Source organism: Sorangium sp. So ce693 (assembly GCF_051521375.1).
Taxonomy (GTDB): Bacteria; Myxococcota_A; Polyangia; order Polyangiales; family Polyangiaceae; genus Sorangium; species Sorangium atrum.
Genome location: NZ_CP150347.1, coordinates 1,842,509 through 1,957,851, shown reverse-complemented (window position 1 = coordinate 1,957,851; position 115,343 = coordinate 1,842,509). Strand labels below are relative to the sequence as shown.

Genomic DNA, 115,343 nt, shown 5'->3' with positions numbered 1-115,343 from the left:
TTCTACCGGAGGTTCGGCTTCGGCGTCTGCGAGCTCCGCGACGTCGTGCGCACCTCGCCCGATCGGCTCCCGGACTCGGTGCTGCGCCGCCACGTGCGGGCCTTCTCCCGCCCGCGGGACGAGCCGCTCATCAAGCAGGCCTACGACGTCGCGCGGGCCGACACGACGGGGCAGCTGAAGCGGAGCGACTACTGGTGGGACGTGCGCGTCTTCAAGCGCTCTCCGAGCGGCGCCGTCTACGTGGATCCGGGCTCCAAGGCGATCGCCGGCTACCTGTTCTTCGACGTCCCGGAGGGCGGCGCCTACGGCGCCCAGCAGCTGGTCGTCCGCGAGCTCCACGCGCCGACGCCGGGCGCTTACCGCGGGCTCATCGGCTTCCTCGGCGCGCTCGGCGATCAGTACGAGGTCGTGGAGCTGACGCTCCCGCGCGGCCAGGGCGCGCCGCTGCTCGACGAGCCCGGCATCCGCGACGAGCCGATCGTGTACGAGACGGCGGCCCGGCACCCCGGCCTGTGCCCGCCCGCGCACACGGCGCAGCGGCGCAGCGTCCTCGGCCTGACGGCGGCGGGCGCGATGGGGCGCATCGTCGACGTCGCCGCCGCGCTCGCGCTGCACCCGTCGCCGCGGAAGCACGGCGTCCGCGGCGCCATCGGCGTCGACGTCGAGGACCCCGTGTTCACGGACGCGCCGCGTGCCTTCGACGTCACCTTCGCGGCGCGCGGCGTCCAGACGGCGCCCGGCAGCACGGCGGGAGACCGCCTCTCGCTCTCCATCGAGCGGCTCACGCAGATCTATTTCGGCGCCGCCTCGGCGCGCGATCTCCTGGGCCAGGGCTTCGTGGTGGGCAGCGCCAAGGCGGCCGCCCTCCTCGACGCCGCGTTCGCCGGCCCCCCCCTCTTCCTCGGCACCTTCAACGCGTTCTGAGCGCCCCGCACTAGGCGCCTCGCCTGCTCCGGAGGAAGAGCTTGAGCGAGCGCGACGTCAGCGCCGTCTCTTCCCCGCCCCTCCGCGTCTCGACCGCGGCGTCATCGTGGGTGTCCACGAGGAGCTGCCACGGCCTGGCATCGTCGGCGAAGGGGAGGAGGAAGCCCAGGTCGCACGGCGACGCGTTGAGCAGCAGGACGAAGTCGTCGTCGACCAGCCGATCGCCCGCCTCGTCCACGTCGTCGAGCCCCTCTCCCGACAGGAACACGCCGACGCACTGCGTGAACGGGTTCGACCAGTCCTCGTCGGTCATGAGCTCCCCGTCCGGGCGGTACCACTGGATATCGTAGGTCTTGCCGCCGCGGATCGGGCGCCCCTTGAAGAAGATCGAGCGCCTGAGCGCTGGGTGCTCGTGCCGGATGCGGAGGCATTTGCGCGTGAACTCGAGGAGCGCCCGCGACGATTCGTCCCAGCCCCACGGCTGCCACGTGAGCGGGCTGTCCTGGCAATACCCGTTGTTGTTCCCTTCCTGCGTGCGCCCCCGCTCATCGCCGTGGAGGATCATCGGAGTCCCCTGCGAGAACAGGAGCGACGCCATGATGTTCCGCGCCTGCCGCGCCCGCAGCTTCAGGATCTCGGGGTCGTCGGTCGGCCCCTCGACGCCGCAGTTCCACGAGCGGTTATCGTCGGCGCCGTCGCAGCCCCCCTCCCCGTTCGCCTCGTTGTGCTTCTCGTTGTAGGAGACGAGATCCGCCAGGGTGAAGCCGTCGTGAGCCGTGACGAAGTTGATGCTCGTGTACGGCTTGCGCCCGCTGTTCTCGTAGAGGTCGCTGCTCCCCGTGATCCGGAACCCGAGATCGGAGGCGATGCCGCCGGAGCCCCGCCAGAAATCGCGCAGCGTGTCCCGATAACGGCCGTTCCACTCCGCCCAGCGCACCGGGAAATTGCCCACCTGGTAGCCGCCGGGGCCCACGTCCCAGGGCTCGGCGATGAGCTTCACCTGGCTGAGCACCGGGTCCTGGTGGATGATCGTGAAGAAGCTCGAGAGCTGGTCGACGTCGTGGAGGCCGCGCGCCAGCGCCGCCGCGAGGTCGAAGCGGAACCCGTCCACGTGCATCTCGAGGACCCAGTACCGCAAGGAGTCCATGATCAGCTGGAGCGTCTGCGGGTGACGCACGTTGAGGGTGTTCCCCGTGCCCGTGTAGTCGAAATAGTAGCGCTCGTTGCCAGGGACGAGGCGGTAGTAGGTCGGGTTGTCGATGCCGCGCAGGCTCAGCGTCGGGCCCAGGTGGTTGCCCTCCGCCGTGTGGTTGTAGACGACATCGAGGATGACCTCGATGCCGGCGGCGTGGAGCGCCTTCACCATCTCCTTGAACTGACGCACCTCCGACGCCACCTCGGCGCCTGCGCGGTACCCGACGTCCGGCGCGAAGAAGCCTATCGAGTGGTATCCCCAGTAGTTCCGGAGCCCCTTGTCGAGCAGGAATTTCTCGTGCACGAAGGCGTGCACGGGCAGGAGCTCGATGGCCGTGATGCCGAGATACCGCAGGTATCCGATGATGGCCGGGTGGGCGATGCCAAGGTAGGTCCCGCGGAGCTCCTCGGGGATCTCCGGGTGCTGCATCGTCAGGCCGCGGACGTGCGCCTCGTAGATGACGCTGCGGTGGAACGGCACGTACGGGCGCCGGTCCCCGCCCCAGTCGAAGGACGGGTCGATGACGACGCCGAGCGGGGCGCCGAGCGCCTCCCCCTCGGCCATGGCGAGGTCGCCGTCGGGCTCGCCGCTCCGGTGGGCGAACGCGCCCGCGTCCCACTGGACCCGCGAGGCGAGCGCCTTCGCGTACGGATCGAGCAGGCGCACCCGCGGATTGAAGCGCAACCCCCGCTCCGGCGCCCACGGGCCGTGCACGCGATACGCGTATTTCTGCCCGGGCCCGACCTCCGGCACGTAGACGTGCCAGACGAGGGAGGTGCGGTGACGCATCGGCAGGCGTTGCTCGTTCCCCTCATCGTCGACGAGGCACAGATCCACCGCCTCGGCGTTCTCTGAAAAGAGGGCGAACTGCGTTCCAATACCGTCCCATGTCGCGCCCAGCGGGTACGGATCCCCCGGGCGCAATCCTTTGCGCTTGTGGCTCATGCTGGTCTCGGTTTCGCGATCCACGGCTGGGGCGGCACCCCCTCGGGCCTCGGCGCCCCGGCCGGCGTGTTTGCGCGGCTAGGCGACGTGAGGGCGCCGGCTGCCCATGGCGTCGGTCACGATATCCGCGACGCTCCGTGCCATCCCCTCCGCAATGCGGAGCGCCTGCGCCTCATCCCCCTCCGGGGTGCACACCCTGAGGCGCTCGATCATGTCCACGAGCCGCCGGGCTAGCTCGCACGCCTCGGTCATGGAAGCTGGTGACTCGAGGGAGGCCCTCCGCGGGAGGGAGACCATCTCTTCGCTCGGCGTCATCGTGGTCGACATCATGCCTGGCTCCTTATCAGTGATGGCTGCGGTCCGCACCCCCCAGAGCAGGCGTCGTGCCAGCGCGGCTCCGGTGCGGATGCTCACCGTAGACACAACGGTGAGTGCTCGGCTGACAGACTGGGCGGCACAAACCGCCACAGGTGGGGCGATTTGTCCCCCTCACAGCCCATCCTCGCTCGGCAGGCGGGGTAGCGCAACGAACAGCCAGATGCAAAAATTGAAGACACGATGCATACCGTACGGGTTCGCTGTACGGAGGCTGTTCGGGACGGCCGCTCGGGCTCCGCTGGGGGTGTGCTCGAGCTTCCATGGCCTCTGCGCATCCCTTGCCGTGGGGGCGGGCGGGCCGTGTGCGCTCGCAGCTTGCGGGACGAGGACGGCGTCGCGCGCGCCTCACGGGGGACGAACGTGGCGAGCACGATCGCGGCGCGGGCCCTGCCTTACGCGCGCCGTCCGGGAGGCAGGTGGGCCGCGCTCCGCGCGACGTCGCGTGAGACCGCGAGGTGATCCTGATCGCTGCGCGGCCCCGAGGCGGCTATGGCTACGCCCGGGGGGGCCAGGTTAGTATCCGTTCCTCCGCGGCGGCCGCCGGTCCAACGCGTCGCGGTCGAGAGAGCACATGATCGGAACACTCCAGGCGAAGCTCCAGTATCTCAAGAACAAGAACCTCCACAACTGGCTCGGCGGCTACGCCCGGCAGAGGATCGAGAACGCCCGTGCTCCGCGTCCGCTCGGTCCGCGGCACCTGCTCTTCGCGGTCTGCGATCACTGGGAGCCAGGGTGGGAGAACGCCACACCGGAGGTCGGCGACGCGCGGGTGAGGGCGTGGTCGAAGGGGTATCCCGAGATGGCTGGCGCGTACCGCGACGCGGACGGCCGGCACCCGCGTCACAGCTTCTTCTTTCCGGGGGAGCAGTACACGCCCGGGTGGCTCGACGCGCTGGCGGACCTCACGCGCAGCGGCTTCGGCGAGGTGGAGCTGCACCTGCACCACCACAACGACACGGAGGAGAACCTGCGCGCGGACATCCTCAGGTACCTGGACATCCTGGGGAAGCACGGGCATTTCTCGCGCGACCCGGACGGGCGCATGCGTTACGGGTTCATCCACGGCAACTGGTGCCTGGCGAACTCCGGGCGGGACTCGCGGAACTGCGGAGTCGACGCGGAGCTCCCGCTCCTCTTCGAGACGGGCTGCTATGCCGACTACACGTTCCCGTCGGCACCCGACGAGTCGCAGCACTCCATCGTGAACCAGATCTACTGGCCGACGGGCAACCTGGCGCGCCGGAGCGCCCACGCCGTGGGGGCGCGAGCCAAGGTCGGCGAGGTGCTGGAGGACAGGATCCTGATGATCGAGGGCCCGCTCGCGCTCGCGCTGACGCGCCGGGGGAGCCGGGTGCGGATGCGGATGGAGTACGGCGCGCTCCAGGCGGTCGATCCGCCGACGCCGGACCGGGTGAAGACGTGGGTGGATCAGAACATCCACGTCGAGGGGAGGCCCGAGTGGGTGTTCGTCAAGGTCTACACGCACGGTGCGCCCGAGGAACAGGCGGAGTCGCTGCTCGGCGCCGGGGGCCACGCGCTGCACCGGGAGCTCACCACCCGTTACAACGATGGCAAGGAGTGGGTGCTCCACTACGTGACCGCGCGGGAGATGTACAATATCGCGATCGCCGCGCTCGAGGGAAAGACGGGCAATCCCGGTGACTACAGGGATCACCGCCTGAAGCCGCCGCCCTGCGCGAGCTGACGCGACCAGTCCCCCTCCGACAACACCGTAGGCCCTCGGCGCAGAGCGTTAACCAAGCTTCGCGCCGCGTTCTCCTACATCCGAACGTTTACGTGGTCGTGAACGTGGTCGTGAACGTTTACGTGGTCGTGAACGTGGTCGTGGTCGTGGTCGTGGTCGTCAACGGTAGGCCGTGAACGACCACGACCACGACCACGTTCACGACCACGTAAACGTTCACGTTGGTGTCCGTCGCGCGGGCCGGACAACGCGCCTCAGCCCGGTCCGCGACCGCTCTGTTCGCGGAGGACCTCCTTCAGGAGCGCGTGATAGCGCTCCCCCACGACGTCCCATGACAGAGCCCCCACGCTGCCCCGCAGGGCCTCCGGCTCCCATGCCGTGTCCATCGCTCGCGTCAACGCGGCCCCGAGCGCCCCGGGATCGCCGGGAGGGACGAGGAGGCCATTGCCCCCGTGCCCTTCGCGGACGAGCTCCGGCACTCCGCCGACACGGGTTCCGACGACGGGGCGGCCCGAGGCGAGCGCCTCCAGGACGACGTTCGGGCAGCCCTCGCGGCGGCTCGGCAGGCAGAACACGTCGCACGCGGCCATGTAGTCGGGGATCTCGACGGGCAGCGCCCAGCCGAACAGCCGCACGCGATCGCCCAGGCCGAGCGCGCTCACCTTCGCGCGCAGCGGCTCGAGCAGCTCGCCACCGCCCACCATCATCAGGTGAATGTCGCGGCGGCCCGCCCGGTCGAGGTGGGCCATCGCGTCCACGAGGACGTCCACGCCCTTCTCGGGCACGTGATAACCGGCGTACAGCACCACCTTCGCGTCCGCCGGGACGCCGAAGCGCCGCCGCGGCTCGGCCCGATCCCGGATCGCGAACCGCGCGCCATCGACCGCGTTGTGCTGCACCACGACGCGCTCCCGCGGCACCCCGAGCTCGACCAGGCGCTCTCCGAGCGCCCCGCTCACCGCGACCACCCGGGCGCAGCGCTGGAGCGCCGGCGCGATCTGGGCCCGCAGCGCGGCGTTCCTCGGCTGCTCGTTGATGTCGCTGCCGAGCACCGTCGTGACGACAGGCACCCCCGCCTCCCGCGCGAACGCCTCCGCGGCGACGGTGTCGGGATAGGCCCACGCGGCCAGGATCGCGTCGTACGGGAACTCGCGCCGCAGCCCCGCCATCGTGCGCCGGAGCGATGCGCGGAGCGCCTGCGCGTGCAGGCTCGGCAGCCCCGGGATCGACCAGTACGTGGGGAACAGCGCGTCGATGCCGGTGTGCGCCTCGCGCGTGCCGCCGAAGAGCTCCCGTGACGCCCCGCGCGCGCGCGTCCACCAGGGGATCGGGGCCACGAGCCGGAGCTCGCAGCGGCGCGCGAGCGCCCTGTACGTGTGATAGCTGTACGGCGCCATCGTCGGCAGCCGCGTGGAAGGGTAATGATGGGTGAAGACCAGTACCTTCATCGCGCGCTCGCCTGTCACGTGAGGCGGAAATAGAGTTGCTCGTATTTGCGCGTCATCTTCTCGAACGAGAAGTCGTCGCGCACCCGGACGTGCCCCGCCTCGCCGAGCCGCCGCCCCAGCGCGGGATCGCTCGCGAGCCGCTCGATCGCGTCCGCGAGGGCGTCGTGCCCGTCCACGGGGACGATCAGGCCGTGCTCCTCGTGCCGCACCACCTCCGGGACCCCGCCGACCGGCGTCACCACGACAGGGAGGCCGCGCGCCATGGCCTCGAGGACGGCGAGCGGCAGCCCCTCGTCGCGCGAGGGCAGCGTGAAGAAATCGGCGGCGACGAGCAGATCGGGCACGTCCTTGCGGAAGCCGAGGAAGCGCGCCTCGGCGCCGTGGACCCCGAGCTCCCTCGCGAGCCCGTGGATGCGATCGCGCTCGTCGCCGTCGCCGACGACGAGCACCGTGACCGCGACGCCCCGCTCCCGGAGCCGCGCGAGCGCCCGGAGCAGCACGTCGTGCGCCTTCACCGGATGGAACGCGGCGGGCATGATGCCGACGAACACGTCCGGGCCAAGGCCGAGCTCGGCGCGCACCTCGTCGCGCGTCCGCCTGGCCGGGGTGATGTCGATCCCGTTGTGAATGACAGAGATGTTGCTGGCCACGCCGACCGCGCCGCTCTTGTTTGCCGTGTCCTGCGAACAGCCGACGACAGCGTCCGTTTCACGCCACTCGAAGCGCGACGGAACGCGGATGATCCCGCGGGTCTGGGCGTGATCGGTGAAGACGAGCCGCGCGCGCGTAAGGAGCTTGCCGATCGTGGCGTAGTGGAGCGCAGTGGGGTTGTGCGCGTGGACGACGTGCGGCCGGGAGCGCCCGAAGGAGAGGGCCGCGTGCGCGAGCCGCTTGGGGAGACGCCCGCCCAGCACCGTGGTCGGCAGCGTCCGCTGCCGCGCCAGCTCCGCCAGCGGACCGCCGCGCAGCGCGAGGATGGAGGCGTCGTGGCCGTGGCGCCGCTGCGCCTCGGCGAGGCGCAGCACGAAATGCTCCATGCCTCCGCCGTTCAGGCTGCTCACGACATGGACGATCCGCAGCGTCGAATTCCCCATGAAGGCTTGCTACCCGAATCGGGTCCCCTGTTGAAGCGCAAACCGCACCCACCATCACCCCACGCGCTGCCAAACGCCCACCCGGCACGCCGGCGGTCTTGGCGTCTGGCGCGCGTCCACGTTCGTCGACGCTCGTCCACGTTCGTCCACGCTCGCCGACGCACGCCAGCGTTCATCGACGCGCGCCCAAGGTCGCTGGATCAGCGTACCACCTCGCCTCGCCGTCACCTCACCTTTTGATTTGCCGAGCGGAAGCGGCTACTAGACGGGCATGAACCCTGAGCTTCGGCGCGCCCTTGACGAAGGCATGCGCCGCGTGCCCGGCATGGACGCCGCGACGAGGCTGCTCGCCGTGCGGCTCGAGACGGTCAGAGCGCTCCTTGCGCGCCGGCTCGCCGAGAACCCGCTCCCCGTGCCCGACGCCGTGACCCCGAGCGAGATCCCATCGGTCGCCGAGCTCGGCCCGGGGGACAGGGTGCTCGCGGAGCTCGATCAGGACGGCTTCGCCTTCGCGGTCCACCCGGCCGACATGGCCTTCTTCAACCGGCGCAGCGAGAAGATGCCGCGCCTGCGCTACCGGCTGCACGTCGTGCTGCGCAACGGCTACGTCTGCGTCCGCAAGCGCTTCATCGGCCAGCCGCAGAACGCGCCGCTCCAGGCCCACCTCTTCGCCCTGCTGGGTCTCTTCTTCTACAACGAAGCAGCCTCGCTCTTCCGCCTTCGCGACCTCCCCAACGTCCCGAGGATTCGCGATCTCAGCCTCGCCACGCGCACCCTTTACCTCGACTACGTGCGCGGACGGACGCTGCAACATCAGGTCGCCGAGCGCGGGGAGAAGGTGCTCGACATCGACCTCGCGCCGCTCGGCCAGCTGTTCGATCCAGACCGCGATCGGCGAGAGATCGAGGCGTTCGCGAGCCGCGGCGGAGAGGCCTACCGCGGCCGGATCGAGGAGATCGTCCGGGCGATGAACGCGCGCGGCGTCGCGCCGCTCGACGTCAAGCTCGGGAACGTGCTCGTCGGCGAGAAGACGGGCGCCCTGTACTGGGTCGATTTCGAGCGGGCCGCGCTCGAGGGCACCCCCCGCTACCGCGACCGCCTCGAGGAGCACCATGACCTCGTGAACCGGTGGTTCGGGCTCGCGCTCCCCGGCGACGGCGGGGCGTGAGGCGCGCGACGCGGCGCGCTGCGGCGCGCTGCGCTCAATGAACGGCTCCGGCGATCGAGGGTGCGATCGATGACGAAAGATCAAGGCGCGGCGCCGCGGAGCGCCATCGAGCGGATCGGCGAGAAGACGGGGCGATCGTGGCCGAGCATCGAGGCGGCCGCGCGGCTCTCGGCGGAGACCCGGGCGCGGCTCGCGGCGCTGCTCCGCGAGCAGATCCCGTGCGACACGAGCGTGGTCGTCTTCGGCTCGCTGGCGCGGGGCGAGTACACCACCGGCAGCGATCTCGACTGGACGCTGCTCATCGACGGTCAGGCCGACGAGGGGCATTTCAGTCAGGCCCAGGCCATCACGAGGATCCTGAAGGAAGCGAAGTTCCATGAGCCGGGCCCGACGGGCGTGTTCGGCAACGTGGCCTTCAGCCACCCGATCCTCCACCAGATCGGCGGGCAGGAGGACACGAACAAGAACACGACCCAGCGCATCCTGCTGCTCCTCGAGTCGCTCGCGATCGGCCAGCCGGACGCCCACGAGCGGGTGCTCAGGCTCGTGCTCTCACGGTACGTGGAAGACGACCGCGGGCTGCGCTACGGCAGCAAGCGCGAGATCCTCCCGATGTTCCTCCTGAACGACATCGTCCGGTACTGGCGCACGGTCGCCGTCGATTTCGTCTACAAGCAGCGGGAGCGCAGCTCGGGCTGGGCGCTCCGCAACGCGAAGCTCAGGATGTCGCGGAAGCTCATCTTCGTGAGCGGGCTGCTCACCTGCTTCGGCTTCGAGCTGTTCTGCAAGGATCGGACGACGTTGACCGACGACGGCGAGCGGCTCTCGACGCCGGCGCTCGTGCGCTTCCTGCGAGAGCGCATCCGGGTGACGCCCCTGGAGAGCCTGGCCGAGGTGCTGCTCCGGCCCTCGATCTCCGCGGAGACGGCGCGCACGCTGTTCGACAGCTACGACGCTTTCCTCGCGCTCCTCTCGAACGAAGAGGAGCGCGGCCGGCTGAAGCAGCTGCCGCTGGACGATCAGCTGGGCAGCGACCCGACCTTCAAGCGGGTGCGGGACATCGGGCGTGAGTTCCAGGGCGGGCTCGACCGGCTCTTCTTCAAGGAAGACGAGGAGCTCCGCAAGCTCCTCCAGACCTATGGGGTGTTCTGATGCGACCCGTGGGCTACTCGACAGGGGCGCTCGCCCTCAGCGACGTCGAGCGGGCGCTCTCGATGCTCGAAGGGAGCTCGGCGACCGCCGTGGAGCTCTCCGCGCTGCGGATCTCGGAGCTCAAGCCGCTGCTCCGGCTCCTCGGCTCGCTCGACCTGTCGCGGTACGACTACGTCTCGTTCCACGCTCCGAGCCGCTTCGACGCGGCGGAGGAGCGCGCCGTCGCCGACGCCATGGCGGAGGTGGCCGCGCTGGGATGGCTCATCGTCCTCCACCCCGACACCGTCCATGATCTCGGCGCCTTCCGGCAGCTCGGCGGCTTCCTCGCGCTCGAGAACATGGATAAGCGAAAGCGGACGGGCCGCACCGTGGAGGAGCTCGGGCCCTTCTTCGACGCGCTGCCGGACGCGTCGTTCTGCTTCGATATCGGCCATGCGCACCAGGTCGATCGCACGATGACCGAGGCCCATTTCCTCGTACGGGAGCACAGGACACGCCTGAAGCAGCTCCACGTGAGCGAGGTGAACGCGGGGAGCCGCCACGACGCCCTGAGCCAGGGCGCGGCGCACGCGTTCCAGCGGATCGCCGCCCACGTCCCTGACGACGCGGCGCTGATCCTGGAGACCCCGGCGTCGCCCGCGGAGCTCGAGCGGCAGATGGCCATCGCGCAGGCGGCGCTGTCGAGCCTGAAGGGCCTGGAAAGCGCGCACGCCTGAGGCTGCGCGCGGCGCAGCTTCGACGGGAGCCGAAGCGCCCGGGTCCGGCCGCCTCCCGGGCGGGCCCGGGAGCTCCGGATTGCCCGGCTACGGGAACAGGCTCCCGGGCTCGTCGGGATCGAGCTCCCATCCGAAGAGCCCCGGGGTGCGCGCGCGGTGCCTGCCGAGCGCGTCGCCCGGCAGCCGGGGGCCGTCCGCGGCCCAGCGGGCGGCGAAGGCGTCGCGCAGCACGAGCTCCGCGAGCTTGCCCCTCGGCGAGAAGCCCCACTCGGCCTCTTGCGAGACGTCGTCCGGATCGGCGTAGAGCCGCCAGACGAAGAACCCGGCGCACGTGCGCGCGTCGAGGAACGGCGCGATCACCGCGGCGTAGGCCTCGGCCTGCGAGCGCTGATCGACCACCACGTCCTTCATGCGATCGGGCCACTCCCACGGGCGCACGGCGGGATCGCGCCGCGTGGTGTAGCCGATCTCCGTCAGCAGGATCGGCTTGCCCCACGCGCGCGCCACGGCGTCCACCCCGGCCGCCACCTTGCGCCCCCCGCGCAGGAGCTCCTCGAACGACGCGCCCTCCCGCTCCGCCAGCGGGTAGAACGCGTTGATGCCGATGAGGTCGAGCGCGTCGAAGATCAGCGTGTTCTCGACGTCGTCCCAGTTCGCCGAATAGGTGAGCAGCCCCGGGTACACGCGGCGCACCGCCTCGATGATCGGCAGGAAGCTCGCCGCCCGCGGCGTCGTCACCCAGCTCCGCAGCTCGACGCCCACGCTGAGCATCTCCGCGCCTCCCTCGCGCGCGACCGCGGCCCACGTGAGCAGGAACCGGCGGTACGACTCGGCCCAGCGCGCCCAGCCGGCGTCGTCCCCGGGATCGATCAGGGCCCGCCACTCGCCGCTCTCGACCCAGAGGTGCGGGACGAGCAGCACCTTGAGCCCGCGCGCGTGCGCCTGCGCGATCGCCGCGAGCACGTCGCGCCGGTTCTCCTCGAACGGCGCCTCGAAGACGAGATCGACGCCCGTGCCCTTGCCGTCCCCCACGCGGCCGAACGGCGTCAGGCTGACCCAGGTCGCGCCCATGGCCACCGCCTCATCCATCGCCCGCCCGCTCGCCGCGGTGCCGTAGCCGCGGCCCGGGTGCCGCAGGTTCTCGATCGGCCCGATCGTCACGCCGCGCACGCCGCCCCAGCCCGACAAGGCCCACCCCTCCGCGCCGTACGGCAGGTGCTCCGGCGCGACCCGCGGCGCCTGCTGCGCGACCCGCGGCGCGGCGCTCGCAGGGCGCACAGGCGCACCGACCGCCGCCGACACGGCGAGCGCGGCGCACGCCGCGCGGGCGAGCGCGCAACCTCCTCGACTCATCCCTGGCACGGGCCGCCTTATACCAGGCAGGCAGACCGCCGGGCCGCGGACGTCACCCGCCGTCGCCCGCCTGGGGTCGCTGCGCGCCGTCGCCCTCCGCGGGCTGCTGCGGCTCGCGCGCGCCCTCGGCGGGCTGCGCCGGCTCACGCGCGCCCTCCTCGGGCCGCGGCGGCTCGCGCCGGGACGCGTCGCGCTCTTGCCGCGCGCGGGTGGTCGCATCGCGCCACGCCCGCTCGCGCTCGAGCTTCTCACGCCGCCGGCGCCGCTCGCGCTCGACCTCGTCGTAGATGACCTCGGGGCGCCGCGCGTCGAGCCGGGCCCCCCGCGCTTGCGCCACCCGCGGCGCCTCGCTGTCGGGGCCCGCGGCGCTCGCGGGAACCAGCTCGGCCTCGGGGGGCTCGGCCGCCGGGAGCTCGGGCGCCGCAGGGACGGCCGCGCTCGGCCGCCCTGCCACCACCGACGAGCGCGCCTCCTGGACCGCGCGCTTCGCCAGCCCCTTCGCCGCGGGAAGCGCGCTCCCGCCTCCGTCGAGCGTGCGCATCTGCACGAGCCACACGCCGCCGATGCCCGCGAGCATCCCGAACAGCGCGAACGCGATCGCGAGCCGCCGGGGCCACGGCGACGGCCCCCGGCGCACCACCGTGAGCCGCTCCGCATCGGTCTCGGCCTGCGCGCGCGCCGTGAGCCCCGGCGTGACGCGAGGCGCCGCGCCATCGCTGACGCGGTGCACGACCTTGCGGCCGAGCGGAACCGGCGTGTCCTCGGCAGTCGGCCGCTGCACTGGCCCGCTCGCCTGGGGATCGGAGCGGCGCTCCGTCGGTTTCACCGTCAGGACCGGCGGGGGTGGAGTGCGGCTCGCCCGGAGCTGATCGCCGCCGTCCCACGCCGCTCCCGCGTGCGACACCAGCGTGACGTCGGACAGACGGGGGCCTCCGGGAGCTTCCCACTTGGCCGTCGTCTCGAGGTCGCTCATGAGATCGTCGGGCGACATCCTCGGCAGGTCCGCCAGCGTGTCGGCCTCCCACTCGTCCTCCACCGGCGCCGGGGCAGGCGTCGCCATGCGGACGGTCTCATCCGCCCGGAGCGCCTCCCACACGCGCTCGGCCGCGTCCTCCGCGCCCTCGCCCCCGAAGCGCGCGAGCGCGAACGCGAGCTTCGCGACGTCCGAGGGGCGCGCCTCGGGGTCCTTCGCGAGGCAGCGCAGCAGGAGCGCCCGCAGCTCCGGGGGCTCGACGCCCGCCGGAAAGGGCGCGGGCGGCTCGGTCAGGACCTTGGTGCAGATCTCGAGCTCGGTCGGCGCATCGAACGGGCTCGCCCCGCAGAGCAGCGCGTAGGCGACCGCGCCGATCGACCAGATGTCGGCGCGCTCGTCGATGCCGCCCGCCGAGCGCATCTGCTCCGGCGCCATGAAGAGCAGCGACGTCCGCATGGCGCCCGAGGCGGCGTTCGGCCCCTCGCTCTCGACGCCGCAGGCGACGGCCGACACCCCGAAGTCGAGGACCTTCACGCTCGGGGCGCCGTCGCCGAAGCTGAGAAAGAGGTTCTCGGGCTTGATGTCCCGGTGGAGGATCCCGAGGCCGTGCGCCTCGGCGACCGCCTCGCAGATCTGCAGGAGGTACTTCACCGCCTCCCTGACCCGGATCGGCCCGCGGCGCCGCAGGTAGCTCGTGACGTCGGAGCCCTCCAGGTACTCGCTGACCACGAACGGCGCGCCACCATCGACCCCGACGTCGAGGATCCGCGCGACGTACCTGCCCTTGAGCGCGCGCGCGGCGCGGGCGCCGCGGAGCAGCCGATCGACGGCGTGCCTGTTCTCGACGAGCCTCGGATCGACGCGCTTGAGCGCGACGCGCTGGCCCGACAGGCGATCGGTGGCGAGCTGGACGACGCCCACGCCGCCGGCGCCGATCCGGGTCTCCACCGCGTACCTGCCGGCGACGATCTCCTGCCACCTCGGGCCGCCCTCGGCCGCCCGAGGCGCACGTTCAGCGTCGGTCCACGCGTCGGTCCGCTCCCGCGCAGCCGCGCGATCCTCTCCTCTGGGCTTCAGCGACGTCAACGCACTGCCTCGGTGTGTGTCCGCGAGCTCCGCGGACAGAGTAAAAGCCTGTCCCCTGAATAGCAGACTCAGAGTGCTGCTATCGCGTCCATGACGTGTCGTCTAGTGACACCCGCGCACGAAAATGTCCGTTCTTCACGCATTTTGGAGCAGCTGGCTGGCCGGCCAGCTGGCCGGCCGGCCGGCCTGCAGCCATCTCCATGAGCGGCATCAGCGGCTACTGTCATGCGCCATCGAGCCATCGACACCGCTCCCATGCGTTTCATGTGCCACCCACGCAGCTCACGGCGGGAGCCCCAATGCGAGCGCGACCAGATAATCGACGCCGCTCAGGATCAGGACGAGCGCTACGGCGGACGCCGCGCCGAGCCCGAGCGCCTTCAGCGCGCGGAAGCGCGCTGTTCCGCGTGTTCCACGCGCCCCCGGCCGCCCGTGCTGGACGCCGCGCGTGACCCAGCACCACCCGAGCATGGACAGCGGGCCGAACGCATAGAGGGCCGCGCCCCAGGTCGCTCCGTTCCAGCAAGCTTCCCGCTGCTCGGGCGTAAGCCGCCGTCGGTCCCAGCGCTGCAGCACGAACGGCAGCGCGATACCGAGGACCATCTGGAGTGCGAGGCGGAGAGTGCTCATTTCGTGCGCCGAGCTCCCGGGCGAGCGCTCCACTCAGGCAGCGCCGGACAAGCGCAGATCACCGGAGCACGCCGCAGCGCGTCGCGGCAGAGCTCGGGTGAGCGACGCGCTGCCCGGCTTCGCTGACCTCCTGCCTCGAGGAAAGCGCCGCAAAAATCGCGTGCCGGCCTTCTCGATCTCGACGGGGATTGGTACGAACGAGGGATGACAACGACTGAGGCAGGGGACATCAGGAACGTTGCAATCATCGGGCACAAGGGGGCTGGGAAGACATCGCTTGCCGAGGCCATGCTGTACGTCGCCAAGGCGACGGCCAAGCTCGGCAAGGTGGACGACAAGTCGAGTGTCCTCGACGAGACCGCCGAGGAAAAAGAGCACGTTTGCTCGTTCGAGGCGAGCGTCGCGCACCTCTCCTGGGCGGGGAAGAAGGTCAACCTCGTCGACACGCCGGGCGAGGGGAGCTTCCTCGCCGAGACGCGGCTCGCCCTCGCGGCGGTCGACGCGGCCATCCTCGTCGTGAGCGGCAAGGACGGCGTGCAGCCGATCACCGAGCGCGTCTTCGGCTGGGTGAGGGACGCAAAGCTGCCGTGCATGATCGTCGTGACGAAGGTCGACGCCGAGAACGCCCGCCCCGACGAGGTGCTCGCCGAGGTCCGCGCGCGCCTCAAGGCGCCGCTCGCGGTGATGGAGGAGCGCGTCGGCGAGGGGCTCCAGCACCGGGGGGTCGTCGCGATCCGGACGAAGAAGGCCTGGCTCGACAAGCCCGAGGCGCCCGCCGCGGCCGCGGGCTCTCCCGTGCCGGCCGACGCCGCGGGCGCCGTCGAGAAGGCCCGGGGGAAGCTCGTCGACGACGTCGCCGGCAGCGACGACGAGCTCACCGAGCGGTACCTGACCGAGGGAGATCTCACGCAGGAGGAGCTCGACCAGGGGCTCCGCGCCGCGGTCCGCCGGGGGACGCTGATCCCGGTCTATTTCGCCTCCGGGGTCCGCCCGAGCGGCGTCGCCGCGCTGCTCGACGGCATCGTCGAGCTCGTGCCGCCGCCGACCGAGCACCCGGCCTGGAGCGGCGTCGTCCCGAGCGGCAAGCCCGGCGCCGCGCCGCAGGCCGCGGAGCGGCCGTCGTCGGCGGAGGCCCCGGCGGCGGCGTTCGTCTTCAAGACCTCGATCGATCCGCACGCCGGCCGCACCTCGTTCGTGCGCGTGCTCTCCGGCGTGCTCCGGCCCGACGCCACGATGCTCAACGCGAGCACGGGCGGCTCGGAGCGGCTCGGCAAGATCCACAGCGTGGTCGGCAAGGACCACAAGCAGGTGGACGAGGCGCGCGCCGGGGACATCGTGGCGCTGCACAAGCTGAAGGCCACGCTGAGCGGGCACACGCTCTCGGACGAGAAGCACGCGTTCCTGCTCTCCGCTCCGGAGCTGCCGCCGGCCCTCTTCTCGCGCGGCGTGCGGTTCGACGCCAAGGGCGGCGAGGACAAGGTCGGCAACGCGCTCTACCGGCTGACCGAGGAGGACCCGGGGCTCAGCGTGCACCAGGACGCGTCGACCCGCGAGCTCGTCGTCTCGGGCCTCGGCGCCCTGCACCTGGAGATCACGGTGGAGCGCATCCGCCGGCGCGTCGGGGTCGACTGTCGGCTCGGCCCGCCGCACATCGCCTACAAGGAGACGATCTCGAAGAAGGCCACGAACATCGAGGGCAAGCACAAGAAGCAGACCGGCGGACATGGCCAGTTCGGCGTCTGCTACATCGACATGGAGCCTTTGCCGCGTGGCGGCGGCTTCGTCTTCGAGGACGCGGTCGTGGGCGGCGTCGTGCCGCGGCAGTTCATCCCCTCGGTCGAGAAGGGCATCGTCAAGTCGATGTCGAAGGGCGTCCTGGCCGGCTACCCGATGATCGACGTCAAGGTGCGGCTCTTCGACGGCAAGTACCACGACGTCGACTCCTCGGACGCGGCGTTCCAGATGGCGGGCAGCAAGGCCTTCAAGGCGGCCGCCGCGCAGTGCGCGCCGGTGCTGCTCGAGCCCATCGTGCGCCTCTCGGTGACGGTGCCGAGCGTCGCGATGGGCGACATCATCGGCGACATCAACAGCCGCCGCGGGAGGATCATCGGCACGGATTCGGTCGAGAGCCAGACGATCGTGAACGCGTTCGTCCCGCTCGCCGAGGTGCTCGAGTACGAGTCGAAGCTGAAGAGCATGACCCAGGGCAAAGGCACGTTCACGATGAACGTCGAGCACCTGGAGGTCTGCCCGCCGATGGTGCAGGACAAGGTGATCAAGGAGAGCGGCTTCAAGGCCGAGGCCGACGAGGACTGACCCCCGCCTCCTCCTCCGCGCAGGCATGAACGAAGCTTCGCCCTGCGTTCTCCTACATCCGAACGTTTACGTAGTCGTAGTCGTGGTCGTGGTCGTGGTCGTCAACGATAGGCCGTGGACGACCACGACCACGACCACGACCACGACCACGTAAACGTTCACGTTCACGTTGGCGGGTGAGCCAGCCTACGGATGGATGTGGACGATGGTTCCTTCCCCCGTGGCCTTCCCCGCGCTGACCCCGTGCCACCCATCGGGCACGGGGGGATCGGTCCAGAGGAACACCCGGCGCGCGTCGATCGGCGACAGGTTGATGCACCCGTGGCTGCGCGGCTTGCCGTAGTCGTCGTGCCACGGCGCCGCGTGGATCGCGTAGCCGGCCTCGAAGTACTGCACCCACGGCACGTCACGGAGCTCGAACTTGTTGTCGACCTCGTGCGCGTCCATGGTCGTCGTGACGTGTTTGTCGCGGATCCGGAACGTCCCCCGCACGGTCGAGAAGGTCTTCTTGGGGTCGCCGAGCCCGTCGCGGCCCGTCGCCGCCGCGGTGGCGTACACGGGCTTCTTGCCCTCGTAGAGGATGAGCGTCTGGCTCAGGATCGAGATGTCGATCCACTTCACCGTCCCCTGCGCGAACGACGGCAGCTCCGAGGGCTTGACCGCGATGGCGACGTCGGAGTCGCGCACCCACGTCCCGTCCTTCGCCTCGACGAGGCGGGCGCCGCCGACCTTCTTCGAGCGCCCCGTGAGCTGCACGGCGGTGTGCCAGGGCAGCTCGCCCGCCTTCTCCATCTCGCCGCCGGAGATGTCGTAGCGCTTCGCGTCCTGCCGGTGCACGAACGCGAGCGGCAGCTCCCACCCCTTGGTCATGTCGACGCCGTGGAACGTGGAGCCGCGGGCGGGCTTGAGCTTCGAGGTGGGCACGAGCCGCGCGTCGGTGGTCATGGCGAAGCGCCGCCCGCCGTCGCCCATGAAGGTGTCGATGAGGGCGAGCCCTGCCTTGCGCGCGATCCGGTTGGTGATGATCGCGTAGCCCGGCACCTTGAACGACGAGATGTTCGGGAGCTGCCGCCCGCCCTTGAAGAACCACGGGATCTCGTCGCCGCCGTTGCCGCCGTTGCCGCCGAAGAGCTCGCTGTCGCCGAGCTCGGGCGGCTCTGCGGGCGGGTCGGCGGCCGCGTTGCCCGCCGCGTCGAGCGGCACGTCGTTGGCGCCGACCTTGATCTCGTCCCACTTCTTCTTGAGCTTCTTGTAGCTGCGGAGGTGCCGCTCCAGGCTCATCTCGTACTGGAGCTGCTCCTTCGTCGACGGCATCCGGTAGTAGTTCGGCGCGATGGCCCGGACGAAGGCGTACGGGTACGGCATCGGCTTGGACAGGTCGGGCCGCCGCGTGAGCGCCCGGAGGATCGGGTGCTGCATGTCGATCGTGGCGTCGCCGTCCGCGCACATGTACCCGGCGGGCAGCACGCGGTAGTAGCCGCCCTGGCAGTCGTCGAACGCGGCGGGCTTCTCCCCGCGGGGCGCCGTCCCGCCCGCGCGGAGGTAGCCGAGCTTGGCCGAGCGCCGGTCCGCCTTCTCGTAGATGGGCGCGACCATCTGCACGGCGCCGATGCGGGGCCCGTCCGGGCGCGGCAGGGTGGCGGGGTCGTTCTCGGCGGCCTTCTGGGCCGCGCCCGCGGAGAGGCTGATGATGCCCTCGGGCGTGGCGTTTTCCCCGCCGCTGCAGGCCGGCAGGACCGGCAGGGCGAGGGCGGCGACCGCCAGGGCGAGCGGGAGGGGTCCGCGCGCCGGGGCCGGGCTCGCAGAGCTTCGCTGTCGGGCATCCATGCCCCGGGAATGCCGGACAGACGGGCCAGTGGCCAAATTTTGGCGGATGGCGCGAGGCTCTCGCCGCCGGCCGGGCGGGCGGCGGCGCCGCCCGGCTGGCGCGGGCCCTCGGTGAGCGGTGGGCGACGACGGCGGGAAGCAACGCGCGCGAAGGTGCAGGAATGGGGTTGCGCGAGAGCCAGGTCTTGGGTAGGTTCGGGGCCCCTCGCGAAACCCGCGAGAGTGCGCCACTAGCTCAGCTGGATAGAGCGTCGGCCTCCGGAGCCGAAGGCCAGTGGTTCGAATCCACTGTGGCGCGCTGATTTCGTGGGGCAGGCCCCAAACGGCGCCGGCGCTGAACACGCTGGAACACGGGAGACTCCCAGCGATTGGCCTCGGCGGGATCCGGCCCGGAGGACGCGGCGTCCGAGCGGGTCGCCGTCAACGCCAGCGGCCCCCTGCCCTCGCCGGAACCGACCGCGGCGCCGGCGGACGCTACGAGGACGAGCTCGCCGCGATCGGTCCTGCTGGCGCAGCTGACCGAGATGGTGCGGATGGCGCACGACGCCGGCGATCACGAGGCCGTGCGCGTGGTGAACGAGGCGCTTGGCAGGCTCTTGGCGGCGCCCGAGCAGCCTTCCGGGGACACGGCCGATGTCGTTCGCCTTTCGGCAGGGCGCGCGCGGAAAGGGCAACGATGAGCGCCCGGGGTGACGCGCAGCTTGGCGCGCTCCACGCGGCGATCGCTCATGCGCTCGGAGTGGCGCAGCCGGACGAGGCGAGCGGTGCGCGGGTCGTCCCGCTCCGCGGGCGGGCGAAGCAAGGAGCGCAATGAACGCTGAACGTCAAGAGAAAAGAGCGTTGCAATCTCTCGTTGTCTCTGGCGGTCAGCGAGGATGGAGAGCGGCCGCACGCCGTGAATACGCGCCGTGTGCGTCGAGTGTCGACAGGCGCTCGATCACTGTGGCCGACGTTCTATGTGCGTGATGGCTTGTTTGCTCGCGTTATCTTGCGAGTCGCTGCACCCGACTGTGGCCAATCGAGGCTAGTGGGACATCGCCGCGCGATGTCTCTGGCGCTCTCTCGTTGTCAAACGGACCAGGGTGCTTATCCCGGGGCCGCACCCGCGGTTCGCGCGGGGCCGTCAAGCATCACGAGCACATCGCGCCAACAAAGCGTTCACAGGTGTCCTGTGAATACTTTCTTCGGTGAAGGGCCACTGTTGCAGGTGACAGCGCAAGGCGTGACGTCATAATCGATTCGTCGAGGAGGCAGCATGTCTACGAAGAGTGTAGTTGCGGGGGACGCGCGGAGCTCCCGGAAGTCGCACGAGAGAGAGCCCGTGCAGGTGGACACAGCGACGCTCCGCCAGCTTGCCGTGAAGGCCGAGGCGGACCCGCGCACGGTCGCCAAGATGCTCCGGAACGAGAGCGTGCGGGGGGTGGCTGGTCAGCGGGTGCGCAGGACCCTCATCGAGGCCGGGCTGATCAAGGAGTGACCAGCGGCGCCGCCGGGCAGGTCTCGGCGGAGCCGCTCAACGTGGGAGTGGGCGGGTGCCGTGTGTGAGCCGGCGCTGCGTCGATAGGGGACGTGTATGGAGAGGACGAACGCATCAGCCGGCCCGAGCAAGCCCGGCGACATGAAGGCGAAGGCGCCGCCCGGTGGCAAGGGCGGCAAGGACATCACGGCGCGCGTGCTGGCCACGCTCGCGAGCCCCGACGGGCCGGCCGCGGTTCTGCTCCCGATGCTGGTGCAGGTCGTTCAGGTGGTCGTCCAAGAGGTGCAGCAGGCCGGGCAAGCCGAGGACGATCTGCTCGACGCGGACGGCGCGGGCGCGCTCCTCAGGGTCTCCCGGGAGACCGCGATCCGGATGGCCAGGAAGGGCGAGATCGCCGCGATCAAGCTCGGCTCGCGCCGCGGCTGGCGCTACCAGCGGTCGGATGTCCTGGCCTACCTCGAGGCGAAGCGCCGCCGGCCCGCGCCGGTCCCAGCGAACGACGCGGAGGGCCCCTCGACAGACGCCGCGGGCGTCTTGGCGGAGATGGGCATGCCCGCCCTGCGTGGGAGACGATGAGCCGCGGGCGAGCAGCACAGCGGGGCGCAGCGGAGGGCGTCGAGGGCCAGATCGGGCGCGTCATCGCCGCCCTGCGGGCCTTCCTCACGGAGCTCGGGCCGCCCCCCGAAGACGTGCGCTCGATCCTCGTGGTTGGGCGCGCCGGACCGAGGGGACCTGAGTTCACGTTCGCCTCGATTCCTGCTCTCGTGGCGCACCTGCGGCGCGCGGGCGAGGAGGAGACCGCGCAGGCCATCGCCGCGCCGGTTCCGGCCGGCGGCGTTCGTGTACTCGCGGTCGCGCCCGACGGCACCTTCTCGACCGCGGTCGCGCGGTGGCCGGAGCTTCCGCGGCCGATCAGCGCGTGTGGAGGGATGGCCTGATGTCCCGCTCTTCACGCGCGCGGGTCGAGCGCCGGCGGGCGCATCGGGCGGCCGGCGGCCGTGCTGGTGCCTGCTACCTCGTGACAGGTCCCTTGTCGCCGGTGCCTTCGTGGGCCCGGTTCGGCGAGCCGTTGGGGCCCGAGCACGAAGTTACGCACGCCGCCATTCTGGAGGCGCTCACCCTTCGCTGCCCTGCTCCCGGCGAGCTCATCGTAGGCGTGGAGCAGGAAGGCGAGATCCTCATCGGGTACGAGGAGATCGAGCCCTTCGCCGAAGCCCTCGCCGCGTCCGGACACCACGACGTCGCCGCCGCCATCCGTCGGCCGGTGCAGAGCGGCATGGTGCGCACCCTCGCCGTCTCCCGCTGCGAGAGCTTCCAGACCGCCGCCGTGTTCTGGCCCGACCGGGCCGTCAACGCCTGCACGCGGGGCTCGGCATGACCGGCGCTGCGACCTGTCGGCCGCAGGAACAGCGGGGCGCACCGATGCCGGCGCCTCCGCGCCCGGGGACAGCGTGCATGTTGTGCGCCATTCTCGCCTTCGAGAAGGCCGAACAGCGCGATCACTTCCGGGGCCTTCTGGCCGAACAGCGGGACCTCGGGAACGAACTCATGGCGGGGCTCGGCGTCTACCTCGCAGCGAGGCACGCGGACCGCGGCCGCCGACAACGCGCGGCTGAACCTCTCTATGACTACAACGCCGAGTGCGACGTACTCGGCGCGATGCTGCGCGGGCCCTGCGCGATGCCGCCGGAGCTCTTCGCGGCTCCGATGCACTTCGAACTCGCAACGGCCATCTCCACGGGGCAGCTCACGCCAGAGCTCATGCTGCCCGAGATGCGCGGCTATCGGCGCGGCCTGATGCGGCGCCGGTGCACGCCAGAACGACTCGCGCAGGCGTTCGACGAGCTCGTCACGATGACACGCCGCCGGCGAGCCCTCGAGGCGACGGTAAACGCGCTCCGCGCGCTTCACCGACCCGATGGCATGGCCACCGCCCGCGCGGAGCTGCGGCGCGCGCTCGGTCTTCTGTGGAGGCCGGCCGAATGACCCTGGAAGCCGCGCCCGCGGAGGCCGAGATGAACGCGCCGATCATCGCTCCGACAGCACCAGCGAACGACGCGAGCGTCGCGGAAGACATCAGGCTGTCCGCCTACCTCAACGGGTGCGCCGAGTACGACGCGCCCCCGGTGGACGTGGTCGTCGAGCACGACGACCTAGAGCGCCAAGCGATCCAGGACGAGCCCCAAGCCGCGCCGGTGCGCCCTGCAGCTCGGCGCGAGGGGCGCACGGCGAAGCCTTCCGGGCCGCGCGAGCCGCAGCAGGCCCCCAAGGTCGCGCCGCCCAACCTGGCGGAGCTCTGCGGCACGTTCCCGGGCGTGTTCAAGCGCATCCCGACGGGGATAGAGCCGCTCGACAACGCGACGGGGGGCGGGTTCCAGACGTCGCGCTTCATCGTCATCGGCGGGGCGCCCGGCGCGAACAAGACGTCTCTCTTGACGTCGCTCGGCTACAACTGGGCCTCGCGCGGCGTCGAGGTGAACGGCCAGCGGCAAGAGGTTCTCGTGGTCATCTTCGCTACGGACGAGCCGCGGCACGGCATCCTGAGCCGGATCGGCCAGATGTACGGGCTCTCTCGGGCCGACCTCGACAGCGAGGACACGGGCGTGTCCGGGCCGGCGTGGGCCTACCTGCGAGATCGTCTCTCGGAGACGGGTGACAACCTGGCGATCTTCGACTCTCGCTTCGAGAGCGTCTCTGTCGAGGATGTCATCGAGTGGGCGGCCGCGAACGCGAACGGCCGGCGGGTCGCTGTCATCGTCGATTCGTTGCACTCCGCGCCGTTCAGCCTCGACGACCCCGCACAGGACTCGCGCATGAAGACAGGACTCGCGCATGAAGATCGAGGCACGCGTCAAGCGCATGACCTACCTCGCCACGAAGCACAAGATCTGCCTTGTCGCGACGAGCGAGCTCAACCGCGGCTCGTACCGCAACCGCGCGCAGGCCGAGAACTCATCCGACCTCGCCGCGTTCAAGGAGAGCAGCGGCATCGAGTACGGCGCAGATCTCGGCCTCTTGCTTCGCAGCGTGCCCGAGGCGAAGGGTCTCGTGATCGACGTCGCCATCGCCAAGAACCGGCTCGGGCCGAACGAGATCAAGTTCAGGCTGGAGAGGGGCGCGCGGCTGGACTTCCGCGAAGTGCCAATCCCGCAGGAAGAGCAGAACATGAGCGGCGCCAACGGCGGAGCCTGCAAGCTCGAACGCGACATCCTCGAAGCCGTGAGGAGGTCCGGCGGAGCGTTCAAGAGCGCAAACGACCTCTGCACGAAGGTCAAAGGACGCAAGCAAGACACCCTGCAGAAGCTCAAGGAGCTCATCGCGACGGGTCGGCTCGTGAACGTCAACGGGGTGATCCGCGTCGGCTCGGTCCCCGATGGCAGCGAGCGCGGCCCCTCGCCGGCGGCAGAGTCGATGCCCTGCAAAAAGTGCCGAGGCGCGGGCAGGCTGAAGGAGTACGAGCACAACGCGGATGGCGTGTGCTTCCGGTGCGGTGGATCCGGAGTCGACCCCGGACGGGGCGGCGCGCCCTCGGCGCCAGCGGAGCGCCGTGCGCCCTCGCCGCTCGAGGACTTCGACGACGACCTCGAGCCCCCGGAACCGAGCAGCGCGCCCCCATCGCCGCCGCCCTCCGCGCCTCGACAGGCGCCGCGCGATCCGAACGCGAGGAGCAGCCCGACGGAGTCGACGCGACCGCCATCGCCGGCAGGCCCGTTGCAGGGGATCACGAGCGCCATCGTCGCGCTGTTCGGCCAGCATGGCGCGGCGCCGTCCTTCGACTGGGTGCGCGCGCAGCTCGCTGCCGAGGGGCATGACTGGCGGACGTGGCAGATCAAGGCCGGCTGGGACGAGCTCCGCCGGGCCGGTCGGCTGGAGAAGCGCGGTAAGGCGCCGCGGGCAATGTTCTACCTGTCGGGGCCGCAGACGCCCGCGCCCACGGCCGAGAGCTCGCCGGAACCGGCGGAACCGCCCCCGGAACCGGCGAGCCCTGGCAGCTGACGTCCTCCGCGAGCGCAGACTCTCTCGAGGAGATGCTCCAGCTGTCCCCGTAGACCGGCGCGCGAGCCGGAGGCGCAGGCGCTACCCGACGCCTCCGGCTCGCCTCCGGCTATCTGGCGCCCAGCCCCTGCGCGAGGCTGTAGATCAGCCAGGCGATGCCACTGGCTACCACCAGGGCGGCTAGGCCCGTCAGCCTCAGCTCGCCAAGGCTGCTGAGGAGCCAGGTTGCGTTGGCGGCCTCCCTCCGGTGGTCTTGTCGACCTGGGGCATGATGCCCGTTGCCATCAATGTCGACGTCGCATATCGTCTGCTTCGAAAGTCGTTCGGGTTTACCCACGGGCGATTCTCCTGAGCCCGGTCCCCTCCGCCAAGAGTCTAGGGCCGGGTTTCTGCTGTCGGGCGCACGAATCCCACTGACCACGCACCATCGCGTGGTCCACATGGGAGTCGTTTCCGACCGCCCGCTATCCAAACTCGCGAACTGTCAGTCCGTCAAGGTGAACCACTGCATATTCGGACCTCGGCAGAACAAGGGCCGGGCGCGAGCGTCGCACACTTGAGCCTGCTGATCGCCGCCTGCGTGATCTGTTCTGAAAATGGTGCGCCATCGGCCGAGGCTCCGGCGAGCCACGCGGCCCGTCACCCCTCCCCCACCTCGGCCACGCGCCACCAGCCGTCCCAGCGCCACGTCGCCGCGACGATGCCGCCGGCGTCGTAGGTCACGTCGAGCAGCACGCCCGGCACCGCGGGGTGCGGCAGCGAGAGCGCCTCGACCGGCTCGTCGAGGGCGGCGTCTGCGATGGCGGCGAGTTCGTCGAGGTCGTCGGGGGAGAGGTCGTTCATGCCGAGGTGGCCGACCCGGCGCCGGGGGGGCTCCGTCGCGTCCGGAGGGGCGCGGTGTGGCTCTCCGATAGATGCTGGTTCCCGCGGTTCCGGAACCACGGGAACCGGTTCCAGGTTCCTGGTTCCCGCCCTATAGGGGCGGGAACCGGAACCGATCCGTGAGAGAGCGGTGCGAGAGGCAAGCGCCCGCTGGGAGGTTCCACCAGGCATTGCGGCGAGGGGAGGCAGGCATCCGGTGATGCCGCGTACGCACCACCCCCGTCTACAGTCACAGGGGATTCCGGGCCCAGGGGTCCTGACTTTTCCGCGCAAGGTTTGCGCGTTCGAAACCCTTGTTATGCAACCACGCATGCCAGAATGGCACCGCGCCTGCCGTCTTGGCGCTTGTTATGCCGGGATCCGTGGCGCCCCTTCGCCGCCCGGGGACATCACAGCGCTGGTTCACGCCTTCACCAGAGCCGGTTATGCGCGTGATATGCGCGTTATGAAGCGCTGCATGCGCGGTTGATGGCCGAAACGCCCGCGATTTCGCGTGGTGAACGCACGTGCCTGCATCAATCAGGCCTTCACACGGCCGCAACCCGTTGCGCAACCACCGCGACCGGACCCCCGAGCCTGGCCCCGTCGAGCGCGCCCTCCTCGTCGCCGTCCCAGCCGCGCCGCTCGCCGCCCTCCTGGTCGGCGCGGGCCGGGCCCCATCCTCGCCCCTCGGCTGCACCGCCAGCACGCTCCCTCGCTGCGCCCCCGGAGCCGTCGCTGCTCACCGTCGAGGAGCAGCTCGTCTCCCACGTGGCCGCCCCTGCGCTGCGTCGCTGGTGCTGTCCTGGGGAGTTCCGCGCGCCTACCACCGCCGCCCTCGCCGCCGGCCGCTGCCGGGGCAGGAAGGGGCCGCCGTCGCGCCGCGCCTGCCGCTCGCGGGGGTGACGTCGCCCGTCGGCGCCCGCGCCGCCTGCTGGCCTGCCCCGGGCGATAGGCGGGCCCGCGTGGGAGCTCCCGCCGCCGCTCGGCCCGCGAAGCGCAGCTCGCCCTGGGCTTCACCGCTCGCGCTCGACACCTTCCCGGGCCGCCGTCGCGCTGCGCGTTGATGCTTCACGTGTGAATGGTTCGTGTGCGAAATATTTCCCGCCCCTCGCCGCGACCCTGACCGGGCGCCACGCTGCGATGGGTTGTGATGAGTCGCGATAACCGACCTTGTGAACGTCCTTTAGCGTCATATCAAGCACATCGCTTGAAACGTGGATAGGGCCCATCAGACTACGTGCCCATGAGCATGCGCGGTGTCACGGTCTTCATGGGCGACGCGCTCCAGCGGCGCGTGAACGAGCATCGAGTCGACGGGAGCAAGATCCGGTCGTTCTCCGATGTGGCGCGCGAGGCGATGGAGAAAGGCCTCGACGCGATGGAGCGCGAGCGGCGGAGTCAGGCGCAGGCCGGCGAGCACGCCGCGGCGTGAGAGGAGGAATCGAGTCATGTCCGGAAAGCGGAAGTCGAAGGCCGTCAAGGCAGCCGTGGGCAAGCAGCGCAAGCGCGACGTCGCGCGCGCGACGGGGCGAACGAGCGCAACCGCCGAGGGGGAGAAGATGCACAGCGCGAGCGCCACTAAGCGGGCGCCGGCGAAGCGGGCGCGCGCGGCGCGTTCCGCAGAGGGGAAGGGCTGAGATGGATCCGACGTTTGCCGCGTTCCTCCGCGCGGTCCTGGCGACCAAGGACGTCAACGTGATGCGGACCCTGCTGACCGAGCTGCTTGCGGCCTACAGCGAAGGGGCCCCGGTCAGCGCGGGCGTAGGCGCGCTGAAGCCGTACGAGCGAGCTGTCGAGCGCACGCCCTCCGGCGGGGGCCCGCTGGCCAGGATCGACACCAACCCCGTCGCCCGCGCCGCCGCGCTTGCCAGGTGCAGCCCTGACCAGCAGGAAGCGCTCGCGCGTGTCTTCGCGCCGCGCGGCGCTGCCCCGAAGGTCGGGCGGACCGCCGCGGGCGAGCTCGTGATGAGCCACATCGGGATCCTGCCGCAGGGGGCGAAGGTCCTGCCGAGGTCAGACGTCCCGAGGGGCCGGCCGTGGGCCGCTTGATCGCGATCACCGATCCGGAGCAGCTCCGCCCGGATCGGGCGAGCGCCACGCGCGCAGCGCGCGCCGCCCTCGCTGGGAGAGCGACGACTCGATACCTCTGCCCATCCGGGGACACGAGAGCGCAGCGCCCGAACCTGGCAACGCTCGGCGCCTACTGGCAAGAGCGGCTCCGGCTCCAGGACTGGCGGATTCAATGGGAGTACGCGCGGGAGCTGTACAACAGCAGGGCGGAATCGGTGAACGGGCGCTGCTCGTGCCTGCCCGACAACAAGACCGCCCGGATCCAGATCCGCGACCCAGAGAACCCGATCCCGGGCGCTCCCGAGCCCACGGAGCGCAGCGTGGTCCGCGAGCTGGCGCGCCTGCACTTCGTCGCGTTCGGGGACCCCGAGGCCGAAGAGCCGGCCGTCGAGGCGATGGCGGGGGCGCTGTTCGCGCCGGATGGGCGCGAGATATCACAGCGCGCTTTCCCGGCCCGGCAGCGCGCCGCCGCGGCGTCCACGGCGCGCGCACCGGTCGAGAGCGCGGCGCTTGCCGCAGTCGACCGCGCCATGGGCATGCAGCGGGGCCCACGGAGCGCGCTGCGGACCGAGCCGCGGACGGCGGTGCTCCAGACCAGCAATCTCTCTCCCGCGACGGCCGCCGACGTGGCGCGGGCGCGGCGATGAACAGCGAGACGGGGCGCGCGCGCCTCGAGGAAGACAGGGGACGATGAGCATGTTTCGACAGGTGCTGGGGGCGATCCTGAACGTGGGCGAGGAGCGGCCGAGCCGCCCCGCCTCGGGAGCGGTGGACGACGCGGCCGCGCAGGTGGACCGCGCCCGTGCGGCGTTGGGAGCCGCGGAGCGCGACACGGCGGAGGCGAGGGCGCGCCTGGCCGAGCGCGAAGCGGCTCTCTCGACCGCCGAGGAGGCCTTCGACAACGAGGCGAGCGACGAGCACGGCGCCGCCGTTCTCGCGGCGAGGAACTCTCGCGACCTGGCGAAGCTCCAGCACGACCGGGCCGAGCGGCGCGAGCTGGCTGCGCGGGAAGCCCTCGCCCTGGCCGAGCGCGCAGCCGAGCGCTCACGGGTCGAGGCTCAGCTCGAAGAGGCCGAGCGGCGCCACCAGGACGCCGTCCAGGCCGAGCGGCGCCGCCGGGCCGAGCGCATCGCCGAGCACCCCGCCCGGGCGGTGCTCGAGGCGATCCGGCTGGCCGAGCAGCGCGAACGCCAGGCGACCGCCGAGCACGAGAAGGCCCGCGCCGCCCTCGACGCCAGCACCGCCGAGCTGGCCGCGCTCGAGGAGCAGGTGCAGGCCGTCGCGCCGGACCGCGCCGAGGAGCTCCGCGCCCGCGCCGAGCGGCGCACCGCCGCGGCCCGCGACGAGCTGGCGGAGCGCGCCGCCCTCGCCGCCGCCCGCGAGCGGATCGACCCGAGCGTGGATCTGGTGATCGCCGGGGAAGCGCTCATCCGGAAGGGCCTCGCCGACATCGACGCTGCGGTGGAGGACGCCAGGGACAGCGCGAAGCGCGCGCGGGAGCTCGGGGCCGACGTCAAGGCTATCGGCACCTTTCACAAGCTCGCACATGTCCAGCATGCCCAGTTCCTGGCGCTGCCCGAGAAGGCGCGGCACTGGTACAACCACAGCCGCTTCATGGGCTACACCTGCGGTGCCGAAACGCAGGTCGGGATGGGTGGCAACCCTGTGAAGCCCTCCTATCGATTCGAGCTCAATGTGCCGAGCAGCGGCGGCGGGGACGCGACGGATACCCGTGATGCATCGGAGAAGGTCAATCGCTGGCTGAACTGCGATACGACCGATGACGTTCGCGAGGCATCTCGGGAGATCGCAGAGAGGCGCGAGGCGGAAAGGCTCGCTCACTTCAAAGCGACGTACGTCCCGCCCCCGCCCGGTGGATTGGTGGTTCGAGCCGATGGGACCGTGGAACCGCGCAGGCTTGCGCCCGATCTCACGCCGACGAGGTACGGCGCGGGCGCTGTTCCTCCTGAGGCGGGCACCCGGATCCACTCGGCACGAAACTAAAGGCACATGGCAGCCATCGACTGGGCCCCGACCCTCGCCAGGTAAGGACAAGCGCACCATGCCCAATCCGATCGAACAGGCAGACCTGTACGACGTCATCGTCCTGGCGGGCCAGCGCTCGCCGGGGCAGGCGCAGGTGAACGGTGCCGGCTCGCCGAGAAACTGGGACGAGCGGAAGGGCTACGGCCTCTCCGGAGCCTACCTCGTGTTCACGGGAGATGGACTCGCGTCGTTCCAGGTGCGGCTGCTCTTCTGGGAGCCGCAGCACTTCGCGCAATGGGAGACGTTCTCGCAGCTGTTGGCGCGCCCGCAGCGCGGCACCCGCCCCAAGGCCCTCGACTACTTCCACCCGTATCACGAGCCGCTCGGCATCAAGTCCGTGGTCGTCGAGGACGTCCTGCAACAGGACCAGATCGAGCCGGGCCTCTGGGCTCAGGATATCAAGTTCAAGCAGTATCGAGCGCCCAAGCCGATCCTGTCGAAGCCCGAAGGCAGCACGGCGCAGCTGAACGAGCCCAAGGCCGAGGACGAGCTCGACCAAGTGATTGTTGAGCTCTGCGAGGAATTCAAGAATCCCGGCTCTGTCAACGTTCTCGGCGTGTTGGGTAGGTTGTTCGGCTGATGAACACCATTGAAGCGCACGAAGCGGACGTGTTGCGCGCTCGGCTCACGCTGGAGACCGCGGAGCGCGCGCTGCTCGAGGCATGCACGAGGCTGGCCGCCGCGGAAGCGTCGCTCGTCGCTGCGCGTGGGGCCGACGTGCCCGCCGCCCGAGATGCTCGGGACCTCGCCGCAGCGAAGGCCGCAGCGGCTAAGCGCTGGGAGCACGAAGCGAGAGCCGCTCTCGCCGCTGCGGATGTGGAGCGAGTGCGCCGTGGGATCGAGGCTCAGCTCGTCGAGATCGGACGCCTCGAGACATCGGCTCGCCGCCGCGTGGACGGTGGCCAGGAGGATCAGGACGCCGTCCGCATCGTCCTGCAGAGCGCCGTCCGGATCCGCGAGACCCTCGAAGCACAGCTCGCCGCGCTCGCCCTTCCCCCTGCCGTTCGTCTCGCCGACCTGAACTGAACTCCGGGCGATCCAGCAGCGCTCATCGGCGCAGGGCCACGAAGGCGACCGCCAGGGCGAGCCCGAGCGCGTGCACGTGCGGGTCCGGCGGCTCGATGCTGGCGACGTCGTGGCGCGGGTCGAAGACGGTCATTTCAACGCCGTGGCGCGGAGGGATGGGGCTCGCGATGACGTTGGGGTTCGGCGCGTCGATGACGTCCGCGTCCTGGGGCGGGTGGACCATGCGGCGAAGCTACCACGACGCAGCGCCGCTCCTCCCCCTCGCCGCGGTCGAAGCGCCCGTGTCAGCGCGCTGGCGAACTCCCCTCCGCTACTTCGCCCAGAGCACCGAGAGATCGAGCTCGATGGCCTCGAAGGGCTGAGCGCGGACGCGCGCGGCGTCGCGGTGGACGACCGCCGGCCCCCAGTGGCGATCCTCGCCGAGCACGTAGACCTCGAGCGTGCGCGCGATCGGGTCGACCAGCCACGCGTACCGCACGCCCTCGCGCGCGTAGATCGGCATCTTCTCGTCGCGATCGACGTCCTCGGTCGACCGGCTCAGGACCTCGCAGATCCAGTCCGGGGCGAGCGCGAAGTAGGCCGTCTCGGGAAGCTCGGGCATGCGTTCGCGGCGCCAGCCGGCGAGGTCGGGCACGAGCGCGTCGATCTCGCCCGGCGCGTTCGGATCGGGGAAGTGCAGTTCGGGCTCCGGGAGGATCCACCAGCCGCCCGGACCGCCGCGCCCGCGGTGGAATGGGCCGAACAGCTCGCCCTGCAGGGCCCCCTCGGCGTTCGCGTGCCGCGGCGCTGGCCGCGGGAACACGTGCAGGGTGCCGCGGACGAGCTCCGCCACCTTGTTCGGCGGAACGGCTTCGAGGTCGGCGTACGTGGCGCGGCGCTGCTTCTCGGCGGGCTGGCCCATGGGCGAAGCCTGCCCGGGGGCGGACGGCGAGGCAAGGAGGCGGCCGCCCGCCCCTCCGAAGCCACGGAGCGACGTCAAGCGGGAGATCGCGCCCGAGCGACGACCTCCGCCGCGCGATCGCCCCGACGGTGTCGGCGCCGCCGACCGGACGAGCAGCGCGCGGGAGGCTACCAGGGCTTCCGACCGGTGGGTGTCGATTTTGTGAGAGAAGATCCAGGGCATCCGTAAGCGGTGCCCGGGCCGGCAGGGGCAGAGTCGGCGGGCGCCACGCTGGCGAAGCACGGGGTGCAACTCGCCGCCCCTCGGCGTGGCCACCTCTCGGCGCAGAGCTCAGATCGCCCCCTCTCGCGGCGCGCGGTGGAACGATCAGCGCCGTGCTGCAGGGTGGTCGCCTCGCTGTAGCGCCTGCGCCTGCCGGGCATTCCGCTAGGCACGTTAGGCACAGTGGCATATACTGCCCCAGTGGCAGATTCCCCCTGGCTGGTACTCCTCGACAAGGGCATCACAGCGATAGTGGCTATCGGATCGCTTTGGATTGGCGCCAGGCTCACTCGGCGGGCCGCCGAGTTAGCGGACGCCCGTAAAGCAAAATCCGAAGAGGAGCTCGAGCGGCGGCGTCTTGTTAGAAAAGACCTAGAATCGAGATTAAGCGATCAGAGAGAGGCATACGACATTTACTGTGGTCTTCAAGTCAAGGCTAGCCTACTGTTGACCGAAACAGACCCGCGCAAGCACATGGAGATACACGGCGAAGTCCTAAGCACAAAGGCGAGGCTGGATATAGCGTTCGGCGATGACGAGTTTTCCAGAGCAGCCGTGAGTGCCTTGTCGATACTAGCTGGTCCACACGCATCCGAGGAAGCGTATTTAAAATCCGGCATTCAGTGCAGGATGTACTCTACAGAAATGCTCAGAGTCATTGGCGTCACAAAAAGTGAATTGAACTTGCCAGCGGGGGAAAGCCCTCGCCCCGTTCCGCTACTCGGTGAACTAGTAAAAGACAATACGGATAACGTTGCCGGCTCCTCGGGGCCATCAACCACGTGATGATGGTCGCCGGCGCTGCCGCGCGGTCATCAAGACGAGCTTGATGACTGCACCCCGAGTAATTCCTGGTTTATCCACGCCTTAGAAACCTGGTGCAGCGCCGATCCATGCGGCGCCTGCCAACGCGGCGCTCCAGACGCGACGCGGTAGACGCATAGCGGCGCGCACATCGCGGTCTGTCGGCTCCAGAATCGACGCGCCCGGGGCGCATCGCGTTGACGTTGTTTTCATTGTATGTCATCAGTTGCAAGTGATGACGGATAATCTCGTCCCGATCGCCGGACGCGTGAAGGCGGGCACGACGGAAGCGCTGGATCGCATAGCCGAGGCACTGTCTGGTCGCGTGTCTGGCGTGCGGCTCAAGCGTTCGGATGCTCTCCGGGTTGCGCTGGAACGTGGCATTGAGGTGCTCGAGCGTGAGCTCGGCCTCGCTGCTGCAGACGCGGCTCCGCCATCAACGTCGAAGGGAGGGAAGCGTCCGCCGGCCAAGCCGGCGAAGAAGTAACCCGCCCGAAGAAGAGCGGGCCCGGCCGGTGCTGGTAACACCGACCGAGCCCTTGATCGACCCCCTGTTAGCCCAGGAGACGACCCATGGCCCGTGTACCTCATCGCGCCTCGAGCGCCAATAAGACGACGAAGAAGATCACCCCGACCCGCCGGCAGGCCACGAAGAGCCGCACCGGCAAGCCGCGCCCGGCCTCGCCGGGCAAAGCGCCCCGTCCGAATAGCTCGCAGGCGCGCGCCACATCGGCCGATCGGCCGAACGTGCGGAGCGCGATCAACAAGGCGCTCAGCGGCATCCTGAAGCTGGCGGAACGGCTCGGCGCTCGCGAGGGCGTGAACGGGCCGGCAGCGCTCGTGCAGCTCGTCCTGCGGACGCTGATCTTCATGCTCGAGCGCGACGACGAGCGGTTCCAGCTGGCATACCAGCGCGCCGTCATTGCCTTCTCGGAGGCCGTGCGCGCGGCCAGCAGCGAGGCCTCGGGGCAGGTGGACGGCGCCGGTGCTCGCGACGGCGGCGCGGCCAGTGCGGCAAGCGCGCCCCCGGCAGCTGCTCCGCCCTCGCCCCCTTCGCCGCCCCCGCAGAAGGACGTGCGCCGCCCGGCCGATCCGCACCTGCGCGCCCTCGGGATCGAGTTCCACGCGTGCACCGATGAGCTCGGGCAGGCCACGATCGCCGACATGATGGCGCTCCTGTTCGTGGGCGACGATGACCCCGCGCTGGCGATCCAGGACAGCGTGCGGCGGGACGTGCGCATCATCCGGGACGCGCTCCGGAGCGCCGATGGCGTCGATATGGTCGACACGGAGGCGATCGGCATGGCCCTCTGGCAGATCGAATCGCGCTTGATCGTCGCCCGTGAGCTGTACATGCGCGTGCGGGAAGACTTCTTGGACGAGCGCGCGGAGATCGCCGCCGCGAAGGGAGGTCGCTCATGATGCGCGAGCACGTCAACCCGCGCCCGCCGGCGCGCCGCTCGCTCTCGAGGCTCACCTCGAGCAAACCGCCCTCGCTGCGCCGAGACGGCGGCTGGTCGCTGACGCGGAGCGAGGTGCGGGCGCACGCGCGCGCCGCGGGGTGGAGGGGATCACGATGACGGTGCACAGGACAGAAGGTGCCGTGCCGTCGATTCCCCCCGACGCGCTCGAGGGCTTCGGCGCGGCGTTCGCGAGCGCGATCGCGGACCGCATCGCCCGCGTCGTCGCGGAGCGCATGCCGGCTGCTCCGGCGCCATGTACGCCGGCGTCACCGCTCGTGGACGTGGACGGCCTCGCGTCGGCGCTCGGGGTCTCCGCCGTCACGGTGCGCCGGATGGTGCGCCGCGGCTGCCCGGTCGAGTGGTACGGCAAGAGCCCTCGCTTCGACGTCGCCGCGGTGCGCGCCTGGGCGCGCGACCGTGGGCCGCACTCGGTCACGCCGGAGCGGAAGGCGCCCGCGGTCCCGTCGGGGCCGATCCCAGGGGTCGAGCTCAAGACGCGGAAGAGGAGGGGGTAGGCCATGGCGCGCGCGAGCACCGGCTACATGCGGCTGATCGGCGGCGTGTGGCACGTCCGCCTATCGAAGGGCTCCGGCGCGTCCCGCGAGCGCCCGTGGTACAGCCTCGGCACGAGCGACAAGCGCGTCGCCGAGCAGCGCCGCAAGCAGCTGGTCGCTCAGCGCGCCGCCGGCATCGACCCGGCGAAAGCTGCCGCCGCGATGCCCGAGGTCATGACCGTGACCGAGTTCGCCGCGACCTGGAACGCGAAGCGCAAGGCCCAGGAGATCGTGAGCGCGCGCGACGACGAGCAGCGGATTCGGGACTACGCGCTCCCGCGCATCGGCGCGAAGCTACTAGGCGACGTGCGCCCGACGGACATCGAGGCCATCTTCGACGACGTCGTCCTCGCCGGCAGGAGCAAGGAGACGCTGCACCACGTCCGCGCGGGGATGGGGCGGCTTTTCAAGGCGGCGTGGCGCGCCGGGCTGGTGACCGAGAGCCCGGTCGACAAGGCCGAGCTCCCGAAAGTGCGCGAGGTGAAGCTGCAGCCGGTGATCCTCACCGACGATGAGGTCGTGCATCTGCTCGAGCACCTCGGCCGCCGCGCGGCCCTCGGCGACGGATGGCGCGCCATGAACGCGAGCGAACTGCGTGCGATGTGCGCCTGCGCGCGGATCCTCGGCGGCATGAGGACGAGCGACGTCAACCGCTGGGACTGGCTGCAGCTCGACCTGATCCACTTCGCGCACGTCGTCGTGCCGCGGAGCAAGACCGAGACGCCGCAGGACCTCGCCGTGCCCCAGGAGCTCCGCCCGATCCTGCGGGACTGGTGGGAGCGCGCCGGGCGGCCGACGTCGGGCCCCGTCTTCCCCGTGCGCCGCGGCCAGAACGCCGGTGGGTTCAAGGCGCAGCGAGGGACCAGCTACGCCGACCGCCTTCGCCGCGAATGCCGCCGCGCCGGGATCGAGCGGACCGAGCTCTACAAGAACACCTCGAGGACCCGGCGCCTCGATTTCCACGGGTTCCGGCGCGCCTTCGCCTCGGCGCTCGCGAACGCCCCAGGGGTGACCATGCAGACCGCGATGAAGCTGACCGCCCACAGCGACCCGCGCACGCACCTCGGCTACGTCGCCGGGGTGACCGAGATCCCCGCCGCGGTCGTGCCGCGCCTGCCGGGGTCGACTCAGAGCGTCGGATCTGATTGGCCATTGGCCACAGCCCGGGGCCAATCGTCTGGACGCCCCTCAAAAACAGCGCTATCTTCGTCTGGCCTTCGGCCTCCGGAGCCGAAGGCCAGTGGTTCGAATCCACTGTGGCGCGCTGGGTTCTCAGCCTTTCCGCAACTTTCGCGGCTGTGCCGGCCATATCTCGCGCGGGCGTCCACACGAGCGCAATGGCGGGAGGTGCGTGCTCCGGTCCTCTGCTCTTCGGACCGCCGGTCAGGGGGCTCTCCGGCGAGGACGACGGTGGCTGGCCACTCCTCGGCAATCGCGACGAGGCGAGCGAGTCCACGGCGTGGCCGCACGCCCCCAATCAAGATACGCAGCTCATCAAGGTAGCGCGGATCGTCGCTCGTGCAGGCGAGAGGGCCAGTCCCGACGCTGTCTCCCCTTGCGCCCACGATCGAACGGTATCCCCTGCTCGTATCTAGTTCACCTTCGTAACCGTCGAGAATCGAGGCGCTTCGAGCCTCGTCGCCCCAGAAGTTGAGCCGTGCTCAGCGGCGGATCAGGCATTCATCTGGGATCTCTTGGGGACACCCTTCTTCGGTGGTCAACGCCATCTCGATCGGTGCGAACTAGCCTTCCGCTGGCGAAAACGGGGTCGGAGGTGCCGTGTGTCTCGCGGGCCACCGCGGTGCAGCGGCGCGGCCGCGCCGCGTTGACGCCTGGCCGCCGCTTCACGCACGGATGAGCTGCATCTCCGTCGACGTGAACGGCCGCGGCGGCAGCTCCGCGCGGTCGCGGAACCCGAACCTCGCGTAGAACGTGTGCGCGTCCTGGGTGCCCAGGTGGACGTGGCTCGCGCCTCGGACCGCCGGGTGCCCGAGCAGCAGACGCACCACCGCCTCGCCCACGCCGCGGCCGCGCAGCGAGGGCGCGACCATCACGTCGTACACCCACGCGCGCCTGCTCCCGTCGCTGATCGCCCGCGCCGTCGCCACGAGCCGGCCCGCCGCGTCGCGCGCGCCCACCCACGCCGACGAGCCGAGCTGCGCCCGGCCGATCGCCTCGCGCGGCACGCCCTGGTTCCAGTAGCCGCCCTCCAGCAGATCGACCGCCTCCGCCACGTCGCGCGGGCCGAGCGCGCACGAGAGCACGCAGCCCGCCGGCGCCTGCAGGAACTCGGGCACCGGCGTGTCCGGGCAAGCGGCGCGGAGCAGCTCGATCGCCGCGGGATCGCCCGGCGCACCCCGCTCCCAGAGCTTCGTGAGGATCCGCGCCCGCTCCTCGGGCGTCCGGTTCTGCGAGAGCTTCGCCTTGCCGTCGAGCCGCGACAGCGGGACCGCGAGCACGAGGATGCCGGCGATCGCCTTGCGGTAGAGCGGGCTCGACGCGTCGAGCGGCGTGTACCCGCCCTCGGGCTGGTACTTCTGCATCAGCGCCTCCAGCACCTCGGCCTTGTGGTCCGGATCGTCCACGCGCTCGATCATCCCGTGGGCCTGCGCGCTCCGGTAGAGCGTCGTCGCCGGGCACGCCCGCTCCGGATCGGTGAAGTAGCTCGGGATCGACGCGACGACCTGCTCGCACGACACCACCGCGGGCCGGCCGACGGCCTCGGTCTTCTCGCCCACGGGCGCGCCGTGGAACGCGATCGCGCCCCGGACCACGACGCCGTGCACCGTCCTCAAGACCGGCTCGCCCTCCGCCGTCGTCGACGCCAGGTGGACCACCTCCGCGAGCCCGAGGAACGCCTCGGCCTCCGCCCTCTCCATGCGAAAAATCTCCCTGCGCATGGACCCAGGTTGCCGCGCACCTGGTACTCCTGAAAGATCCGGTTCGACGTTTTCTGCTAGACCAGCTGGCATGCCCTGGGAGCTCGCCCTCGCCGTCGATCCCGCCGCGCCACAGCCGATCTTCCTGCAGATCGCGCGCGCCCTCGCCGACGACATCCGCCGCGGCCGGCTCCGCGCCGGCGCCGAGCTGCCGGGCAGCCGCGCGCTCGCGCGGTCCCTGTCGGTCCATCGCAACACCGTCCTCGCCGCATACCGCGAGCTCGCCGCCGAGGGCTGGATCGAGGCCAGCGCCGCGCGCGGCACCTTCGTCTCGGCGGAGCTGCCGGCGCCGTCGCCCCGCCGCTTCGCCCGGCGCGCCGCCGCGCGGGCAGAGGTGCCGGCGCGGCTCGGCTTCGACCTCGGCGCGACCTCGCTCCGGCGCGTGCACATCCCCCCGCCCGGCACGCTCCGCATGACCGGCGGCCTCCCCGACATGCGCCTCGTCCCGACCGCGGCGCTCGCGCGCGCCTACCGCCGCGCGCTGCACGCCGGGTCGAATCGGCTGCTCGACTACGCCGATCCGCGCGGCGACGAGCGCCTCCGCGCCGCCCTCGCCGCGATGCTCTCGGCGGTGCGCGGCCTCGCCGCCGGGCCGGAGTCGGTCCTCGTCACGCGCGGCAGCCAGATGGCGCTCGACCTCGTCTCGCGCGCCCTGATCGCGCCGGGCGACGCGGTCGCCGTCGAGTCCTACGGCTACCGCCCGGCGTGGGAGGCGCTCCGCCTCGCCGGCGCGCGGCTCCTCCCGCTGCCGGTCGACGCCGCGGGCCTCTCCGTCGACGCGCTCTCGGAGCTCGCCGAGCGAGAGCGCCTGCGCGCCGTCTACGTCACCCCGCACCACCAGTACCCCACGACCGCGGTGCTCGCGCCCGGCAGGCGCATCGCGCTCCTCGAGCTCTGCCGGGCCCGCCGGATCGCGATCCTCGAGGACGACTACGATCACGAGTTCCACTACGACGGCCGCCCGGTGCTGCCGCTCGCCAGCGCGGACACGGCCGGCGTCGTCGTCTACATCGGCACCTTGTCGAAGATCCTCGCCCCCGGGCTCCGGATCGGCTTCGTGGTCGCCCCGGAGCCGCTGATCGAGCGGCTCTCCCTCCACCGCACCTTCGTCGACCGGCAAGGCGATCACGCCGTGGAGCGCGCCGTCGCCGAGCTCCTCGAGGACGGCGAGGTGCAGCGCCACGCGCAGCGCGCGCGCCGCGCCTACCGGGCGCGGCGCGATCTGCTCGTCGCGTCGCTGCGCGCACGGCTCCCCGACGCGCTCGACTTCGCCGTGCCAGCAGGCGGCATGGCCCTGTGGGCCAAGGTGGACGCCGCGATCGACACGGACGCCTGGGCCGAGCGCGCGCTCGCGCGGAAGGTGGCGTTCTCGGCGGGGCGGCGGTTCGCGTTCGACGGCAAGAAGCGCCCCTACCTGCGGCTCGGGTTCGCGGCGCTGGACGAGCGAGAGATCCGCGATGCGGTGGAGAGGATGGTCGAGGCGCTGTGAGCGCCAAGGCGGGAGGACCAGCTGTGCGCCGGGCATCGTGTTCCTCCTCAAGCTCCGATACGGCTGAACTCTCCTCTTCCCCCGAAGGCGCTGTCTTCGACAGACCGCGATCGTCCCGCGGCCCCCCTCATCGAAGCGCGCTGCGCCCGCGGTGGATGGATGATGGATCCGACGCGGCAATAGCCCTGCTGGCTTGACCTCGCTCGCGCCCCCTCTCACGATGCGAAGTGAGGGGGAATACAAATGAATGGCGCGGTGCTCTACGATCTCGCGATGCGGCTGCCGCTCGCCGTCCTCATGCTTTATAACGCCCTGTTCGTCGGGCGCGATATCCATGCTCACCTGTTTCTCTGGAGCGGGCCCAGGGGGCTCACGTACGGGACGACGGTGGCATCGCTCGTGGCCACCGAGGCCTACCTGCTGCTCGTCGCGGCGTTCACGCTCGTTCGCCTCCGCCCTGTACGCAAGCTGAGCGGCGTCGTACCTCGCATCACCGCGCTCGCCGCCGGCCTGCTGCCGGCGAGCATCGCATGGCTGCCCAAGGCCCCGCCGATGCCCGGTCGTCAAGTGGCGGGCACGCTGCTCATCATCGCTGGAATGGCGCTCGCCGTGGTCAGCATCGGGTGGCTGGGCAAGTCGTTCAGCGTCATGCCCGAAGCGCGACGCCTCATCACCGGCGGCCCCTACCGGCTCGTGCGCCACCCGGTCTATCTGGCCACCTTGATCCAGGGGACGGGTATCATCTTGATCTATCCGTCCATGGCCGCGATCCTGATCTACACGGTCGAGATGATCCTGCAGATCATCCGCATGGGATACGAGGAGCGCGTGCTGCGCGACACCTTCCCGGAATACGACGACTACGCGCGCCGGACGTCCGCGCGGCTCGTCCCCCGCCTCTACTGAGAGGGCCCGCGCGGCGCGCACCGCGGCAGGCACGCGCCGCCATGGGACAGGACGCCACGCCTGTCGCAGGACGCCTCGCTCTTCCAGGCCCGGCGCTCCTAGCTGGACGGGTCGGCCACGCGGCCGACGAACAGGATCGCGCTCGTCGCGCGATCCCGGATGACGAAGAGGAACGGGCGGTCGAAGCGGATGGTGGCAGGCTCGGGCGCCGACGTCTCGCCGATGACCACCGCCGTCGCCGCCGCCGCCTCGGTGCCCGCCTCGTTCACGGAGACGAACGCTTTGTGGAGCACATCGGTGATGAACAGGCCGCCCTGGCCGTCGATCCCCGAAAAATCCGCGCCATCGGAGAAGGCGGCGGGCATCCCCAGATCCTCGAGCGGCGGGGCGAGATCCAGGGTCGAGACGATCTTGAACCTCGGCAGCGTCATCGTGACGCTCCGCGATCCGAGGGAGGCGAGGACGCCATCCAGTCGCGCCTGGTCGAGCCCCGCCTCGAAGGTCGCGAGCTCCGACGGGAGCACGAGCACCATCGACAGCTCGCCGCCGTCGTAGGGCAGCTCCAGCGCCTCGTAGCCGTCGCCCTCGCCATAACGGACCTGCGCATGGTTGGCCATCATCGGCACGGACACCGTGGAGCCGTCCGCCAGCGTGAAGCTCCCCGGGGTCGTCTCCTCCTCCTCGAACGGAAACTGCCACGCAGCGTTGAAGTAGATGGCGTTCGTCAGCACGAGCCGGGTCGAGGGCCCGAGGGCGCCTTCGGGCAGGATGTCCTCGATGCGGTCCTCGGTGCGCTCGGCCACCCAGCCATTGATGATCCCCCGCGCCTCGTCGGGCGCCTGGACGAAGTCGACGACATGCAGCCCGGCCCCGTAGCTCTCCGCCAGCAGGTCGAGGAACGACGGCACGAACGCGGAGCCGACCTGCCCCCAGATCGCGTTGGCCACGTGGAGCCGGAACCCCTTGCCGTCCTGCCCGTCGACGCCCTCGCCGCGGCGCGCGAGCGCCAGATCGAGCGCGTTGAACGCCGGGTGGAGCCGCGCTTGCGGCAGCGTGAAGCGCAGCGCGCGCGCCATCTGCTCCGCCGTTTCCCCGCGCGCGCCAGCGTACACCATCGCCAGCGCGCTCGACACGCTGTACGGCGAACAGAAGAGGTTGCCCGGCGCGGCGCCGATCCGGCGGTAGAGCTCGAGCGCGAACGCCGTGTTGCCGAGGGCGAGCTCCCTGGCGTCGGCCTCCGATACCCGAGGTGCGCGGGCCCGCTGCCTGTCCGAGGCGACGACGCAGCCCGCGGTGCCCGGATCGGCGCACCCGGACGGCGAGGGCTGCGGCTCCCGCTCTGCGCCGGCAGAGGAGCAACCGGCGCAGAGGAGGGAAAATGGCAACAGGACCACAGGGATCGGAGAACTACGCATGCGCCCGGCGCAGCAGGGGGCGTGCCGAACCGCCCATGATAGGATGGATCCCGCCATGCGGAGAGCGCGAGAGACAGCCCTCGGAGAGGCGCGGCGCCCGTGATCGTGCTCGTGATGGGCGTGAGCGGCGCCGGGAAGACGACGGTCGGGGCGCGCCTTGCGCGCGAGCTCGGATCGGAGCTGGTCGACGCGGACGACTTCCACCCCGCCGCCAACATCGAGAAGATGCGCTCCGGCAAGCCGCTGGACGATCGGGACCGCGCGCCGTGGATCGCAGCGCTCACCGCGCGCATCCGCCAGCTCCTCGACGAGGGGCGCGGCGCCGTGATCGCCTGCTCGGCGCTCAAGGCGACGTACCGTGCGCAGCTGCTCGTCGACCCCGCGCGGATGCGCCTCGTGCACCTGACCGGCGATCCCGCGCTGATCGCCGCGCGCCTCTCGGCGCGCAAGGATCACTTCATGCCCGCCGGCCTCCTCGCGACGCAGCTCGCGGCGCTGGAGCCGCCCGAGGACGCGATCCGCGTCGACATCAGCGGCACCCCCGAGGAGATCGTCGCCGCCATCCGCCGCGCGCTCGGCGTGTGAGCCGGACCGCGCCGCGCCCTCCGCCGAAGCCAGGCTCTTTCCAGGCGATCTCTCGGGAGAACCGAACGCCCGCGCGCGTCAGCCCGGGTCCGGCAGGCGGGTCAGGAAGAGCGCGCCCTGGTCGCTGGAGAGGCGTTCGCCCCCGAGCGCCATCGTGCCCTGGAAGGACCCGGCCAGCATCGGGCTCTCCCACGGGTCCATCTCCAGCCCGGAGACGTGGACGTCCGCGCCGATGCGCCGGGTCCACTGCTCCTCTCCGCTGGAGCTGAGCCCGGCCGCCCACGCGCTGCACGACGCCGGCTCGCCCGCCGACCCGCACAGCGCGTCGCCCGCCAGCACCACGCGCTCGCCGCTCGCGGTGACGCGGCGGGGGCTCCGCGCGTCGAAGCGCTTCACCCAGATCACGCGGCCGTCCGGGCCGATCTTGGCGACGAACGGCCGCGGGCCGCCCGGCAGATCGGGCTCGCCGAAGACGCCGCTGCCGGAGAGCAACGCGGCGCCTTCTGGATCCACGGCGAGGTCGTACGCCTCCTCGAGCTGGTCCGGCGAGCCACGGAACCGCTTGTGCCACACGAGCTCTCCGTTCCGGTCCAGCTTGGTCACGAACGTCGCCGTGCCTCGCCCGTCCTGGCTCGCGAGGATCGCGTTCCCGTCGCGGTCGACCTTGATGCCGATCTCGTCGCTGTCGGAGCCGCTCGGCGGCAAGCTGACCCACGCGAAGCGACCCGATGCGTCGAGCCGGACGACGAAGGCGCCGATCGCTCGCCGCTCGATCCGCGCGCCGGCGACCTTCGCGGCTCCCTCCAGCCTGCCGAGCACGAGCGCGCCGCCGCGGCCATCGGCGGCGAGCGCCGTGCCGCTCAGGATCGCGCCCTCCTCCGCGGAGATCTGCGCCGCCCAGCTCGCCGCGCCGCGCGGGCCGAGCTTCGCGAGGAACAGGTCCGCGCCCGAGGGCGACGCCGCCGTGAGCCGGTGCGCGCCGAAGCGGACCGTGCCGGCGAAATCGCCGAGCACGAGCGTCTGGCCCCCGCTGCTCGCGGCCACGTCGATGGCGCTCTGCGCCGTGCCGTCGCCGAACTGCTCGCTCCAGAGAGGAGCGCCGCACGCGTCGAGCTCGGCCACGAAGGCGTCCGTCGCGCCCGCGCTCCGCAGCCGGGTGCTGCCGAAGGTCAGCTCCCCTTCGAAGGAGCCCGCGAGCAGCGCGCGGCCGGCGCCGTCGATCGTGAAGCCGCGCAGGGTCGCGCCCTTGCCAGGATACTGCCGGCTGAACGATCTCTGCCGACACGCCCGCTCGGCCCGCTCGCCGTCGTCGAGCCCGGCCGCACTGACCGACCGCCCGCCGGGTGCGACCGCGGCACCCAGACACACGCCCCCGGGGCCGACTGCCCCCATCTCGCACATCCTGGGAGGCGGGCCGTGCTCCGCGTTCGCCCGCATTGCACCGCCGCTGTCGCCTCCCGGCTCGCCCTCCGCGACAGCGTCCGCAGCCTCCGAGGACATACACCCGGCTCCACAGCAGATGACGCCGCAGAGGGCGCTCAGTGCTCTCAAGACAGACCACATACTGCATCTCCTCTCCCGCCTCGACGCGGGCACACTGGAAACATTGCAGGATGCGGACCATGGCCCGCGCCTTTCAAGCTTCTCGCGAAGTTGAAAAATCCAAACTTTTCTCGATGAATGCGGGCTCATCCGGGGCAGGACGCGCTCGTGCAGAGCCGCTTCATGTCCTCTCCACACGGTCGCTCCCCGGAGAGCTGGCCACTCGACCCCGGCCGCGCGAACGTTCGATTCACGCACTGGCCCGCTCGCGTCGACAGAGGTGGATAGAGCGCCTCTCGCCATGGACATCGCATGTTCCGAATCCAGATCATCGACGCACGCGATCTGGCCGAGTCGCTCGCCGCTGCCGTCGAGGCGCGGGCGACTGGCATCTTGAACGCCGCCGGGCCCCGGCGAGGCGCAGGCGATGGGGCGGGCTGCTCGCGCGCGAAGCCCCGACGCCGGGGCGGGCGTCGAAGCCGCGAGCCGCGGGGGGGGGCGCTCGCGCGGACCTGAGGCTGCCCTCCTCCGGGCTCCGCGGGTGGCTGGCCGCGCGCGCAGAACGAGAAGACGGGAGCCTACCACCGTAGCGCACCCGCGCCCACTTAGGGTAGGATGCTGCCACCCGACTCCGGCGGACGTATCCCCGCTGGAGGAGCCCGCAGCCACGGGCGACGGCCCCTCCATGACCCCCTACCCATCTACGATCACGACGGAGCTCCCTGCGAGCGAAGGCGCGACTGCGCGGCCCCCCGCGCCAGCCCCGCCCTCGCCGCCGGCGCCCCGTGATCGCCTCGGAGATGGCGATGAAGTTGCTCTGCAAGCCCGCTGACGAGCGCACGCCGCGTGCGCAGGTGCTGAAGGTCGACATCGACGCCTACGCCGCCCTCCCTGACGCGGAGCGGCGCGCGGTCCACCTGCGCCTCGGGCGCATGGCCGAGGCGCGATCGCAGCGCGAGCGCTCGGACGAGGCGCTCTTCGAGGCCGCGCACCACCTGAACCTCGGCGCGCCCTTGATCGTAGAGCCGCGCGAGCGGGCGGCGCTCGCCGCGATGAACCTCGCCGCGGGCCGCAAGGCGAGGGAGCGGGGCGCGACCCCGGCGGCCGCCGATCTCTTCGAGGCCGGGATCGCGGCGCTGCCGGACGGGAGCTTCAAGCGAGACCACGAGATTGCCTTCTCGCTGCATGCGGAGGCGGCCGAGTGCGCGCACCTCGGCGGTCGGCTCGATCGCGCGGAGTCGCTGCTCGACGTGCTCGCCGCGGAGGCGCGCTCCGATCTCGAGCGGGCCAGGGCGTACGAGCTGCGCATCGCCGTGTACACCACCCAGGGCCGGCTGGATGAGGCGGTGGCGCTCGGAAAGACGGCCCTCGCGATGCTCGGCGTCCCTCTCCCCGAGGACGGGCCGGGGCGCAAGGCGGCCGCGGACGCAGAGCTCGCGGCCGCGCGCGTCGCGCTCGGCACGCGCCGGCTCAAGGATCTGCTCGACGAGCCGGAGGCGTCGGACGCCCGGACCCGCGCGGCGCTCCGGCTCCTCATGGCCCTCATGCTCCCCGCCGCGACGGTGAACCCGCCGCTCTGCACGTTCATCGCGGCCAGGCAGGTCAACCTGTCGCTGGAGCGCGGCCACGGCGGAGCTTCCTCGTACGGCTACATGGCCTACGCCTGGGTCGCCGCGCGGGTGCTCCGCCGTTACGACGAGGCGTACGAGCTCGGGCAGCTCGCGATCGAGATGAACGAGAGGTCCGGACAGCCCGAGCTCTCCTGCCGGCTGCGCGTCGTGCTCGGGGCCCACATCAGCGTCTTCACCGATCACCTCCTTTCGAGCCTCGATCTCTTCCAGGCCGCCCTCGAGGCGGGGCACAGGACGGGCGATCTCACCTACCTGTCCCAGGCGTGCGTCCACACCGCGCTCGTTCGATTCGGGCTCGGCGACGAGTGCGAGGCGGTGCGGGCCGAGGTCGACGGGTTTCTCTCGGTCGTGCGGCGCGCGCGGGAGGAGCTCGCCATCCTCGCGCTGGCCGGGGTGCGCCGCGCGCTCGACGACCTGATGGACGCGACGCGCGCCGGCACGTCACGCCCGCCCAGCCACGGCGATCTCGACGACGCAGGGGATGAAGCGAAGCTCTCGGCGCCGGCGTACGGCGCCGCCGCGCGCGTCCACTACGCGCTGCGGCAGCAGATCTGCTTCCTGAACGAGGACCACGAGGGGGCGCTGCGGATGGGCTCGCTGGCCGAGGCGAAAATGCAGGGCGGCGTCGATGATCACCTCGCGACCGAGGTGTTCTTCTACACCTGCCTGACGCTGCTCTCGCCCACGCTGGCGCGCGGCCGGCAGCTGAGCACCGTCTCGGTGGCGAGCTACCGGGATCGGTTCTCGGAGTGGGCCGAGCGGTGCCCGGACAACTACCGTCACAAACACCTCCTCCTCCGCGCGGAGTCCGCGCGCGCCGCCGGCGAGGAGCTCGCGGCGATGAAGCTCTACGATCAAGCGATCGAGTCGGCGAAGGTGAACGGCTTCGTCCGGGACGAGGCGCTCGCCAGCGAGCTCTGCGCGAAGTTCCACCTGGCGAGCGGCAGGGAGAGGATCGCCCACGTCTACATGGCCGACGCCCACGAGGGCTATCTGCGGTGGGGCGCGGCGGCCAAAGCGCGACAGCTGTCGCGAAAATACCCGCACCTCGTCGCGCGCGCCGCGCTCCTCGGGCAGCAGAGCCGTCCGCCGGAGTCCGCGCTCCCGGCGAGCACGGAGCGCCCCACGCCGCTCGACGCGTTCGCCCTCCTCCGCGTCTCGCGCGCGATCTGCGGAGAGCTCGTCCCGGAGCGCCTCTTCGAGCGGCTCCTCCGGGCCCTGAGCGAGAGCGCGGGGGCGCAGCGCGCCGTGCTGCTCCTGGCGCGCGACGGCGCGCTGACCGTCGAGGCCGAGCTCGACGGCGACCGCGGAGGGGTCCGCGTCGGACCTGCGACGCCGCTCGAGGCCGCCGATCTCGCCGCCAGCGTCGTCCAGCACGTCGCCCTGACACAGCAGCCGGTCGCCCTCGCCAGCGCGGCCATGGACGAGCGGTTCGCGGACGACCCTTACCTGCTCGAGGGCGGCCTTCGATCGATCCTGTGCCTCGCCATGACGCATCAGGGCCGCCTCACGGGCGTGCTCTACGCGGAGAACGGCGCGAACGCTGGCGCGTTCCGCGCCGGCCAGGTCGAGCTCTGCGGCCTCCTCGCGTCGCAGGCGGCGGTAGCCGTGCACAACGCGCTGCGCTATCGCGACGCTCAGAGCACCTCGCGCGAGCTCCGTCGCTGCAACGAGGCCCTCGTCGAAGAGGTCGCTCGCCTCACCGAGGAGCTCCGCGCCTGCAACCGCGACGCTAGCCCCACGAGCGAGCTGCGGCGCTGCCACGAGGCGCGCTAGCCCCCGCAAGCATGTCTTTATCCGGGCTCGTCCTGCCCGACAGGATTCCCCGCAAGGAACTCGCCCAGCAAGGATTCCCCGCCAGGAAGGGAAGGACTTCGGCGCGGCTTGGAGGAGGCGCTGTGGGCGAAGCTCACATCGCGGATCGGACATCTCCTCTGGAAAATCCATGACGTCGGCACCAGAGGGGCCGCAAAACATGCATAGCGTGCACGCGTCCGCGCCAGTGCTCCGTCCGAGATGCGTGCGAGCGCGAAGCGGAGCGCAGTCGTGCGAACAAGGCACGCGGCAGCGCGAAAGGCACGCGGCAGCGCGGTAGAGCGCGCGGCAGCAGCGCAGACGCCGCCCAGCACATAGCCTCTCGAGGCCGGCGCGACGGGCACATGTTCTGAAATCAAAATGCTCGGGACACCACGGGACGGAGGGAAGACACAAAGCATCTTCCGTCTTCGAGCCCACCCGTGATTCCCGAGCCCAGATCGGGGCGTATCTCCGTGCGCTACGGGCTCATCCGCGTCGTTCGGCTCGCTTCAGCGCACGTTCGTACGCCTCGCGCGCCGGCCTGGCGGCTGAGCCAGCATCGCACGAATCTGCGCATCACGATAGAGCGCCGAACAAAGCCAGACCGAGCCATGCAGCCGCGAAGGCGCATGGGGACGGGAGGTGATGAGTGGCGCTCCAACAGCCTATCCCCCGCCCGCCTAACCGCGGGCTCGGCGAGGGATGGGCGCTATCGACGCGCTCGTCTCAGGCGCCGCCCGCGCCGCCCTCACCCGCGCCGCCACTGCCGCCAGCGCCGCCGGCGCCACCCTCGCCCGCGCCGCCGGCGCCACCTGCGCCGCCCTCGCCCGCGCCGCCCGCGCCGCCCTCACCCGCGCCGCCGGTGCCGCCCGCGCCGCCGGTGCCGCCCGCGCCGCCACTGCCAGTCGTCGCCGAGCTCGTCGTCGTGGAGGAGGAGGAGGTGGTGGTCCCCTCGTCATCGCCGCATCCGGCGCCGATCATCATCATGGTCGCGCCTAGCAGCAGCGCGCTTGCAAAGATGCTCTTCGAAGCGTTCATGGTTCGTTCTCTCCGTTGGGTTGTCCCCCCCAAAGAATGACTCGGTAGAATCCCGCGCCGATCACCGCTCCACACCGCCAAGCGACTCAATCTACGCAAATCGCGCAAAACGTGCGCCCCAGAGGCGCTATGAGCACGCCGCGTGCGATGGCCCTGTGTCAACTCCGTGGTGATTCCGTTATGGTGGACGATAGGCCACCATACTGGATTACGCAAGCTTTTTGTCTCACTGCATCATCGTTGCATGTGGGTGCCCCCCTGCGAACGCCCACCGGTCAAGCACATTCGCCTACGCGGGCGCGGGCGAACGTGGCGCGTGAAGAACGACGGTGCCTGACAGCACCTCCGCCATAGCGGATTGACCTCCAGAGGTGAGGGCCCCATGAGCCAAAGCCTGCTCGCGTGAGCGACCTGGAGGAGCGGCTCCGTCGCCGCGCAACAGGCGAACAGAGCCCGACTGCAGCGCGGACGCGACACGTCTGGCCCCCGATGGGGGTCGGCTCCCGGTCTGGCCATGAGGACACGTTCGCTTCATGAGTTGCAAGTCCCAGGCCCAATGCCCGTCGGGCCTTGGTCCTCGTCCCTGCTCATGAGCGCAGGCCGCTGGGGAGAGACCCGATATCGCTCACGGGCCGGGCCGCGAGAGCGGGCGAGCTCAGGTGGAATGTGCGAGCGATAGATAACGCGAAGGCGCCCCCGGTCAAGGAAGCTCACCGGCGCTCACTCACCGCACGGCGCCTCGCCCGCCGAGCGACCGGCGGCGATCACCCCGCTATGGAGCGCCCGAGGACCCTCGTCTCCGCGCGATCCTCACGGGTTGATCTCCTCGCTCGATCCTCGGTCCCGGGCGCAGGGGAGGTCGCCGGCGCGGGCCCGGGCCGCGAGGCTGGCCACGGCGGCCACGAGGGCGGCGGGCTCGATCGGCTTCGTGGCGTGCATGTGGAAGCCGGCGTCGAGCGCGCGCTTCTGGTCCTCCTTGCGAGCATAGGCCGTCAGGGCCAGCGCGGGCAGATCGCCGCCGGCTTGCGGCGGGCGCCGCCGGATGGCGCGGATGAGCTCATAGCCGTCCTCGCCCGGCATGGCGATATCGCTCACGAGCACGTGCGGGAGAGCCACGCAGAACGCCGCGAGCGCCTCTTGAGCCGAAGCCACGGCCGTCACCTCGGCGTGGTGCTGGGACAGCACCTCCTGAAGGAGCTCCCTCGCGTCCGCGTCGTCCTCGACGAGCAGGACGCGCAGCCCGCCGAGATTGGACGCGGACTCCGAGCACACGAGCGAGCGCGACCGGCCCTCCCTCGTCAGCGTCGGGAGCGAGCTGGGCTCGACCCCCAGGAGCGGGAGCCGGATCACGAACGTCGATCCTTTGTGCAACCCAGGGCTGTCGGCCACGACCGAGCCGCCGTGGATCTCGACGATATGGCGCACAAGGGACAGCCCGATGCCGAGGCCCGCGTGCGTCCTGCGGCTCGTGCTGTCGGCCTGGCGGAAGCGCTCGAAGACGAGCGGGAGGAAATCCGGCGCGATGCCCTCCCCCGTGTCGCGCACCGTGAGCTCCGCCGTCGCGCCGGCCCGCCGGAGGGAGACGAGGATATGGTCCCCGGGACGCGTGAACTTGAGCGCGTTGGACGTGAGGTTCGAGACGACCTGCTGCAGCCGATCCGCGTCGCCGTTCACCTCGATGCCGGGGTCGAGCGAGACGTCGATCGTGAGCCCCTTCGCCTCGGCGGCGGGGCGGATCGCGTCGATGGCGGTCTCCACGACGGGCGCGAGCGCCATCGGCGCGGCGCTGATGCTCAGCTTGCCCGTCGTGACCCGCGAGACGTCGAGGAGATCCTCGATGAGCTTCGTCTGCGCGGCCACGTTGCGCTCGATCACCTCGAGCCCATGGGACACCCGCTGCTCATCGAACGGCTCGGACCGCAGGAGGTGCGTCCAGCCGAGGATCGCGTTGAGCGGGCTGCGCAGCTCGTGGGAGAGCGTGGCGAGGAACTCGTCCTTCAGGCGGTTCGCCTCGCGCGCCTCGGCGTGCACGCAGTTCTGGATGGCGATGGAAGCGAGCTGCGCGAGCTGCACGAGGACGGTCTCGTCGTCGTCGGAGAACTCGCCGTCGTGCCGATCCGAGAGCTGGATGCTCCCGATGTTCTGGCCGTCGGCCGCGGTGAGGGGCACCGCGAGGTACCCCCGCGGCGGCGGCCGCTGCCCGCCGTTGTCCAGCCACTCCGGGTGCAGCGAGAGCTCTCGCTGCGTCAAACGGAGAGGCCTGTTCCTGGCGCAGACGAGCGCGCACAGCTTGCCGGCGATCGGCGGAGGCGCCTCCTTCTGGAACGTCGTGTACCGCTCCGAGAGCGACACCGCGGTCCGCGCCCGCTCACCGGGTCGCTCCAGCTTCACGAGCGTCATCGCCTGATGGGCGCCGCCGACGTCGCGGGCCGCCTCCGTGATCGCCGCGACCATGGCGTCGAGCGACAGGGCCGAGTTGATCCTGAGCGCGGCGCGGTTGAGCCGCTGGAGCTGCTCCGCGTGCGCGCGCAGCGACTCCGCCTGGAGCTTGATCTTCTGTGTCTTCTTGAAGAGATCGACGAAGACAGACACCTTGGTGCGGAGGACCTCGGGGGCGAACGGGGTCATGATGTAATCGACCGCTCCGAGCGAATAGCTGCGCTCGACATAGACGCGCTCGGTGTGCGCCGTCAGGAAGATGATCGGCGTGTGCAGCGTGCTCCTCCGCTTGCGGATGAGCGTCGCCGTCTCGAACCCATCTATCTCAGGCATCTTGATGTCGAGGAGGATGACCGCGAACTCCTCCTGAAGGAGATGGCGAAGCGCTTCCCGGCCGGACGCCGCCTTGACGAGGTTCTCGCCGAGCGGCGCGAGGACCGCCTCCAGGGAGAGGAGCTGCTCAGGCCTGTCGTCAACGATCAGGATGTTGACTCTGCCTACTTCTGCCCTCATCCCGCGTCTCCTTGCCCCCCTGCTCCCTTGTCAGCGCCGCGGCCAGCCTCGCAGCATCCTCAGGAATGGGGCTGTGTCCACCGCTTTCGGGCGGAGTCTGCCGCGTCCGCTCCAGCCCGCTCCAGCGCCCCGTGCGAGCAAGCTCGTGGAAACCACGTCGCCGCGGGGATGCAGCCCACGCCCACGGCGGAGGGTGAGCCCGCCCGCCCGACGGGGCGACCGCCCAGGCGCCGGACGGCCTTCCCGCAGGCGGCCCTGCGCTGGGGCGCCGGCGCGCGGCTCGCACGCCGGCGACGCTCAGCCCCGGAACGCTTGGCCCCCCCGGCATGGCCGCTCCGTAGATCCATTCCAGACCCTCCATGCGCTGCGCCGACGAGCCCGTATCGTAATCGAGGCGCTGTCTTACCTGCGACCCAGGGCTCGCCTGCAGTATCCACAAGGAGGCGCCTGACGCCGCTGCATGATTCCCGCACGCAAACCCTACACCGGAGCACGCCAGCGTGAAAAGAGGAATTCATAACGCCACCGAGCGCCATCCCTCGAAGAGGCCGATAGAGAGCGCGAGAATCGGAGAGATGACGAAGAAAGCCGACGCAAGCGACGCGGAGGGCGATGTGGCGACGCTCTCCCGACCCTCTGGCGATACCCGCTCGACGCACTCGGAGCGCCGAGTGTTCCGATGGTGAGGAGTCCGCCGCCTGCGCCGCGCTCCGCGCGCTAGACGGCGGAGCGCCGCTCCTGGAGCGAGCGCGAGTGCCGGAGGATCACCTCGAAGACCTCGGCGACGCCGTCGGGGTCGAGGCCGAGCTCCTGGGCGCAGCGGCGGCGCGACTCCATCAGCCGCGCCTCGCGCACCGGATCCCGGACCGCCGCCCCGATCGTGGCCTTGGCGCGCCCGGCGCGCTGGACGAGCTCGGACCTCCGCGCGAGCAGGCCGACGAGCTCCAGATCCAGGTCGTCGATGAGCTCCCGCGTCTCGCGGAGCTCGGGAGAGAGCGCGCCGAGATCGGGGATCGCGAGCGCGGCGAGGTCCTCGGGCGCGGCGTCCTTGGTCGGCACGTCGAGGCTTCGATCGACGGCGACGAGCGCGTCGATGAGGCGGCGGCGCGCCTCGCTCGCGAAGGGGTTCTCGCGGTGCAGCGCGGCGAACAGGTGCCCCGCGTCCACGCGCACCGTCTCGATCGTGTGAGCGATCCCCTGGAACGAGGGCGGCGCGTAGGGCGCGCCGGCGGGCACGCCCGCGTCCATCATGCCCTTCGCGATGAAGAACGCGAGCGCGTGCGTGAAGGCCATCACGCGGTCGTGCTCCTCCGGGGCCTGCTCCAGCACCTGACAGCCGATCCGCTCGAACAGCGCGACGACGCGGCGCACCGCGTCCGGGTGCGCAGGGTTCGGGCAGACGACGACGCGCAGCGGGCGCTCGCCGCGGGCGAGGCTCGCCGGACCGAACAGCGGGTGCGTCGCCACCCAGGGCCGGCTCTCGCCGAGCACCTCGGCCATGGCGCTCGCCGGCACGCTCTTCACGCTGCCCACGTCGGCCACGATCTGCCCCGGCGCGAGGTGCGGCCGCAGCGACAGGAGGGCCTCGCGCGCCGCTGGCACCGGGACGGCGACGATGACGAGGTCCGCGCCGTCCACGAGCTCCGGGAGCGAGGCGGCCCGCGCCGCGCCGCGGATCTCCGCAGAAGGGTCGAACGCGCGCACCGAGATCCCCGCGTCGCGGAGCAGCGACCCGAGCGCCGCACCGAAGCGGCCATACCCGAGGAACGCGACCTTGCCGATGCGCGCGGGCGGAGCGAGACCACCCCCGGAATGTGGGAGAGAATGCGGCATGCGGCGGATACTACGACAGCCGGTCTACGCGGATGTCACGTTTCTCGGCGCAGCCGCGAGGATCCGCGCCCCATCCGTGAGAGACAGGACGGCTCTCCGGCTTCTCCCATCCTGCCGCGCTCGCGGCGACGACGCTTCTCCGGCGAGGGCCGGAGGCGGTGCTCCTGCGCCCGCGGCGGCTCGGCCGGCGCCGGCTCACCTGAGCTGCGTCGCGGCCACGCCGAGGATCGCGAGCAGCGACGCGACGGCGGCGATCAGCGCGATGCGCGCCCTGTGGCGCCCCGTGTCCTGCGCGCCGTGCCGCAAGGTCTCCGGGGCCGCCTCCGAGCTCGGTCCAGCGCTCTCGGGCGGGCGAGGCCTCGCGCTGAGCCCGAGCCCGATCGTCGGGAGCGAGGCGCGGGGGCGCGACGGGAGCGTCGCGCCGAGGAGCCGCGCGGCCCGCTCCACGTGATCCTGGCCCTCCGCCGACGCATGAGGGGCGAGCGCGATCGCCAGCTCGGCCACGCTCGCGGGCCGCCGCGCTGGGTCCTTCTCGAGGCAGCAGAGGAGCACGCGGTCGACGCCGGGGGGAATGTCGGACCGCAGCGCGCTCGGGAGCACCGGCGCCGCGCTCGCGACGCGCGGCGCGAGATCGGCGAGCGAGCTCGCCTCGAACGGCGGCCGCCCGGTCAGGAGCCGGTACAGGATCGCGCCCAGCGACCAGACGTCGGCGCGCGCGTCGACGGCGACCGACGACCGCATCCGCTCCGGCGACATGTAGAGCGGCGCGCCGAGCTCCTCCCCCGTCGGCGCCGGCGCGCCGCCGTCGCTCGCGCAGGGCAGCTCCCTGGACGCGCCGAAGCCGAGCACCTTGAGGAGCGTCGCGCCGCCGGGGGTCGTCGCGAGGAACAGGCGCGCCGGCTCGAGGTCGCGGTGCACGATCCCCGCGGCGTGCGCCTCGGCCACCGCCACGCAGGCCTGCAGCACCCAATCGATGGCCTCCGAGAGCTCGATCCGGCCGCGGCCGCGCAGCAGCTCGGAGAGGTCCTGTCCGTCGAGGTGCTCCGTGACGATGTACGGGACACCCGAGGCGAGCTGACCGACGTCGAGCACCCGCGCGACGTGATCCCCCTTGAGCGCCACCGCCGCGCGCGCCTCCCGGAGCGAGCGCTCCACGCGCTCCGGGCTGCCGTCGGCGAGCAGGAGCTCGATCGCGACCCGCTGAGGAAGCACGAGGTGGCTCGCGAAGGCCACCGTCCCCAGCTCGCCGCTGCCCAAGATCCGGTCGACCCGGTACTTCTCGGCGATCACGTCCCCTGCGACGACAGGTGCGTTCATCAAAGCTCCCCGCAGCGCGCACCGGCGCGGGGGCAGCCGGCCGCCCCCCGTACATGCGCAGATTCATCCTAGCACCTTCGCTCGCCGGATTGGCGGTCGCCGGTCGTCGCCGGAGCTCGAGGCCAGCGCCGTGCCGCCCCTTTCACGCCCCATTCACCCCTTCCCGCGCAGCCAGACGGCCAGGCAAATGGCAGCTGGAGGGCGCCCTCGCGGCGAGGGGGAGGCCGCGCAGCGCGCGCGCCGTCGCGTCGAGAGGAGGAGGTGATGGCGCCGCGCGATAGCGCGAAGCGCACAACCCGACGTCTCTCCCATATCACGAGACCCGGGACTTCCCGGCTCGCACCAGCACACATCCTGCTTTATATTCTCGCGGCAACGCGCGAGGGGGAACGCGTATGACTCGGGCGGAAGCGACTGACGTCCACCGCTGCAGCCGATTTCTGCTCCGCAGACAGAGGTTTGCCGGGAGAATGGTGGTGCAGAAAACCGTTCGGGGGCGTCATCCAGCCCCGGGCGCGGCGGCCCTCCTTCTGCGCGAGCACGCCTTCCTGCGCCGTCTCGACGTGCCGGGGGTCGTGCGGCCGCTGGCGCTGGACGGCCCGGAGGGCACGCCGTCGCTGCTCCTCGAGGACGCAGGTCCCGAGGACCTCGAGCGCCGGCTCGCGCGAGGGCCGCTCGCGCTGGACGCGTTCTTCGATATCGCCATCGCGCTCGCCGAAACGTGCGCGCGCATTCACGGGAGCGGCGTCGTCCATCGCGCGATCGCCCCGAGCCGCGTCGTCCTCGGCGAGGACGGGCAGGTCACCCTGGTCCACTTCTCGGACGCGGCCGAGCTGACGAGCATGCCCCGAGCCGTGGAGCTCGAGAAGCTCGACGCGCTCCCCTTTCTGTCCCCCGAGCAGCTCGGGCGCACCTGCTGGTTCATCGACGCGCGATCGGACCTGTACGCGCTGGGAGCGACCTTCTACGCCATGCTCACCGGCGCGCCGCCCTTCAAGGACCTCGATCCGCTCGCGCTCGTGCACGCCCACATGGCGAGGAGCCCCGTGCCCGCGCACGTCGTGAGCCCCGGTGTCCCGGCGGCCCTCTCGGAGCTCGTACAGCGGCTCCTCGCGAAGATGCCGGACCTGCGATACCAGAGCGCCGAGTGCCTCGCCCAGGACCTCCACGAGGCGCGGAGGCGATGGCGCGCCACGGGCAGCATCGCGCCGTTCGAGCTCGGCCGCATGGACCTCGCGCGGCGCCTCCCGCTGCCCGAGCGCCTGATCGACCGGGAGCGCGAGCTCGCCGTGCTGGGCGGCGCGCTCGCCCGCGTGTCGAACGGCGGGACGGAGCTCGTCTTGGTGACCGGGGAGGCAGGCGTCGGGAAGACCGCCCTCGTCGAGGCGCTGCAGGCCGCCGTCGCCGAGCGGGACGGGCGGTTCATCGAGGGCAAGTTCGACCTGCGCGCCGCGAACGTGCCCTATGCGTCCCTGGCAGAGGCGCTCCGCACCCTCGCGGCCGCGCTCCGCGCCGAGCCGGAGGAGAGCCGCGCGCAGCTCAGGGAGGCGGTCAGCGAGCGGAGCCGCGCCCTCGGCGAGCTCTGCCCGGAGCTCACCGAGCTCCTCGGGGACGCGCCCGCGCCGCCGGCCGCGGATCCGATGCGCGCGGAGAACTGCTTCCTGCTCGCGATCCAGGACTTCGTGCGCGCGGTGGCCACCCAGCGGCCGCCGCTCGCGATCTTCCTCGACGACCTGCAGTGGACGGACGCCGCGTCGCTCCGCGTCCTCCGCGCCCTCGCCGCGGATCCGCGCAGCAAGCACGTGCTCCTGCTCGGCGCGTACCGGTCGAGGGAAGTCGGCGCCGCGCACCCGCTCCACCAGACCATCGAGGAGATCCGCGGCGCGCAGGTCCCCCCGATGACGCACCTCTCGCTCGGCCCGCTCGGCGTCGAGCCGGTCGTCGCGCTGCTCGCAGAGGCGCTCCGCTGCGAGCCGGAGCGGGCGCGCCCTCTCGCAGAGCTCTTCCTCGCCAAGACGGCGGGCAATCCGTTCTTCATCCGCCAGCTCCTCCGGTCCCTCCAGGAGAAAGGCCTGCTCCTCTTCGACGCGATCCGCTCGACATGGACGTGGGATCTCGGCCGGATCGAGCGGGTCGGGGTCACCGACAACGTGGTCCAGCTGATGTCGGAGTCCGTCCGCAGGCTGCCCCAGGCGGCGCAGGAGCTGCTGCAGGTCGCCGCGTGCATCGGCAGGCGCGCGGAGCTCAGGCTCATCGCGGCGGTGCTCGGCCGATCCGTCGACGAGACGACCGGGGCGCTCGTCCAGCCGCTCCGCGAGGGGCTCGTCGTGCCCGACGGCACGTGCGAGCGCGAGGCGGGGCTCGCGATCCGGTTCGTCCACGACCGGGTCCAGCAGACGGCCTACGAGCTCGGGCCGGAGCAGCTGCGGATGCAGCTGCACCTGCAGATCGGCCGCTTCCTCGAGGCCACCTGCACCAACGGGACGGACGCGGCGCTGTTCGACGCCGCGGACCAGCTGAACCTCGGCGCCGCGCTGCTCGACGCGGAGCAGCGGGACCACCTCGCGCAGATCAACCTCCGCGCCGGCGTGAAGGCGCGCCGCGCCGCCGCCTTCGGCCCGGCGCTCGCGTATTTCCGCAGCGGCCTCCGCCTGCTGCCGGAGGGCGCCTTCCGCTCGCGCTACGAGCTCTGGTTCTCCCTCCACCGCGACGCGGCGGAGTGCGCCGCGCTGACCGATCAGCACGCGGCGGCCCGCGCGCTCGTGGAGGAGGGGCTCCGCCACGCGGCGTCGATCCCGGAGAAGGTCGACCTGGAGGCGCTCCGGATCATGAGCGCGACGATCACCGGCGAGCACGATCTGGCGCTCAGCTGGGGGCGCGACGCGCTGCGCGCGCACTTCGGGGCCGAGCTGTCGGCGGCGGATCTCGATGCGGAGATCGCGGCGCAGCGGCGGGCCATCGCCGGCCAGCTCGCGGAGCGCTCGCCCGCGTCGCTCGTCGATCTCCCCCGCGTGACGAGCCCGGAAGAGCGGGCCCGCATGAGGCTCCTCGCCGAGATGGTGGTCCCCGCCTGGTTCTCGGACCGGAAGCAGCTCGTGCTCCTCACCTCCCTCGGCGTCCGCTTCGCGCTGGAGCACGGCAACGCGAGCGAGTCGATCCTCTCCTACGCAGGGCACGCGATGCTGCTGGCGGCGGAGGGCGAGCTCTCGAGCGCCCAGGGCTTCGGCCAGCTCGCCGTGGAGCTCGCGCGGAGGTTCGAGGATCGCGCCCAGGAGACGATCGCCCGGTACATGGTCAACGAGTTCGTTTACCCGTGGATCGCGCCGCTCGCGTCGGGCGGGGCGCCGTTCCGCGAGATCGTCGCCCTGGGCCTGTCGTCCGGCGAGCTCCGCTTCTCGTCTTACGCGCGCACGGGGCTCGTGGGGCACTCGTTCGCCGCAGGGGTGGAGCTCGATCTCGTGCTCGTCGACCTGAACGACGGGTTCGCGTTCAGCCAGCAGACCGGCAACAAGTCGACGCTCTTCTACCAGGTCTCCTACCGGCAGATGATCCGGTGCCTCAAGGGGCTGACGAGGGGCCGGAACGTGCCCGAAGACGCCGAGTTCGACGAGCGGGTCTTCCTCGAAGCGATGCAGCGGGAGCCGCCGGCGAAGTGCGTGTATCACATCCTGCGGCTCCAGGCCTCGTACCTGTTCCGGGACCTGGCCCAGGCCACCGCGCACGCCGACGCGGCGGTCACGTCCATCCACTTCCTCGGCGGCTACATCCCGGAGTGCCAGTACGCGCTGTACGCCGCGCTCACGCTGCTGTGGCGGTGCGATGAGGCCGACGAGCGGGAGAGGGCCGCGCTGCTCGCGCGCGCGACGGACCTGCAGCGCGTCCTGCGAGGGTGGGAGTCGGGCTGCGCGGAGAACTTCCTCCCGCGCCGCCTCCTCGTCGACGCGGAGATCGCCCGCGTCGAGCGCAGGTTCGAGCTCGCCGGCGCGCGGTACGACGAGGCGATCGAGGCGGCGACGCGCGGGGGGTTCCTCCACATCGCGGCGCTCGGCAACGAGCTGGCTGGGCGCTTCTACCACGGGCTCGGGCGGGCCCGGATCGCGGCCATGTACCTGCGCGCCGCGCACCAGGGGTTCGCCTGCTGGGGGGCGTCGGAGAAGGCCCGCGCGCTCGCGGAGGAGTTCGGGCTCGGCGGGTCCGGCGACGAGCCCGAGCTCGCGGAGGAGCGGCTCCCGGCGGTCGCCCTCGACGCGCTCAGCCTGCTCAAGGCCGCGGAGACCCTCTCCGGCGAGATCGTGCTCGATCGGCTGCTCGAGAAGCTCCTGGGCGTCTGCCTGGAGGCCGCCGGCGCGCAGTGCGGTGCGCTCGTGCTCGAGGAAGAGGGGGAGCTCTTCGTGCGGGCCCAGGGATCCGTCGCCGCTCCGGTCTCCATCGAGCGCACGCCGCTCTCCCGGTCATGCGAGGTCCCCCGGCAGATCGTCGAGCACGCGCACGGCGCGGGCGAGATCGTCGTGCTCGACGACGCGGACAGCCAGCCGGAGCGCGAGCGCGATCCTCACTTCGCCGAGGGCGGCTCGCGGTCGGTCCTGGTCCTGCCCATCCAGCGGAACGAGGCGCGGCTCGGGGTGGTCTACCTCGAGAACAACCTCACCACGTACGCCTTCACGCGCGCTCGCGTCCACGTGCTGGAGCTGCTCTCCGACCAGATCGCGATCGCCCTCGAGAACGCCCGCCTCTACCGCGAGGCGCAGCACGCGGTGCGCGTCCGCGACGAGTTCCTCAGCGTCGCGTCGCACGAGCTCAGGACGCCCGTCACCTCCCTGCGCCTCGGCCTCCAGGCGTTGCTCCGCCGGGGAGACCACGCGTCCGACGAGCGCGTCGCGCGCGCCCTGCAAAGGATGGATCGGCAGGTGCACCGGCTCGTCCGGCTCATCGACGACGTGCTGGACGTGTCGCAGCTCCACACCGGCCGGCTGGAGCTGCACGTCGAGCAGGTCGATCTCGCGGAGGTCGTGGACGACGTCGTGGAGCGGCTCACCGAGCGCATCGCGCAGTCCGGCTCGCCCGTGAGCGTGCGCGCCGAGCCGTCCGTCGTGGGGTCGTGGGACAGGAGCAGGCTGGAGCAGGTGGTCTCGAACCTGCTCGACAACGCCCTCAAGTTCGGCGGCGGCAAGCCGATCGACGTCTCGGTCGCGCGGAAGGACGGCACGGCGGAGCTCGTTGTGCAGGATGAGGGCATCGGGATCCCGACGGGGCGGCTCCCGCATGTGTTCGACAGGTTCGAGCGCGCGGTGTCGAGCCGCCATTTCGGCGGGCTCGGGCTCGGGCTCCACGTCGTGAAGAGCATCGTCGAGGCGCTCGGCGGCGCGGTGCGCGTGGTCAGCCGGCCGGACGAGGGGGCGCGGTTCACGGTGGAGCTGCCCTGCGAGCGGCCGGCGGCGAGCCACGCGGCGTCGGCGACGCTCGGCGGCCTGCACGCCTGACGCGAGCCGGCGCGAACCGGCGCGAACCGACGACTACGGCCTGCCCTTCGGCTGCTGCGGGATCATGAGGATGTACGGCGTCGCGGGCTCCTCCCCCGGCGACACCGCGCGGGGCGCGGGGACGCCCTTCTCCCCGAGGCTCCGGATGAAGCGGTACATCGCGACGAGGTCGCCCTCGTGCAGGGTCACGTAGTTGAGCCATGGCATCGGCGGCCGGCCGGCGGCCTCGCGGAACATCCGCACCCAGGCCTCCTCGCTGAGGTTCTGGGCGGAGATCCGGAGGTTCGCCGCATAGCTCGTCCCCCACGGACCTCGGTAGCCGACGTCGCTGCCCGTCAGCCACTCCGAGGTCGGGAGCCTGCCGCTCGATCTGTCCCAGCCAGGCGTATGGCAGTCGTTGCATCCGCCCACGAGGATCAGGTACCGGCCGGCTTCCTCCGGGCTCCCCGCCGTGACGCGCGGCGATGCAGGCACCCGTGCCACGGCTGCACAGCCGATCGACACCAGGAGCACCGCGCCGGGCAGCCACTGCACAGTCCGGCGCGCCGCGCGCGTCCAGCCTGCGGCGGACGATCTCGATCCGACGCGCGTTTCGCTCTGCATTCCAACCATTCCACCCCTCGTGCAGCGCGCGTGCCGGGCTGCGGCGCGGCGCGCACGAGCGCGCTAGCGGCCGCCGACGCGGGCCTTCCTCCGCGGCGCGGCCATGAGCGGACGGAGTCCGTTCACGCAGGCGAGGACCGCGGAGCCGTTGTTCATGAGCGTCGCCGCGACCGGGTTGAGGAGCCCAGGAATCGACAGCGCGTACGCGACCGCGTTCACGCCGAGGATCATCGAGAAGTTCTGGTGGATGAGGCGCATCGCGGCGCGCGAGACGTCGATCGCCTCGATGAGCTTCGACAGGTCGTCCTCCACGAGGACGACGCCCGCCGTCTCCCTGGCGATCTCCGCGCCCGCGGACACGCTGATGCCGATGTCGGCGTACGAAAGCGCCGGGGAGTCGTTGATGCCGTCCCCGACGACCGCGACCGTGCGGCCCTCCTGCGTCAGCCGACGCGTGATCTCCGCCTTGTCCTCGGGCAGCATCTCCGCGAAGTAACGGGTGATGCCGAGCTCGAGCGCGACCTGCCTGGCCACCTCGCGGCTGTCGCCCGTCAGCATGACGATGTCCTCGATCCCGCGCGCGCGCAGGCTGCGGATCGTCGCGCGGCTCTCGGCCCGGATGGCGTCGCGGCAGGCGAGCGTGGCGACGTGCCGGCCGTCGACGGCGAGGAAGAGGAGCGATTTCGCCGCCGCCTCGAGCGCCCTCCTCGCGCCGGGCTCGGCGCGGCAGGCGACGCCGAGCTCGTCGAGGAAGCGGGGGCTGCCGAGCTGCACGACCTTGCCGCAGACCCTGGCCTGCACGCCCCGGCCGACGAGGTAGCGGGACTCCTCCCGGTCCGGGATCGTCAGACACCACGCCTCGGCGAGCCGGAGCACGGCCTGCGACACGGGGTGGGTCTGCCGCGCGGACACCGCCGCGGCGAGCGTCGCCGCCTCGCGCTCGGGCAGGGCGTCGTGGACGAGGAGGTCCGTCACCTCGGGGATGCCGGAGGTCAGCGTGCCCGTCTTGTCGAACACCACGGTCGACACCTTCGCGAGCTTCTCGATGTAGGCGCCGCCCTTGATGAGGATCCCGCGGCGCGCCGCCGCGTTCATCGAGGCGAGCACCGTCGTCGGGGCCGAGACCCGCGGGCCGGTGCCGAAGTCGATCGTCAGGATCGCGGACACGCGGCCGAGGTCCCTCGTCGCGGCGAGCACGACCGCCGAGCAGGCGAGGGCCGGCGGGACGAGCCGGTTCGCCACGAGCTCCGCGTAGTTCTGCGCGCGCGTCTCCAGGGCGGGCGCGTTCTCGATGAGCCGCGCCGTGCTCGCGGCGGTCGTGTCACCGCCGACCCGCTCGGCGCGGATGTACAGCTTGCCGTCCTTGATGACGGTCGCCGCGAAGCAGCGGTCGCCGGGGCCCTTGAGCACGGGCATCGACTCGCCGGTCAGCGTCTGCTGATCGACGAGCCCCTCGCCGTCCGTGACCGTCCCGTCGACCGGGATGACCGATCCGGTATAGACGACGAGGAGGTCTCCGGCGACGAGATCGGCCACCGGGATCTGCACCTTCGCGTCGCCGCGGACCACCCACGCGAGGTCCCGCTGGTACTCGAGCAGGCCGCGGATCGCGCGCCGGGCGCGCGCCTGGGTGCGATCGCGGATGTGGTCGCCGAGCGTGACCAGCCAGATGATGCCGGCCGCGTTGATGGCGTTTCCCGTCGCCACGGCCGAGGCGATCGCCAGGCTGTCGAGCAGGTCGACGTTGAGCTTGCGGTCCCGCACCACCGAGTGCCACGCCCTCTTGAGGATGGGCGCGGACGTCGCGGCGATGAACGGGTACGCGAGCAGCGGCGAGACGAAGCCGCCGAGCGAGAGGACCATGCCGACGCTCGACAGGTAGAGCGGGCGCTTCGCGAGGGCGGCCGCGCGGCGCGCCTCCCGGGCGGCGCGCGCGGCGCGCAGCGCCCCCCGCGGGGCCGGCGCGGCGGAGGCCGAGGCGGCGGCGCGCACGATGACGTCGAGGTCGACGTGCCGCGGGTCGTGCTCGACGACGGCGCTCGACGTGCCCTCGGCGATACGCACGGAAAGGACCCCCGGCAGGGCGGTGAGCCCCGCCTCGAGCAGCGGGCCGAAGGCCGCGTCCTTCCCGAGGCGGGGGAGCCGCAGGCGGACCCTGCCCGGGATCGCGTGGACCACCGAGACCGGCTCGGTCCCGGTCGACAGGAGCGCTTCCATCGTCACCCCGCCTCGCCGCCCGTGGGTGCGCCCACGCTCGCGCTCCCGCTCGCGCCCACGCTCGCGAAGAAGCTCTGAATGCGGCCGTGGTTCAGCACCACGAAGAAGTCGACCCCGTACTTCACGAGCGTGATCCAGTGGGGCATGCCCGGGGAGCGCCGCGTCAGCACCTGGAGCAGCCCGGACCCGACCAGCAGCGCCGGGAGCAGGAGCTTGAGGTCGACGTGCGCCGGCGGGACGGCCTGGGACGCCGCGTTCAGCCTGTCCGCGGCCTGGACGACGAAGCGCGCCGTCCGGCCAGGGCTCGGCGGCTCGATGGGCTGCGCGCAGGGCGAGGGCGTGAGCTCATCGATCGGGCGGCAGCTACAGCCCGAGAGCTCGGGGATGTGCGCGAGCTCGGAGAAGACGTCCTCGAGCGGGACGTCGGGCTCGTGCTCGATCGTGAGGCTCGCGGCCCACGCGCTCGCCCGCGCGTCGACGACGCTGGGGCAGGCGCGCGCCAGCTCCGCGATCTCCTCCGCCCTCGCCGGGTCCCTGCGCAGCGCTGGGACGGCGAGGCGCACGCGCCCTGGAACCCAGTGGATGATGACGACCCCTCGATCGCTCGGCATGGCTCACCTCCCGGCCTGCGAGGCCGGGTCACCAGAACACCCCACGCGTCAGCTCCCGGGCGGCTCCATCTCCGCGCGCGACCACCCTTGCGCGCCGCCCGAGCCGGCGCGCTGCTCCTGGCGTGCCATCTCCTCCCTCACCTCGGCGACGAGGTCGGCGACCCTCTCCCTGCCCTCGCCGAGCGCGCCCCTGATCTTGTCCGCGGCGACGAAGCCGAGCGCCATGGCCCTCTTGACGGTCGGACGGGTGATCCTCGTCAAGCTGGCGAGCCCTATACCGATGATGATGCCGAGCCCGAGGCGTTCCATCCCCACTCCTCTCCTCGAAATCCACGACCTACGGCGAGCGAAGGCGCGCCGGACGCCGACGACGCACGGACGCGCGCCGGATGTAAAGACAGAGAATCTGGACCCACACAGACACGGGGCAAACGGAGACACAGATAGAGACATGCGATGTCCGCTGTCCCTCCGTGCTCGCACTGCCCATTTCACTCGGTCCCGAGCCCGTTCAGGGCGCTGGCGCCGCGCGGCTACAACCAGGACGGGCGTCGCCGCGGGGGCGTCGGCGCCCGATCCGGAGTGCGAGAGGGCAGACTCGAACGAAAAGCCCTTGTTTCTCCGGCTTCCGTGGGTGCACCCACATGTGATTTGTAACACTGCAGTCGCGCGACCGCCATGCGCTTTTCATGTCCGGTCGACACCTGACTCGCGTGCTGAGGGAGCGTTCCGCGCGGGCGTCCGAGGCGCGCCGAGCGCGCGCATTTCGTGACCGCGCCGCGCCGCCCCAGGCCGCCCCGCCGCGCCCAGGAGGGGCCCGGGGCGGCGCGGCGCGGCGCGCGGGCGCCGGCGTGTCCGTCGCTTCCAGCCGACGAGCGACCGTGGTAAATTTCTGGACATGCAAGCGGGGCAGCACGAAGAGCCGGTGGCGGGGAGCAATGGCTCTCTCCTCGCGGAGCTCCTGGCGGAGACGGGGGTCGGCCCCACGAGCGGCGCCTACCACGATGTGAAGCGGGGCGTGGAGGCGGTCGTCGGCAAGGTGGCGCGCCGCCCGGAGGCCGGCGCGGCGCTGGACAGCGCCCTCATCGACCTGTGGATCGCGGAGATCGACCAGCGGCTGTCGCGGCAGATCGACGAGATCCTGCATCACCCGGTGTTCCAGCGCCTCGAGGCCGCGTGGCGCGGCCTGAAGTTCGCCATCGATCACATCGACTTCCGGGAGAACATCCGTGTCGAGATCCTCAACTGTTCGAAGGACGACCTGCTCGCCGATTTCGAGGACTCGTCCGAGGTCGTGAGGAGCGGCCTCTACAAGATCGTCTATTCGTCGGAGTTCGGCAATTTCGGCGGCAAGCCGTTCGGCGCCGTCATCTCGAACTACGAGTTCGGCCCCGTGCCCCAGGACATCGCGCTCCTCCAGAAATGCGCCGCGGTGGCGACGATGGCGCACGCGCCCTTCCTGGCCGTCGCGGGCCCGCAGTTCTTCGGGCTCAAGGACTACCGGAAGGTGCCGCACCTCGGCGACATCAAGGCGCTCTTCGAGGGGCCGCAGTACGTGAAGTACACAGCGTTCCGCGAGTCCGAGGACGCGCGCTACGTCGGCCTGCTCCTCCCCCGCTTCCTCCTGCGCCTGCCCTACGGGGCGAGCACCGCCCCCATCCGGGCGTTCTCCTACGAGGAGGACGTCGTCGGCAACCACGCGGCGTACTGCTGGGGGGCGCCCACCTACGCGATGGCGACGCGGCTCGCCGAGAGCTTCGCGCGCCACCGCTGGTGCCTGCACATCATCGGGCCGCAATCAGGCGGCACGGTCGAGGGGCTCACGCTCCACGAGTACGAGGCGCTCGGCGCCATTCAGACGAAGATCCCGACCGAGATCATGCTGACCGAGCGCCGCGAGTTCGAGCTCAGCGAGGAGGGCTTCATCGGGCTCACGTTCCGCAAGGACACGGACAACGCCTGCTTCTTCTCCGCGAACTCGGCGCAAAAGCCCAAGTACTTCGGCCAGAGCGAGGAGGGGCGCGCCGCCGAGGTCAACTACCGGCTCGGCACACAGCTGCCTTATGTCTTCCTCGTCAGCCGGCTCGCCCACTACCTCAAGATCATGCAGCGCGAGCAGATCGGCACCTGGAAGGAGCGCGGCGACCTCGAGCGCGAGCTGAACGGCTGGCTCAGCCAGTATGTCGCGGACATGGATGTCGTGTCGCCCGCCGTGCGCTCGCGCAGGCCGCTCCGCAAGGGGCGCACCACGGTGACCGAGGTCGAGGGGAGCGCAGGTTGGTACCGGGTCCACCTCGAGGTGCGCCCGCACCTCAAGTACATGGGGGCCTATTTCACCCTGAGCCTGATGGGCAAGCTCGACCGGGAGTGAGGCCGGCCCCGCTCCGGGCGGATGCGGGCGAGACCGCGCGGGATCCCGCTGCGGCCGGTCCGCGCCCGGCGTGTCTGTGGTAGAGCGCTGTATGCGCACGCACCGACAGCCTGCCGCTCCCCTCGCGCTCACCGTGGCCCTCTCCGCGCTGGCGGCCTGCGGACCCGCCGCGAGCCCGCCGCCGGCGCCCCCGCCCCCCACCGTGAAGGCGCTGATGCCGCCGGCGCCGCAGGGCCTCCCCGTCGTCGAGACGAAGCTCGAGAGCGTCGGGCTCGACGAGGCCGCGCTCGACCGATCGGCGAACCCCTGCGAGGACTTCTATCAGTTCGCGTGCGGCGGATGGCTCGCGAAGACCGAGATCCCGGGGGACGAGGCCTCCTGGATGCGGAGCTTCAACGAGATCGAGAAGCGCAACGAGGCAGAGCTCCGGCGCATCCTCGAGGACGCCGCGAGCGCCGGCGACCGGGATCCGGTGACCAAGAAGATAGGCGCCTACTACGGCGCGTGCATGGACGAGCCCGCGGTCGAGGCCGCCGGCGCGAAGCCCATCGCAGACCTGCTCGCGAAGGCGCGGCGGGTGCGCGACCCGAAGGGCCTCGGGGCGCTCGTCACCGAGCTCCACCGCCGCCGCATCTGGGCGCTGTTCGACATCGAATCCGCGCAGGACATGAAGGACGCGACGCGCGTCATCGCGCAGCTCGACCAGAACGGGCTCGGCCTGCCAGACCGCGACTACTACCTGGGCGAGGACGACAAATCGAAGGCGCTCCGCAAGACCTACGAGGAGCACGTCGCGCGGATGATGCGGCTCGCCGGCGCGCAGGAGGCGGCGGCAAAGGCGGCGGCGCTCGACGTGATGCAGATCGAGACAGAGCTCGCGAAGATCTCGAAGACGCGTGTCGAGCGGCGGGACCCGACGGGCCTCTACAACAAGCTCGACCGGGCGGCGCTCGCGAAAGCCGCGCCGGCGTTCTCGTGGGACGCGTATTTCCAGGGGCTCGGCCTCCAGGACGTCAAGGAGGTCAACGTGACCTCCGTCCGGTTCTTCGAGGGGCTCTCCCGGCTGCTCACGTCGGTGAAGCCCGCCGCGTGGCAGAGCTACCTTTCGTGGCACGTCGTGCGCTCCATGGCGCCCGCGCTGCCCAAGGCGTTCATCGACGAGAGCTTCACGCTGCAGGCCGCGCTCACCGGGCAGAAGGAGGTGCGGCCGCGCTGGAAGCGCTGCGTGGACGCGACCGACAACGCGCTCGGCGAGCTGCTCGCGCAGCCGTTCGTCAAGACGAGCTTCCCCGGCGCCAGCAAGCCTGCGGCCGAGGCGATGGTGCACCAGATCAGCGACGCGTTCGCGCGCAACGTCCGGGCGCTCGACTGGATGGATGAGGGCACGCGGCAGCGCGCGCTCGCCAAGCTCTCCGCGATGGCGTACCTCATCGGCTATCCCGACAAGTGGAGGACCTACGATTTCGAGGTCGATCCGAGATCATACGCGAAGAACGCGCTCGCCGCGCGCGCCTTCCACACGCAGTGGGACCTCGGGAAGATCGACAAGCCGCTCGATCGCGACGAGTGGCAGATGAGCCCGCCGACCGTGAACGCGTATTACGACCCGCAGCGCAACCACATGGTCTTCCCGGCCGGCATCCTGCAGCCGCCGTTCTACAGCGTGAGCTCGGCCGCGGCGGTGAACCTCGGCGGCATCGGCATGGTGGTCGGGCACGAGCTCACTCACGGGTTCGACGACGAGGGCTCCCAGTTCGACCAGAAGGGCAACCTGGAGGACTGGTGGTCGAAGGAGGTCGGGGTGGCGTTCAGGGAGAAGACCGCCTGCGTCGAGGCGCAGTACTCGGCCTTCGAGGCGCTGCCGGGGCTGAAGCTGAACGGCAAGCTGACGCTGGGCGAGAACATCGCGGATCTCGGCGGCGTGAAGCTCGCCTTCATGGCGTACCGCGCGATGCGCAAGGGCGCGGCGGAGCAGACGGTCGCGAGCGGCTTCACAGAAGATCAGCAGTTCTTCCTGGCGCACGGGCAGTCCTGGTGCGGCAAGCTGCGCGACGAGGCGCTCCGGCTGATGGTCCAGGTGAACCCGCACTCCCCGCCGCGGTTCCGCGTGAACGGGCCGCTCGCGAACCTCCCGGAGTTCGGCGACGCCTTCAAGTGCGCGCCGGGCACGCCGATGCGGCCGACCAAGACGTGCGCTGTCTGGTAGCCGCGCGCGGCAGGCTCGGTTGAACGAGCCGCCGCGATCCTGATTTGTATACCGATTATCCCGGCCAACCGACCTATCACGCCATACGTACTGAATAGATCGGCGGCAGGTTATTGGCGACGGTCGTCCAACCCTCTCCGCCGTCATCGCTCACGTAGAGATTGCCCGTGGTGGTGCCGAATGCCACAGCGCCGTCCTTGTTGGCGAGCGCGTGGCGGTAGATGACGTCGTAGGCTTGCTCCTGGGGCAAACCGCGGCGGAGCTGCTCCCAGGTCTCACCGCCGTCCTTCGTGCGAGCCACGAAGAGCGCGCCGTCGACGGTGATTCGCTGCATGTCCGACTTGCCGGGGACGACCCACGCCGTGCGTCCGTCCCTCGCGTCCGCTGTAATGGGAAAGCCGAAATGCACGCCTTGCTCTGGACGGCTCACCTTGCGCCAGCTCTTTGCGCCGTCGCTGCTGTAGTAGATCCCAACGTGATTCTGCTGCCAGATATGGTCGGGATCGCCCTCGCATTGCTCGATGTAATGCGTATCGTGGCCCCACTCGGCGTCTGGCTCGGGCGTGTGATCGAGCCGCATGCCCCTGTTGCGCGGTTGCCAGGTCTCTCCACCGTCCGCTGTTTCGATGACGCCCGCCGTGGACACGGCGACGAGGATTCGCTTCGGGTTACGCGGGTCCACCACGATGGAGTGAATGCCCGGGGCGAACTCGCCCCCCTCGGAGGCCGGCGTGCCAAACCATTTCGTCTCGCCTTTGCCCTCGCCTGTGAACAGGTCGCCGCCGCGTGATTCGTGGTTCCAGAGCGGCCGGTTGAGCTCGAAGGAGCCGCCGCCGTCGCGGCTGACGAACAAGCCACCCGGAATGGTGCCCACGTAGACCGCGCCCCCCGGGCCGAAGCCGATGATCCAGAGCTTCTGTACCGTGGCCGGGCGCGTGACGATCTTCATGCCGACGCCGAACTCGCTGCCGGCGTCTTCGTACATGTCCTGGCCGATGTAGCGAGCGCCCTCGGGATATTTGATCTGGGCGGGGTTGTCATTCCAGGTCTCGCCCTCATCCGTCGAGACGGACAGCTTGGCCCCCCAATGGCCGAAGCCGAGCAGCGCCCAGAGCTTGCCCGTGTAGGGATCGCGCGCGACATAGTTGACGCCGCCGCCGGCGTGGCCCGCGAGGCGCGGCTTCCACGAGCCGTTCTGCTTTTCGACGATGAACGTGCCTTTTCGCGTGCCTACCAGAATACGGCTTGCCATTTTACCCTCCGCTCAACGCTTGCAGAATGTGGACCTCGTCGTCGGCAGCGACCGCGTCGGTGAGTCCCTTACGGTCGCGGATCATCTGCTTGCCGACGAAGATGTTGACGTGCGTCCGCAAGCGGCCGCGCTCGTCGCAGATGTAGAAGCCGATGCCGGGCGCGAGCCTCTCCAGGGCCGCCACGACCTCACCTGCTGTCGACGCCTCGACGACGAGGTGTTGGCCTTCGAGGTGCGGGAAGAAGGTGTAGAGATGGCGCGTCAGGTGGACAGACGGCATGGTGGGCTTGCCGTACTCCCGAGCTTGTCGCGCGTCAATTGGTTTTCAAGGCCGGCAGGCAAGACGCAGCCACACGCAGAGCTCTGATGTCTTCAGGGCCCAAGCATTCCCGCGCCCGTTCCCGCTTACGCTACCGCCGCCGCGGCCGCGCTGCGTCGAGGTGGGTTGATTCGGTGGGAGCTCGCGCCTTCATTTGGGGAGATGAGTTGCCGCTGAAAAGGGGTTGGCACGTTATGCAGGCTCCTCGGGGATCTCGGGCGTGCCGGGCCACGTGATGCCCACCTTCTGAGGCATCTGTCGAGCGAAGACCGTGGTTCGCTTCATCACGTCGTCATGGATGTGGCTCGCGAGGTGCTCGATCGGCGCCCGGACCGCGGGCGGTAAGCCGCGGCGCGAGGTGAACGCGATGTGGACGACGCCCTCGGTCACGTACCGGCTTCCCAGGATCAAGGCTCGCCGGTCGGGCCCGGGGGGTCGAGCTGGGGGGCGCGCTCCTCGCGAGCCCGAGCTGCGCGTTCGCCCGATGCTCTCGGCCGGCGCGGGGGCGCTGCACGTGTCGGTCGACGGCGAGGCGGCGTGGCCGTACCGGGGTGTCCACAGCGCCCGGTGGTCGTTCTCGGCGGACGCCGGTCTGGGCGCCGAGATCGAGCTCGTGCGGGGGCTCGACATCTATCCGTGAGGAGAGGAGCGCCGCAGGCGAGCCTGCTCATCGGGGATCCGGCGGAGAGCGCTGCGAGAGCTCGGCGACCTCTGCCGGGACGAGCGCCCGGCTGTGGATGACGATGTCATCGACGTCCGCAAAGAGGAACCGACTCGCGCCCATCCATCGACCGACATAAAGGGTGTCGGAGCCGGGCGCTATCGTCACGTCGATCGGCGCCGCCTGGTCGAGCTGCCCGTCGAGGTAGAGGGACATGGTGAGCGCCTCGCCGTCGACGACCGCGGCGGCGTGCGTCCACCGGCGAGGCTCCATGCAGAAGCAGATGAGGAATTGATAATCGCTGGTCTCCGGCCCTTTCCAGAACCCGAAGTGCATGCCCGGCGGCGACTGCGCGTAGTCGATGTTGATCTCCCATCCGCCGATGTTCTCCGTGCTGACCACGGTCGCCAGGACGTCGGGCGCGGGCTCGTCGCTCGTCAGGCGCACCCACGCCGAGACGCTCCAGCTCGCGGTGGCGTTCGGGAAGCCGTCGACCGCCATGAACTCGCCCTCGCCGAGGTGCATCGCCTTGCCGAACCGACCGTCTTGCACCCACGTTCCTCCGGTCAGCGCTCCGTCGCGCATGTTGCCAGAGGAATCGCGCACGACCGTGCCCTCTCCCTCGTCGAACGTCCAGTGCGCGACCATGCCCTGGGTCAGCGTCGTGGGGGCCAGCTCGATGGCGTCGAGCGGCCCTGCCTCGCAGGCCGCGAGCCCCAGCAGCGCGAGGGCGGCCAGGCGGCGGGGCGCCGCGCGGCCGGGGGGCCTCGCGGCAGAAGCCGGCATCGCGGTGGTAACCCGGTGCGGGGGCAGCGTGTTCGACCGCTTCATGGTCAGGCCCTCTCCGTAGCAGGACAGAGAAGCGGCGCCGAGGGGCACGGCGGGCCCGCCGGTCCTGTCCCGATCCCGGCCAATCCCCGGTTCCGAGCTTCGGTGTCCTGAGGCACCCGGCGGTGACGCGGCGCAGCGTGCTGCGCTGCAGCATATCCGATCTTCCTGCGTCGCCTCGCAGCGCGCGTTTGACCAGAAATTTGTCATGGAGTGCGAATCGACTGGAGGGTGAGCCGCTTCGGGGGCGAGCCGCTACTGCCAGATGCTCCCTGCGACGGCCGACCTGCTGGTCGCCTGACCATCCCCGCGACGCTGCCGTCGCGAGACGTCGAACCTGCGTCTTTCTCTCTCGAGGCGCCCGCGTCGTTGCAGGGGTGCGTTCGCGGAGCGGATGCGTTCACACGACACGAGGAGATGAACACGATGAGACTTATCTTGCGGACTTGCGCAGGGCTCGTCCTTTGCGCGCTCGCAGCCGCCTCATGCACCGGGGTGCTCGGCGGCCCGGGCGACGCCGAGGAGCGGCCTGGCGGCCCGGGCGACGCCGAGGAGCGGCCTGGCGGCTCCGTGGCTCCTGACCCGAGCTTCGACGGGACCCCGGCGGATCCCACCTCGGCGGGCGTCAAGGTGCTCCGCCGGCTCAGCGGGCGCGAGTACCTCAACACCGTCCGGGATCTGCTCGGAGACACCACGCTGCACCTCAACGATGTGCCCATGGAGAATGACGATCCGGTCCTCGGCTACCATCTGCCCGGCCCGGTCGACAAGCTGAACGCCGAGCTGTTCCGCGACGCAGCCGAGAAGCTCGCCGCGAACGCGGCATCACGCCTGAGCGCGCTCGTGCCATGCGACGCGCAAAGCGCCGGAGAAGAAGCATGTGCCCGGCAGTTCGTGACGGAGTTCGGCCTGCAGGCGTACCGGCGCCCCCTCTCCGCCGACGAGGTGGACGGGCTGATGCGCCTCTATCAGACCGGGCGAACGGAGATCGAGCTCGACTTCAACGGCGCGATCATCCTCCTCGTCGAGGCGATGCTGCAGTCGCGGGGGTTCCTCTACCACTGGGAGAACGGACAGGAGCCAGCGATCGTCGAGGGGAAGACGGTGAAGCTGGACGGCTATGCGCTCGCCAGCCGCCTCTCGTACTTCCTCTGGGGGACGATGCCTGACCAGGCGCTGTTCGACGCCGCGGCCGCGGATCGGCTGGCGAGCACGGAGGACGTGGCCCGAGAGGCGCGCCGGATGCTAGGCGATCCGAGATCGCGCGACGCCGTGGCCGACTTCTTCGAGGACTGGCTCGACCTCTCGGCGGCCGCTCGCAAGCCGAAGGACGCCGACGTCTACCCCGAGTTCGACGATGCGCTGAAGCGGGCGATGTCGGAGGAGGTGCGGCGCTTCGTCGCCGGGGTCGTCCTTGATGGCACCGGGCGCTTCGAGGAGGTGCTGACCGGGACGAGCTCGTTCGCGAACGAGCCGCTCGCCGCAGTTTATGGAGTGAGCGGGCCGAAGGGCGAGGAGATGCAGCCCGTGTCGCTCGACCCGGCCCAGCGGTCAGGCATCTTGACCTCGCCTGCGTTCCTGACCGTGACCGGCGCGGCCGACGGCTCGCACCCGGTCAGGCGAGGGAAAGCCATCCTTAACCAGATCCTGTGTCAGACGCTCCCGCCGCCGCCAAACGACATCCCGGAGCCGAAGAAGCCAGATGAGGGAGGTACCACGCGAGAGCGCTTCGCGGAGCACTCCCAGCTGGCGTGCGCGAAGGGCTGCCATGCGCGCCTGGATCCGCTCGGCTTCCCGTTCGAGAACTACGACGGCATCGGACGCTTCCGGACCATGGACAACGGAGAGCCGGTCGACGCGACGAGCACCGTCGAGCTGGACGGCCAGGTCCACGCCGTGGCCGACGCGCGCGGGCTCAGCCAGGTGCTCGCCTCGAGCGAGACGGTCCACAGCTGCTTCGCCAAGCAATGGCTGCGCTATGCGCTCGGTCGAGGCGAGACGGGGGACGACAAGGCCTCGTTCGAGTCGGTGGTGGATGCCTTCGAGGGCGCTGATCAGGACATCCGCGAGCTGATGGTGGCGCTGGTGAGCTCACGTACGTTCCGCTTCCGAGCGATCATGGAAGGAGAGGTGCTGCAATGAACCAGGCGCGATTCTCACGACGAGCACTGCTCCAGGCGCTGGGCGTGGGGGCGGCCATGCTGCCGCTGCTGCACGCCGAGCGCGCGGCCACGGCGGCGCCGAGCGCGTTCCCGAAGCGCATGATCGCCGTGACCTGGACCAACGGCATCTTCCAGCAGAACTGGCTGCCGGGCAACGACGACCTGAACGCGGCGCGCCTCCCGACCATCCTGGAGCCGCTCGAGAGCTGGAAGTCCAAGGTGCTGATCCCCCAGGGGGTCGACCTGAAGGTGATGCTGGACGCGAACCGGACGTACGACGGGCACTTCAGCTATGGCGCGCTCTTCACCGGCGTGAGCCCCGCCCCCGGGGTCAGCGACGGCGTCGCGCCGTCGATCGATCAGATCATCGGAGACGATCTCAGGAGCAAGGGGGTGAGTTCGCCGCAGCTCAACCTCGGCTGCCGCCCCTATGGCTTCTCGACGAGCTGGGCGGGGCGGAATCAGAAGAACAACGCCGAGACGGATCCCTACCGCCTCTTCAACAGGCTCTTCGGAGGGGCGAGCCTGCCGGCAGCCCAGATCGACAAGCTGCGCAAGCGCAGGCAGAGCGTCCTCGATCTGGTGGGGACCGACCTCGAGCGCTTCGGCCAGCGCCTCGGGACGGAGGACCGGCTGAAGGTGCAGGCGCACCTGGACTCGATCCGCGCGCTGGAGCTGGACCTCGAGGCGGCGGCCTCGCAGCGCGCGTGCACGCCGCCCGCGATCGGCGAGGGGGGGCTCAACTACGATAACATCAACGACTATCCGAAGCACGTCGACCTGATGATGAAGCTGGCCGCGGCAGCCGTGAAGTGCGACCTGGCCCGGACGGTCACCCTCGATCTCATCGACGACGGCGGGGGCAACAGCCTCACGTTCCCGTGGCTCGGCATCGGCAGCCCCGACTACCACGCCATCGCCCACGAGGGCGCGAACAACGCGACCCAGAAGACGGCGATCGATCGGTGGTTCTACGAGCAGGTCGCCACGCTCGTGGCGCAGCTCGCCGACTCCTCCGAGGGGGACGGGAGCGCGCTCGACAACAGCGTCGTCGTCGTCGCCAACGACATGAACGAGGGGAACTACCACGCCGTAGACAACATCCCGTTCCTGCTCGTCGGGAGCTGCGGGGGGTTCTTCAAGACCGGGCGGAAGGTCAAGCTGGGGAGCATGCCGCACAACAAGCTGCTCGCCACGCTCTGCCACGCGATGGATGTCCCGGTGAGCAGCGTCGGCGAGGGCTACGGCGGAGACTGCGACGCGTTCTTGAAGGCTTGACCGACAAGCGAACCTCCGGGGCGATTCGCTCGGGTCGTACACCGGTGCTCCCGAGAGCGGAGCGCCCGAGCCGGGCGACCAGGCGTGGCCTGTCTACAGCTCCGCGCCCTCGTGCATGGCGAAATTTCAAATTCATCGAGAAAAGCACGGCGCCCGCGCTTGTGGTCATTGAGTCCACGCTGCTCTCACGACCCAACTGCGGGAACTGCCCTGGGCTGACAGAACATCCTTATCGAGCGCTCTGCGCGCGCCGAGGGGGTCTTGACATCACCCCCATGACAAACGTATCAAGGTTGGTCCGCTTGCTTGGCTCTCGGAGAGCCGGAGGTCCATCATGCATCGTGTTCACGCTGTGAGCCTTACCTTGGCCCTCATTGCATTCCACGTGGGCTGCAATTCAACCTCCTCGGACTCGAGCTCCGGTGGAGGCGACGGAAGCGGTGGCGCGACCAGCACCGGTACGACCGGCAGCGGCGGGGCTGGCGGCCACGGCGGGGGCCTCACGAGCAGCTCGTCGAGCGGCGGCGGGCAAACCGGCTCGGGCAGCGGCGGGCAAACCGGCTCGGGCGGCGGCGGGCAAACCGGCTCGGGCGGTGACGGGCAAGCCGGCTCGGGCGGCGGCGAGACCTCCCTGACGGGCTGCGCGTCCGGCAGGTACATCCTCTGCGAGGATTTCGAGGACACCGACGTGGGCGGCGTTCCGCAGGGCTGGACCAAGCATGGTGAGCCGGTCGCGGTCGCCGACGATCAGGCCGCGCACGGCAAGCACGCGCTGAAGATGGGCCCCGTCGCGAACGGGGAGCGGCGCATCTATCACGACGCTTCTCAGCTCGGGAGCGGGCACTGGGGCCGTATCCGCTACCGGGTGCAGCGGCCGGTGCCTGACGCGTTCGTCCATTCGACGCTCGTCGCGCTGTACGGCAACGGCCCCACGACGGGCGCCCAGGAGGTCCGCGTCGTGGACACGGTGAAGGAAGACAAGGACGGCTGGGACAATGACGGCAACGGGTCGCACATCCAGTACCTCTACAACGTGCAGCCCGCGGGAGCGGAGTTCGGCAAGGGGAGCGCGTACCGCTGGTACTATGAGGACCAGTGGCACTGCGTCGAGTGGCACATCGACGGTCCAACGCAGCGCTACGACTTCTACCTGGACGGCGAGCTCCTCGACCAGATCAGCATCGCGAACGGGCCGGGCAACTACTCGGGCTCGGAGATCCCGGACGCGTTCAGCGAGGTCCGGGTCGGGTGGAACAACTACCAGAGCGCGCCGCCGGGGTTCACCGCGTGGATCGACGACGTCGCGCTGGACGACGAGCGGATCGGCTGCGAGGAGTGAAGTCCTGCTCGTAGATCGCGCCGAGGATCCGCGCTACTGCGCGCATATCCCTGTCGGTCCCCTTCGGGATGTGGACCCGCCGCACGGGCGGCGCGCGGTACGTGCCGGGCTCGGCGCGTTCGAGCAGCGACCTGAGGTTGCCCTCCAGCTTGCCGCGCCAAACGACGCCGGTTACCATCGATGAAATGAGCTTGGCAGCCTCCCTGTTGCAGATCGATCCCCGAGATGATGTGGCCGTCGCCGTGCGCGGCCTGGCCGCCGGCGATTCGGTGGCCGACGCGATCACCGCCCGCGCCGACATCCCGGCCGGACACAAGGTGGCGCTGCGCGCGATGGCCGCTGGCGAGCTGGTGCGGAAGTACGGCTGGCCAATCGGGCGGGCGACAGTGGACATAAAGCCGGGCGATCACGTGCACACGCACAACCTGGCCACCGCGCTCTCCGGCCTCGACACCTACACCTACGAGCCCACGACCCCTGATCCCCTTCCCGCCACCGAAGACCGCACCTTCATGGGCTACCGGCGGAAGGACGGGCGGGTGGGGACCCGCAACGAGATCTGGATCCTATCGACGGTGGGCTGCGTCGCGCGCACCGCCCAGAAGGTGGCCGCCGAGGCGGACAGACGCTTCAAGGGCCGGGTGGACGGGGTCTATGCCCTCACCCACCCCTTCGGCTGCTCCCAGCTGGGGGGCGACCTCGATGCCACCCGCCGGGTGACCGTGGCCCTGGCCGGCCACCCGAACGCGGGCGGAGTGCTGATCATCGGCCTGGGCTGCGAGAACAACCAGCTCGGCCCGCTCCTCGAGAGCGCCCCGCACCTCGATCCCGATCGCCTGCGGTCCTTCACCGCCCAGACGGCCGAGGACGAGCTCGAGGCGGGCCTCGAGGCCGTGGAGGAACTCGTGAGGATCGTCGAGCAGGACCGCCGCGAGCCCTGCCCCGTCTCCGACCTGGTGATCGGCCTCAAGTGCGGCGGCTCGGACGGCTTCTCGGGGCTGACCGCCAACCCGCTTGTGGGTCGCATCGCCGACAAGGTCTGCGCCGCCGGTGGCTCGGCCATCCTGACCGAGATCCCGGAGATCTTCGGCGCCGAGCGCCTGCTCATGACCCGCGCCGAGAGCGAGGCGGTCTATGAGGGCATCGTCGGCGTGGTGAACAACTTCAAGAGCTACTTCATCGCCCACGGCGAGCCGGTGTCGGAGAACCCCTCGCCCGGCAACATCGCCGGCGGCATCACGACGCTGGAGGAGAAGTCCCTGGGCGCGGTGCAGAAGGCCGGCCGCGCCCCGGTGACCGAGGTGGTCCACTATGGCGGGCAGATCCGCGGCACGCCTGGCGTGGCTCTGCTGGAGGCCCCCGGCAACGACGCGGTCTCGTCCACAGCGCTCGCAGCCGCCGGCGCGACGGTCATCCTCTTCACCACCGGCCGGGGCACGCCCCTCGGTTTCCCCGCGCCGACCCTCAAGCTCGCCACCAACTCCAGCCTGGCCCAGCGCAAGCAGCGCTGGATCGACTTCGACGCCGGCCGCATCGCCTCGGGCGAATCCATGGACGCGGCCGCCGACGCCCTGATGGACCTGGTGTTGGCCACCGCCTCCGGCCGTCCAACCCGCGCCGAGGAGAACGGCGAGCGCGAGATCGCACTTTGGAAGCGGGGCGTCACCCTTTGAGCCTACGACGCCTGTCGGAGGCCAGGCTCGGCCTCGTTCCGCCGCACGTCGAACGGCCCGCCTAGAAAACCGATCAGCTTGAAAACCAGAGGAATGAGCCGCCAAGACGCCAAGAGGCGCCAAGAAAACAATAAAACCTTGGCGTCTTTTGGCGTCTCGATTTCTCGCTGTTTGCGTGCGGATTCAACCCGCTTGTCGCTCTAGCCTCCTCCGGTTACCGAACCGGATGGACGACCTCATCCTGCGCTAGTAGGCGAACTATCTCGGTCAATATCCAGGCTGGGGTACCTCGCGGCGATCGGTGCCGACCTGACCTGGAGCGGCTCGATCTTGCCGACGATGACGAGGTAGCTGAACGCGCCGAGCAGGCAGAAGCCGCCCGCCACGACGAGCGGGATCGTGAACGATCCTTGGGTCAGCGAGACCATCACCCCGGTGAACGTCGTGATGACGATGCCGGCCAGGTTCGACGCAAAGTTCTGGATGCCGCTGATCGAAGCCACGTGGCGCGGCGTGGGCGCGACGTCGCCGGGAAGGGACCAGACGCTGGCGCCGGCGAACGCAAGGCTCGCGTAGGATATGCCGAAGCAGGCGAGCATCAGATAGATGTTGGAGGTCAACGCCGACAGCGTGATCGTCGACGACACCAGCATGCCGCCGACCATGCAGGTCTTGCGCGCGGCGGTGAGGCTCCAGCCACGGCGATAGAGCGCGTCGGAGACGAAGCCGCCGATCCAGCCGCCCGGAATCGCCATCAGCGCGGGGATCATGCCGAACGTGCCGAGCGACTTGAGCGAGAAGCCGCGCGTCTGCACGAGGTAGCTCGGGAACCACGTGATGAAGAAGTAGTTGGTGAAATTGAGGCAGAAGAAGCCGAGCATCATGCCCCAGAGCGTGCGGTGGCGGAAGAGCGACGCCCACGTCACGTTGTTCTGCGCGTCCTCGGCGGGCGCTGCGTGGACGACGTCCTGCGCGCCCGTCATGTCGCCATGCGCGGGGCTGCGGTAGATGACGACCCAGCCGAGGATCCACACCGCACCGAACAGGCCCGTGATGATGAAGGCCGCCTTCCATCCGAGCGAGTCGATGATGAGCGCGACGAGGGGAATCGACAGCGCCGAGCCGACGCGCGCACCGCTGTCGAAGATGCCCGTCGCGAGCGCGCGCTCGCGCGGCTTGAACCATTGGCTCACGAGCTTGGCGCAGGCCGGGTAGGCGCCGGCTTCGCCCACGCCGAGCAGCAATCGGCAGCCGAACATGGCCGCGACGCTCGACACGCCGGCGGTCGCCGCGGTGAACAGCGACCACCAGCCGACGGCGATCGGCAGCGCGATGCGCGCGCCCACACGGTCGACGAACCAGCCGAACGGCATCTGCATGAGCGCGTAGGTCCAGAAAAAGCCGCTCATGATGAACCCCATCTGGGCGGGGCCGATCCCGAGCTCCTTCTCGATCTGCGGCGCCGCGACCGCCAGATTGGCGCGATCGATGTAGTTGACGGCGACCGCGAGAAAGCACAGCAAGAGCACGACCCAACGCATCTTTCTCATCTACATGTCTCCTTTGGGCAGCCTCACATGCTCATGCGGGCACGGCCGTGCGAAGCGCCGCGTGCAGCCGGGGCTGATCGAGGTTCAGGCCGAGCTCGCGCGCGAGCTCGATCACGGGCCCGAAGCGGCGCCGCTTCTTTTCGCCATGGTTGCGCGCGATGTCGGAGAGCCGGTGATCGAGGAATGGGTTCTGGAAGCGCTGGCGCACCTCGTCGAGGTAGGCGCGCGCGGCAGCGCCCTTGCCGAGCGCGTCGAAGACGGGGACCACCTCGTCGCGCCAGAGCGCCTCGAGATCGGCGCGCAAGGCCGGATCGCGCATCGCGCGCAGCGTGTTCTCGTCCGAGGGGCGCCCGTCCAGCTGCCAGCGCTCGGCGAGGTAGGTGTGCCCGAGGTTCAGGAGCAGCAGCTTCAAGCGTTCGTAATGGAGCAGGTCGTCCGTCACGATCATCGCTTCATGCTGGCACGGCAGCACCATGCCCTCGCGCCGCTCGATCGCCCAGAGCGCGTAGGGCTCGGCGATCGCGCCGACGGGGCGGATCGGCTCGGAGACGATCCGGTCGACGAGCGAGTTCACCCAGATGCACGTGTGCTCGATGTAGCGCAGGAAGGCGGCATCGGCGCCCCATTGGCGCGCGAGGCCGGCGACGAGCGCGCGCAGCGTGTCACCGTTGTTCGAGACGAGCTCGCAAGGCAGCAGGGTGAGCGGCGCGGCGCCCGCCTCGAAGCGCGCGAGCAGCAAGGTGACGAGCTTCGCGGCGAACCCGCGCGGCACGCCCGCGCCGGGCGCGAGCAATGTCGCCGTGTCCTCGGGCAAGCAGGCGTATCCGCTGTCGCTCGTGTTCGAGATCACGACGCGCGCATCGTTCGCGAAGCGCTCGCGCACGAGCGGCCAGTCGGTGTTCGCATCGAGCGCTTCCGTGATCGAGCTGCATTCGATCGTCGTATCGACGACCTGTTCGCGGCGCAGCCCGCGGATCCGCACGGGGTAACGCCCCTGCGCGCGCAGCGCGTCGATGCGCGCGCGGCTCTCGGGGTTCGACGTGGTCTGCACCACGGTGATGGTCCCGAGCGCGCGGCCGGCGCCGAGCGCCTCCGAGATGAAAAAGTCCGCGTGAGCCTGCAGGAACCGGCTCGTGCCGAACTGAAGAATCGGATTGCCCATGTCAGTGCTCCGGCGGCTCAGCAGGCGCGTACCCACGCGAGGATCCCGGTCGCGCTCGGCAACACGGTCGACCCGGGGTCGCGCTTCGAGAGCAGGTTCTTCAGCTGCAGAAACCGATGGATCGTCTTCATCCGAAATCCCTCCAGTGAAGGCGCTGAATCGCGCACGCTCACGACATGCTCACCATGATCTTGGACGTTCGACCGGGGTGGGCTGCCCAGTCGGCGAGCGCCTCGGGCGCGCCTTCGATGGGGATCGATCTCGAAATCAGGATGTTCGGGTCGAACGTGCGTCGCTCGAAGAAGGCGATCACGTCCGAGAACTCGTTCAGGCAGTTGCGCGAGCCGAGGATGTCGAGCTCCTTCATCACGAACAGCCTGGTCTCGTAGCTCACCGGCTCTTTGCCGTACCCGATGTACACGACTCGGCCGCAAAATTTCACCCAGTCCACGGCGTTGCGGTAAGTCGCGGTCGCGCCCACGGCTTCGATGACGACATCCGGCCCGTCGCCGTTCGTCAGGTCCATCACGCGTTGGCGTGCGTCGGCGTCCCCGAGCACCGCCTCCCGCGCGCCGAGCGCCCTGGCGAGCGCGAACTTTTCGTCCTGCGTGTCGAGCGCGATCACGCGCGCGCCGCGGCTCACCGCGCCGGCGATGGCCCCGAGCCCCACGCCGCCGCAGCCCATCACCAGCACGGTCTCGCCGGCCTCGACGCGCCCTCGCGCGGCCGCGTGAAAGCCTACCGAGAACGGCTCGACGAGCGCGAGCTCCGTGAGGTTCAGCTTCCGTGACGTGAAGAGCTTCTGGTACGGGACGGCCACGAGCTCGGTCAGCGCGCCGTCGCGCTGCACGCCCATGGTCTTGTTGTCGCGGCAGGCGTTGCGCCGTCCCGCGCGGCACGAGGGACACCCGCCGCACGCCGTGTAGGGCGTGAACGTGACGTCGGTACCGACGCGCCAGTCCGCCTCGACGCCCGAGCCGAGCTCCACGATGGTGCCGGCCACCTCGTGCCCCAGCACCCGAGGGTACGTCACCATCGGGTTCTTGCCCAAGAACGTGTTCAAGTCGGAGCCGCACAAACCGACCCGTTGCACGCGGATCAACACCTCATCGTGCGCCGGTTTGGGCTCGCGGATCTGGCTCACCTGTGCAACCGACGGACCGGTGATCGTCAGGGCTTTCATGCTGTCATTGCCTCGCTGAGCGACTTCGTTCACTCGCGGCTCTCACGGCGCGCTCCGCAGCCGGGCCGCTTCGTCCTGCCAAAGAACAGAGCTCCATGTCGAATGGCCGAAGCCGAAGCGACGTGGCGTTGCTTTACGATCGGTGAGCGGGGCGGCGGGCGCCGCCTTCGCCGTGGCGCTCGGGACGCCGCTGTTCAGGGGTGACGCGCGTAGAACTTCTGCGCGTTCTTGTACATCACCTTGTCACGCGCTCCCTGACCAAACTCCTTGAGGTAGAGCTCGGCGACCTCGATCTCCGACGCGAGGCTGCCGCCCATGTCGACGACGGGCCAGTTGCTGCCCCAGATCAGCCGGTCCTCGCCGAAGGCCTTCATCAGCACGTCGAAGTGCGCCTTGTACGCCGCGAGATCGGTCGGCGCCTTCCAGGGATCGTCCTCGGTGGCGGCCGGGTTGTACATGTCGAAGAACGACGAGAATTTGATGTAGATGTTCGGGTGCTTGGCCAGCCGCTGAACCGCGTCGACCCAGGCCGGATCCGGCGTCGGCCCTTTCGCGCCCGCCAGGTGGTCGATGATGATACGGAGCTTGGGCACCGCGGTCGCGAGCGCCTCGACCTTGTCCTTCGGGTTCAGGGTGCCGCGGCTGATGATGTCGAGCGTCATGCCCTTGGCCGCGAGCTCCTCCAGCGAGGCGAGCTGCTTGGCGTCGAGCGTCAGCTTCGGGCTCCAGAGGAAGCCCCGAATGCCGACCACGCGCGGGTCCGCGGCGAGGCGCGCCAGATCGGCGCTGAAGCTCGGCGAGCCGATCTCGAGCTGCGCGACGAGGAACTTGAAGAAGTCGTTGCCCTTCGTCATCTCGAGGACCTTGAAGTTGTCGTCGACGACGGGGCTGGCTTCGACGATGCCGGTGCCGATGACGCCATTCTGCTTCGCGATGGCTTCATACTCCGGGGGCAACACGTCGCGGTAGATCGGCTTCTGCTTGGCTTCCGGCCAAACGACGCCGCCCGGACGCGTGACCTGGTAGAGATGGATGTGCGTGTCGAGGATCGGACCATGCTTTTCCGCCGGCACGGCCAGCGGGGCCGCCGCTTTGCTCGTGTCGCCCGCCGTCCCGGGTGGCGTCGCGGTGGTCGCGGAAGAGGATGCACACGCCGCGAGCGGCGAGAGCGTCATCATCAGGCACAGCTTGGCGAGAGTCGTCGGAATACTCGTGAGTATTTTCATGGTGCAGTCTTTTTGGAGTCGGTGCCGAACTCGATCCCGAGAGCGAAGGTGCCGCTGCGCATGACGACCCCCTCATGACAAAGCCGAATAAGGAGGCCACAATGTGAACGTTCACATTATCGATGTCAACACCAATTCGCCCTGCGGCCAAGCTCGGACTCGGTGGCGGGCAACTCTCTTCCGGAGCGGCGCGGCAAGCGAGGCGAGCACCGGGCCGCGGTTATGTTCGATGTGGTTTCCAATTTCCAATCCGCTCGCCCCCGACTGAGGACCTATCCCAGCAGGGACCCTCTGGGCTCTGGGGAGACTTACATCGCTCTCCGGATGGGTTGCCAAGGAGGAGCGCTCGATGCGCGCGGGAGCGCGTGCTCGAAGCAGCGGGTCACCTCCGACGTTCCGGTGGTCGCTGTCGCGGGTGAGCTGGGCGACTCGGTCTCAGTGGTCGCCGTCGGCCAGCACGACGGCGGGGCGGCGGCCACCCGCCCTCTCCTCGACCTGGGTCATGGGCGCCGCGGCCGACCGCCGCTGCGCACCCATCGGGATCGAGGAGGGCGTCGCGCCCTTCCATTTTCGTTGACACCCGTAATGTGAACGCTCACAATTCGTCGTCGGGTGTCCTTTCGCTCTCCCCTGAGCAGGCCGCCGTGCGCGGCCCTTCGTCCCTGAGATCGGGATCGATTTCTGCACCGACTGCGTTCGCCCGGTTGTCGTGGGCGCGAGCAACGGCGAGGTCGCGGGGGCATCGCCCGCGCTGGGTGCGAGGTCTCACCTGCGACCCGCACGCGTACCGGTCCACCGGGGATCTCAGCCGTGGGGAACGGGAAAGCAAAACGATTCAAGGAGTTCAAGGGCGAATCGCCACGCTCACCTCCGCTGGCAGAAGGTTCCCTATACGATCCGACACCAACCCTGGAAAAGCGACGCCAGAGGACTATTCGAACAATTTTCCAACATAGTCGCAGCGCAGCGCCGCACGCTGCCGGCTCGCTTGCCACGCGCACGGCGTGGGGCATCGGAGATCGTGTCGAGAGCCTTGTCGAACGGTCGACTGGTTCAACAACTCGTCCATGCATCGAAGCGGCCGCGTTCACTCCACAGCCTGCGGGGCAGAGCTCGGTCGCCTCGACATCCTCGTGAACGACGCGGGGCGGATCCGCAGGTCGTCGGCCGCCCAGCGCTCGGCCACGGGCCGGTCGTCGGCGGCGGCTGGATGAGCCGTTGAGGAGAAGAAGATGCAGATTCGCAGTGCAAAAGGTTGCCAGTGGGACCAGGTGAGCCTCGGCGAGGTGATGCTGCGCCTCGACCCGGGTGAGCGCCGCGTCCACACGGCGCGGACGTTCGACGTCGGCGAAGGCGGGGGAGAGTACAACGTGGCGCGGGGGCTCCGGCGCTGCTTCGGGCTCCGCACCGCCATCGTCACGGCGCTCGCGGACAACGCCGTCGGGCGCCTCATCGAGGACCTGATGCTCCAGGGCGGGGTCGACACGTCCTTCCTGCGCTGGGTCGACTACGACGGCGTGGGCCGGGACGTGCGCAACGGCCTCAACTTCACCGAGCGCGGCTTCGGGCCCCGCGCCGCCGCCGGCTGCTCGGACCGCGGCCACAGCGCGGCGTCCAAGCTCAGGCCCGGGGACGTGCCGTGGGAGACCCTCTTCGGCGAGCGCGGCGCGCGCTGGTTGCACACAGGCGGCATCTTCTGCGCTCTCTCGGAGACCACGGCCGACGTGGCGCACGAGGCCATGGAGGTCGCGCGCGCGCATGACGTACGGATCTCCTACGACCTCAACTACCGACCCTCGCTGTGGAAGAACTTCGGCGGCCAGCGGCGGGCGCGCGAGGTCAATCGCGCCCTCATGCCGTACGTCGACTGCGTGTTCGGCAACGAGGAGGACTTCGTCGCGGGCCTCGGCTTCGAGGTGTCCGGCGTGGACAGCAGCTACAGCCAGCTCGATACGAACGGCTTCCGCCGGATGATCTCCGAGGTCGTCGCGGCGTATCCCAACATCTCGGTCGTCGCCACGAGCCTCCGGACGGCCAAGACCGCCAGCGTGAACGGCTGGGGTGGCATCCTGTACTACAAGGGCGAGTTTCACGAGGTCCCGCAGCGAGACATCGAGATCCTGGACCGCGTGGGCGGCGGCGACTCGTTCGCTTCGGGGATCATCTATGGCCTCTTGACCGAGCAGAGCCCGCAGTGGGCGCTCGAGTGCGGCGTCGCGCACGGCGCGCTGGCGATGTCGACCCCGGGGGACACCTCGATGGCGTCGCTCGCCGAGGTGCGGAGGGCCATGAGCGGGGCCGGCGCGAGGATCGAGCGATGAACAGGGAGCAAGTCGTCCGCCGCGTCGAGGAGATCGGCGTCGTCCCCGTCGTGCGCGCGCCGCGCGGAGAGCTCGCCGTGCGGGCCGCTCGCGCGCTGTGCGCGGGGGGCATCGAGGTCATCGAGATCACGATGACCGTCCCCGACGCCCTGTCCGTCATGCGCGAGATCGCCTCGCGGATGGGGGACCACGTCCTCGTCGGCGCGGGCACCGTGCTCACCGCGGACGCGGCCCGCCGGTGCATCGAGGCCGGCGCCGAGTTCATCGTGAGCCCGGGGCTCGACCTGGAGGTCATCCGCGCGGCGCACGATCTCGGGAAGGCGGTATTCCCGGGGGCGCTCACGCCGACCGAGGTGATCACCGCGTGGAACGCCGGCGCCGACACGGTGAAGCTGTTCCCGTGCTCCGCCATGGGGGGCGCGAAGTACCTGCGCGCCCTGCGCGCGCCGCTCCCGGAGGTGAAGATGATGCCGACCGGCGGGGTCAACCTGACGACAGCCAGGGATTTCATCGAGGCCGGCGCCGTGGCGCTCGGGGTCGGCGGCGAGCTCGTGGACGCCGCGGCGCTCGCGGCGGGCAGGGACGAGGTCCTCACGGAGCGCGCGCGTGAGTTCATGTCCGTGGTCGGCGCCGCGCGTGCAGAGCTCAAGAAGGGCGCGCGGGCATAGAGAACAGCTCCGGCGGGCAGCGCTCAGGAGCTCTCCTCGATGGAGCTGCCCGCCGCGACATGGAGTCGCCGGGGCCCTCGACGCGGCCGGCCAGGGTGTGCGCGGCCTGGTAGCCGCGCGGGGCAGGCTCGGTTAAACGAGCCGCCATGATCCTGATTGGCCAGTACGACTCTCCCTTCGTGCGCCGCGTCGCCGTGGCGCTCCAGCATTACGGGCTCGCGTACGAGCACCGCCCGTGGTCGGTGTGGGCCGACGCGGAGTCCATCGCGAGGTACAACCCGCTCCGGCGGGTCCCCGTGCTCGTGACGGACGGCGGGGAGCCGCTCGTGGAGAGCGCGGCGATCCTCGACGCCCTCGACGACCTTGTGGGGCCCGAGCGCGCGCTCCTGCCGCGCTCGGGCGAGGCGCGCCGCGCAGGGCTGCGGGTCTGTGCGCTCGCCACGGGGCTCGCGGACAAGGCGGTGAGCCTGCTCTACGAGCACGTGCTGCGCACGGGCGATCGCCGGAGCCCTGTCTGGGTGGAGCGCTGCACCGCGCAGATCGGCGAGACGCTCGACCTGCTGGAGCGGGAGCGCGCCGCCCGGAGCGGCGACACCTGGTGGCTGGGCGACTTCAGCCACGCCGACATCGCGGTCGCCTGCGCGCTGCGCTTCGTCGGCGAGGCGCACCCGGCCCTCACCGACGCCGCGAAGCGGCCGGCGCTGGCCGCGCACGCGGCGCGCTGCGAGGCGCTCCCGGTGTTCGCGGCGGTGGTACAGCCGCTCCACGTGGCCGCCTGGTGATGAGCCTCCTCATGGTGCCGACGCCGCTCCAAGATGTGCGGCGTCGAGCAGCGCTCGGTCCAGCTGGCGAGCTGGGTGATCCAGGTGCACCTCCTGAGCATGTACCTGCCCTCGCTCTCGGTCGGCGCCCTCCTGAAGCGGATGTCGATCGCGCAGCTGCAGGGCGTGGGGCTGCTGTTCCTGCTCGTGGGGTTTCTGGTCAGCTGGGTTCCGGGGTTCGAGGGGGCACCTGGTCGGCTGGCGCTGGTCGGGGTCGTGTGGTGTTACGTGTTCGTGACCGCGACGACCCTTGTCGCGCGCAGCCGCCCGGGCTCCGAGCGCTTTCGCGCGCAGGGCGTCGCGCGTCGCCTCCGGGGTGTTGTATGCTCGGCCGAGATCAGGCTCGGATCGGTACGGGAGCAGCGGAGCCATGGAGTCCTCGGAGAGAAAGCCGGCAAGTCCAGAAGATTCGGTTCGCCAGATGCTCGTCGAGTTCGCGCGCGCCTTCGAGCGAGGCGACGTGGACGCGTTATGCGACATGTTCGTACGTGACGATGCCCTGATCTTCTACGGCACACACGACAAGCTGCACTTCACGCGCTGGGCCGAGATCGAGGCCTCGTTCCGGCGGCAGAGCGAGATCCTGAAGGACCTCGTGTGCAGGATCACCGGCGATGTCCAGGTGCGTCTGCTGGCCGGGGGAGCGGCCGCCTGCGCCGGGACGGCCGGCTTCGGTATCCACGCCACCATGGGCGGCGTGCGCTTCGACCTGCCCGCGCTCCGACTGACCTGCACGGTGAAGCGCCACGGGGATCACTGGCGGTTCGTGCAGCTCCACCTCTCCGTGTCGGACAGGCCGTTCCTCGACAGCGTGGGCCACGTGCTCGAGAGCGCCTGAGAGCGCCTGAACGCCGCGCCGCCACACCACGCCGGTGCGGCGGCGCGGCCCGCGCCTCACGTGGGGACGTCGCTCGACTCCGCCAGATCCCGGAGCGCCCTCTCGCTCCGGCGCAGCGCCTCCTCGGTCCGCTGGACCTTCAGCGCCTCCTGCTCCAGCTCGCCGCGGAGCACGGTGTTCTGCAGCGACAGCGCGGCCAGGAACTCGAGGAGCGGCAGCCGGCGCAGGATGAACGCGCCGTGGACCAGCCGGTTCTCCAGGTAGAGGAGGCCGCCCACCTCGCCGGGGTTCTTCATGAGCGGCATGCACAGCACCGACTTCGGCCGCTCGCGCACGAGGTACTCGTCCCCGGCGAAGGCGCCGCTCGCCCCGACGTCGCTGAGCACCACCCGCTCCCGCGTCCGCTCGACATAGTTGACGATCGACGCCGGGACGCGGGTCGCGAGCGGCGCCGTGCTCCGCTCGTATACGCGGATGCTGATGCCGTCGCGGTCCACCACGGCCTCGGCGGCGAGCCGCAGGCCGTCCCCGGTGAGCAGGAGACAGCACCGCTCCGCCCCCTCGTGCTCGACGACGAGCCGCATGAGCGACTCCATCATCTCCTTCGGCGTCATGTCGCTCGAGAGCGACCGCGAGACCTTCACGGCGGTCTGCGCGTCGATGGCCTCCGCCGCCATCGTCATGACGCCGCTGCTCGTCGCGCGGCGCTGCTCCTGATTCAGGACGAGCGCATGCCGCTGCTCGAGCTGCCTCACCTTCTCGCTCGCGCCCCAGCGCGAGTACGACGCCACCGCCTCCCGCAGGTAGAGCCCCGGCAGGCCGCTGTAGCCGCGATCCAGGTAGAACCGGGCGGCGAGCTCGCTCGCGAGCGCCTCCTGGTGGATGAACCGGGACTCGCGGAAGGCCACGATCGCCTTATCGTAGAGCGCCGCGGCCTCGTCGTGCCTGCCGTCGACGCGCGCGCGCTCCGCCGCTACGAGCGCGTGTTTGCCGGCGAAGTTGTCGGGGCAACTCTCGGCCCAGACGCGCAGCTGCTCCTCGTGGCCGGCGAGCGACCGCCGGAGCCCGGCCTGCTCCTCGGCCGGGGCCCCGGAGAAGCGGGCCGCCCGGGCGAGGGCGCCGAAGTAGTGGTACTCGGCCGAGAACAACATCCCGTTGCCCCCCGAGATGTTGCGCTCCGCCTTCTCCGCGGCCAGGGCCGCCTCGTCGGGGTTGGAGGCCAGGAGGTGCTGCGCGGTCTTCATCACGTAATGGACGAGCCGCACGCTCGGGAAGCTCTCCTTCTCGAGGCGGTCCTCGAACGCCTGCTCGTCGAAGTCGTCCGCGCTCATCGTGCCGAGGTGGCGCGTGGCGCCCCTCATCGCCTGGACCAGGCGCAGCATGCTCGTCACGGCGTCCGCGGCGAACGTGATCTTCGCCTTCGTCGCGTAGTCGAGCGCGCTCACCGCGACCTTGTACGCCTCCTCGATCGGATCGCCCCGCACGATCACGTTCAGGGTGAGCTGGATGTTGCTGAAGCTCCCCCACGTCAGGTTCCCGACCTCGTTCGCGGCCTGGATGCTCACGCGCTGGCAGGCGATCCCGGTGTCGATGTGGCGCGTCCAGACCGAGATCAGACAGCCATAGAGGTTGGCCACCTCGGGCTTGTAGACGAGCGCGTTCATCTTCTCGGTCAGCTCGTAGCCCACCCTGCCGATCCGGTCGCCGTCCTGGTACGCGCCGAGCTTCTGGCAGAGCGCCTTGCCGAGGCACGTGTACCCGATGCCGGTCGGCTCCGCGTTGCCGTGGAGCAGGCTGAGCCGGACCATCTGGCAGACCAGGAGGTCGTTGAGGTTCGGATCGGTGTAGAAGGTCGAGGCGTACATCACGGCCATCACGCCCATCGCCGCGAGCATCGGCGGCGCCGTCATCCTCGGCTGGCCGAGGATCTCGTCGGCCGTGCGATCGCGGAGCGCGTCGCGCAGCGCCGTGATCTCCGCGACAACCTCCTCGTCGGCCGGCTGCCTCCCGAGCTTGATGCCGAGCAGCGCGAGGCACTCCAGCCCGACGCCGATGCACGCGTCGTGCTCGGACCGGGCCATGTGGTTCTGCATCAGGACGCGGTAGGCCGCCGCCTTGTCGAGCTGCGTGCGCGCGCGCTCGAGGAGCACCGAGCAGAGGTCGATGGACCGATCGAACTCCCCGTTCACGCACGCGCTCTCGGCGAGATCGAGGTGCAGCGCGAAGGCGAGCAGATCGTCGGCTCCCGCCCAGTCGTCCTCCCCGATCAGCGCGCAGCCCGCGGCGAAGTAGGCCACCGCGGAGCCGTAGGCCCCGGAGGCCCTCGCCTTCCTGCCGGCGCGGAGGTTCAGCTCGGCCGTCCTGCGCCGCTCGCCCGGATCGGTGATGAAGGAGGCGCCGATGTTCAGCTGGTTCGTGATCTCGAACAGCCGGTCCTCCAGCGCCTCCTCCGGCGTCTGGACGAGCAGCAGGCGCCCGATGCGCAGGTGCGTCGAGGCGTGGTTGCCCTCGCGGATGAGCAGGTACGCGGCCTGCTGCACGCGGTCGTGGAGGAACTTGTACGTGCTGCCTCGGCGCGCCACGAGCCCCTCGCGGATGGCCGGGGAGATGGCGGCGTGCGTCGTCTCGGTCGACTCGCCGTACATGGCCGAGAGGACCTCGGCGTCGAAGCGGGCGCCGAGGCACGCGGCGAGGGAGAGGACCCGCTGCGTCTCGCCGTCCAGCCGCCTGAGGCGGCCCAGCACCAGGTCGACGACGTTGTCGGTCAGGTTCTGCGCGGCGATGGCCCCGATGTTCCAGCACCAGACGGCGCTCACGGGATCGACCCAGACCAGCTTCTGGCGATAGAGCTCCGTCAGGAACTGGCCCACGAAGAACGGGTTGCCGCCCGTCCTCTGGACGAGGAGCCTGGTGAGCTGAGCCCCCAGCTCGTCCTCGCAGCGGAAGGTGTCCGTGACGAGCTCGAGGACGTTCTCGTGCGGGAGCGGGTCGAGGCTGAGCGTCGAGACGCGCGCGCCCGTGGCGTGGATCTGCCGGAGCACCTCCATGAGCGGGTGCGACGGGGTCACCTCGTTGTCGCGGTACGCCCCGATCACGAGCAGGTGCCGCTTCTCGGGCGCCGCGACGACGTCGCGGATGAGCCTCAGGCTGGCGGGATCTGCCCACTGCAGGTCGTCCACGAACAGCACGAGCGGGTGCCGCTTGCGCGCGACCACGCCGAGGAACGCATGGAACACGCGGACGAAGCGGCTGCGCGCCTCGTTCGGCGCGAGCGGCGGCACCGGCGGCTGCTCGCCGAGGATCAGCGAGAGCTGCGGGATGATGTCGATGATGACCCGCCCCTCCTCGCCGAGCGCGTCGCTCAACCGGTGCTTCCACCCCGCGAGCGACTGCGGGCTCTCCGTCAGGATCTGCCGGACGAGCTCCCCGAACGCCTGGGCGATCGTGCGGTAGGGGATGTCGCGCTGGAGCTGATCGAACTTCCCGGAGATGAACGCCCCGCGCTCGCGGACGATGGGCGCCTGCACCTCCTTCACGAGCGAGGTCTTCCCGACGCCCGAGTACCCGGCGACGAGCACGAGCTCGGCCGTGCCCGTGGCGACCACACGCTCGAACGCCTCGAGCAGGATCGCGCGCTCGCGCCTCCTGCCGTAGATCTTCGTCGGGAGCTGCAGCCGGTCCGGGATGTCGGCCGTCCCGAGCGGGAACGAGTCGATCATCCCGAGCTCCTCCAGCTCGGTCTGGCACATGAGGAGATCCGACCAGAGCCCGCGGGCGGTCTGATAACGCTCCTCCGGAGACTTCGCGAGGAGCTTCATCACGATCTCGGAGACGATCCGGGGCACGTCATGCACCAGCTCCGCGAGCGGCACAGGGACCCTCGCGATGTGGGCGTGCGCCCACGCGGGCGCGTCCTCGGCGTCGAGCGGCAGCTTGCCGGAGAGCAGCTCGTACAGCGTGACGCCGAGCGAGTAGAGATCGGCGCGCTCGTCGATCGGCCAGTCGACGCGGCCCGTCCGCTCCGGCGCGATGTAGGGCAGCGACTCCGGGTTGATCTTCGTCTCGTCGGAGAGGCCGAGATCGCCGCGCACCACGGCCAGCCCACCGTCGAGCGACACCTCCCCGCTCTCCGGGTGCACGGAGAGGTTCGCGGGGCGGATGTCCAGGTGAAGGGTGCCTGACTTATGAAGTTTCGACAGCGCAGATGCGATCTGCACCGCGTGCGTGAGGAACCGGCGAAGATCCATGAGAGCCCTGGTGATCGTCGATAGGACGATACTGAGTGTACGGTACTCGAAGCAGGATCCCTGTCAACGTTTCCTCCGGCCTCGCCGGCGAGGCGCCGGCCGCCGGAGCGCTTCGACCCGCTCGGCGCGGACGTCGATCACGACGCGTCAGGGATCCTCGTCGTGTGGTGCACGAGGGCTTTCCATTCACCGCCCTTGAGCTCCCAGACCGCGGTGAAGGCGATGGTGTTATCGAGCTTGACACCGCCCTTGAGCTCGGCGCGCGAGCGGTAGACGCCGCTCACGATAGCGACGTCCCCGCCGACGATACGCACGTCGCACTGCCGGAGCTCCTGCGTGTACGTCAACATGCTGTCGACGAGCTTCAGGTACTCGTCCTTGCCGCGCTGCACTCCGTTGTAATCGACGTACCGCCAGCCTTCGGCCAGGTGGCGATCGAGGAAGCCGTAGTCCTTGACGGCCCCCACCGCCTTCGTCCACGCCTTGAGGAGCGCGACGTGCTCCTCTCTCGCCTGCTCCGCGGTGATCTTCGACATTCTCCACCTCCGCCGCGCGCCCTGGCCGCACTCGAGCCCGCGCGACCGCGCGGGGGCGTCGCCGTCGCCGCTCCACACCCATGGTAAAGAGCCCGCCGGCCGGGCGTCAACATCAGCCCTGATGTCCCGCCGCCTCGAGGGCCGCGCGCAGATGATCGGCCATGACTTGCACGTTCGGCGGCAAATTCATGGTGATGTGATTGCCAGGGACCTCGTGGACAGTGAGCTGGCCCTGGATCAAATCGAGCCATCCCCGCGCCGGGTTGTTCACGGTCATGGCGTCGCGCTCGCTCGCCTCGAAGAAGAGCACGTCACCCGGGTAGGGGCGGGGGACATAGCGCAGCATCGCCTGCAGGTTGGCGGTGACGATCTTGCGGAACGTGGCGAGCTCCTGGAGCGCCAGCTTCGGGAACATCCGGGAGACACCCTTCTTGCGCTGGAGCACGTGGAGCAGCTGCTCGTCCGGGGAGAGGTGCCGGATCTCCTCCGCGGGGACGGGGAGACTCGCATCGCCGCTGATCAGGTAGGCGAGGCGCTCGGGGGTGTCGAGATCCTCGGGGAACACCGCCGAGGGCGCGGGCGTGTCGATCATCATGAGAAGCGCGACGCGCTCGCCCCCGGAGATGAGCTGGTGCGCCATCTCGAAGGCGACGACCCCGCCGAAGGACGACCCGCCGAGCACGTAGGGGCCCTCCGGCTGGATGTGCCGCCGTACCGCCTCGAGGTAGCGCGCGGCCATCTCCTCGACGCGGGTCAAGGGCGGCGCCTTGCCTTCGATGCCCTGCGCCTGCAGCCCGTACACGGGCTGCGCCGGGTCCAGGCAGGTGGCGAGATCGTGGTAGAAGTAAACGTGCCCTCCGACCGGGTGCATCAGGAAGAGCGGCCGCCCGGTGCCGGGCTTGATCCGCACGAGCGACGCGGGCAAGAGGCGCGCGGGAGAGCGCCTCGACAGCGAGGTGGATGAGGGCGAGTCGGACTGCGCGATGAGCTCGGCCAGGGCCGCCACGGTCGGCGCGTTGAGCAGGCTGTGGCCGGGGAGATCCATGTTCACGACGCTGCGCAGCCGGGAGATGAGCTGGACGGCGAGCAGCGAGTCGCCGCCGAGCGCGAAGAAGTCGTCGTGGACGCCGATCCGCTCGATGCCGAACAGCTTCTCCCACGTCTCGGCGACGGCGCGCTCCAGCGGATCGCGCGGCGCCACGTAGGCCGTGCCGAGGTCGGGCCGCGGGTGGACCGATCTCGGGATGCCCTCGGACTCGACGTCCCGCGAGGGCGGCGCGATCGAGCTGGCCGAGGGGCGCTGCTTGGCCTGCGCTTCCCGCTTCAGGACCAGGACGTGGGGCGTGGGGCTCGTGAGGACGCGCATCCAGGCGTCGAGCGCCTCGTCGCGCGAGATCCCCTCCTCCGCGGCGGCCGCGCCGCCCTCGCTCGAGTCGGCCGCGGGCTCGGGATCCTTGCCGCGCGAGGCGTCCTGCCGCTGCCACGGGTCCCACTCGATCGCGATCGTGAGCGGGCCGTCACCGGCGGCCCGCCGCTGCGCGAAGGCGCCGAGGAAGGCGGTCGCGGCGCACTGGCCCGCGAGGCCCGCCCCGCGGGCGCCCGCGGTCCGCGCGGCGCACAGCGCGACGAAATCGGGCCGGAGGCCCCGGAGCGACTCGTCGAGGACGAGCGCGCCGTCGAGCTTCGGGGCGAGGAGCGCCTCGCCCTCCTCGCGCGTCATGCGCTGGAGGGGCACGGCGCGGCGGGCGCCCGCCGCGTGGATCACGCCGTCGATCCGCCCGAAGCGCTGGAGCCCCTCGGCCACCGCGCGCTGCATGTCGTCGAGCCGCGTGACGTCGGCCGTCACGAGCAGCACCTCGGCGCCCAGCCGCTCCATCTCGAGCACCGCGCCGATCTTGCGGCGTAGCGCGTCGAAGGCGCCCGCGCCGGCGAGGCCGTCCCAGGCCTCCCGGGGCGGGAGCGCCGTCCGGCCCGCGAGCACGAGCTTCGCGCGCGCGACCTTCGCGAGGTGCTCCGCGAGGGCGGAGCCGACGGCCCCGAGCCCGCCGGCGATCAGGTAGACGCCGCCCTCCCGGAGGCGCGGCGGCAGGCCCTCGGCGCGGTCCATGCGCGCGGGTTCGAAGATCCGGACCCAGCGCTCCCCGTTCCGGTAGGCGATGACGGGCTCGGTCTGCTCCAGCGTGACCTCGGCGAGGAGCTGGTCGATGAGCCTCGCCTCCTGCAGCGTCCGCGGCTCCGGCAGGTCGATGTCGACGCTGATGCACGAGACGTTCGGGTACGCCCTGGGGATGGCCTCGCACGGGCCGAGCAGCGTGGCCTTCTCGGGGCAGAGCACGGCCGCGTCGGTCACCTTCTGCATGTGGCTCGTCACGACGCCGAGCCGCACCTCGTCGCGAATCCCCGCGTCGCCGATCCCCTGGGCCAGCGCGACGAGGCTGGCGAACCCGAGCCGCTGGGCCTCCGCGAGGCGGCCGGCGTCGAGCGGCGCGCGCGCGGGCTTGGTCACGCCCCACAGGAACATGATGCGCGAGGGGGACACGCCCGCCGCGCGCAGCGCGCCGAAGAGGGACGCGTGGTCCGCGCGGCTCGCGGGGGCGACGGTGAACTCGCCCTCGCCCGTCTCGGCGAAGCCCTCGCCCGGCCGCACGGTGATGACCTTGTAGCCGTCCCGGCGGAGCCGCATCTCCATCCGGGCGCCCAGCCCGTAGCTGTCGGCGAAGACGACGCAGCACTGCGCCCTGGCCGGCCGGGCCGACGCCTTCATCGACCCCGACAGCACCGAGCGCTTCCAGGCCAGGAGGTGGATCAGGCCGGCCGGCTCCGGCGCGCTGCGCGCCGGCCGGCGCGCGGCGCTCGAGGGCGGGTCGATCCAGTACCGCTTCCGCTCGAACGGGTAGGTCGGCAGGGGCACGCGCCGGCGGGGCTCGTGGGTGTAGAAGCCCGACCAGTCGACGCGGACGCCGGAGAGCCAGAGCTGGCCCAGCGTCTCCAGCAGGAACCCGATGTCGGACTGGCGGTGGTGGACGTGCCGGATCGACGAGAGCATCACCCGGCGGGCGCCCCGCGCGGGGTGCTGCTTGGCCAGGGTCGCGAGCACCCGGCCCGGGCCGACCTCGAGCAGGGCGCGCGTCGGATCGGCGAGCACCTCGCCGAGCCCCGCCATGAAGCGCACCGGCTCGCGCACGTGCCTCGCCCAGTACCCGGGGTCCTGCGCGTCGGCCGCGGACAGCCAGGTGCCGGTGACGTTCGACGCGATCGGGATCTTCGGGGCGCTCGGGCGCGCGCGGGCCACGATCGCGGTGAACGACGCGAGCATCGGCTCCATCATCCGGGAGTGGAACGCGTGCGACGTCTGGAGGCGCGTGCACTCCAGCTCGCGCTCGGCGAAGAGCCGGTCGGAGAGCGCCTCGACGGCGTCCTCGGGCCCGGCCACGACGCAGGCGGCCGGCCCGTTGACGGCCGCGAGCGAGAGCGCGCCGCCCCCCTCGTCGAGCAGCGGCTGCACCTCGGCCTCGGGCAGCGGGACCGCGAGCATCGCGCCCGGCGGCATCTCCTGCATCAGCTTGCCCCGACGGGCGACGATCTTCAGCGCGTCCTCCAGCGAGAAGACGCCCGCGAGGCAGGCCGCGACGTACTCGCCGAGGCTGTGGCCGATCATCGCCGCGGGCCGGATGCCCCACTCCATCCAGAGCGTGGCGAGCGCGTACTCGATCACGAAGAGCGCGGGCTGGGCGAAGCGCGTCTGCTTGAGCAGCTCCGCGGCCGCCGCCTCCCGCCCCGGGGGCGGGTAGATCACCTCGCGGAGATCGAACCCGAGCTCGGGCTGGAGCATGGCCGCGCAGAGATCGACGCCGGCGCAGAACGTGGGCTCCCGCTCGTACAGCTCCCGCGCCATGCCGGCGTACTGCGTGCCCTGCCCCGGGAACATGAGGACGACCGGGCGATCGATGGCCTCCTCGACGTGCGCGAGGACCCGCCGCTCCCCGAGCGTCGACAGCAGGCTCACCGCCTCGTCTGTGTCGTTGCAGACGAGCATGCGCCGGTGCGGGAACGTCTTGCGGCCGACCTGGAGCGTGAACGCGACGTCCGGCAGGCTGACGTCCGGGTGCGCCTTGAGGTACCCGACGAGGTTCTCGGTGATCGTGTCGAGCGCGGTCCTCGTGCGGGCGGAGAGCAGGAGGAGCTGCCAGGACCGCCCGCCGGGCGCCGCCGCCGCGTGGGGCGCCTCCTCGAGGATGGCGTGGGCGTTGGTGCCCCCGATGCCGAACGAGCTCACGCCGGCGCGGCGGGGCCCGTCGCCGGGCTCCCAGTCCGCGAGCGCCGCGTTGACGTAGAACGGGCTGTTCGCGAAGTCGATCTCCGGGTTCGGCGTCTTGAAGTGCAGGCTGGCCGGGATCTGCCGGTGGCGGAGCGCCTGCACGACCTTGATCACGCCGGTGATGCCGGCGGCGACGTCGAGGTGCCCGACGTTCGGCTTGACCGAGCCGAGCGCGCACCAGCCCTTGCGCTGGCCGCGGGACCGGGCGCGGAACGCCCGGGTGAGCGCCGCGACCTCGATGGGATCCCCGAGGCGCGTGCCGGTGCCGTGGGCCTCCACGTAGCTGATCGTCTCGGGATCGGTGTTCGCCATCGCCAGGGCCTGCGCGATGACCTGCGCCTGCCCCTCCACGCCCGGCGCGGTGAACCCGATCTTGCCCGAGCCGTCGTTGTTGACGGCCGAGCCCCGGATCACCGCCTCGATGTGATCGCCGCTGTCGAGGGCGTCCTCGAGCCGGCGCAGCACGATGACGCCCGCGCCGTTGCCGACCACCGTCCCCTGCGCCTCGGCGTCGAACGCGCGGCAGCGCCCGTCGGGCGAGAGGATCATGCCGTGCCGGTACAGGTAACCCGACCGCGTGGGGACGTTGATGGCCACGCCGCCGGCCAGCGCCATGTCGCACTGGTAGGTGAGCAGCGCCTGGCAGGCCATGTGGACGGCCACGAGCGAGGTGGAACAGGCGGTCTGGACCGCGACGCTCGGCCCGCGGAGGTTCAGCTTGTACGAGGTCCGCGTGGGCAGGAAGTCCTTGTCGTTGGCGACGTAGACTTGATAGTCCATCGCCTTCCTGAGCTCGTGGTTCGGGTAAAGGTTGCTCAGGAAATACGTGTCGTGGCCGCTCGCGCCCGCGTAGACGCCGATGGTCCCCTTGAACGCCTCGGGGTTGTACCCGGCGTGCTCGAGCGCCTCCCACGCGCACTCCAGGAAGAAGCGGTGCTGCGGATCCAGGATCTCGGCCTCTCGCGGGGTCATCCCGAAGAAGGCCGCGTCGAACCACTCCACCTCGTCGAGCACGGCCCGCGCGCGGACGTAGCTCGGGTCCGAGGCCACCTCCGGGGGCACGCCCGCCGCGGCGAGATCCTGATCCGAGAGCGCCGCGATCGACTCGACCCCATCGCGCAGGTTCTGCCAGAAGGCGTCGACGCTCCTCGCGCCCGGGAAGCGGCCGGCCATCCCGATGATCGCGATTTGGTCCTCCGGGACGGGTTGATCAAGCGGATCCATTCTGTCTGCTCTTGGCTGCCTGCTTCTTTCGTTTCAGGATCTCTCGCTGCTTCAGCGCCCGGGCGTCGGCCTCCGAGAGGTCGCTCCCGCCGCCGCTGCCGCTCGCGAGGAACGCGGCGAGATCGGTGACCGTCGGGCGCGCGAACAGATCGACGATGGAGAGATCGCTGCCGAACGACTCCCGGACGCGCTCGTGGAGGCGCATCAGGAGCAGCGAGTGGCCGCCCAGATCGAAGAAGTTGTCCTGCACGCTCACGCGCTCGATGCCGAGGACGTCCTGCCATATCGCGGTGAGCCGCTCCTCGAGCGAGCTCCGCGGCGCCACCAGGGGCGCGCTCTCGGGGCGGAGCTCGACGGGGGCCGGCAGGGCGCGGCGGTCCACCTTGCCGTTGCCCGTGAGGGGCAGCGCGTCGAGCAGCACGATGGCCGAGGGGTGCATGTAGTCGGGCAGCCGCCGCTGCGCGTGATCGCGGATCGCACGCTCGAGCCCGCCGGTCGGATCCGCCATGAACGGGCGCGCGCGGGCCCCGGCTTGCGCGGGCGGCGCCGCGGCCCTGCCGCCGTGCGGGACGACGTACGCCACGAGGCGCCGGTCGCCCGAGCGCGCCGGCTGCGCCACCACGACCACCTCGCGCACGGCCGGGTGCTCGCCGAGGACCACCTCGATCTCGCCGAGCTCGATCCGGTAACCGCGGACCTTGACCTGCTGATCCATGCGGCCGAGGAACTCGAGCTGCCCGTCCGGCATCAGGCGGACGCGATCGCCGGTCCGGTACAGCCGCCCTCCCGGCTCGCCGCCGATGGGATCGTGGATGAACCGCTCCGCGGTGAGCTCCGGCAGATCGAGGTAGCCGCGCGCGAGGCCCTCTCCGCCGATGCAGAGCTCCCCGGGGACGCCGGCCGGGACCTCGTTGAGATCCCGGTCGAGCACGTGCACCCTCGTGCCGGGGATCGGGCTTCCGATGGGCACCGTGTGGCCGACCGGGCGCTCCACCGCGGCGCAGCAGGCGAACGTCGCGGCCTCCGTGGGCCCGTAGCCGTTGATCATCCGGCACCCCGGGAGCTCGGCGAGGACCCGGTTGACGTGCTGCGGGGACAGGACGTCCCCCCCGGCCACGATCTGGCGCAGGCCGCGCAGCGCCGTGATCCGCTCGTCCACGAGGAGGTGGAAGACGCCGGCGGTGAGCCACACCGTGGTCACCCCGTGCTGCCGGATCACGCGATCCAGGTCGTCGAGCGACGCGGGCGCGGGGGGCATGACGACCAGCCGGCCGCCGTTGAGGAGCGCGCCCCAGATCTCGAACTGCGACGTGTCGAAGGAGATCGACGCGAGCTGCAGGAAGACCTCGTCCGGCGCGAAGCGCGCGTACGTCGTGCCCTTGACGAGCCGGGCCACGCCCCGGTGCGGCACGGCCACACCCTTGGGCCGGCCGGTGGAGCCCGACGTGTACATGACATAGGCGAGTTGGTCCGGCGTCGCCAGCTCCGTCGGGTTGTCGTCGCGCGCCCGGCCGATCTCCTCGGGATCCGCGTCCAGGCAGAGGACGCGCGCGCGGCACCCCGGCAGCACCGCGCCGACGCGCACCTGGGTGAGCATCACGCGGACCCGGGCCTGCTCCAGCATGAACGCGAGGCGCTCGGTGGGGTAGGTCGGATCCAGGGGCACGAAGGCGAGGCCCGCCTTCAGCACGCCGAGGAGCGCGACGATCATCTCGATCGACCGGTACATGCACACGGCCACGCGGTCTTCGGGCGCGAGGGCGCCCTCGTCGGTGCGCGCGAGGGCCCCCTCGTCGGGGCCGGGCGCGGCCCCGGGCCCCGGCGCCCCCGGCGCGCGGAGGCCGAGCAGGGTGTGCGCGAGCTGGTTGGCCCGCCGGTTCAGCTCCCGGTAGGTGAGCGACGTGACGTTGCCCGCGCCGTCGTCGAAGACGACCGCGACGGCCTCGGGAGAGCGCTCGACCTGGGCCTCGAAGAGGCGGTGAATGCACGCGTCCGACCCGGGGCCGGCCGGGGCGGTGCCCCACGCGCGGAGCGCGCTCCGCTCCTCGGGCGTGAGCAGCGGCAGCGCCGAGAGGCGCAGATCGACGTCGCGCGACGCGCCCTCGAGCAGGGCCTCGTAGTGGCCCGCCATCCGCTCGATGGTGCGGGCGTCGAACAGCGCGGTGCTGTACTCGATGCGCCCGATGATGCCGTCCTCGCGCTCGTCGAGCTCCAGCATCAGGTCGAACTTGGACGCGCCCGTGTCCACGTCGAGCTGGCTCAGGGTCCAGCCCGGATCGAGCGCCGGCACGGGCGGCTCCAGCACGAAGGCGACCTGGAACAGCGGGTTCTGGCCGGGGACCCGCTTCGGCTGGAGCGCCTGCACGACGCTGGCGAACGGCACGTCCTGGTGCGAGAGCGCGGCCTGGCTCACCGCCCGCACGCGCCCGAGCAGCTGCCGGAACGTCGGGTCGCCGCGCAGGTCGGTGCGCAGCACGAGCGTGTTCAGGAAGAAGCCGAGGAGGTCCTCGGTCTCCGGCGGGTGGCGGCACGACGCGGACGTGCCCACGACGACCTCGTCCTGCCGCGCGTACCGGTAGAGCATCGCCTTGAAGGCCGAGAGCAGGACCACGAAGAGCGTGACGCCCTGCTCCCTGGCCAGCGCCTTCAGCCGGAGCGTGAGCTCCCGCGACAGGGCGACGCAGTGGCGGGCCCCCGCGAGGCTCGGGGCGGCCGGGCGCGGCCTGTCGGTCGGCAGCTCCAGGGTGGGCAGGTCGGCGAGCTGTCGCCTCCAGTAATCGAGCTGCGGCTGGAGGGCGCCGCTCAGCTGCTGCTCCCGCTGCCAGACCGCGTAATCGGCGTAGTGGATCGCGCGCTCGGGCAGCGGCGACGGCCTGCCCGCGGCGAACGCCTGGTAGAGCGCGTGGAGCTCCCTCGGGAGCGCGTCGAAGATGGAGACTCCATCCATCAGGATGTGGTGCACCACCACGAACAGCACGTGGTCGGCCTCGTCGAGCCGGACCAGCGTGGCCCGGAGCAGCGGGCCGCGGGCGAGATCGAACGGGCGCCGGGCCTCGTCTGTGGCGAGCGCGACGGCGCGCCCCCACCGCGCCTCGGCCGGCAGCGCGGTCAGCTCGACGACCGGCAGATCGAGCGGCGCCGGGGGCAGGATCTGCTGCACGGGCTCGCCGCCGACGACCGCGACGACGCTCCTCAGGATCTCGTGGCGCCTGAGGAGCTCGTCGAGGGCGCGCCCCAGGACCGGGACGTCGAGGGGCCCGCGGAGGCGCAGGGAGAACGGCTCGTTGTAGAACAGCGCGCCCGGGTGGAGCGAGGCGTGGAGCCAGATCTGCCGCTGCCCGTGCGAGAGGGGGATGGGCCGGTCGCGCGGCGCAGGCCGGATGGCCGCGGCGGCCGGGCGCTGCTTCGGCCGGGGGAGCGACTCCACGAGCTCGGCCAGCGCGGCGACCGTGGGGGCGTCGCACAGGCTCTGCAGGGAGAGCTCGACGCCGAGCGCGCGGCGCAGCCGCGACAGCACCCGCGCGGCGAGCAGCGAGTGCGCCCCGAGGTCGAAGACGTCGTCGTGGACGCCGAGGTGCTCGATCCCGAGCGCCTCGGCCCACGCCGCGGCGATCGCCGCCTCGATCTGGTTGCGCGGCGCGAGGGGCTCGCCGTCGCCGCGATCGGGCCGGGCGGCGTCTGGCGGCGGCAGGGCCGCGCGGTCCACCTTCCCGCTGGGGCCGAGCGGCAGCGCGTCGAGCAGCACGAACGCCGACGGGATCATGACCTCGGGGAGGCTCTCGCGGAGGAAGCTGCGCAGCGCGGGCACGACGGCCCGGGGGGCGGCCGGGGGCGCGTCCGGCGCGTCCGGGCGCGCGACGACGTAGGCGACGAGGCGGCCCTCGCTGGCGACGGCCACCGCCGCGCGGACGGCGGGGTGGCGCCCAAGCGCGGCCTCGACCTCGCCGAGCTCGACGCGGTGGCCGCGGATCTTCACCTGCTGGTCGACGCGCCCGAGGAAGGCGAGATCGCCGCCGGGCAGGCGGCGCACCACGTCCCCCGTGCGGTAGAGCCGGGCCTCCGGGGTGGAGCTGAACGGATCGGGGACGAACCGCGCCGCCGTGAGCTCGGGCCGTCCCAGGTAGCTCCGGGCCAGCCCGGGTCCACCGAGGTAGAGCTCGCCGGCCTCGCTGTCCGGGACCGGGCGCATGGCATGGTCGAGCACGTAGCAGCGCGCGTTCCTGATCGGCCGGCCGATGGAGAGGGGCTCGCCGGGGTCCCGAACCGGGTCGAGCCCGTCGGCCATCGTGGCGCACACGGTGAACTCGGTGGGACCGTAGGCGTTGATGAACCTGCGCCCCTGCGCCCAGCGCGCGGCGAGGTCGGCCGGGCAGGTCTCGCCGGCGACGATGAGGGTCCGGAGCGCGGGCAGCGAGCGCTCCGCGCCCTCGGGGAAGGCGGCGAGCGCGGAGGGGGGGAAGGTCGCGATCGACACCTCCTCCGCGCGCATCCGATCGAGCAGCGCGGGCCCGGGGATCATCTCGGCCTGCGCCCCCATCACCAGGGTGCCTCCCCGGGCGAGCGTCATCGCGATCTCCCAGACCGACGCATCGAAGCTGAGGGACGCGAACTGGAGCACGCGGCAGCCCGGCGCCACGTCGAATCGCTCGGCCAGCGCACGGGTGAGGTTGGTGAGGCCGCGGTGCGTCAGCAGCGTGCCCTTGGGCCTGCCGGTCGAGCCCGACGTGTAGATGACGTAGGCGAGGTCGTCGGGGCCCGTGGTGTCCGGCGGGTCCTCGCCGCTGAAGCCCGCGGTCAGATCGCGATCGCCGTCCAGGAGGACCACGCGCGCCCCGTGGCGCGGCAGCGACGGGAGCAGCCGCGCCTGGGTGAGCAGGACGGGCGCCCCGGCGTCCTCGAGCATGAAGGCGACCCGCTCCCGCGGGTACGCGGGGTCGACAGGGACATAGGCGCCGCCGGCCTTGAGCGCCGCGAGCAGCCCGATGAGCGCCTCCAGGGAGCGCTCGGCGCAGAGCGCGACGAGGACGTCGCGGCCGACGCCCAGGCTCCTCAGGTGGTGCGCGAGCTGGTTCGCGCGGCGATTCAGCTCCTGATAGGTGAGCCGGTCAGGGCCGAAGGATGCGGCCACGACGCCGGGCGTGCGCCCGGCCTGGAGCTCGAACGAGCGGTGAATGCTGGCGTCCTCGGAGCTGAAGTCGTGATAGGTCATGTCGTGTGTGGTGGCAGGAGTCTCTTCAGGGGCAGAACATCAGCCGCCGTGTGCGAGCCCGAGCAGCGACGCGAGGGCGTCACGCATCTCGTTCAGAACCGTCCCAGGAGCACCGGAGTGAGCTCCAGGGCGGCAGCCGGTGACACGGGCGCACCCCCGACGTTTCAGGGGCGCGGTCGGCACGGATACCATGCTGCATCACGCTGGTACTCACGCTTCGATGGGCGAGTCCATCGACGCCGTGGCAGGGTGACGGTCCACAATTCAAGGCTATTCGCAGCGCAGCCGATTACACACAACCGCGGAATGAAGGTCAAGCGGGACGTACGGCTTTTTTCGGCGTGAAGGGGCATGTGGTCGCGGCGCTGCGTCATGAGGCGATCGCTCCCGGCCGGCAGTCCTGGCCCGCGTGGCCCGCGACGGGCTCGCACACCGCGACGGAGCCCGCCGCGAACGAGGCGTCGGGAGCACTCGTAATCAGGTGGTGATCGACGATGTCCCGATTGCCGATCGTACGGGTTTCATGAATCGAACATCGCCGATCTTCAGAGGTCGCCGAGAGGGGCTGTCGAGCGTCCGCCCCGGCCCCGACCGCACCGAGACATCCCTCGCGCGGAGCCCTGCCGCGGGGCGGGCCCGCGGCGCGTCCATCGCCGGCGCCGCCTCACCGCGCCTCCGCGGCGGACGCGCCGCGACCCGGACCGGCGCCGCGCTCACCCGATACCCACGCGCTCCTCGTTGAAGCCCTCCGTCCGCGTCATCGCCGACTGGAAGAGGCTCGCCAGCACTTTGACCGGCCACGACAGGCTGTCCATCGACCGGCACCACTCGAGCGCCAGGAAGCCCGCGGCCCCGACCGCGAGCAGCACCGCGGTCGTGATCAGCACGACCCGGCTGTGCAGCGACAGCCGCGGCGGGCGCTCGCCCCGGAGCCGCAGCCTGGCCCGGCGCAGGAGCTCGTCGTGCACCGGGAAGCCGAGGCCGCCGAGGATCACGAGCGTCATCACGACGATGCAGGCCGCGGGCGTCGCGGTGGACTATGGAATACATCATGGACGCCGCAGCGGAGGAGCGGCTTCAGCAGTACATTGACGGCATTGGCACGGTCCTCGGTCATCCCAAGCGCCGGGAGGCGTTTGCGAGCTACACGCTGGGGCTTCTCAGCGATCTGGAACGCAAGAGCGTTGAGCCGATCGCCGCGTTGGGAGTGTGCCAACGATCCAAGTCGCCGGCGCGAAGCGCAGATCCCTGACGGCATTCAGTTCAAGAGCAAGGTGGATCTGGCACTCGACGCGATCGAGCGCGCTGCGGCCGACAACGTGCCGGGTCAGCTCGTGCTTGCGGACGCCGTCTACGGTCGCTCGGCAAAGTTTCGCGACACCGTGCGCCTGCTCGGCTTCGACTACCCCGTCGGTGTGGACTCGACGACGATGGTCGTCGCCCTCGGTCCCGGCGGGCGCTGGAACAAGACGCCCATGACAGCCGACGAGCTCGCGCGCAAGCTTGGCAAAAAGGCGTTTCGTCGGATCACATGGCGCGAAGGTACGGGCAAGAAGCTCGCGTCGCGGTTCGCCTTGCGCCGCGTTCGGCTCGCCAATGACGATTGACGATGGCATCCCGGTCGAGGAGCACGAACCGCTGTGGCTGCTCATCGAGTGGCCGTTCGGCGAAAGCGATCCCTCGAAGTTCGCGGTCACGACGCTGGGGACCAAGATGTCCAAGAAGCAGATCGTACGCCAGTACAAGGAGCGCTACCGAACTGAGCAGGCCTACGAAGAGATGAAGGGCGAGCTGGGGCTCGATCACTTCGAAGGGCGGCGATTCCGAGGCTGGCACCACCATGTTTCCGTCGTCCTGTGCTGTTACGCCTTCATCGTGGCCGAGCGTGATCGGTCTTTTTTTCCCTCGGCAGACGCCGAAGGTCACGCCCACCCGCTCCGCTTCGCGGCCTGAGCGTCACTTCGCCGACTCGCTCGCGACCGTTCGCCGCGCGATCGCTCGCGCCTTGATCGCGTGGCTGCCTCGTTGCCCTGCGTGCCACCGCCCGCCGTTACGCCGCAGCGCGCATTGGTTCGTGTCCGCGCCGCGCTGACACAGTAGTGGTAGGCTCTTCTGGCTTCGCAGGGCGCGGTCCGATGCGCTTGCGCGCCAACGTGGGCGACTTGCCGAGGCGAGCACGCCAGCGTACTTGACGGTGTGAAAGCGCGGCGGCGGGACGCTGGCCGCGAGGCGGCCCACGAGCGAGAGCGGATCCATGTCCACAAGGGCAGTCCCGTCAGCGAAGGCGCGCCTCCGCGACAGCCGCACCAGGCCGTCCTGCTGCGGCTCGACGCGCTCCTTTGCGATCGGGGGTCGCAGCACGTAACGCAGCAGCGCCTCCCTCGCCGCGGCATGGTGCGCACCGGCGCGCGTCGCTGCGTGCGAGGTGAAGCCATCGAGCGCAGCGCACAGCGGCTTGTCGTACGCGAGCGCGCTCGGAGAAGAGGGCGAGAGCCCGCGGAGCCATTGCGGGGCGACGACGTATGGCGCGGCTCTCGTCCCGAGACGGCGGAGGCGCAGAGCGCTGCCTCGGGCTCGTCGTCCTCCTCGACGTCGTGCTCGATCTCGAGATGCCCGTGCCGCCGGAGGGTTCGGAGCATCCGCCCGACGGCGTGCTCTAGGACCTGACCGACCTCGCGCGTTCGCAGGTGACCGAGTTCGTTCCACACGAGCTCGGTGCCGTCTTCGTGATAAGCCCCGTCGAGGAAAACCACGTGCAGATGCGGATTGAGCGGCATGTCGCCGGACGTGCGTTGCACGAGGGTCACCGCGCCGCTCCTGACCGCGCCGCACGCGCCTCGGCGCGCGGCGCGCTCTTCGTGAACCGCTCGACGCTCTCGACGAAGAGGCGCGTCAGCACGCCGAACAACGCCCCGTCCTGGGCGAGCCTGCGCCGCCACGGAAACGGAAGCGCGCGTGAAGCGCTGATTCTGGATCGTGCGCGGTCGGCAGGGCCGATTGGGGGGAGTCCGTCGGGACTTCCCTGGTTGCTCTGGCAGTTGCAGTTTCGACCTTGATCGTCGCCGTCGGAGGACGGCGGTGGGGTCAACCTGAACCGGGACCACCGAGGGGAGATCCGCGAACGGCTCGTGCCGATCGCCGAGCCCGTGGGTTTGAATTGACACCAAAAATGTGAACGTTCACAATCAACCCGATCTGTATCCCCATCCCCCATGAGTCCGGGTGCTGCGACGCGTTTGGTCTGCATCGAGAGTCAGCCAGAAGATGCCTTCGTGCTGACGCTCGCGGGCACCACCCGCCCGTGGATGGGCATGAACAACTTGAAGGACGTCAATCACTACGAGTGGATCAATGGCAGCCCGGTGACCTACACGCACTGGCAGCCGGGCCAGCCGGACAACCCCGCGAACGAGCGCTGGGTGAAGATGGTCGCCGACGGCACCTGGGACGACGGCAACATCGACACCTCATACATTTGCGAATGGGACGACTGACGCCCAGAGTCTCGAGAAACCTGCGCAGATGTCCGCGTGGACGAGATCTTCGGGCTCGACACCTCGATTGCGGTTTGAAGCGGGGACCAGAGCGAAGCTGGGTCGAGTTCGGCGTTCAGCGACGCGAGAGCGTGGAGACCGCGCTCGAAGGCATGCAAGCAGTCGTGTATCTGATGACGTGCCCACGCCGTTCGATGCCGCCGCGCGCCGAGCTCGGCCGCCGCTCGCGGCTGCTCGAATGGTGGCTGCAGCAGCTGGCGCGTCGCGTCTGAGCTCAGGTACGCTCGCGGTAGCCTCGCTCGCCAGCGCCCGCTGCTACGGCCGGTCGGGGAAGCAAGGTGGGCGCCACTGCTGTAGCGCCCACCGCGGCATGTGAGCGCACCCGCAGCTGCGCCGCCGATCCACCGAGATTTTTTGCCTGCGCATCGACGACATGCAGCTTGTACGTTCCGGCGCTGGCCGGCACGGCGATGGACGTAGCGTCCCCTGCCGCCTTCGTCATCGTCGCGCCCTCCGTGAACGTGCCGGTGCCGGCCGGGTCACCGAGCGCCTTGCGGCGCAGAACGGTGCTCTTCCAGTACGGCGGCCGCCGCGTCGGCGCTGGGAGAGCGTGCTGGAGAAGCTCGGCCATCCATGAGCTGGCTCGGCAACACCGCGCTCACCAGTGCGGCCACACCTCCACCGGGACCCCGACGGACGATCCTACATCGTGGTAGCCGAGCTGCCCGCTGTCGTTGTCGCCCCAGGCCCAGCGGGTCCCGTCGGCGCGCAGCGCCAGCGCGTACATGTCGCCCGCGGCGATGGCGGTGATCTGGTCGAGGAGCACGGGCACCGGGGTGGGATGCGGCTGCGACCACGAATAGCCCGGGTTGCCGAGCTGCCCGCTGCCGTTGCTCCCCCAGGCCCGGGCGGTGCCGTCCGAGCGCAGCGCCAGCGAGTGCCCCATCCCCGCGGCGATCGCGGTCACCGCGTCGAGCCCCGCGACGGGCACCGGCACCGCGCTGTCGGCCGCCACGCCCTGCCCGAGCTGGCCCTCGGACCCCTCGCCCCAGGCCCGCACGGTGCCGTCCGAGCGCAGCGCCAGCGAGTGCCAGGTCCCCGCGGCCACCGCGATCGCCCCGTCGAGCCCCGAGACCTGCACCGGGACCGCGCTGTCGGCCGACGCGCCGTCGCCGAGCTGCCCCTGCGATCCCTCGCCCCAGGCCCACACCGTGCCGTCGGCGAGCACGGCCAGCGCGTGGATGTCGCCCGCCGCGATGGCGACGACGTTGCTCAGGCCGGGCACGGGCGCCGGGGTCGCGCGCCAGCCGACGGTGCCGTCCCCGAGCTGGCCGGAGGAGCTATCGCCCCAGGTCCAGACCGTGCCGTCCGACCGCAGCGCCATCGAGTGATATCGCCCCGCCGCCACGTCGATCACCTGGTCGAGGCCGGGCACCACGACGAGATCGGGGATGGTCGTGGTGGTCCCGAGCTGGCCGCCGTAGTTGGTACCCCAGGCCCGGACGGTGCCGTCCGCGAGCAGGGCCAGCGAGTGCCCGTAACCCGCGGCGACGTCGGTCACGCCGCTCATCTTCTGGACGAAGAACGGATCTCCATAGACCCCGGCGTCCTGGTAGACGCTGACCTGGTAATCGCCGTTGTCGCCCCAGCCCCAGATCGTGCCGTCGGAGCGCACCGCGAGCGAGTGCGCGCTCCCCGCCGCCAGCGTCACCGGCGCGCAGGAGGGGTTCACCAGCCCGTCGCAGTTCTCGTCCTGGGGGCTCGCGCACCACTCCACCTCGTCGGGCACCCTCTGGCCGGTGCACCAGCCATAGCCCGTACCCTGCGCGTTGCAGGTGCGCACGCCCGCGTGGCAGACGCCCACGCCCTCGGTCCCCGCGGGGCCCTGGTAGCACGGCACGGTCGACCCCGGGACGCAGACGCACCCCGCGCCCTCCTCGTTGGCCTGCCCGTCGCAATCGTCGTCCGCGGCGCTCGTGCACGTCTCGACCGAGGGCAGCACCTCGCCCGTGCAGGCCTCGTAGCCCGTCCCCAGCGCGTTGCATGTCTGCGTGCCCGCGTGGCAGGCGCCCACGCCCTCGGTGCCCGCGGGGCCGCCATAACAAGGCTGCGCCGATCCCGGGACGCAGGCGCACCCCGCGTCCTCCTCGTTGACCTGCCCGTCGCAATCGTCGTCGGTGATCGTGCCGCACGCCTCGGCCGAGGGCAGGACCTCGCCGGTGCACGGGCCATAGCCCGAGCCCAGCGCGTCGCAGATCATGAAGCCCGCCGCGCAGGCGCCCACGCCCTGGGTGCCGGCCGGGCCGGTGTAGCAAGACGCCAGGGCGTCGGGCTGGCAGAACGTGCTGGGCTCTCCCCCGCCATGCCCGCCGGCCCCATCGCCGCCCTGCCCCCCCGTGCCGCCCTGCCCGCCGGCGCCGTCGCCGCCCTGCCCGCCGTCGCCGCCCTGCCCGCCGTCGCCGCCCTGCCCGCCCTGGCCCTCGCCGCCGTGACCACCGCTGCTCGTCGTGGTGCTGGAGCCCGTGGGCCCCGGCTTCGGCTCCTCGGCGCTGTTCTCGCAACCCGCGCTGGCCGCGGCCAGCCAGGTGCCGAGCATCACCGCCGGGATCTTCAGCGTTCGCATGAATTTCCGCTCTCCGTTCAGGTGGGCGCGGACAGAGCAAGATGGGAGCCAGCGCTCGAGGCTTCCTGGACAGGCGTGAGATCCCGGGGAAAATGCCCGGCAAGCAAGGTGTCGCTTGCGCCGAGTCTGCTCAACTTGAGCAGACTCGGACCAATCCGCCATCTCCCCGAGGAGGTGCAGCCATCTCCCCGAGGAAGTCCGGCCATCTCTCCGAGGAGGTCCGGCCATCTCTCCACCTCCTCGAGGAGATTCGACCACCTCCCCGATCTTTTCTACGATTGAGCCGAACATGATGGTGAGCATCGATCTGTCCCCCGAGGCCGCCCGCCTCTCGCCGCCGCTCGGGTCATGAGCACCGAGGTCTCCAGGCTCTACGTCCTGCTCTGCGACTACGAGATCCTCGGGAAATATGTCGGCGCGCGAGAACGCAGAGCGCCCGCGCGGGCGATCCCAGTAGAGCCTGCGGGCACTGGCGAGCGGCAAGGCTCCGGCAGCGAGTCGACGCGAGCGGCGGGATCGACGTTCGGACCAAGCTTGCTCACCCCTCCGGTGCCACCGGCAGCCCGAGCAGCCGACCGATCGTCTCGTGAACGACCCGGGCCGCCACCTCGTCCCCGAGGGCGACGGCGCGGCTCAGTGTGCCGGCGAGCGAGGCGATCACGGTGGCGCGAGGCGACGGATCGATCACGGCGCTCTCCCCGGACCCGAGGCTTGACGCTTGGGCCCGGGTTGGGCCCACGCCTTCCGAGGGGGTGCGATCCGTCGTCACGCTCTCCCAAAATCCCCGGGGAAGCGAGGGATCGCGACGGTTCAGCGCCGCGGAACAGTCCCGCCAGGGTTCTCCCTCCCCTCGGATCGCCGTGGTTGCCTCGCTCGCCGGCATCCTGAGCCGCGCCGTCGCCCTCGGGGATGGCGAGGCGGCCCGGGCGGAGGGTTCCCGAGGCGGACAACAACAAGGCCCCAAGCCCTCTATACCCCGACGAGGACAAGCGCCTCATGGCTGCGGTGGATATTCCACTGCCTTATCGGATCTATCACGGGTTTCTGATCCGTGAGCGGATGCGTGCAGACGAAGCTGGCAGGCTGGAGCGCTCATCGGTTCCGGGGGACCGCGGCGGTGCTCTTGCGCAAGATCAGCTCGGCATCGACCACGAGGCGCGAGCAGGAGCGGCGGCCGCTCTCGATCTGCCCGAGCAGCAAGTGGAGGCACCTGCGCCCCAGCTCGGAGAAGTCCTGGCGGACGGTGGTGAGCGGAGGCGTGAAGTAGGCCGCCTCCGGGATGTCGTCGAAGCCGACGACGCTGATGTCCCGCGGCACCGCGCGTCCGATCTCGTGGAGGTAGCGGAGCACGCCCAGCGCCATCTGGTCGTTGGCCACGAACACGGCGGTGACGCCTGGCGTGCGCGCCAGCTGCGGGGCGAGCTCGTAGCCCGAGCGTGCGCTCCAGTCGCCGCGCAGGAGAGGCGGCGGCTCGACGCCCGCGGCCTCCAGCGTCGAACGCCAGCCGTCGATGCGCTGCTCGGCCTCGAGCGACTCGATCGAACCGGCGATGTGCCACACCGTCCGGTGACCCAGGTCGAGGAGATGGCGGGTCGCGGCCGTCGCGCCGCCGTGCTGGTCGACGGCGACCACCGGGACCGAATCGTCCGGCCCCCCCTCGACGGCGACCACCGGCACGTCGGAGGTGACGTGGCGGAGCGCGTCCACCGCCGACCGCAGCGGGGCGATGATCATGATGCCGTCGGTGCCCTGATCGCACAGCCTCTTCACCGCATCCACCACCGGCGCGCGGCTGAGCGATTTCAGGCTGACGACGCTGACGCCGTACCCGGCGTCGTGCGCCGCCGTCTCGAGCCCGTGGAGCGTCGACGCCGGGCCGTAATGCGTCGTGTTGAAGCTGACCACGCCGAGCGTCCGCGAGCGCCCGGTGACGAGCGCCTGCGCCACGGAGCTCGGGCGGTAGTCGAGCTGGCGGATCGCGTCGAGCACGCGCTCCCGCGTGTCCCGATGCACGTGGGGGCTGTCGTGCAGGACCCGCGAGACCGTCTGGTACGAGACGCCGGCGAGCTTGGCCACGTCGACCATGACCGCGGCACGGCGCCCGCCTCTCTTGATGCGCCCCTCGGGAGGAGAGTTTTCGTCCATCGGGGCCAAGCTTAGTCGCGCGCGGGGGGAATGGTATCGACATCCACCACGACCGCACCCCGGCGCCCGCTTCTCCTGATGCGCCGCGCGAGCGGAGCCCTGCCATTGGCCGGGCCCGATCTCGGCCGCGCAGGGGCGGATCGGCGTGACGTCCCCGGTCGGGCCTCGTCCTCCGGCTTTGCGCTGAGTGGATCGTCAGCCGCCGGTGGTCGCGCCGCTCGCCTCGAACCGGACACGCTCAGCCCCCGCACGCCTCGGCGATTCAACTCGCACCTGCCTTTCGCGCACGCCGCTGCGCCACGACCGCGCCCAGCGCGACCAGGGCGGCGACCGCGCCCGCCGGGGAGCTGGGCCCCGATTCGACCCGGCAGGCGCGCCCGCCCTCGTCCTCGCTGGCGTTGTCCGCAGGGGCGGCGCCAGCGTCGCCCGTGGCCATGGCGCCGGACGAAAACACTGTCGCACCACAGAGCGATGGTGCCATGATGAGGACCTTGCGTTGGATCGATATTGTGCTCATGACCATTCTTCGACCTCGCCGCTCTCCCGGAGCTTCGTCAGGTGTCGCCAGACAGCTGGTCTCGGAGGTGATCTCGTCGATGAACCGCTTCACGGTGGCGGCGGACAGGTCACCCGTGCCGTGGGCCTGGCAGCCAATGGCGTCGATGGAGGCGCCCGCCTCCTTGGGCCGGCGCGCATGTCACGCCGTGGTTACCTCGAAGGAAGCAACGTTCACCGAGCCCCCTAAAGGCTGCGTGGCGTGATTGAAGATGCCGGAGCGATAGCCCAGGAAGTATTGCCAATCCTTGTTCATGTTGAGCGTGTTGCCCAGGCTGGTGAATCGGGTGCCGTCCGTGCTCTAGGAGAATCGCGCTTGCGCGCCGCCCATGTCTGTGCGGACGTTGGCCTCCACGCGTGGCCAGATCGTGTTGCCGGCTCCCCCGGAGCCCGGTGCACCCATCAAGAGCACGTTGTGCCTCTCCGCGGCGGCGATGTTGGGGCCGCCTTCTCCCGGTCGCGTGGCAGCTCGGACTCGCCAGGTCGTTGATCGGAGCGGGCGCGTCGTCGGCCCGCCGCGCTCCCAGGGGTTGGCGGTCCCTGGGTCGTGCCAAATCCATGGCGAAGCGGCTCGTGACGACGCGGTTCGGCCTACGGGGATCTCCGCGTCTATCGCACTCTGACGCCTCGTCTTCGTGGCCTGCTACTGTCGACGCGCCCTTGCTCGCCCGTTCGGTGCCGGCGTCAGGCCGAGCAGCCGACCGATCGCCTCGTGAACGACCCGGGCCCCCACCTCATCCCCGAGGGCCCTCGATCCCCGTCACGATGTGCCCGAGGCCGCGGCCGCCTCTGCGAAGGGGCCGAGATGGAACGTGCAGAGTCCACCTCGTAAACCGGATCGCTCGGCGCTCGAAGGAGCTCAGCGAAGAGGCAAGGAATGGAGGGTGGATCACGCAGCGTGTGGGTGCATGGGCGGGCAATGCCAGGACGGCTGCCGGTGTGCCACGGCACGTGGTCGTCCAGGAGGCGGCGCGTCGGCGGCCGCGATCGTACGGCGGTTCAAGGCTCGAGCCACGCCGAGCTCGGCGGAAGCTCCGCTGTCTGCGGACGCGCCATGGGGTCACCGAGGCCAACACCGTAAGGAGATCTTGCTCTACGCTGCTCCCGATGCCTAGCGACGCTCCTGTCGATCTCTACTCGCTCGCCTTCACCTGCAGCGTCGATCCGCTGCTCTTGCTCGACGAAAGCGGCCGGATCCTGGCGCTGAACCCCGCCGCCGAGCGCCTGTCCTCCACGCCCGGGGCGACGGCGCGCGGAGCGCCCGTCGATGAGGCGCTTCGGCCCGATCCGCCCCTCGGCGCGCTGCTCGAGCAGGTGCTCCGCGATCGCGCCCCGCGCGCCCTGCCGCCCGACTTCACCCTCCACCTCGCGAACGAGCGCGTCGTCCTCGCCGAGGGGAGCCTCAGCCCGCTCGTCGACCCCGCGGGCGCGTGCGCCGGGGTGCTCCTCGCGCTGCGCGGCGTGACCGAGCAGCGCCGGGCCGAGCTGGCGGCGCGCGATCGAGGAGCGCGCATCAACGACGCCATCGAGGCGCTCGACGTCGGCTTCGTCATCTACGATGCCGAGGATCGGCTCCGCTTCTTCAACACGGCGTACAAGTCGCTCTACCCCGAATGCGCCGCCGCCATGCAGATAGGCAATACGTTCGAAGACGTCGTCCGCGAGGGCTGCCGGAACGGGATTCACCTCCACAGCGGCCTCAGCGAAGACGAGTGGGTCGCCGCTCGCCTCGCGGAGCATCGCAGCCCCGGGGACGTCTACATGCGGCGGTTCGGGGACCGCTGGATCGCCCTCAAGAGCGGCCGCCTCGCCGACGGCAGCTTCGTCGGCCTGCGGATCGACACCACCGCGCTCAAGGAGGCAGAGCTCGCCCTCGAGCGCGAGCGGCAGTTCATCCGCCTCGTGCTCGACACCATCCCGATCGTCGTCACGGTCAAGGATCGGGACGGCAAGATGAAGCTCGTCAGCAAGAGCTATGCTGAGCTGTACGACACCACGGTGGACGCCGCGGTGGGCAAGACCGTTACCGATCTGCCGCGCTCCCACGCCGAGCTCTCCGTCATCGGCGAGATGGACCGGGAGGTGCTCTCGCGCATGCAGCCGGTCTCGAGGGTTCACCCCGTCACGCGCCCGAACAGCAAGACGCGGTGGATGTCCGTCGTCAAGGTGCCTCTCGTCGAGCAGGACGGCACGGCGCACATCCTCGCCATTGGAACGGACATCACGGCGCAGCGGGAGCACGAGGAGCACATGACCGCCACCATCGCCGAGCTCGAGCGGCAGAAGCAGGCCATCGCCGCTCAGCTCGCGGTCATCCAGCGCCAGCAGGCGCTCATCCGCGCCCTGTCCACGCCCATCCTCCAGGTCGCCGAGGGCGTGCTCGCCGTGCCCCTCATCGGCGCGCTCGACGACACCCGCGCTTCCGACGTCACCAGCAAGCTCCTCGACGAGGTCGTGCGCACTGGCGCTCGCTTCGCCATCATCGACGTCACCGGCATCGAGAGCGTCGACGCCGCGACGGCCGACCACCTCGTCCGCATCGTCCGCGCGATCCGCCTGCTCGGCGCGAGCGGCGTCCTCACCGGCATCGGGCCCGCCGTCGCCCAATCCATGTGCGGCATCGGGGTCGACCTCTCCGGCGTCACCACGCACGGCAATCTGCGCGCCGGGATCGAGGTCTGTCTCCGCTCGCTGCCCGCACGGCGCTGAGCGCCGCCGGCGCCTCCCCTCCTCCGCGGAGGCGACGAGGAACGCCGTGCAGCTCCTGCGCGGCGAACGACCCGGCTCACCACCCTCGATCTCCGCCACGAGGCAAGCACGTGTGCACCGGCGCGCGACCCGGGTGCTCTACATGCACCGTGCTAGAATTCTGCCGTCAGGTCGGGGTCGATGACCACCGTCGAGCCCGTCGGCGCGGTCCGCTTGGCCCTGAACCTGTGCCCTCAGACCCGCTCGCCGTAGAGAATCGAGACCGCCGCCATCTCCAGCATCAGCTCCTTGAGGATGAGCTGGTCGGTGGACTTCTCGGCCTCGACATCGAAGGCGAGGTCGCGCAGCTCGTGATGGGCAAGGGCGAGACCCAGCTGCTCGGCAATGGCGAAGGCGCCCATGGCGTCGAGATTGAGCATGAGAAGGTGGTGGAGCTCCTTCCAGTTGCCCTTGGCGCCCCCAGCGATCCCCTCGACGGCGTCGAGCGCCCTGCGCGCCACGTCCATCACGACGCCCGCGAGGCCTCGCGTCCCCTCCGCCGCCTCGCGGCCGATCGTGCGGGGAAGGCGGTGGGCCACCTCCTCGTGCCTCCGCGCGCGGTCGAGGATCTCCGAGAGGAACTGGCGGATGTTGGGCTCTTCCACCTTGGGGACGGCGATCTCCAGGGCGTTGCGGAAGGCCGTCTGCGCCGTGATGACATGGGCGAGCCACCTGGCCGCACGATCGAGGTGCGCGCCCCAGGTCTCACCGTGGAGATTCAGGAGGTAGGGGCCTTCGAGCGCCGCAGGTCCGGCGCCCTCGGGATCGGCCGCTTCGATTCCATCCATCCTATTTCCCTTCCTCACCGCCTGGTCACGCGCCAGATCACGCCCGTATGGGCGTAGGCGACCACGTAGCTGCGGTTTGCCGTGTTGTTGCCGAAGTCGAGCACATAAAGGCTCTTGCCATCCGGGCTGAACGCGCAATCCACGGGCCGCTCGATTCCACCGCTGCCCGGCGTGCCGGAAGCGGGACCGGGAGCTCGGTTTCGCAGGAAGGGCTCACCGGCGCCGGCCGCGATGTCGCAGCGGACGACCTGGAAGCCCCGGCCCAGCGCAGCCTCGCGGTTGGTGTTGAGCGGCGCATAGGTGCCGAACTGGCAGACGAACGCATGGCCGCGGAAGCCGAACGCGTCCGAGCGGCTGAAGGTGAGCTTGCCGAGCGCCGTGTGCGGCGGGAACAGGAAGACGGCGGGGCCGGCCCAAGGCGGCGGGTTTTCAAGAAAGGGCTCGGCCGCTTTACCCCGGATCGGCCGGTGGAGATCGTGCCAGACGGGGAGGCCGTCGCCGCAGAGGTCCGGATAGCCGAACCACTCGGGCTCCTTGACCTCGCCGGGCGGCACCCGAGCGTTCTTGATCCGCCAGATGCGGTCCGGGTCCTCGCCGATGGAGCGCTCGCCCTTCTCCTCGAAGTCGTTGTCGGTGGCGTAGAGGTGGCCGTCTTCCCCGAAGGCAAGTCCAAAGGGGTTGCGGATGCCCCAGGCGAGGAGCTCGAGCTCGCTCCCGTCGGGCCGCGAGCGCCAGACGGCCGAATTGCACTTGAGCTCGCCCTTGACGACCTGGCCCCTCGTCACGGGCGTGCCGAAGGGCTGGAAGGGTCCGGTTTCGGCATAGTAGGGGAACGGCAGGCGTGGATCGCGCGCCCATACGGTATTGCCGG

91 protein-coding genes, 1 tRNA gene and 3 pseudogenes (2 of these 95 running past the window's edge) are annotated in these 115,343 nt (G+C 70.8%); 51 read left to right on the top strand and 44 right to left on the bottom strand.

Annotated features, from left to right (window positions below):
* Positions 1-924, top strand: partial view of a GNAT family N-acetyltransferase gene (locus tag WMF14_RS07425; protein ID WP_437799566.1) — the 3' portion only. Its footprint begins 396 nt before the window's first position; only the last 924 of its 1,320 coding nucleotides appear in the window; its start codon lies beyond the left edge, outside the window; its stop codon occupies positions 922-924.
* 10 nt (positions 925-934) lie between these two features.
* Here the strand turns inward: WMF14_RS07425 and glgX are convergent, their stop codons facing one another.
* Together glgX and WMF14_RS07415 are read right to left on the bottom strand one after the other, a co-directional pair.
* Positions 935-3,064 carry a glycogen debranching protein GlgX gene (gene glgX, locus WMF14_RS07420; RefSeq protein ID WP_272100964.1) on the bottom strand — a complete coding sequence of 710 codons (2,130 nt, stop codon included), beginning with the start codon at positions 3,062-3,064 and terminating at the stop codon, positions 935-937.
* A gap of 78 nt (positions 3,065-3,142) precedes the next feature.
* Entirely contained in the window at positions 3,143-3,394 is a 252-nt protein-coding gene (locus WMF14_RS07415; protein ID WP_437799564.1) for a hypothetical protein, read from the bottom strand.
* 619 nt (positions 3,395-4,013) lie between these two features.
* Here WMF14_RS07415 and WMF14_RS07410 point away from each other — a divergent pair.
* Entirely contained in the window at positions 4,014-5,147 is a 1,134-nt protein-coding gene (locus WMF14_RS07410; protein ID WP_272100962.1) for a hypothetical protein, read from the top strand.
* A gap of 254 nt (positions 5,148-5,401) precedes the next feature.
* Here the strand turns inward: WMF14_RS07410 and WMF14_RS07405 are convergent, their stop codons facing one another.
* On the bottom strand, positions 5,402-6,595 hold the full coding sequence (locus WMF14_RS07405; RefSeq protein WP_437799562.1) for a glycosyltransferase family 4 protein: 1,194 nt from the start codon (positions 6,593-6,595) through the stop codon (positions 5,402-5,404).
* A gap of 14 nt (positions 6,596-6,609) precedes the next feature.
* On the bottom strand, positions 6,610-7,689 hold the full coding sequence (locus WMF14_RS07400) for a glycosyltransferase family 4 protein (protein ID WP_437799560.1): 1,080 nt from the start codon (positions 7,687-7,689) through the stop codon (positions 6,610-6,612).
* 271 nt (positions 7,690-7,960) lie between these two features.
* On the opposite strand from WMF14_RS07400, the gene WMF14_RS07395 reads away from it, so the two are divergent.
* From WMF14_RS07395 to WMF14_RS07385, 3 genes are all read left to right on the top strand, one after another.
* A complete protein-coding gene (locus WMF14_RS07395; protein ID WP_437799558.1) occupies positions 7,961-8,857 on the top strand; it encodes a hypothetical protein in 897 nt (298 codons plus the stop codon).
* A 69-nt stretch (positions 8,858-8,926) separates the two neighbouring features.
* The gene (locus WMF14_RS07390; RefSeq protein ID WP_437799556.1) at positions 8,927-10,009 is read left to right on the top strand and encodes a nucleotidyltransferase domain-containing protein; all 1,083 of its coding nucleotides are present in this window, start codon (positions 8,927-8,929) and stop codon (positions 10,007-10,009) included.
* A gap of 8 nt (positions 10,010-10,017) precedes the next feature.
* On the top strand, positions 10,018-10,725 hold the full coding sequence (locus tag WMF14_RS07385; protein WP_437799554.1) for a hypothetical protein: 708 nt from the start codon (positions 10,018-10,020) through the stop codon (positions 10,723-10,725).
* An 87-nt stretch (positions 10,726-10,812) separates the two neighbouring features.
* Here WMF14_RS07385 and WMF14_RS07380 read toward each other — a convergent pair whose 3' ends face one another.
* From WMF14_RS07380 to WMF14_RS07370, 3 genes are all read right to left on the bottom strand, one after another.
* Entirely contained in the window at positions 10,813-12,078 is a 1,266-nt protein-coding gene (locus WMF14_RS07380) for a glycoside hydrolase family 113 (protein WP_437799553.1), read from the bottom strand.
* 52 nt (positions 12,079-12,130) lie between these two features.
* Complete coding sequence (locus WMF14_RS07375) at positions 12,131-14,137, bottom strand: protein kinase domain-containing protein (protein ID WP_437799551.1); 2,007 nt, start codon at positions 14,135-14,137, stop codon at positions 12,131-12,133.
* 282 nt (positions 14,138-14,419) lie between these two features.
* The gene (locus tag WMF14_RS07370; protein WP_272100953.1) at positions 14,420-14,767 is read right to left on the bottom strand and encodes a transcriptional regulator; all 348 of its coding nucleotides are present in this window, start codon (positions 14,765-14,767) and stop codon (positions 14,420-14,422) included.
* Between the two features lie 204 nt (positions 14,768-14,971).
* Here WMF14_RS07370 and fusA point away from each other — a divergent pair, with 204 nt between their 5' ends.
* The gene (gene fusA, locus WMF14_RS07365) at positions 14,972-17,083 is read left to right on the top strand and encodes an elongation factor G (protein ID WP_272100952.1); all 2,112 of its coding nucleotides are present in this window, start codon (positions 14,972-14,974) and stop codon (positions 17,081-17,083) included.
* 186 nt (positions 17,084-17,269) lie between these two features.
* Here the strand turns inward: fusA and WMF14_RS07360 are convergent, their stop codons facing one another.
* Complete coding sequence (locus tag WMF14_RS07360) at positions 17,270-18,910, bottom strand: L,D-transpeptidase (protein ID WP_437799548.1); 1,641 nt, start codon at positions 18,908-18,910, stop codon at positions 17,270-17,272.
* A gap of 224 nt (positions 18,911-19,134) precedes the next feature.
* Between WMF14_RS07360 and WMF14_RS07355 the strand changes: the two genes are divergently transcribed.
* From WMF14_RS07355 to WMF14_RS07315, 9 genes and pseudogenes are all read left to right on the top strand, one after another.
* Positions 19,135-19,208 (top strand) — tRNA-Arg (locus WMF14_RS07355).
* A 70-nt stretch (positions 19,209-19,278) separates the two neighbouring features.
* A complete protein-coding gene (locus tag WMF14_RS07350; protein ID WP_437799547.1) occupies positions 19,279-19,590 on the top strand; it encodes a hypothetical protein in 312 nt (103 codons plus the stop codon).
* A 575-nt stretch (positions 19,591-20,165) separates the two neighbouring features.
* Positions 20,166-20,387 (top strand): hypothetical protein, encoded by a 222-nt coding sequence (locus WMF14_RS07345; protein WP_437799545.1) that lies wholly within the window; start codon positions 20,166-20,168, stop codon positions 20,385-20,387.
* A gap of 96 nt (positions 20,388-20,483) precedes the next feature.
* Entirely contained in the window at positions 20,484-20,963 is a 480-nt protein-coding gene (locus tag WMF14_RS07340; protein WP_437799543.1) for a helix-turn-helix domain-containing protein, read from the top strand.
* Entirely contained in the window at positions 20,960-21,325 is a 366-nt protein-coding gene (locus tag WMF14_RS07335; RefSeq protein ID WP_437799542.1) for a hypothetical protein, read from the top strand. Before WMF14_RS07340 ends, WMF14_RS07335 begins: the two co-directional genes overlap by 4 nt.
* Positions 21,325-21,765, top strand: coding sequence for a hypothetical protein (locus WMF14_RS07330; RefSeq protein ID WP_437799540.1), 441 nt, complete (start codon positions 21,325-21,327; stop codon positions 21,763-21,765). The genes WMF14_RS07335 and WMF14_RS07330 overlap by 1 nt, the downstream gene beginning before the upstream one ends.
* Positions 21,762-22,373, top strand: a complete 612-nt coding sequence (locus tag WMF14_RS07325; RefSeq protein ID WP_437799538.1) for a hypothetical protein — start codon at positions 21,762-21,764, stop codon at positions 22,371-22,373. The genes WMF14_RS07330 and WMF14_RS07325 overlap by 4 nt, the downstream gene beginning before the upstream one ends.
* A pseudogene (locus tag WMF14_RS07320) lies at positions 22,370-23,176 on the top strand (RAD55 family ATPase); the annotation flags it as partial. The gene WMF14_RS07325 and the pseudogene WMF14_RS07320, both read left to right, overlap by 4 nt.
* A 43-nt stretch (positions 23,177-23,219) precedes the next feature.
* Positions 23,220-24,383 carry a hypothetical protein gene (locus WMF14_RS07315; protein ID WP_437799536.1) on the top strand — a complete coding sequence of 388 codons (1,164 nt, stop codon included), beginning with the start codon at positions 23,220-23,222 and terminating at the stop codon, positions 24,381-24,383.
* A 639-nt stretch (positions 24,384-25,022) separates the two neighbouring features.
* Here WMF14_RS07315 and WMF14_RS07310 read toward each other — a convergent pair.
* Positions 25,023-25,226 carry a hypothetical protein gene (locus WMF14_RS07310; RefSeq protein WP_437799534.1) on the bottom strand — a complete coding sequence of 68 codons (204 nt, stop codon included), beginning with the start codon at positions 25,224-25,226 and terminating at the stop codon, positions 25,023-25,025.
* A 1,264-nt stretch (positions 25,227-26,490) separates the two neighbouring features.
* Here WMF14_RS07310 and WMF14_RS07305 point away from each other — a divergent pair.
* Genes WMF14_RS07305 through WMF14_RS07275 form a run of 7 tightly spaced genes read left to right on the top strand, consistent with a single transcriptional unit; the run spans position 26,491 to position 30,389 of the window.
* Positions 26,491-26,679, top strand: a complete 189-nt coding sequence (locus WMF14_RS07305; RefSeq protein ID WP_437799533.1) for a hypothetical protein — start codon at positions 26,491-26,493, stop codon at positions 26,677-26,679.
* Between the two features lie 16 nt (positions 26,680-26,695).
* Entirely contained in the window at positions 26,696-26,884 is a 189-nt protein-coding gene (locus WMF14_RS07300) for a hypothetical protein (protein ID WP_437799531.1), read from the top strand.
* Position 26,885: 1 nt separating this feature from the next.
* The gene (locus WMF14_RS07295; RefSeq protein ID WP_437799530.1) at positions 26,886-27,296 is read left to right on the top strand and encodes a hypothetical protein; all 411 of its coding nucleotides are present in this window, start codon (positions 26,886-26,888) and stop codon (positions 27,294-27,296) included.
* The gene (locus tag WMF14_RS07290) at positions 27,284-27,964 is read left to right on the top strand and encodes a hypothetical protein (protein ID WP_437799528.1); all 681 of its coding nucleotides are present in this window, start codon (positions 27,284-27,286) and stop codon (positions 27,962-27,964) included. Before WMF14_RS07295 ends, WMF14_RS07290 begins: the two co-directional genes overlap by 13 nt.
* A gap of 43 nt (positions 27,965-28,007) precedes the next feature.
* Positions 28,008-29,321, top strand: coding sequence for a hypothetical protein (locus tag WMF14_RS07285; protein ID WP_437799526.1), 1,314 nt, complete (start codon positions 28,008-28,010; stop codon positions 29,319-29,321).
* 58 nt (positions 29,322-29,379) lie between these two features.
* Complete coding sequence (locus tag WMF14_RS07280; protein WP_437799524.1) at positions 29,380-29,943, top strand: hypothetical protein; 564 nt, start codon at positions 29,380-29,382, stop codon at positions 29,941-29,943.
* The gene (locus WMF14_RS07275) at positions 29,943-30,389 is read left to right on the top strand and encodes a hypothetical protein (RefSeq protein WP_437799522.1); all 447 of its coding nucleotides are present in this window, start codon (positions 29,943-29,945) and stop codon (positions 30,387-30,389) included. Before WMF14_RS07280 ends, WMF14_RS07275 begins: the two co-directional genes overlap by 1 nt.
* A gap of 22 nt (positions 30,390-30,411) precedes the next feature.
* On the opposite strand, the gene WMF14_RS07270 is transcribed toward WMF14_RS07275, so the two are convergent.
* Both WMF14_RS07270 and WMF14_RS07265 read right to left on the bottom strand, forming a co-directional pair.
* Positions 30,412-30,612, bottom strand: a complete 201-nt coding sequence (locus WMF14_RS07270) for a hypothetical protein (RefSeq protein ID WP_437799520.1) — start codon at positions 30,610-30,612, stop codon at positions 30,412-30,414.
* 87 nt (positions 30,613-30,699) lie between these two features.
* Positions 30,700-31,290: a Uma2 family endonuclease gene (locus WMF14_RS07265; protein ID WP_437799518.1), complete on the bottom strand. Its 591-nt coding sequence runs from the start codon at positions 31,288-31,290 to the stop codon at positions 30,700-30,702.
* 462 nt (positions 31,291-31,752) lie between these two features.
* Here WMF14_RS07265 and WMF14_RS07260 point away from each other — a divergent pair, with 462 nt between their 5' ends.
* The 5 genes from WMF14_RS07260 to WMF14_RS07240 all read left to right on the top strand — a co-directional run bounded on the left by WMF14_RS07260 (position 31,753) and on the right by WMF14_RS07240 (position 35,875).
* Positions 31,753-32,337, top strand: coding sequence for a hypothetical protein (locus WMF14_RS07260; protein WP_437799517.1), 585 nt, complete (start codon positions 31,753-31,755; stop codon positions 32,335-32,337).
* 253 nt (positions 32,338-32,590) lie between these two features.
* Positions 32,591-32,842, top strand: a complete 252-nt coding sequence (locus tag WMF14_RS07255; protein ID WP_437799515.1) for a hypothetical protein — start codon at positions 32,591-32,593, stop codon at positions 32,840-32,842.
* 86 nt (positions 32,843-32,928) lie between these two features.
* Complete coding sequence (locus WMF14_RS07250; protein WP_437799514.1) at positions 32,929-33,777, top strand: hypothetical protein; 849 nt, start codon at positions 32,929-32,931, stop codon at positions 33,775-33,777.
* Between the two features lie 181 nt (positions 33,778-33,958).
* Positions 33,959-34,333 (top strand): hypothetical protein, encoded by a 375-nt coding sequence (locus WMF14_RS07245; protein WP_437799512.1) that lies wholly within the window; start codon positions 33,959-33,961, stop codon positions 34,331-34,333.
* Between the two features lie 3 nt (positions 34,334-34,336).
* Positions 34,337-35,875, top strand: coding sequence for a tyrosine-type recombinase/integrase (locus WMF14_RS07240; protein WP_437799510.1), 1,539 nt, complete (start codon positions 34,337-34,339; stop codon positions 35,873-35,875).
* 341 nt (positions 35,876-36,216) lie between these two features.
* Here the strand turns inward: WMF14_RS07240 and WMF14_RS07235 are convergent, their stop codons facing one another.
* Complete coding sequence (locus tag WMF14_RS07235; RefSeq protein WP_437799508.1) at positions 36,217-37,251, bottom strand: GNAT family N-acetyltransferase; 1,035 nt, start codon at positions 37,249-37,251, stop codon at positions 36,217-36,219.
* A 91-nt stretch (positions 37,252-37,342) separates the two neighbouring features.
* Between WMF14_RS07235 and WMF14_RS07230 the strand changes: the two genes are divergently transcribed.
* Positions 37,343-38,800 (top strand): PLP-dependent aminotransferase family protein, encoded by a 1,458-nt coding sequence (locus tag WMF14_RS07230; protein ID WP_437799507.1) that lies wholly within the window; start codon positions 37,343-37,345, stop codon positions 38,798-38,800.
* A gap of 243 nt (positions 38,801-39,043) precedes the next feature.
* Positions 39,044-39,706, top strand: coding sequence for a methyltransferase family protein (locus WMF14_RS07225; protein WP_437799505.1), 663 nt, complete (start codon positions 39,044-39,046; stop codon positions 39,704-39,706).
* Between the two features lie 98 nt (positions 39,707-39,804).
* Here the strand turns inward: WMF14_RS07225 and WMF14_RS07220 are convergent, their stop codons facing one another.
* Positions 39,805-41,121, bottom strand: coding sequence for a serpin family protein (locus tag WMF14_RS07220; protein ID WP_437799503.1), 1,317 nt, complete (start codon positions 41,119-41,121; stop codon positions 39,805-39,807).
* A 99-nt stretch (positions 41,122-41,220) separates the two neighbouring features.
* On the opposite strand from WMF14_RS07220, the gene WMF14_RS07215 reads away from it, so the two are divergent.
* Entirely contained in the window at positions 41,221-41,706 is a 486-nt protein-coding gene (locus WMF14_RS07215; RefSeq protein ID WP_437799501.1) for a gluconokinase, read from the top strand.
* A 78-nt stretch (positions 41,707-41,784) separates the two neighbouring features.
* Here the strand turns inward: WMF14_RS07215 and WMF14_RS07210 are convergent, their stop codons facing one another.
* The gene (locus tag WMF14_RS07210) at positions 41,785-43,206 is read right to left on the bottom strand and encodes a hypothetical protein (protein WP_437799499.1); all 1,422 of its coding nucleotides are present in this window, start codon (positions 43,204-43,206) and stop codon (positions 41,785-41,787) included.
* Positions 43,207-44,054: 848 nt separating this feature from the next.
* Here WMF14_RS07210 and WMF14_RS07205 point away from each other — a divergent pair.
* Positions 44,055-46,655 (top strand): GAF domain-containing protein, encoded by a 2,601-nt coding sequence (locus tag WMF14_RS07205; RefSeq protein ID WP_437799497.1) that lies wholly within the window; start codon positions 44,055-44,057, stop codon positions 46,653-46,655.
* Between the two features lie 747 nt (positions 46,656-47,402).
* Here WMF14_RS07205 and WMF14_RS07200 read toward each other — a convergent pair.
* From WMF14_RS07200 to WMF14_RS07185, 4 genes are all read right to left on the bottom strand, one after another.
* Entirely contained in the window at positions 47,403-47,714 is a 312-nt protein-coding gene (locus WMF14_RS07200) for a hypothetical protein (RefSeq protein WP_437799495.1), read from the bottom strand.
* A gap of 810 nt (positions 47,715-48,524) precedes the next feature.
* Entirely contained in the window at positions 48,525-50,666 is a 2,142-nt protein-coding gene (locus WMF14_RS07195; RefSeq protein WP_437799493.1) for a response regulator, read from the bottom strand.
* A gap of 717 nt (positions 50,667-51,383) precedes the next feature.
* On the bottom strand, positions 51,384-52,499 hold the full coding sequence (locus tag WMF14_RS07190) for a prephenate dehydrogenase/arogenate dehydrogenase family protein (RefSeq protein ID WP_437799491.1): 1,116 nt from the start codon (positions 52,497-52,499) through the stop codon (positions 51,384-51,386).
* Positions 52,500-52,694: 195 nt separating this feature from the next.
* Positions 52,695-53,816: a serine/threonine-protein kinase gene (locus tag WMF14_RS07185; RefSeq protein WP_272100939.1), complete on the bottom strand. Its 1,122-nt coding sequence runs from the start codon at positions 53,814-53,816 to the stop codon at positions 52,695-52,697.
* A 395-nt stretch (positions 53,817-54,211) separates the two neighbouring features.
* Between WMF14_RS07185 and WMF14_RS07180 the strand changes: the two genes are divergently transcribed.
* The gene (locus tag WMF14_RS07180; protein ID WP_437799489.1) at positions 54,212-59,296 is read left to right on the top strand and encodes an AAA family ATPase; all 5,085 of its coding nucleotides are present in this window, start codon (positions 54,212-54,214) and stop codon (positions 59,294-59,296) included.
* A gap of 33 nt (positions 59,297-59,329) precedes the next feature.
* On the opposite strand, the gene WMF14_RS07175 is transcribed toward WMF14_RS07180, so the two are convergent.
* The 4 genes from WMF14_RS07175 to WMF14_RS07160 all read right to left on the bottom strand — a co-directional run bounded on the left by WMF14_RS07175 (position 59,330) and on the right by WMF14_RS07160 (position 63,036).
* Positions 59,330-59,899: a cytochrome C gene (locus tag WMF14_RS07175; protein WP_437799487.1), complete on the bottom strand. Its 570-nt coding sequence runs from the start codon at positions 59,897-59,899 to the stop codon at positions 59,330-59,332.
* Positions 59,900-59,962: 63 nt separating this feature from the next.
* Complete coding sequence (locus tag WMF14_RS07170; RefSeq protein WP_272100936.1) at positions 59,963-62,116, bottom strand: heavy metal translocating P-type ATPase; 2,154 nt, start codon at positions 62,114-62,116, stop codon at positions 59,963-59,965.
* Positions 62,117-62,118: 2 nt separating this feature from the next.
* A complete protein-coding gene (locus WMF14_RS07165; RefSeq protein WP_272100935.1) occupies positions 62,119-62,727 on the bottom strand; it encodes a hypothetical protein in 609 nt (202 codons plus the stop codon).
* A 48-nt stretch (positions 62,728-62,775) separates the two neighbouring features.
* On the bottom strand, positions 62,776-63,036 hold the full coding sequence (locus tag WMF14_RS07160; RefSeq protein ID WP_272100934.1) for a hypothetical protein: 261 nt from the start codon (positions 63,034-63,036) through the stop codon (positions 62,776-62,778).
* 589 nt (positions 63,037-63,625) lie between these two features.
* On the opposite strand from WMF14_RS07160, the gene tssC reads away from it, so the two are divergent.
* Together tssC and WMF14_RS07150 are read left to right on the top strand one after the other, a co-directional pair.
* Positions 63,626-65,098 carry a type VI secretion system contractile sheath large subunit gene (gene tssC, locus WMF14_RS07155; RefSeq protein WP_437799484.1) on the top strand — a complete coding sequence of 491 codons (1,473 nt, stop codon included), beginning with the start codon at positions 63,626-63,628 and terminating at the stop codon, positions 65,096-65,098.
* 91 nt (positions 65,099-65,189) lie between these two features.
* Positions 65,190-67,304 (top strand): M13 family metallopeptidase, encoded by a 2,115-nt coding sequence (locus WMF14_RS07150; RefSeq protein ID WP_437799482.1) that lies wholly within the window; start codon positions 65,190-65,192, stop codon positions 67,302-67,304.
* Between the two features lie 76 nt (positions 67,305-67,380).
* On the opposite strand, the gene WMF14_RS07145 is transcribed toward WMF14_RS07150, so the two are convergent.
* The 3 genes and pseudogenes from WMF14_RS07145 to WMF14_RS07135 form a co-directional block, all read right to left on the bottom strand.
* Positions 67,381-68,556 carry a WD40/YVTN/BNR-like repeat-containing protein gene (locus WMF14_RS07145; protein WP_437799480.1) on the bottom strand — a complete coding sequence of 392 codons (1,176 nt, stop codon included), beginning with the start codon at positions 68,554-68,556 and terminating at the stop codon, positions 67,381-67,383.
* Position 68,557: 1 nt separating this feature from the next.
* Complete coding sequence (locus WMF14_RS07140) at positions 68,558-68,836, bottom strand: MoaD/ThiS family protein (RefSeq protein WP_272100930.1); 279 nt, start codon at positions 68,834-68,836, stop codon at positions 68,558-68,560.
* Between the two features lie 231 nt (positions 68,837-69,067).
* Positions 69,068-69,256, bottom strand: a pseudogene (locus WMF14_RS07135) (hypothetical protein); the annotation flags it as partial.
* 103 nt (positions 69,257-69,359) lie between these two features.
* Here WMF14_RS07135 and WMF14_RS07130 point away from each other — a divergent pair.
* A complete protein-coding gene (locus WMF14_RS07130; protein ID WP_437799478.1) occupies positions 69,360-69,515 on the top strand; it encodes a hypothetical protein in 156 nt (51 codons plus the stop codon).
* A gap of 27 nt (positions 69,516-69,542) precedes the next feature.
* On the opposite strand, the gene WMF14_RS07125 is transcribed toward WMF14_RS07130, so the two are convergent.
* Positions 69,543-70,367: a LamG domain-containing protein gene (locus WMF14_RS07125; RefSeq protein WP_437799476.1), complete on the bottom strand. Its 825-nt coding sequence runs from the start codon at positions 70,365-70,367 to the stop codon at positions 69,543-69,545.
* Between the two features lie 423 nt (positions 70,368-70,790).
* Here WMF14_RS07125 and WMF14_RS07120 point away from each other — a divergent pair, with 423 nt between their 5' ends.
* The 4 genes from WMF14_RS07120 to WMF14_RS07105 all read left to right on the top strand — a co-directional run bounded on the left by WMF14_RS07120 (position 70,791) and on the right by WMF14_RS07105 (position 76,816).
* On the top strand, positions 70,791-72,506 hold the full coding sequence (locus WMF14_RS07120; protein ID WP_437799474.1) for a DUF1592 domain-containing protein: 1,716 nt from the start codon (positions 70,791-70,793) through the stop codon (positions 72,504-72,506).
* The gene (locus WMF14_RS07115; RefSeq protein WP_437799472.1) at positions 72,503-73,804 is read left to right on the top strand and encodes a DUF1552 domain-containing protein; all 1,302 of its coding nucleotides are present in this window, start codon (positions 72,503-72,505) and stop codon (positions 73,802-73,804) included. Before WMF14_RS07120 ends, WMF14_RS07115 begins: the two co-directional genes overlap by 4 nt.
* A 364-nt stretch (positions 73,805-74,168) precedes the next feature.
* Positions 74,169-75,143 carry a hypothetical protein gene (locus WMF14_RS07110; protein WP_437799469.1) on the top strand — a complete coding sequence of 325 codons (975 nt, stop codon included), beginning with the start codon at positions 74,169-74,171 and terminating at the stop codon, positions 75,141-75,143.
* Positions 75,144-75,328: 185 nt separating this feature from the next.
* Positions 75,329-76,816: a UxaA family hydrolase gene (locus WMF14_RS07105; protein WP_437799467.1), complete on the top strand. Its 1,488-nt coding sequence runs from the start codon at positions 75,329-75,331 to the stop codon at positions 76,814-76,816.
* A gap of 236 nt (positions 76,817-77,052) precedes the next feature.
* Here WMF14_RS07105 and WMF14_RS07100 read toward each other — a convergent pair whose 3' ends face one another.
* The 4 genes from WMF14_RS07100 to WMF14_RS07085 all read right to left on the bottom strand — a co-directional run bounded on the left by WMF14_RS07100 (position 77,053) and on the right by WMF14_RS07085 (position 81,937).
* Positions 77,053-78,366, bottom strand: a complete 1,314-nt coding sequence (locus tag WMF14_RS07100) for an MFS transporter (protein ID WP_437799465.1) — start codon at positions 78,364-78,366, stop codon at positions 77,053-77,055.
* 31 nt (positions 78,367-78,397) lie between these two features.
* Positions 78,398-79,528, bottom strand: coding sequence for a mannitol dehydrogenase family protein (locus WMF14_RS07095; protein WP_272100921.1), 1,131 nt, complete (start codon positions 79,526-79,528; stop codon positions 78,398-78,400).
* A 169-nt stretch (positions 79,529-79,697) separates the two neighbouring features.
* Positions 79,698-80,711, bottom strand: coding sequence for a zinc-binding alcohol dehydrogenase family protein (locus WMF14_RS07090; RefSeq protein ID WP_272100920.1), 1,014 nt, complete (start codon positions 80,709-80,711; stop codon positions 79,698-79,700).
* Positions 80,712-80,905: 194 nt separating this feature from the next.
* Positions 80,906-81,937, bottom strand: a complete 1,032-nt coding sequence (locus WMF14_RS07085) for an amidohydrolase family protein (protein ID WP_272100919.1) — start codon at positions 81,935-81,937, stop codon at positions 80,906-80,908.
* Between the two features lie 1,232 nt (positions 81,938-83,169).
* Here WMF14_RS07085 and WMF14_RS07080 point away from each other — a divergent pair.
* From WMF14_RS07080 to WMF14_RS07065, 4 genes are all read left to right on the top strand, one after another.
* Positions 83,170-84,258: a sugar kinase gene (locus tag WMF14_RS07080; RefSeq protein ID WP_437799462.1), complete on the top strand. Its 1,089-nt coding sequence runs from the start codon at positions 83,170-83,172 to the stop codon at positions 84,256-84,258.
* Positions 84,255-84,926 (top strand): bifunctional 4-hydroxy-2-oxoglutarate aldolase/2-dehydro-3-deoxy-phosphogluconate aldolase, encoded by a 672-nt coding sequence (locus tag WMF14_RS07075; RefSeq protein ID WP_272100917.1) that lies wholly within the window; start codon positions 84,255-84,257, stop codon positions 84,924-84,926. Before WMF14_RS07080 ends, WMF14_RS07075 begins: the two co-directional genes overlap by 4 nt.
* Before the next feature lie 146 nt (positions 84,927-85,072).
* The gene (locus tag WMF14_RS07070; protein ID WP_437799459.1) at positions 85,073-85,708 is read left to right on the top strand and encodes a glutathione S-transferase family protein; all 636 of its coding nucleotides are present in this window, start codon (positions 85,073-85,075) and stop codon (positions 85,706-85,708) included.
* A gap of 460 nt (positions 85,709-86,168) precedes the next feature.
* Positions 86,169-86,585, top strand: a complete 417-nt coding sequence (locus tag WMF14_RS07065; protein WP_437799457.1) for a nuclear transport factor 2 family protein — start codon at positions 86,169-86,171, stop codon at positions 86,583-86,585.
* Positions 86,586-86,641: 56 nt separating this feature from the next.
* Here WMF14_RS07065 and WMF14_RS07060 read toward each other — a convergent pair whose 3' ends face one another.
* The 5 genes from WMF14_RS07060 to WMF14_RS07040 all read right to left on the bottom strand — a co-directional run bounded on the left by WMF14_RS07060 (position 86,642) and on the right by WMF14_RS07040 (position 103,123).
* The gene (locus WMF14_RS07060) at positions 86,642-90,832 is read right to left on the bottom strand and encodes an ATP-binding protein (protein WP_437799455.1); all 4,191 of its coding nucleotides are present in this window, start codon (positions 90,830-90,832) and stop codon (positions 86,642-86,644) included.
* A 137-nt stretch (positions 90,833-90,969) separates the two neighbouring features.
* Positions 90,970-91,368 (bottom strand): YybH family protein, encoded by a 399-nt coding sequence (locus tag WMF14_RS07055; RefSeq protein ID WP_148313982.1) that lies wholly within the window; start codon positions 91,366-91,368, stop codon positions 90,970-90,972.
* Between the two features lie 112 nt (positions 91,369-91,480).
* Positions 91,481-96,910 carry a type I polyketide synthase gene (locus WMF14_RS07050; protein WP_437799453.1) on the bottom strand — a complete coding sequence of 1,810 codons (5,430 nt, stop codon included), beginning with the start codon at positions 96,908-96,910 and terminating at the stop codon, positions 91,481-91,483.
* Positions 96,897-102,119 (bottom strand): amino acid adenylation domain-containing protein, encoded by a 5,223-nt coding sequence (locus WMF14_RS07045; RefSeq protein ID WP_437799451.1) that lies wholly within the window; start codon positions 102,117-102,119, stop codon positions 96,897-96,899. Before WMF14_RS07045 ends, WMF14_RS07050 begins: the two co-directional genes overlap by 14 nt.
* Before the next feature lie 713 nt (positions 102,120-102,832).
* On the bottom strand, positions 102,833-103,123 hold the full coding sequence (locus WMF14_RS07040; RefSeq protein ID WP_437328970.1) for a hypothetical protein: 291 nt from the start codon (positions 103,121-103,123) through the stop codon (positions 102,833-102,835).
* A gap of 47 nt (positions 103,124-103,170) precedes the next feature.
* Here WMF14_RS07040 and WMF14_RS07035 point away from each other — a divergent pair, with 47 nt between their 5' ends.
* The 3 genes from WMF14_RS07035 to WMF14_RS07025 are packed head-to-tail and all read left to right on the top strand — an operon-like array spanning position 103,171 to position 104,072.
* Positions 103,171-103,371 carry a hypothetical protein gene (locus WMF14_RS07035; protein ID WP_437328969.1) on the top strand — a complete coding sequence of 67 codons (201 nt, stop codon included), beginning with the start codon at positions 103,171-103,173 and terminating at the stop codon, positions 103,369-103,371.
* Positions 103,304-103,726 carry a transposase gene (locus WMF14_RS07030; protein ID WP_437616374.1) on the top strand — a complete coding sequence of 141 codons (423 nt, stop codon included), beginning with the start codon at positions 103,304-103,306 and terminating at the stop codon, positions 103,724-103,726. Before WMF14_RS07035 ends, WMF14_RS07030 begins: the two co-directional genes overlap by 68 nt.
* A complete protein-coding gene (locus tag WMF14_RS07025; RefSeq protein WP_272100911.1) occupies positions 103,716-104,072 on the top strand; it encodes a transposase in 357 nt (118 codons plus the stop codon). The genes WMF14_RS07030 and WMF14_RS07025 overlap by 11 nt, the downstream gene beginning before the upstream one ends.
* Before the next feature lie 3 nt (positions 104,073-104,075).
* Here the strand turns inward: WMF14_RS07025 and WMF14_RS07020 are convergent, their stop codons facing one another.
* Positions 104,076-104,570: a transposase gene (locus WMF14_RS07020; RefSeq protein WP_437804157.1), complete on the bottom strand. Its 495-nt coding sequence runs from the start codon at positions 104,568-104,570 to the stop codon at positions 104,076-104,078.
* Positions 104,571-104,641: 71 nt separating this feature from the next.
* On the opposite strand from WMF14_RS07020, the gene WMF14_RS07015 reads away from it, so the two are divergent.
* Positions 104,642-104,779, top strand: a complete 138-nt coding sequence (locus WMF14_RS07015; RefSeq protein WP_437804470.1) for a hypothetical protein — start codon at positions 104,642-104,644, stop codon at positions 104,777-104,779.
* Here the strand turns inward: WMF14_RS07015 and WMF14_RS07010 are convergent.
* Positions 104,738-104,872 (bottom strand): annotated as a pseudogene (locus tag WMF14_RS07010) (hypothetical protein); the annotation flags it as partial. The gene WMF14_RS07015 and the pseudogene WMF14_RS07010 sit on opposite strands and share 42 nt — an antisense overlap.
* Here WMF14_RS07010 and WMF14_RS07005 point away from each other — a divergent pair.
* The 3 genes from WMF14_RS07005 to WMF14_RS06995 all read left to right on the top strand — a co-directional run bounded on the left by WMF14_RS07005 (position 104,807) and on the right by WMF14_RS06995 (position 105,885).
* Positions 104,807-105,175: a hypothetical protein gene (locus WMF14_RS07005; RefSeq protein WP_437804468.1), complete on the top strand. Its 369-nt coding sequence runs from the start codon at positions 104,807-104,809 to the stop codon at positions 105,173-105,175. The pseudogene WMF14_RS07010 and the gene WMF14_RS07005 overlap by 66 nt on opposite strands.
* A 156-nt stretch (positions 105,176-105,331) precedes the next feature.
* The gene (locus WMF14_RS07000; RefSeq protein WP_437799449.1) at positions 105,332-105,613 is read left to right on the top strand and encodes a lectin-like protein; all 282 of its coding nucleotides are present in this window, start codon (positions 105,332-105,334) and stop codon (positions 105,611-105,613) included.
* Positions 105,614-105,744: 131 nt separating this feature from the next.
* A complete protein-coding gene (locus WMF14_RS06995) occupies positions 105,745-105,885 on the top strand; it encodes a hypothetical protein (RefSeq protein WP_437799447.1) in 141 nt (46 codons plus the stop codon).
* Between the two features lie 2 nt (positions 105,886-105,887).
* On the opposite strand, the gene WMF14_RS06990 is transcribed toward WMF14_RS06995, so the two are convergent.
* The 5 genes from WMF14_RS06990 to WMF14_RS06970 all read right to left on the bottom strand — a co-directional run bounded on the left by WMF14_RS06990 (position 105,888) and on the right by WMF14_RS06970 (position 110,817).
* Entirely contained in the window at positions 105,888-106,244 is a 357-nt protein-coding gene (locus tag WMF14_RS06990) for a hypothetical protein (protein WP_437799445.1), read from the bottom strand.
* Positions 106,245-106,271: 27 nt separating this feature from the next.
* Entirely contained in the window at positions 106,272-108,236 is a 1,965-nt protein-coding gene (locus WMF14_RS06985) for an RCC1 domain-containing protein (RefSeq protein ID WP_437799443.1), read from the bottom strand.
* A gap of 538 nt (positions 108,237-108,774) precedes the next feature.
* Entirely contained in the window at positions 108,775-108,924 is a 150-nt protein-coding gene (locus WMF14_RS06980; protein WP_437799441.1) for a hypothetical protein, read from the bottom strand.
* A gap of 404 nt (positions 108,925-109,328) precedes the next feature.
* On the bottom strand, positions 109,329-110,381 hold the full coding sequence (locus tag WMF14_RS06975) for a LacI family DNA-binding transcriptional regulator (RefSeq protein WP_437799439.1): 1,053 nt from the start codon (positions 110,379-110,381) through the stop codon (positions 109,329-109,331).
* A gap of 262 nt (positions 110,382-110,643) precedes the next feature.
* Positions 110,644-110,817: an MYXO-CTERM sorting domain-containing protein gene (locus tag WMF14_RS06970; protein WP_437804155.1), complete on the bottom strand. Its 174-nt coding sequence runs from the start codon at positions 110,815-110,817 to the stop codon at positions 110,644-110,646.
* A 1,226-nt stretch (positions 110,818-112,043) separates the two neighbouring features.
* Here WMF14_RS06970 and WMF14_RS06965 point away from each other — a divergent pair.
* Complete coding sequence (locus tag WMF14_RS06965; protein WP_437799437.1) at positions 112,044-113,645, top strand: PAS domain-containing protein; 1,602 nt, start codon at positions 112,044-112,046, stop codon at positions 113,643-113,645.
* Positions 113,646-113,878: 233 nt separating this feature from the next.
* Here the strand turns inward: WMF14_RS06965 and WMF14_RS06960 are convergent, their stop codons facing one another.
* On the bottom strand, positions 113,879-114,472 hold the full coding sequence (locus WMF14_RS06960) for a hypothetical protein (RefSeq protein ID WP_437799435.1): 594 nt from the start codon (positions 114,470-114,472) through the stop codon (positions 113,879-113,881).
* A gap of 14 nt (positions 114,473-114,486) precedes the next feature.
* Positions 114,487-115,343: the 3' portion of a PQQ-dependent sugar dehydrogenase gene (locus tag WMF14_RS06955; RefSeq protein WP_437799433.1), read on the bottom strand. It continues 583 nt past the right edge of the window; the window shows 857 of its 1,440 coding nt (coding positions 584-1,440); its start codon lies beyond the right edge, outside the window; its stop codon occupies positions 114,487-114,489.

Coding starts and splice junctions, on each gene's coding strand:
- glgX (WP_272100964.1), bottom strand. CDS start 3,064: ATGAGCCACAAGCGCAAAGGATTGCGCCCGGGGGATCCGTACCCGCTG.
- WMF14_RS07415 (WP_437799564.1), bottom strand. CDS start 3,394: ATGATGTCGACCACGATGACGCCGAGCGAAGAGATGGTCTCCCTCCCG.
- WMF14_RS07410 (WP_272100962.1), top strand. CDS start 4,014: ATGATCGGAACACTCCAGGCGAAGCTCCAGTATCTCAAGAACAAGAAC.
- WMF14_RS07405 (WP_437799562.1), bottom strand. CDS start 6,595: ATGAAGGTACTGGTCTTCACCCATCATTACCCTTCCACGCGGCTGCCG.
- WMF14_RS07400 (WP_437799560.1), bottom strand. CDS start 7,689: ATGGGGAATTCGACGCTGCGGATCGTCCATGTCGTGAGCAGCCTGAAC.
- WMF14_RS07395 (WP_437799558.1), top strand. CDS start 7,961: ATGAACCCTGAGCTTCGGCGCGCCCTTGACGAAGGCATGCGCCGCGTG.
- WMF14_RS07390 (WP_437799556.1), top strand. CDS start 8,927: ATGACGAAAGATCAAGGCGCGGCGCCGCGGAGCGCCATCGAGCGGATC.
- WMF14_RS07380 (WP_437799553.1), bottom strand. CDS start 12,078: ATGAGTCGAGGAGGTTGCGCGCTCGCCCGCGCGGCGTGCGCCGCGCTC.
- WMF14_RS07370 (WP_272100953.1), bottom strand. CDS start 14,767: ATGAGCACTCTCCGCCTCGCACTCCAGATGGTCCTCGGTATCGCGCTG.
- fusA (WP_272100952.1), top strand. CDS start 14,972: ATGACAACGACTGAGGCAGGGGACATCAGGAACGTTGCAATCATCGGG.
- WMF14_RS07360 (WP_437799548.1), bottom strand. CDS start 18,910: ATGGATGCCCGACAGCGAAGCTCTGCGAGCCCGGCCCCGGCGCGCGGA.
- WMF14_RS07345 (WP_437799545.1), top strand. CDS start 20,166: ATGTCTACGAAGAGTGTAGTTGCGGGGGACGCGCGGAGCTCCCGGAAG.
- WMF14_RS07340 (WP_437799543.1), top strand. CDS start 20,484: ATGGAGAGGACGAACGCATCAGCCGGCCCGAGCAAGCCCGGCGACATG.
- WMF14_RS07335 (WP_437799542.1), top strand. CDS start 20,960: ATGAGCCGCGGGCGAGCAGCACAGCGGGGCGCAGCGGAGGGCGTCGAG.
- WMF14_RS07330 (WP_437799540.1), top strand. CDS start 21,325: ATGTCCCGCTCTTCACGCGCGCGGGTCGAGCGCCGGCGGGCGCATCGG.
- WMF14_RS07325 (WP_437799538.1), top strand. CDS start 21,762: ATGACCGGCGCTGCGACCTGTCGGCCGCAGGAACAGCGGGGCGCACCG.
- WMF14_RS07315 (WP_437799536.1), top strand. CDS start 23,220: ATGAAGATCGAGGCACGCGTCAAGCGCATGACCTACCTCGCCACGAAG.
- WMF14_RS07310 (WP_437799534.1), bottom strand. CDS start 25,226: ATGAACGACCTCTCCCCCGACGACCTCGACGAACTCGCCGCCATCGCA.
- WMF14_RS07305 (WP_437799533.1), top strand. CDS start 26,491: ATGAGCATGCGCGGTGTCACGGTCTTCATGGGCGACGCGCTCCAGCGG.
- WMF14_RS07300 (WP_437799531.1), top strand. CDS start 26,696: ATGTCCGGAAAGCGGAAGTCGAAGGCCGTCAAGGCAGCCGTGGGCAAG.
- WMF14_RS07295 (WP_437799530.1), top strand. CDS start 26,886: ATGGATCCGACGTTTGCCGCGTTCCTCCGCGCGGTCCTGGCGACCAAG.
- WMF14_RS07285 (WP_437799526.1), top strand. CDS start 28,008: ATGAGCATGTTTCGACAGGTGCTGGGGGCGATCCTGAACGTGGGCGAG.
- WMF14_RS07280 (WP_437799524.1), top strand. CDS start 29,380: ATGCCCAATCCGATCGAACAGGCAGACCTGTACGACGTCATCGTCCTG.
- WMF14_RS07275 (WP_437799522.1), top strand. CDS start 29,943: ATGAACACCATTGAAGCGCACGAAGCGGACGTGTTGCGCGCTCGGCTC.
- WMF14_RS07270 (WP_437799520.1), bottom strand. CDS start 30,612: ATGGTCCACCCGCCCCAGGACGCGGACGTCATCGACGCGCCGAACCCC.
- WMF14_RS07265 (WP_437799518.1), bottom strand. CDS start 31,290: ATGGGCCAGCCCGCCGAGAAGCAGCGCCGCGCCACGTACGCCGACCTC.
- WMF14_RS07255 (WP_437799515.1), top strand. CDS start 32,591: ATGACGGATAATCTCGTCCCGATCGCCGGACGCGTGAAGGCGGGCACG.
- WMF14_RS07250 (WP_437799514.1), top strand. CDS start 32,929: ATGGCCCGTGTACCTCATCGCGCCTCGAGCGCCAATAAGACGACGAAG.
- WMF14_RS07240 (WP_437799510.1), top strand. CDS start 34,337: ATGGCGCGCGCGAGCACCGGCTACATGCGGCTGATCGGCGGCGTGTGG.
- WMF14_RS07235 (WP_437799508.1), bottom strand. CDS start 37,251: ATGGAGAGGGCGGAGGCCGAGGCGTTCCTCGGGCTCGCGGAGGTGGTC.
- WMF14_RS07230 (WP_437799507.1), top strand. CDS start 37,343: ATGCCCTGGGAGCTCGCCCTCGCCGTCGATCCCGCCGCGCCACAGCCG.
- WMF14_RS07225 (WP_437799505.1), top strand. CDS start 39,044: ATGAATGGCGCGGTGCTCTACGATCTCGCGATGCGGCTGCCGCTCGCC.
- WMF14_RS07220 (WP_437799503.1), bottom strand. CDS start 41,121: ATGCGTAGTTCTCCGATCCCTGTGGTCCTGTTGCCATTTTCCCTCCTC.
- WMF14_RS07210 (WP_437799499.1), bottom strand. CDS start 43,206: ATGTCCTCGGAGGCTGCGGACGCTGTCGCGGAGGGCGAGCCGGGAGGC.
- WMF14_RS07205 (WP_437799497.1), top strand. CDS start 44,055: ATGAAGTTGCTCTGCAAGCCCGCTGACGAGCGCACGCCGCGTGCGCAG.
- WMF14_RS07200 (WP_437799495.1), bottom strand. CDS start 47,714: ATGAACGCTTCGAAGAGCATCTTTGCAAGCGCGCTGCTGCTAGGCGCG.
- WMF14_RS07195 (WP_437799493.1), bottom strand. CDS start 50,666: ATGAGGGCAGAAGTAGGCAGAGTCAACATCCTGATCGTTGACGACAGG.
- WMF14_RS07190 (WP_437799491.1), bottom strand. CDS start 52,499: ATGCCGCATTCTCTCCCACATTCCGGGGGTGGTCTCGCTCCGCCCGCG.
- WMF14_RS07185 (WP_272100939.1), bottom strand. CDS start 53,816: ATGAACGCACCTGTCGTCGCAGGGGACGTGATCGCCGAGAAGTACCGG.
- WMF14_RS07180 (WP_437799489.1), top strand. CDS start 54,212: ATGACTCGGGCGGAAGCGACTGACGTCCACCGCTGCAGCCGATTTCTG.
- WMF14_RS07175 (WP_437799487.1), bottom strand. CDS start 59,899: ATGCAGAGCGAAACGCGCGTCGGATCGAGATCGTCCGCCGCAGGCTGG.
- WMF14_RS07170 (WP_272100936.1), bottom strand. CDS start 62,116: ATGGAAGCGCTCCTGTCGACCGGGACCGAGCCGGTCTCGGTGGTCCAC.
- WMF14_RS07165 (WP_272100935.1), bottom strand. CDS start 62,727: ATGCCGAGCGATCGAGGGGTCGTCATCATCCACTGGGTTCCAGGGCGC.
- WMF14_RS07160 (WP_272100934.1), bottom strand. CDS start 63,036: ATGGAACGCCTCGGGCTCGGCATCATCATCGGTATAGGGCTCGCCAGC.
- tssC (WP_437799484.1), top strand. CDS start 63,626: ATGCAAGCGGGGCAGCACGAAGAGCCGGTGGCGGGGAGCAATGGCTCT.
- WMF14_RS07150 (WP_437799482.1), top strand. CDS start 65,190: ATGCGCACGCACCGACAGCCTGCCGCTCCCCTCGCGCTCACCGTGGCC.
- WMF14_RS07145 (WP_437799480.1), bottom strand. CDS start 68,556: ATGGCAAGCCGTATTCTGGTAGGCACGCGAAAAGGCACGTTCATCGTC.
- WMF14_RS07140 (WP_272100930.1), bottom strand. CDS start 68,836: ATGCCGTCTGTCCACCTGACGCGCCATCTCTACACCTTCTTCCCGCAC.
- WMF14_RS07130 (WP_437799478.1), top strand. CDS start 69,360: ATGCTCTCGGCCGGCGCGGGGGCGCTGCACGTGTCGGTCGACGGCGAG.
- WMF14_RS07125 (WP_437799476.1), bottom strand. CDS start 70,367: ATGAAGCGGTCGAACACGCTGCCCCCGCACCGGGTTACCACCGCGATG.
- WMF14_RS07120 (WP_437799474.1), top strand. CDS start 70,791: ATGAGACTTATCTTGCGGACTTGCGCAGGGCTCGTCCTTTGCGCGCTC.
- WMF14_RS07115 (WP_437799472.1), top strand. CDS start 72,503: ATGAACCAGGCGCGATTCTCACGACGAGCACTGCTCCAGGCGCTGGGC.
- WMF14_RS07105 (WP_437799467.1), top strand. CDS start 75,329: ATGAGCTTGGCAGCCTCCCTGTTGCAGATCGATCCCCGAGATGATGTG.
- WMF14_RS07100 (WP_437799465.1), bottom strand. CDS start 78,366: ATGAGAAAGATGCGTTGGGTCGTGCTCTTGCTGTGCTTTCTCGCGGTC.
- WMF14_RS07095 (WP_272100921.1), bottom strand. CDS start 79,528: ATGGGCAATCCGATTCTTCAGTTCGGCACGAGCCGGTTCCTGCAGGCT.
- WMF14_RS07090 (WP_272100920.1), bottom strand. CDS start 80,711: ATGAAAGCCCTGACGATCACCGGTCCGTCGGTTGCACAGGTGAGCCAG.
- WMF14_RS07085 (WP_272100919.1), bottom strand. CDS start 81,937: ATGAAAATACTCACGAGTATTCCGACGACTCTCGCCAAGCTGTGCCTG.
- WMF14_RS07080 (WP_437799462.1), top strand. CDS start 83,170: ATGCAGATTCGCAGTGCAAAAGGTTGCCAGTGGGACCAGGTGAGCCTC.
- WMF14_RS07075 (WP_272100917.1), top strand. CDS start 84,255: ATGAACAGGGAGCAAGTCGTCCGCCGCGTCGAGGAGATCGGCGTCGTC.
- WMF14_RS07070 (WP_437799459.1), top strand. CDS start 85,073: ATGATCCTGATTGGCCAGTACGACTCTCCCTTCGTGCGCCGCGTCGCC.
- WMF14_RS07065 (WP_437799457.1), top strand. CDS start 86,169: ATGCTCGTCGAGTTCGCGCGCGCCTTCGAGCGAGGCGACGTGGACGCG.
- WMF14_RS07060 (WP_437799455.1), bottom strand. CDS start 90,832: ATGGATCTTCGCCGGTTCCTCACGCACGCGGTGCAGATCGCATCTGCG.
- WMF14_RS07055 (WP_148313982.1), bottom strand. CDS start 91,368: ATGTCGAAGATCACCGCGGAGCAGGCGAGAGAGGAGCACGTCGCGCTC.
- WMF14_RS07050 (WP_437799453.1), bottom strand. CDS start 96,910: ATGGATCCGCTTGATCAACCCGTCCCGGAGGACCAAATCGCGATCATC.
- WMF14_RS07045 (WP_437799451.1), bottom strand. CDS start 102,119: ATGACCTATCACGACTTCAGCTCCGAGGACGCCAGCATTCACCGCTCG.
- WMF14_RS07040 (WP_437328970.1), bottom strand. CDS start 103,123: ATGACGCTCGTGATCCTCGGCGGCCTCGGCTTCCCGGTGCACGACGAG.
- WMF14_RS07035 (WP_437328969.1), top strand. CDS start 103,171: ATGGACGCCGCAGCGGAGGAGCGGCTTCAGCAGTACATTGACGGCATT.
- WMF14_RS07025 (WP_272100911.1), top strand. CDS start 103,716: ATGACGATTGACGATGGCATCCCGGTCGAGGAGCACGAACCGCTGTGG.
- WMF14_RS07015 (WP_437804470.1), top strand. CDS start 104,642: ATGGCGCGGCTCTCGTCCCGAGACGGCGGAGGCGCAGAGCGCTGCCTC.
- WMF14_RS07000 (WP_437799449.1), top strand. CDS start 105,332: ATGAGTCCGGGTGCTGCGACGCGTTTGGTCTGCATCGAGAGTCAGCCA.
- WMF14_RS06990 (WP_437799445.1), bottom strand. CDS start 106,244: ATGGCCGAGCTTCTCCAGCACGCTCTCCCAGCGCCGACGCGGCGGCCG.
- WMF14_RS06985 (WP_437799443.1), bottom strand. CDS start 108,236: ATGCGAACGCTGAAGATCCCGGCGGTGATGCTCGGCACCTGGCTGGCC.
- WMF14_RS06975 (WP_437799439.1), bottom strand. CDS start 110,381: ATGGACGAAAACTCTCCTCCCGAGGGGCGCATCAAGAGAGGCGGGCGC.
- WMF14_RS06970 (WP_437804155.1), bottom strand. CDS start 110,817: ATGGCCACGGGCGACGCTGGCGCCGCCCCTGCGGACAACGCCAGCGAG.
- WMF14_RS06965 (WP_437799437.1), top strand. CDS start 112,044: ATGCCTAGCGACGCTCCTGTCGATCTCTACTCGCTCGCCTTCACCTGC.
- WMF14_RS06960 (WP_437799435.1), bottom strand. CDS start 114,472: ATGGATGGAATCGAAGCGGCCGATCCCGAGGGCGCCGGACCTGCGGCG.